The organism is Brevibacillus sp. SIMBA_040 (assembly GCF_046535075.1).
Lineage (GTDB): Bacteria > Bacillota > Bacilli > Brevibacillales > Brevibacillaceae > Brevibacillus.
In genome coordinates this window covers 1-113,436 of the sequence record NZ_JAWRXI010000020.1, presented here as the reverse complement: position 1 = coordinate 113,436, position 113,436 = coordinate 1, and the positions used below count along the sequence as shown (strand labels likewise).

At 47.9% G+C, this 113,436-nt stretch carries 105 protein-coding genes, 5 pseudogenes and 1 riboswitch; of the genes and pseudogenes, 81 read left to right on the top strand and 29 right to left on the bottom strand.

Going from position 1 to position 113,436, the window contains the following annotated elements; translation table 11 throughout:
* Window positions 1-161: 161 nt before the first annotated feature.
* The 14 genes from SB752_RS26440 to SB752_RS26375 all read left to right on the top strand — a co-directional run bounded on the left by SB752_RS26440 (window position 162) and on the right by SB752_RS26375 (window position 14,210).
* On the top strand, window positions 162-860 hold the full coding sequence (locus SB752_RS26440; protein WP_289141171.1) for a response regulator transcription factor: 699 nt from the start codon (window positions 162-164) through the stop codon (window positions 858-860).
* Window positions 857-1,873, top strand: coding sequence for a sensor histidine kinase (locus tag SB752_RS26435; protein WP_410718452.1), 1,017 nt, complete (start codon window positions 857-859; stop codon window positions 1,871-1,873). The genes SB752_RS26440 and SB752_RS26435 overlap by 4 nt, the downstream gene beginning before the upstream one ends.
* Before the next feature lie 67 nt (window positions 1,874-1,940).
* Window positions 1,941-2,711 carry an ABC transporter ATP-binding protein gene (locus SB752_RS26430; protein WP_410718451.1) on the top strand — a complete coding sequence of 257 codons (771 nt, stop codon included), beginning with the start codon at window positions 1,941-1,943 and terminating at the stop codon, window positions 2,709-2,711.
* A complete protein-coding gene (locus SB752_RS26425) occupies window positions 2,686-4,566 on the top strand; it encodes an FtsX-like permease family protein (protein WP_410718450.1) in 1,881 nt (626 codons plus the stop codon). The genes SB752_RS26430 and SB752_RS26425 overlap by 26 nt, the downstream gene beginning before the upstream one ends.
* Before the next feature lie 248 nt (window positions 4,567-4,814).
* A complete protein-coding gene (locus SB752_RS26420; protein ID WP_410718449.1) occupies window positions 4,815-5,291 on the top strand; it encodes an Lrp/AsnC family transcriptional regulator in 477 nt (158 codons plus the stop codon).
* Window positions 5,292-5,408: 117 nt separating this feature from the next.
* Window positions 5,409-6,980: an ABC transporter substrate-binding protein gene (locus tag SB752_RS26415; protein WP_410718448.1), complete on the top strand. Its 1,572-nt coding sequence runs from the start codon at window positions 5,409-5,411 to the stop codon at window positions 6,978-6,980.
* A gap of 41 nt (window positions 6,981-7,021) precedes the next feature.
* On the top strand, window positions 7,022-7,978 hold the full coding sequence (locus SB752_RS26410) for an ABC transporter permease (protein WP_410718447.1): 957 nt from the start codon (window positions 7,022-7,024) through the stop codon (window positions 7,976-7,978).
* Window positions 7,978-8,808: an ABC transporter permease gene (locus tag SB752_RS26405; RefSeq protein ID WP_410718446.1), complete on the top strand. Its 831-nt coding sequence runs from the start codon at window positions 7,978-7,980 to the stop codon at window positions 8,806-8,808. Before SB752_RS26410 ends, SB752_RS26405 begins: the two co-directional genes overlap by 1 nt.
* A gap of 36 nt (window positions 8,809-8,844) precedes the next feature.
* A complete protein-coding gene (locus SB752_RS26400; protein ID WP_410718445.1) occupies window positions 8,845-9,819 on the top strand; it encodes an ABC transporter ATP-binding protein in 975 nt (324 codons plus the stop codon).
* Window positions 9,816-10,802 carry an ABC transporter ATP-binding protein gene (locus tag SB752_RS26395; protein WP_410718444.1) on the top strand — a complete coding sequence of 329 codons (987 nt, stop codon included), beginning with the start codon at window positions 9,816-9,818 and terminating at the stop codon, window positions 10,800-10,802. The genes SB752_RS26400 and SB752_RS26395 overlap by 4 nt, the downstream gene beginning before the upstream one ends.
* A gap of 20 nt (window positions 10,803-10,822) precedes the next feature.
* The gene (locus SB752_RS26390; protein ID WP_410718443.1) at window positions 10,823-11,404 is read left to right on the top strand and encodes a chromate transporter; all 582 of its coding nucleotides are present in this window, start codon (window positions 10,823-10,825) and stop codon (window positions 11,402-11,404) included.
* Entirely contained in the window at window positions 11,401-11,931 is a 531-nt protein-coding gene (locus SB752_RS26385) for a chromate transporter (RefSeq protein WP_410718442.1), read from the top strand. Before SB752_RS26390 ends, SB752_RS26385 begins: the two co-directional genes overlap by 4 nt.
* 30 nt (window positions 11,932-11,961) lie before the next feature.
* Window positions 11,962-13,572 (top strand): gamma-glutamyltransferase, encoded by a 1,611-nt coding sequence (gene ggt, locus SB752_RS26380; RefSeq protein WP_410718441.1) that lies wholly within the window; start codon window positions 11,962-11,964, stop codon window positions 13,570-13,572.
* Window positions 13,573-13,832: 260 nt separating this feature from the next.
* A complete protein-coding gene (locus SB752_RS26375; protein ID WP_213023889.1) occupies window positions 13,833-14,210 on the top strand; it encodes a response regulator in 378 nt (125 codons plus the stop codon).
* Between the two features lie 138 nt (window positions 14,211-14,348).
* On the opposite strand, the gene SB752_RS26370 is transcribed toward SB752_RS26375, so the two are convergent.
* From SB752_RS26370 to SB752_RS26360, 3 genes are all read right to left on the bottom strand, one after another.
* Window positions 14,349-15,497 carry a response regulator gene (locus tag SB752_RS26370; RefSeq protein ID WP_410718440.1) on the bottom strand — a complete coding sequence of 383 codons (1,149 nt, stop codon included), beginning with the start codon at window positions 15,495-15,497 and terminating at the stop codon, window positions 14,349-14,351.
* 176 nt (window positions 15,498-15,673) lie between these two features.
* Window positions 15,674-15,862, bottom strand: a complete 189-nt coding sequence (locus SB752_RS26365) for a CDGSH iron-sulfur domain-containing protein (protein WP_213023891.1) — start codon at window positions 15,860-15,862, stop codon at window positions 15,674-15,676.
* 64 nt (window positions 15,863-15,926) lie between these two features.
* A complete protein-coding gene (locus SB752_RS26360; protein WP_410718439.1) occupies window positions 15,927-16,514 on the bottom strand; it encodes a hypothetical protein in 588 nt (195 codons plus the stop codon).
* 190 nt (window positions 16,515-16,704) lie between these two features.
* Between SB752_RS26360 and SB752_RS26355 the strand changes: the two genes are divergently transcribed.
* Window positions 16,705-17,481: a DUF169 domain-containing protein gene (locus SB752_RS26355; RefSeq protein ID WP_410718438.1), complete on the top strand. Its 777-nt coding sequence runs from the start codon at window positions 16,705-16,707 to the stop codon at window positions 17,479-17,481.
* Here SB752_RS26355 and SB752_RS26350 read toward each other — a convergent pair.
* Window positions 17,445-18,422, bottom strand: a complete 978-nt coding sequence (locus SB752_RS26350) for a helix-turn-helix transcriptional regulator (RefSeq protein WP_410718437.1) — start codon at window positions 18,420-18,422, stop codon at window positions 17,445-17,447. The two genes, SB752_RS26355 and SB752_RS26350, sit on opposite strands and share 37 nt — an antisense overlap.
* A gap of 174 nt (window positions 18,423-18,596) precedes the next feature.
* On the opposite strand from SB752_RS26350, the gene SB752_RS26345 reads away from it, so the two are divergent.
* Window positions 18,597-19,121, top strand: coding sequence for a DinB family protein (locus SB752_RS26345; RefSeq protein ID WP_410718436.1), 525 nt, complete (start codon window positions 18,597-18,599; stop codon window positions 19,119-19,121).
* A 69-nt stretch (window positions 19,122-19,190) separates the two neighbouring features.
* Here SB752_RS26345 and SB752_RS26340 read toward each other — a convergent pair whose 3' ends face one another.
* The gene (locus SB752_RS26340; RefSeq protein ID WP_410718435.1) at window positions 19,191-20,306 is read right to left on the bottom strand and encodes an aminopeptidase; all 1,116 of its coding nucleotides are present in this window, start codon (window positions 20,304-20,306) and stop codon (window positions 19,191-19,193) included.
* Window positions 20,307-20,461: 155 nt separating this feature from the next.
* On the bottom strand, window positions 20,462-21,661 hold the full coding sequence (locus tag SB752_RS26335; protein ID WP_410718458.1) for an iron-containing alcohol dehydrogenase: 1,200 nt from the start codon (window positions 21,659-21,661) through the stop codon (window positions 20,462-20,464).
* A 275-nt stretch (window positions 21,662-21,936) separates the two neighbouring features.
* On the opposite strand from SB752_RS26335, the gene purC reads away from it, so the two are divergent.
* The 8 genes from purC to SB752_RS26295 all read left to right on the top strand — a co-directional run bounded on the left by purC (window position 21,937) and on the right by SB752_RS26295 (window position 29,363).
* Window positions 21,937-22,656: a phosphoribosylaminoimidazolesuccinocarboxamide synthase gene (purC, locus tag SB752_RS26330; protein ID WP_410718434.1), complete on the top strand. Its 720-nt coding sequence runs from the start codon at window positions 21,937-21,939 to the stop codon at window positions 22,654-22,656.
* The gene (gene purS / locus SB752_RS26325) at window positions 22,649-22,897 is read left to right on the top strand and encodes a phosphoribosylformylglycinamidine synthase subunit PurS (protein WP_103108369.1); all 249 of its coding nucleotides are present in this window, start codon (window positions 22,649-22,651) and stop codon (window positions 22,895-22,897) included. Before purC ends, purS begins: the two co-directional genes overlap by 8 nt.
* Before the next feature lie 3 nt (window positions 22,898-22,900).
* A complete protein-coding gene (gene purQ, locus SB752_RS26320; RefSeq protein WP_410718433.1) occupies window positions 22,901-23,593 on the top strand; it encodes a phosphoribosylformylglycinamidine synthase subunit PurQ in 693 nt (230 codons plus the stop codon).
* Window positions 23,574-25,817, top strand: coding sequence for a phosphoribosylformylglycinamidine synthase subunit PurL (gene purL, locus SB752_RS26315; protein WP_410718432.1), 2,244 nt, complete (start codon window positions 23,574-23,576; stop codon window positions 25,815-25,817). Before purQ ends, purL begins: the two co-directional genes overlap by 20 nt.
* Window positions 25,802-27,220 carry an amidophosphoribosyltransferase gene (purF, locus tag SB752_RS26310; protein ID WP_410718431.1) on the top strand — a complete coding sequence of 473 codons (1,419 nt, stop codon included), beginning with the start codon at window positions 25,802-25,804 and terminating at the stop codon, window positions 27,218-27,220. The genes purL and purF overlap by 16 nt, the downstream gene beginning before the upstream one ends.
* Before the next feature lie 30 nt (window positions 27,221-27,250).
* The gene (purM, locus tag SB752_RS26305) at window positions 27,251-28,291 is read left to right on the top strand and encodes a phosphoribosylformylglycinamidine cyclo-ligase (RefSeq protein WP_410718430.1); all 1,041 of its coding nucleotides are present in this window, start codon (window positions 27,251-27,253) and stop codon (window positions 28,289-28,291) included.
* Window positions 28,285-28,893, top strand: a complete 609-nt coding sequence (gene purN / locus SB752_RS26300; protein WP_410718429.1) for a phosphoribosylglycinamide formyltransferase — start codon at window positions 28,285-28,287, stop codon at window positions 28,891-28,893. Before purM ends, purN begins: the two co-directional genes overlap by 7 nt.
* An 86-nt stretch (window positions 28,894-28,979) precedes the next feature.
* Window positions 28,980-29,363: a helix-turn-helix domain-containing protein gene (locus SB752_RS26295; protein ID WP_410718428.1), complete on the top strand. Its 384-nt coding sequence runs from the start codon at window positions 28,980-28,982 to the stop codon at window positions 29,361-29,363.
* Window positions 29,364-29,477: 114 nt separating this feature from the next.
* On the opposite strand, the gene trxA is transcribed toward SB752_RS26295, so the two are convergent.
* The 3 genes from trxA to SB752_RS26280 are packed head-to-tail and all read right to left on the bottom strand — an operon-like array spanning window position 29,478 to window position 31,220.
* Complete coding sequence (gene trxA, locus SB752_RS26290) at window positions 29,478-29,789, bottom strand: thioredoxin (protein ID WP_410718427.1); 312 nt, start codon at window positions 29,787-29,789, stop codon at window positions 29,478-29,480.
* A gap of 43 nt (window positions 29,790-29,832) precedes the next feature.
* Window positions 29,833-30,285 (bottom strand): carboxymuconolactone decarboxylase family protein, encoded by a 453-nt coding sequence (locus SB752_RS26285; RefSeq protein ID WP_410718426.1) that lies wholly within the window; start codon window positions 30,283-30,285, stop codon window positions 29,833-29,835.
* Complete coding sequence (locus SB752_RS26280; RefSeq protein WP_410718425.1) at window positions 30,276-31,220, bottom strand: NAD(P)/FAD-dependent oxidoreductase; 945 nt, start codon at window positions 31,218-31,220, stop codon at window positions 30,276-30,278. The genes SB752_RS26285 and SB752_RS26280 overlap by 10 nt, the downstream gene beginning before the upstream one ends.
* A gap of 245 nt (window positions 31,221-31,465) precedes the next feature.
* Between SB752_RS26280 and SB752_RS26275 the strand changes: the two genes are divergently transcribed.
* On the top strand, window positions 31,466-31,864 hold the full coding sequence (locus SB752_RS26275; protein WP_410718424.1) for an RrF2 family transcriptional regulator: 399 nt from the start codon (window positions 31,466-31,468) through the stop codon (window positions 31,862-31,864).
* Window positions 31,865-31,902: 38 nt separating this feature from the next.
* On the opposite strand, the gene SB752_RS26270 is transcribed toward SB752_RS26275, so the two are convergent.
* Window positions 31,903-32,829, bottom strand: coding sequence for a magnesium transporter CorA family protein (locus tag SB752_RS26270; RefSeq protein ID WP_410718457.1), 927 nt, complete (start codon window positions 32,827-32,829; stop codon window positions 31,903-31,905).
* A 251-nt stretch (window positions 32,830-33,080) separates the two neighbouring features.
* Window positions 33,081-33,253, bottom strand: a riboswitch (M-box (ykoK) riboswitch).
* Between the two features lie 164 nt (window positions 33,254-33,417).
* Between SB752_RS26270 and SB752_RS26265 the strand changes: the two genes are divergently transcribed.
* The 3 genes from SB752_RS26265 (at window position 33,418) to purD (ending at window position 36,811) form a co-directional block, all read left to right on the top strand.
* Complete coding sequence (locus SB752_RS26265) at window positions 33,418-33,768, top strand: hypothetical protein (protein ID WP_410718423.1); 351 nt, start codon at window positions 33,418-33,420, stop codon at window positions 33,766-33,768.
* A 192-nt stretch (window positions 33,769-33,960) separates the two neighbouring features.
* Complete coding sequence (purH, locus tag SB752_RS26260) at window positions 33,961-35,511, top strand: bifunctional phosphoribosylaminoimidazolecarboxamide formyltransferase/IMP cyclohydrolase (protein ID WP_410718422.1); 1,551 nt, start codon at window positions 33,961-33,963, stop codon at window positions 35,509-35,511.
* Window positions 35,512-35,539: 28 nt separating this feature from the next.
* Window positions 35,540-36,811 (top strand): phosphoribosylamine--glycine ligase, encoded by a 1,272-nt coding sequence (purD, locus tag SB752_RS26255; protein ID WP_410718421.1) that lies wholly within the window; start codon window positions 35,540-35,542, stop codon window positions 36,809-36,811.
* A 67-nt stretch (window positions 36,812-36,878) separates the two neighbouring features.
* On the opposite strand, the gene SB752_RS26250 is transcribed toward purD, so the two are convergent.
* The 4 genes from SB752_RS26250 to SB752_RS26235 all read right to left on the bottom strand — a co-directional run bounded on the left by SB752_RS26250 (window position 36,879) and on the right by SB752_RS26235 (window position 39,310).
* Window positions 36,879-38,093, bottom strand: coding sequence for an MFS transporter (locus tag SB752_RS26250; protein ID WP_410718420.1), 1,215 nt, complete (start codon window positions 38,091-38,093; stop codon window positions 36,879-36,881).
* 11 nt (window positions 38,094-38,104) lie between these two features.
* Window positions 38,105-38,488 carry a MarR family winged helix-turn-helix transcriptional regulator gene (locus SB752_RS26245; protein WP_410718456.1) on the bottom strand — a complete coding sequence of 128 codons (384 nt, stop codon included), beginning with the start codon at window positions 38,486-38,488 and terminating at the stop codon, window positions 38,105-38,107.
* A gap of 149 nt (window positions 38,489-38,637) precedes the next feature.
* A complete protein-coding gene (locus SB752_RS26240; RefSeq protein ID WP_162839496.1) occupies window positions 38,638-38,775 on the bottom strand; it encodes an EYxxD motif small membrane protein in 138 nt (45 codons plus the stop codon).
* A 13-nt stretch (window positions 38,776-38,788) separates the two neighbouring features.
* Window positions 38,789-39,310: a YgaP family membrane protein gene (locus SB752_RS26235; RefSeq protein ID WP_410718419.1), complete on the bottom strand. Its 522-nt coding sequence runs from the start codon at window positions 39,308-39,310 to the stop codon at window positions 38,789-38,791.
* A 195-nt stretch (window positions 39,311-39,505) separates the two neighbouring features.
* Here SB752_RS26235 and SB752_RS26230 point away from each other — a divergent pair, with 195 nt between their 5' ends.
* The 9 genes from SB752_RS26230 to SB752_RS26190 all read left to right on the top strand — a co-directional run bounded on the left by SB752_RS26230 (window position 39,506) and on the right by SB752_RS26190 (window position 49,039).
* Window positions 39,506-41,260 carry an adenine deaminase C-terminal domain-containing protein gene (locus tag SB752_RS26230; protein ID WP_410718418.1) on the top strand — a complete coding sequence of 585 codons (1,755 nt, stop codon included), beginning with the start codon at window positions 39,506-39,508 and terminating at the stop codon, window positions 41,258-41,260.
* A gap of 861 nt (window positions 41,261-42,121) precedes the next feature.
* The gene (locus tag SB752_RS26225; protein ID WP_410718455.1) at window positions 42,122-43,072 is read left to right on the top strand and encodes a branched-chain amino acid ABC transporter permease; all 951 of its coding nucleotides are present in this window, start codon (window positions 42,122-42,124) and stop codon (window positions 43,070-43,072) included.
* Between the two features lie 9 nt (window positions 43,073-43,081).
* Window positions 43,082-44,365, top strand: coding sequence for a branched-chain amino acid ABC transporter permease (locus tag SB752_RS26220; protein WP_410718417.1), 1,284 nt, complete (start codon window positions 43,082-43,084; stop codon window positions 44,363-44,365).
* A gap of 20 nt (window positions 44,366-44,385) precedes the next feature.
* The gene (locus tag SB752_RS26215) at window positions 44,386-45,162 is read left to right on the top strand and encodes an ABC transporter ATP-binding protein (RefSeq protein WP_410718416.1); all 777 of its coding nucleotides are present in this window, start codon (window positions 44,386-44,388) and stop codon (window positions 45,160-45,162) included.
* Window positions 45,163-45,176: 14 nt separating this feature from the next.
* Window positions 45,177-45,884 carry an ABC transporter ATP-binding protein gene (locus SB752_RS26210; protein WP_103108387.1) on the top strand — a complete coding sequence of 236 codons (708 nt, stop codon included), beginning with the start codon at window positions 45,177-45,179 and terminating at the stop codon, window positions 45,882-45,884.
* 150 nt (window positions 45,885-46,034) lie between these two features.
* Complete coding sequence (pdxR, locus tag SB752_RS26205; RefSeq protein ID WP_410718415.1) at window positions 46,035-47,513, top strand: MocR-like pyridoxine biosynthesis transcription factor PdxR; 1,479 nt, start codon at window positions 46,035-46,037, stop codon at window positions 47,511-47,513.
* A gap of 36 nt (window positions 47,514-47,549) precedes the next feature.
* Entirely contained in the window at window positions 47,550-48,227 is a 678-nt protein-coding gene (locus SB752_RS26200; protein ID WP_410718414.1) for an AzlC family ABC transporter permease, read from the top strand.
* Entirely contained in the window at window positions 48,217-48,540 is a 324-nt protein-coding gene (locus tag SB752_RS26195) for an AzlD domain-containing protein (protein ID WP_410718413.1), read from the top strand. The genes SB752_RS26200 and SB752_RS26195 overlap by 11 nt, the downstream gene beginning before the upstream one ends.
* Window positions 48,541-48,556: 16 nt before the next feature.
* The gene (locus tag SB752_RS26190) at window positions 48,557-49,039 is read left to right on the top strand and encodes an SRPBCC family protein (RefSeq protein WP_410718412.1); all 483 of its coding nucleotides are present in this window, start codon (window positions 48,557-48,559) and stop codon (window positions 49,037-49,039) included.
* Between the two features lie 101 nt (window positions 49,040-49,140).
* On the opposite strand, the pseudogene SB752_RS26185 reads toward SB752_RS26190, so the two are convergent.
* From SB752_RS26185 to SB752_RS26175, 3 genes and pseudogenes are all read right to left on the bottom strand, one after another.
* Window positions 49,141-50,010 (bottom strand): annotated as a pseudogene (locus SB752_RS26185) (IS3 family transposase); the annotation flags it as partial.
* Between the two features lie 20 nt (window positions 50,011-50,030).
* Complete coding sequence (locus tag SB752_RS26180; RefSeq protein WP_410718411.1) at window positions 50,031-50,714, bottom strand: helix-turn-helix domain-containing protein; 684 nt, start codon at window positions 50,712-50,714, stop codon at window positions 50,031-50,033.
* Between the two features lie 115 nt (window positions 50,715-50,829).
* A complete protein-coding gene (locus SB752_RS26175; RefSeq protein ID WP_410718410.1) occupies window positions 50,830-51,588 on the bottom strand; it encodes an IclR family transcriptional regulator in 759 nt (252 codons plus the stop codon).
* 217 nt (window positions 51,589-51,805) lie between these two features.
* Here SB752_RS26175 and SB752_RS26170 point away from each other — a divergent pair, with 217 nt between their 5' ends.
* Genes SB752_RS26170 through SB752_RS26150 form a run of 5 tightly spaced genes read left to right on the top strand, consistent with a single transcriptional unit; the run spans window position 51,806 to window position 56,828 of the window.
* On the top strand, window positions 51,806-52,933 hold the full coding sequence (locus SB752_RS26170; RefSeq protein WP_410718409.1) for an ABC transporter substrate-binding protein: 1,128 nt from the start codon (window positions 51,806-51,808) through the stop codon (window positions 52,931-52,933).
* Between the two features lie 8 nt (window positions 52,934-52,941).
* On the top strand, window positions 52,942-54,036 hold the full coding sequence (locus tag SB752_RS26165) for an ABC transporter ATP-binding protein (RefSeq protein ID WP_410718454.1): 1,095 nt from the start codon (window positions 52,942-52,944) through the stop codon (window positions 54,034-54,036).
* Window positions 54,037-54,039: 3 nt separating this feature from the next.
* Window positions 54,040-54,882, top strand: coding sequence for an ABC transporter permease (locus SB752_RS26160; RefSeq protein ID WP_410718408.1), 843 nt, complete (start codon window positions 54,040-54,042; stop codon window positions 54,880-54,882).
* A complete protein-coding gene (locus SB752_RS26155) occupies window positions 54,879-55,679 on the top strand; it encodes an ABC transporter permease (RefSeq protein ID WP_103108393.1) in 801 nt (266 codons plus the stop codon). The genes SB752_RS26160 and SB752_RS26155 overlap by 4 nt, the downstream gene beginning before the upstream one ends.
* 12 nt (window positions 55,680-55,691) lie before the next feature.
* Entirely contained in the window at window positions 55,692-56,828 is a 1,137-nt protein-coding gene (locus tag SB752_RS26150) for a M20 family metallopeptidase (RefSeq protein WP_410718407.1), read from the top strand.
* Between the two features lie 78 nt (window positions 56,829-56,906).
* On the opposite strand, the gene SB752_RS26145 is transcribed toward SB752_RS26150, so the two are convergent.
* A complete protein-coding gene (locus SB752_RS26145; protein WP_410718406.1) occupies window positions 56,907-58,082 on the bottom strand; it encodes an MFS transporter in 1,176 nt (391 codons plus the stop codon).
* The gene (locus SB752_RS26140; protein ID WP_410718405.1) at window positions 58,083-58,547 is read right to left on the bottom strand and encodes a MerR family transcriptional regulator; all 465 of its coding nucleotides are present in this window, start codon (window positions 58,545-58,547) and stop codon (window positions 58,083-58,085) included. It abuts the gene before it with no gap.
* 359 nt (window positions 58,548-58,906) lie between these two features.
* Between SB752_RS26140 and SB752_RS26135 the strand changes: the two genes are divergently transcribed.
* Complete coding sequence (locus SB752_RS26135; protein WP_410718404.1) at window positions 58,907-59,881, top strand: aldo/keto reductase; 975 nt, start codon at window positions 58,907-58,909, stop codon at window positions 59,879-59,881.
* A 71-nt stretch (window positions 59,882-59,952) separates the two neighbouring features.
* Here SB752_RS26135 and SB752_RS26130 read toward each other — a convergent pair whose 3' ends face one another.
* Complete coding sequence (locus SB752_RS26130) at window positions 59,953-61,452, bottom strand: IMP dehydrogenase (protein ID WP_410718403.1); 1,500 nt, start codon at window positions 61,450-61,452, stop codon at window positions 59,953-59,955.
* 169 nt (window positions 61,453-61,621) lie between these two features.
* On the opposite strand from SB752_RS26130, the gene SB752_RS26125 reads away from it, so the two are divergent.
* Window positions 61,622-62,335, top strand: a complete 714-nt coding sequence (locus tag SB752_RS26125; RefSeq protein WP_410718402.1) for a GNAT family N-acetyltransferase — start codon at window positions 61,622-61,624, stop codon at window positions 62,333-62,335.
* Window positions 62,336-62,425: 90 nt separating this feature from the next.
* Here the strand turns inward: SB752_RS26125 and SB752_RS26120 are convergent, their stop codons facing one another.
* Entirely contained in the window at window positions 62,426-63,826 is a 1,401-nt protein-coding gene (locus tag SB752_RS26120) for an ATP-binding protein (RefSeq protein WP_410718401.1), read from the bottom strand.
* Window positions 63,823-64,524: a response regulator transcription factor gene (locus SB752_RS26115; protein WP_049736585.1), complete on the bottom strand. Its 702-nt coding sequence runs from the start codon at window positions 64,522-64,524 to the stop codon at window positions 63,823-63,825. The genes SB752_RS26120 and SB752_RS26115 overlap by 4 nt, the downstream gene beginning before the upstream one ends.
* A 197-nt stretch (window positions 64,525-64,721) precedes the next feature.
* Between SB752_RS26115 and SB752_RS26110 the strand changes: the two genes are divergently transcribed.
* From SB752_RS26110 to SB752_RS26060, 11 genes are all read left to right on the top strand, one after another.
* A complete protein-coding gene (locus SB752_RS26110) occupies window positions 64,722-65,777 on the top strand; it encodes a DUF3048 domain-containing protein (protein WP_410718400.1) in 1,056 nt (351 codons plus the stop codon).
* Window positions 65,778-65,890: 113 nt separating this feature from the next.
* On the top strand, window positions 65,891-66,181 hold the full coding sequence (locus SB752_RS26105; protein ID WP_023556537.1) for a YerC/YecD family TrpR-related protein: 291 nt from the start codon (window positions 65,891-65,893) through the stop codon (window positions 66,179-66,181).
* A gap of 17 nt (window positions 66,182-66,198) precedes the next feature.
* Complete coding sequence (gene pcrB, locus SB752_RS26100) at window positions 66,199-66,894, top strand: heptaprenylglyceryl phosphate synthase (RefSeq protein ID WP_410718399.1); 696 nt, start codon at window positions 66,199-66,201, stop codon at window positions 66,892-66,894.
* A gap of 476 nt (window positions 66,895-67,370) precedes the next feature.
* Window positions 67,371-68,570 (top strand): branched-chain amino acid ABC transporter substrate-binding protein, encoded by a 1,200-nt coding sequence (locus tag SB752_RS26095; RefSeq protein ID WP_410718398.1) that lies wholly within the window; start codon window positions 67,371-67,373, stop codon window positions 68,568-68,570.
* Window positions 68,571-68,798: 228 nt separating this feature from the next.
* The gene (locus SB752_RS26090) at window positions 68,799-69,599 is read left to right on the top strand and encodes a VanW family protein (RefSeq protein ID WP_410718397.1); all 801 of its coding nucleotides are present in this window, start codon (window positions 68,799-68,801) and stop codon (window positions 69,597-69,599) included.
* Between the two features lie 101 nt (window positions 69,600-69,700).
* Window positions 69,701-72,031, top strand: coding sequence for a DNA helicase PcrA (pcrA, locus tag SB752_RS26085; protein WP_410718396.1), 2,331 nt, complete (start codon window positions 69,701-69,703; stop codon window positions 72,029-72,031).
* A 58-nt stretch (window positions 72,032-72,089) separates the two neighbouring features.
* On the top strand, window positions 72,090-74,105 hold the full coding sequence (gene ligA, locus SB752_RS26080; RefSeq protein ID WP_410718395.1) for an NAD-dependent DNA ligase LigA: 2,016 nt from the start codon (window positions 72,090-72,092) through the stop codon (window positions 74,103-74,105).
* 33 nt (window positions 74,106-74,138) lie between these two features.
* Window positions 74,139-75,050: a WD40/YVTN/BNR-like repeat-containing protein gene (locus SB752_RS26075; protein ID WP_410718394.1), complete on the top strand. Its 912-nt coding sequence runs from the start codon at window positions 74,139-74,141 to the stop codon at window positions 75,048-75,050.
* 12 nt (window positions 75,051-75,062) lie between these two features.
* The gene (locus SB752_RS26070) at window positions 75,063-76,133 is read left to right on the top strand and encodes a CamS family sex pheromone protein (RefSeq protein ID WP_410718393.1); all 1,071 of its coding nucleotides are present in this window, start codon (window positions 75,063-75,065) and stop codon (window positions 76,131-76,133) included.
* Window positions 76,134-76,411: 278 nt separating this feature from the next.
* Window positions 76,412-77,959 (top strand): L-glutamate gamma-semialdehyde dehydrogenase, encoded by a 1,548-nt coding sequence (gene pruA / locus SB752_RS26065; RefSeq protein WP_410718392.1) that lies wholly within the window; start codon window positions 76,412-76,414, stop codon window positions 77,957-77,959.
* A 128-nt stretch (window positions 77,960-78,087) separates the two neighbouring features.
* Entirely contained in the window at window positions 78,088-79,044 is a 957-nt protein-coding gene (locus SB752_RS26060; RefSeq protein ID WP_410718391.1) for an MraY family glycosyltransferase, read from the top strand.
* 72 nt (window positions 79,045-79,116) lie between these two features.
* Here SB752_RS26060 and SB752_RS26055 read toward each other — a convergent pair whose 3' ends face one another.
* Window positions 79,117-80,040 carry a diguanylate cyclase domain-containing protein gene (locus tag SB752_RS26055; protein WP_410718390.1) on the bottom strand — a complete coding sequence of 308 codons (924 nt, stop codon included), beginning with the start codon at window positions 80,038-80,040 and terminating at the stop codon, window positions 79,117-79,119.
* A gap of 203 nt (window positions 80,041-80,243) precedes the next feature.
* Between SB752_RS26055 and asd the strand changes: the two genes are divergently transcribed.
* The 5 genes from asd to SB752_RS26030 all read left to right on the top strand — a co-directional run bounded on the left by asd (window position 80,244) and on the right by SB752_RS26030 (window position 86,354).
* The gene (gene asd, locus SB752_RS26050; RefSeq protein ID WP_410718389.1) at window positions 80,244-81,095 is read left to right on the top strand and encodes an archaetidylserine decarboxylase; all 852 of its coding nucleotides are present in this window, start codon (window positions 80,244-80,246) and stop codon (window positions 81,093-81,095) included.
* A gap of 247 nt (window positions 81,096-81,342) precedes the next feature.
* Complete coding sequence (gene gatC / locus SB752_RS26045; RefSeq protein ID WP_049736600.1) at window positions 81,343-81,633, top strand: Asp-tRNA(Asn)/Glu-tRNA(Gln) amidotransferase subunit GatC; 291 nt, start codon at window positions 81,343-81,345, stop codon at window positions 81,631-81,633.
* Between the two features lie 33 nt (window positions 81,634-81,666).
* Window positions 81,667-83,139: an Asp-tRNA(Asn)/Glu-tRNA(Gln) amidotransferase subunit GatA gene (gatA, locus tag SB752_RS26040; RefSeq protein ID WP_410718388.1), complete on the top strand. Its 1,473-nt coding sequence runs from the start codon at window positions 81,667-81,669 to the stop codon at window positions 83,137-83,139.
* 6 nt (window positions 83,140-83,145) lie between these two features.
* Window positions 83,146-84,582 carry an Asp-tRNA(Asn)/Glu-tRNA(Gln) amidotransferase subunit GatB gene (gene gatB / locus SB752_RS26035; protein WP_213023945.1) on the top strand — a complete coding sequence of 479 codons (1,437 nt, stop codon included), beginning with the start codon at window positions 83,146-83,148 and terminating at the stop codon, window positions 84,580-84,582.
* A gap of 137 nt (window positions 84,583-84,719) precedes the next feature.
* Window positions 84,720-86,354 carry a YcdB/YcdC domain-containing protein gene (locus tag SB752_RS26030; RefSeq protein WP_410718387.1) on the top strand — a complete coding sequence of 545 codons (1,635 nt, stop codon included), beginning with the start codon at window positions 84,720-84,722 and terminating at the stop codon, window positions 86,352-86,354.
* A 13-nt stretch (window positions 86,355-86,367) separates the two neighbouring features.
* On the opposite strand, the gene SB752_RS26025 is transcribed toward SB752_RS26030, so the two are convergent.
* Window positions 86,368-88,116 carry an RNA polymerase sigma factor gene (locus SB752_RS26025; RefSeq protein WP_410718386.1) on the bottom strand — a complete coding sequence of 583 codons (1,749 nt, stop codon included), beginning with the start codon at window positions 88,114-88,116 and terminating at the stop codon, window positions 86,368-86,370.
* Between the two features lie 167 nt (window positions 88,117-88,283).
* Between SB752_RS26025 and SB752_RS26020 the strand changes: the two genes are divergently transcribed.
* The 5 genes from SB752_RS26020 (at window position 88,284) to SB752_RS26000 (ending at window position 92,151) form a co-directional block, all read left to right on the top strand.
* A complete protein-coding gene (locus SB752_RS26020; protein WP_410718385.1) occupies window positions 88,284-88,646 on the top strand; it encodes a hypothetical protein in 363 nt (120 codons plus the stop codon).
* Between the two features lie 134 nt (window positions 88,647-88,780).
* Window positions 88,781-89,236, top strand: a complete 456-nt coding sequence (locus SB752_RS26015; RefSeq protein WP_410718384.1) for a hypothetical protein — start codon at window positions 88,781-88,783, stop codon at window positions 89,234-89,236.
* Window positions 89,237-89,273: 37 nt separating this feature from the next.
* On the top strand, window positions 89,274-90,002 hold the full coding sequence (locus tag SB752_RS26010; RefSeq protein WP_410718383.1) for an ABC transporter ATP-binding protein: 729 nt from the start codon (window positions 89,274-89,276) through the stop codon (window positions 90,000-90,002).
* Complete coding sequence (locus tag SB752_RS26005; protein WP_410718382.1) at window positions 90,002-91,180, top strand: ABC transporter permease; 1,179 nt, start codon at window positions 90,002-90,004, stop codon at window positions 91,178-91,180. The genes SB752_RS26010 and SB752_RS26005 overlap by 1 nt, the downstream gene beginning before the upstream one ends.
* A gap of 50 nt (window positions 91,181-91,230) precedes the next feature.
* Window positions 91,231-92,151, top strand: coding sequence for a DMT family transporter (locus SB752_RS26000; protein ID WP_410718381.1), 921 nt, complete (start codon window positions 91,231-91,233; stop codon window positions 92,149-92,151).
* Between the two features lie 93 nt (window positions 92,152-92,244).
* Here the strand turns inward: SB752_RS26000 and SB752_RS25995 are convergent, their stop codons facing one another.
* The gene (locus SB752_RS25995; protein ID WP_410718380.1) at window positions 92,245-93,216 is read right to left on the bottom strand and encodes an ROK family glucokinase; all 972 of its coding nucleotides are present in this window, start codon (window positions 93,214-93,216) and stop codon (window positions 92,245-92,247) included.
* 142 nt (window positions 93,217-93,358) lie between these two features.
* On the opposite strand from SB752_RS25995, the gene SB752_RS25990 reads away from it, so the two are divergent.
* Together SB752_RS25990 and rlmD are read left to right on the top strand one after the other, a co-directional pair.
* Window positions 93,359-94,249 (top strand): diacylglycerol kinase, encoded by an 891-nt coding sequence (locus SB752_RS25990; protein WP_410718379.1) that lies wholly within the window; start codon window positions 93,359-93,361, stop codon window positions 94,247-94,249.
* Window positions 94,250-94,365: 116 nt separating this feature from the next.
* Window positions 94,366-95,808 carry a 23S rRNA (uracil(1939)-C(5))-methyltransferase RlmD gene (gene rlmD, locus SB752_RS25985; protein ID WP_410718378.1) on the top strand — a complete coding sequence of 481 codons (1,443 nt, stop codon included), beginning with the start codon at window positions 94,366-94,368 and terminating at the stop codon, window positions 95,806-95,808.
* A gap of 491 nt (window positions 95,809-96,299) precedes the next feature.
* Here rlmD and SB752_RS25980 read toward each other — a convergent pair.
* Window positions 96,300-97,514: pseudogene (locus SB752_RS25980) on the bottom strand (IS256 family transposase).
* Window positions 97,515-97,819: 305 nt separating this feature from the next.
* Here SB752_RS25980 and SB752_RS25975 point away from each other — a divergent pair.
* The 8 genes and pseudogenes from SB752_RS25975 to SB752_RS25940 all read left to right on the top strand — a co-directional run.
* Window positions 97,820-98,083: pseudogene (locus tag SB752_RS25975) on the top strand (chromate transporter); the annotation flags it as partial.
* Window positions 98,084-98,232: 149 nt separating this feature from the next.
* Window positions 98,233-99,678 carry an MFS transporter gene (locus SB752_RS25970; RefSeq protein WP_410718377.1) on the top strand — a complete coding sequence of 482 codons (1,446 nt, stop codon included), beginning with the start codon at window positions 98,233-98,235 and terminating at the stop codon, window positions 99,676-99,678.
* 129 nt (window positions 99,679-99,807) lie between these two features.
* Window positions 99,808-100,137, top strand: coding sequence for a metal-sensitive transcriptional regulator (locus SB752_RS25965; RefSeq protein ID WP_410718453.1), 330 nt, complete (start codon window positions 99,808-99,810; stop codon window positions 100,135-100,137).
* Between the two features lie 131 nt (window positions 100,138-100,268).
* Entirely contained in the window at window positions 100,269-100,577 is a 309-nt protein-coding gene (locus SB752_RS25960) for a metal-sensing transcriptional repressor (protein ID WP_410718376.1), read from the top strand.
* 13 nt (window positions 100,578-100,590) lie between these two features.
* Window positions 100,591-100,791, top strand: coding sequence for a copper ion binding protein (locus SB752_RS25955; RefSeq protein WP_410718375.1), 201 nt, complete (start codon window positions 100,591-100,593; stop codon window positions 100,789-100,791).
* 33 nt (window positions 100,792-100,824) lie between these two features.
* Complete coding sequence (locus SB752_RS25950; RefSeq protein ID WP_410718374.1) at window positions 100,825-103,263, top strand: heavy metal translocating P-type ATPase; 2,439 nt, start codon at window positions 100,825-100,827, stop codon at window positions 103,261-103,263.
* 27 nt (window positions 103,264-103,290) lie between these two features.
* Window positions 103,291-104,157 (top strand): hypothetical protein, encoded by an 867-nt coding sequence (locus tag SB752_RS25945; RefSeq protein WP_410718373.1) that lies wholly within the window; start codon window positions 103,291-103,293, stop codon window positions 104,155-104,157.
* 27 nt (window positions 104,158-104,184) lie between these two features.
* Window positions 104,185-104,805 (top strand): nitrite reductase, encoded by a 621-nt coding sequence (locus SB752_RS25940; protein ID WP_410718372.1) that lies wholly within the window; start codon window positions 104,185-104,187, stop codon window positions 104,803-104,805.
* Window positions 104,806-104,993: 188 nt separating this feature from the next.
* Here the strand turns inward: SB752_RS25940 and SB752_RS25935 are convergent.
* Window positions 104,994-105,221: pseudogene (locus SB752_RS25935) on the bottom strand (IS110 family transposase); the annotation flags it as partial.
* Between the two features lie 260 nt (window positions 105,222-105,481).
* Here SB752_RS25935 and SB752_RS25930 point away from each other — a divergent pair.
* The 3 genes and pseudogenes from SB752_RS25930 to SB752_RS25925 all read left to right on the top strand — a co-directional run bounded on the left by SB752_RS25930 (window position 105,482) and on the right by SB752_RS25925 (window position 108,575).
* Window positions 105,482-106,495 (top strand): annotated as a pseudogene (locus tag SB752_RS25930) (oxidoreductase).
* Window positions 106,492-106,653 (top strand): cation transporter dimerization domain-containing protein, encoded by a 162-nt coding sequence (locus tag SB752_RS33540; RefSeq protein ID WP_486304123.1) that lies wholly within the window; start codon window positions 106,492-106,494, stop codon window positions 106,651-106,653. Before SB752_RS25930 ends, SB752_RS33540 begins: the two are co-directional and overlap by 4 nt.
* A 386-nt stretch (window positions 106,654-107,039) precedes the next feature.
* Window positions 107,040-108,575 (top strand): spore germination protein, encoded by a 1,536-nt coding sequence (locus tag SB752_RS25925; protein WP_410718371.1) that lies wholly within the window; start codon window positions 107,040-107,042, stop codon window positions 108,573-108,575.
* A 181-nt stretch (window positions 108,576-108,756) separates the two neighbouring features.
* On the opposite strand, the gene SB752_RS25920 is transcribed toward SB752_RS25925, so the two are convergent.
* Together SB752_RS25920 and SB752_RS25915 are read right to left on the bottom strand one after the other, a co-directional pair.
* The gene (locus SB752_RS25920) at window positions 108,757-109,818 is read right to left on the bottom strand and encodes a DUF3231 family protein (RefSeq protein ID WP_410718370.1); all 1,062 of its coding nucleotides are present in this window, start codon (window positions 109,816-109,818) and stop codon (window positions 108,757-108,759) included.
* 71 nt (window positions 109,819-109,889) lie between these two features.
* Entirely contained in the window at window positions 109,890-110,363 is a 474-nt protein-coding gene (locus SB752_RS25915; RefSeq protein ID WP_410718369.1) for a hypothetical protein, read from the bottom strand.
* Window positions 110,364-111,280: 917 nt separating this feature from the next.
* Here SB752_RS25915 and SB752_RS25910 point away from each other — a divergent pair.
* The 3 genes from SB752_RS25910 to SB752_RS25900 all read left to right on the top strand — a co-directional run bounded on the left by SB752_RS25910 (window position 111,281) and on the right by SB752_RS25900 (window position 113,346).
* A complete protein-coding gene (locus tag SB752_RS25910; RefSeq protein ID WP_410718368.1) occupies window positions 111,281-111,907 on the top strand; it encodes a hypothetical protein in 627 nt (208 codons plus the stop codon).
* Between the two features lie 276 nt (window positions 111,908-112,183).
* Window positions 112,184-112,876, top strand: coding sequence for an AlbA family DNA-binding domain-containing protein (locus SB752_RS25905; protein WP_410718367.1), 693 nt, complete (start codon window positions 112,184-112,186; stop codon window positions 112,874-112,876).
* Window positions 112,873-113,346, top strand: coding sequence for a hypothetical protein (locus SB752_RS25900; RefSeq protein WP_410718366.1), 474 nt, complete (start codon window positions 112,873-112,875; stop codon window positions 113,344-113,346). The genes SB752_RS25905 and SB752_RS25900 overlap by 4 nt, the downstream gene beginning before the upstream one ends.
* Window positions 113,347-113,436 lie beyond the last annotated feature (90 nt).

The window sequence follows — 113,436 nt, the reverse complement described above, 5'->3', positions numbered from 1 at the left end:
ATTAGAAAGAAATACTCTTCCCTAGACGTACATCCTAATTCAGCAAGAATAACCTACCGCTAAATCGCGGTCGCTCATCCTCGATTAGCCTCGATAGAGGTTTTCTTATATAGTAGAGAGTAGAATAATTGGATGGAGACTCAGAGTGGGAGGAACGTTTGATGTCAACCATTATGATTGTGGAAGATGATCCGAAAATTAACCAACTGCTGCAAAGTCAGTTGGAGAAATACGGCTTTCGTACAGTAAATGTTGAGCATTTTGACCGTGTCATGGACGTGTTTGTAAGCGCGCGCCCGGATCTTGTCCTGCTGGATGTGAACTTGCCCAAGTTTGACGGGTTCTACTGGTGCCGGCAGATGCGGCAGGAATCCAAGTGCCCAATCCTGTTTATCTCTGCTCGTGAAAGCAAGATGGATCAGGTCATGGCGCTCGAAAATGGAGCGGACGACTATATCACGAAGCCGTTCGATTATGACGTCGTGCTTGCCAAAATTCGCAGCCAGCTGCGCCGTGCCTATGGTTTGTATGCCCCTCAGGAGGGGGAGCGAACTGTAGAGGTGTCTGGTCTCAAGCTGTTTTTAGAACGGATGGAGCTCAGCATGCAGGATCAAAAAGTGGAGCTGAGCAAAAAAGAAGCGCTTCTGCTGGAAGCGCTGATGAATCAGTATCCGCGAGTCGTCAGTCGGGAGCGACTATTGGAAAAGCTGTGGGATGAGCAGTTTGTCGATGAAAATACGTTGAATGTCTACATCACGCGTGTACGTGGAAAATTAAAAGATTTGGGTCTGGAGGGCGCTGTGGAGACGGTCCGTGGCTCCGGCTACCGCTTGCGGACGATTTGGGAGGATGGGCAATGAGTCTGTTCCTTCGAGATCAATGGGCTTTCGCAGCCTTTTTTCTCGTCCAGCTGATTCTTTTGATCTTGATTTTTGCTATGGATGGCTATTGGAATGAATCGTTAATCATTTACGTAGTCTTTTTATCTCTCTTTTTTGCAGGAGCTTTTCTCGTTGTTCGGTACTTGACCCATAGAACGATCTATCAGCGTCTGAGCAAGCCGGTGGAATCACTGGAAGAGCTGACGCAAACACACGGTAATGCTGCCTTGTGCCGTGCGCTGGATGAAAACTGCCTGGAGCATTACCGCTTGTACAAAGAACAGCTGCATGCCTACGAGAACAAGCAGCGCGATTACACGACGTTTATACAGCAATGGGTGCACCAGATGAAGACGCCGATTTCGGTTATTCATCTTCTGCTCCAGGATGCGGATGATTCGACGGCCGAGAGTATTCGGGAAGAAGTCGATCGAATTAAGCGCGGGCTGGAAACCGTACTCTACATAGCTCGTCTGGATCGTTTCGAGCAGGACTTTATGATTGAGCCCGTATCTCTGCGGTGTCTGGTGCAAAACGTACTCGCTGAAAACAAACGCCTGTTTATTCGCAACCAGGTTTATCCTGAGGTAAAAATCAATGAGCAGTGGAGAGTGGAATCAGACGATAAGTGGCTGTCCTTTGTGATCAATCAGCTCTTGACCAACGCCGTGAGATATTCAGCGGGCAAAAGCAATAAGGTGACGATTCGTGCCTATGAACGAGGAGCTAGCGTTATGCTGGAGGTCCAGGACTACGGAATCGGTATTCCGCCTGAAGATATTCGGCGCGTATTTCAACCGTATTTTACGGGAGAAAATGGACGTAAGTACCCGGAATCGACGGGGATGGGGCTCTATTTAGTCAAGGAAATTTGCGGCAGATTGGAGCACAGCGTCGAAATGGAATCGGAGGTAGGCGTAGGTACGACGATTCGGATTGTCTTATCTGCGGTTGTTCCAATCTTACAAGATCGTAAGCTTCCTGAAAGTTAATTCGATAGCTAGGTAACACACGATTTTCGTATAGTTGGAGCATGATGAAAGAAAAAGGGTGAAACGCATGGAAATGCTTGCAGTAAAAAGCCTTAGCAAAATATACGGGGGCAAGGTAACTTACCGCGCGTTAACTGATATTGACTTTACCATCCGCAAGGGAGAGTTTGTGGGCATCATGGGTCCGTCAGGGAGTGGAAAGACCACGCTGTTGAATATGATTTCCACGATCGATAGCCCTACTTCTGGAGCTGTCTTACTGAATGGAACCAACCCTCATCAACTGAAAAAGCAAAAGCTGGCTTTATTTCGCAGGCGTGAATTAGGTTTTGTCTTTCAAGACTTCAATCTCTTGGATACACTGACGATTGGAGAAAATATAGTATTGCCGCTCACACTGGATGGTGTGGATGTAACGACGATTGAAGAAAAGCTGCAGACGCTCGCGGCCAAGCTGGGGATTGGAGAAATCTTGGAAAAGCGCACGTATGAGGTATCCGGTGGCCAACGGCAGCGAGCGGCGATCGCACGAGCGATTATCCATACGCCATCGCTATTGTTGGCTGATGAACCGACAGGCAATCTCGACTCCAAGTCTTCTCGCAATGTGATGGAGACGCTTGAGGCTATCAACAAATCCGAAAATACAACGATGATGATGGTGACGCATGATGCGCTCGCCGCAAGCTACTGTCATCGTGTCATTTTTATCAAAGACGGTCAGTTGCACAATGAAATGTACCGTGGCGAGAGCCGTCAGGTCTTTTTCCAGAAAATCATTGACGCGTTGTCGTTCTTGGGGGGCAATACGTATGACCTTTCGACAATTCGCGTGTAATAACGTTTTACGGAACAAGCGCACGTACGCAGCTTTTTTCTTGAGCAGTGTCTTTTCCGTGATGATCTTTTTCGTTTACGCGATGTTTATTTTTCATCCAGCCATTGCGGATGAGGAAATCCATGAATCGGTTGCTACCGGAATGATGGTTGCGGAATACATCATTTTTCTGTTTTCGTTTTTCTTTTTGTTTTATTGCGTCGGGGCCTTTTTGAAGAAGCGGGAAAAAGAATTCGGGATTTTGTTTGTACACGGGATGACACCTATGCAGCGAAACTGGCTCGTAATCATGGAGAATATGCTGATCGGGATCGTGTCGATCATCTGCGGGATTGGTTTGGGGCTGGTATTGGCCAAGCTGTTCTTCCAATTCGCGGGCTTCCTGCTGGATGTGCAGGCATTAGCGTTTTACATTCCGTGGCAGGCGATTGGGTTGACGTGTGTCGCTTTTATGGTCCTGTATGCGGCGATTTCAATATTCACGGTGCTGCTCCTGCGAAAACGAAGTCTCCTGGACCTTTTGCAGGGAAGCCAACGTCCGAAACGGGAGCCCAAGGCATCTGTGTTCCTGTCCATCCTCGCTATTGGCTTGCTTGGTACGGCCTACACGCTTGCGCTTACGGCTGATGGGGTGTACGTAGCAGTTTTGCTCTTTCCAGTGACCTTCATTACGATTGCGGGCACCTATTTGCTCTTTACGCAATTGAGTGTGTTTTTGATAGGCATTTTGAAGAAAAAGCGATCGATTTATTGGAAGAAAACTAACCTGATTACGCTGTCTGATCTGGGCTATCGAATGAAGGACAATGCCCGGATGTTTTTTCTGGTGTGTATCGTGTCCACTGTAGCCTTTTGTGCAATCGGGACGCTGGCTGCCTTGGCGGGGTCGATACAGGAAACTGTTTTGAAAACCAATCCGTTCGCATTTGAATATCAAACCAAAGAAGGAAATCCGGAAGCGCTCAAGCATCTTTCCTTGATTGAAACAAGCCTGCAGCAGGGCGGTTTTTCTTTTGAAAAATATCAAGTTTCGATAAAGGTATTGCCCAAAACCGACAAGGAAGAAACGATTGGCGTGGTCAAGCTGGCAGACTACAACAAAATTGCGGTTGCCGCCAATGCAGGACAGCTGCAGGTTGCTGACAATGAAGTGTTTATGCTCGTCAGATGGTTTGGGGATTCCATAGAAACGAAAACGTTGGACGTAGGCAATACGATTTTGATGGTCAAAACCGATGCGAAATTAAATCCGCTTTTGGGTGGGATTGATTTCGAGCGGCTCGCTGTCGTGCCCAATGCGGTGTTCGATCGGCTGACTGGCTTGAAAGAAGAGACAAGGTATAACTATGCGGTGCCGAGATGGAAAGAAACGCAAGAAATAAGCGTAAAGCTGCAAGAAAGAATCAGCCATAATGGCGACAATTACTACTATGAAGCTCGTGCCCCCATCTACCGTGAACTTAAGCAAATGGCAAATACGTTGCTGTTTATCGGATTGTTTGTCGGAGTTCTGTTCTTTGTAGCGGCAGCCAGCTTTCTTTATTTCCGACTGTATACCGATCTGGAGAGTGACAAGCGGCAGTATGGGGCGATCTCGAAAATTGGACTTTCGGATCGGGAGCTGTCGCGGATTGTGACGACACAGATTGCGTTGTTATTTTTCGTCCCGATCGTTGTGGCAATTGTTCACAGCATCGTAGCGTTTGTCTCGTTGCAAAGCTTGCTGAAAATCTTGTTGATTACATCCGTAGTGAAGCCAACAGCGATTGTGCTGCTCAGCTTTGTAGTGGTTCAGGGAATCTACTTCTGGATCATCCGAAATCGCTACTTGTTCCACTTGAAACGTTCCATGTAAATGAGAATGAAAGCAGACAGCCTCTTCAAAATGGAGAGGCTGTTTTATTTATTTATCTAAATAATATCATTAACGAAAATAAAAAAATGAAAATGCTTTCAACAATAAATTTTCTGAATAAATGTTGCATGTTGTCGAAATTCGTATTATAGTAACAACATTAATTACGTAATTCGACTGTATTTTCTATAAATGTACTGCTTGAAGGTTGTATTTTTGAAAAATAAGACGAATAAAGGTGTGATTATATGGAAGAGGTGTTCCGCCGTTCGCTTTATCCCGAATTGGACGATACCGATTACGGCATCATACGGGCCTTGCAGGAAAATGCACGACTGCCATTTACTCAAATCGCAAAGGACCTCGGCGTCACGGAGAAAACAATTCGGATGCGTGTCCAGCAAATGCAAGACGAAGGTATTCTGAGTCTGGTCGGCATCGTCAATCCGGTCAAAGCTGGTCTTCACGTACAAGCCATTATTCATATCGCCACCGAAGCAGATAAATTGGATGAGGTCGTTGCCGCACTGAACGCAATCATAGAGGTTCGCCTGATCGTACTTACCTCGGGAGAGTATCAGCTGTTCACACAGGTGCTGGTCAGAAGCTACGATGAATTGTCGCAATTTTTGATGAAAAAGCTTAACAAGATTCCGGGGATTACACGCATGAACGTCATTAACGAACTCAAAATATTGAAATCGAAGTACAACTTCGTCCGCTAATGACAGGAACTGCCTTGGAAGGGGGAATGCCATCGGAGAGTTAGATTCCGCTGGGATTTTAATTTTCAAAAGTATTGTATTTATCACAAGAGAAAGCAAAGAAAAGGGGTCATTTACATGTTTTCTAACAAGATGAGCAAAGCAATGCTCAGTGCCGTTCTGGGGACCATGCTTTTGGTAACTGGATGTGGAGGCGGAGGAAGCAATGCTGGCACAAGCACAGATGGCGGCAATACAGCTGCTCCAGCACCAGCTACCGGCAAGAAAGTAATTAACATCGGGTTAAAAGCTGACCCACCGTCCATGGACCCGAACAGCTCTACTTCTCTCTACGATCGTCAAGTTTACGCAAGCCTTTATGACAAGCTGTTTGATATTGATGCAGACGGTAAAGTAGTTCCGATGCTGGCTGAGTCTTATGAAGTAACGCCAGACGGCAAAACGTATACGCTGAAGCTGAAGCAAGGCGTAAAATTCCATGATGGAACTGATTTTGATGCAGAGGCAGTCAAATTCAACTTTGAGCGTAACATGACTGGTGAAAAATCCCGTCGGAAGGGCGAATTAAAATTCGTAGATTCCGTTTCGGTTGTAGATGCACATACAGTGAAAATCCAGATGAAAGAGCCATTTGCTCCATTCCTGTCTGTATTGACAGACCGCTCCGGAATCATTGTTTCTCCGAAAGCGGTTCAGGAGCATGGCGAACAATATCTCAACCATCCAGTAGGTACTGGCCCGTTCACTTTTGTTGAACAAGTGAAAGGCGACCACGTAACGCTGAAGAAAAATGAAAACTACTGGAACGGTACCGTAAAAGTAGATGAAGTGAACTACAAAGTATTCACGAACGGTACTGCGAAGGTACAAAACCTGCGCTCCGGTATGCTTGATATTATTGACGATACGCCTGTAAAAGAAATTCCAGTTGTTAAGGGTGATGGAAATCTGCAGCTTATCGCAGAATCTGGACTCGGCTTCCAAGGTATCTACCTGAACAACTCTCGTGCACCGTTTGATAACAAATTCCTGCGTCAAGCTGTTGACCACGCGATTGACCGCGAAGCGATCGTAAAAGTATTGTTTAACGGCTACGCTGCACCAGCACGTACTGCATTTACAAAAGGAAGCCTGGCTTACAATGAACAGCTGAACACACCAGTTGCTCCAAATGCAGATGAGATCAAAAATCTTTTGACACAGGGTGGTAAACCCGACGGATTTGGCTTCAAGCTCTACATCACGACTTCTCCAGAAAACGAGCAGCTGGGTGCTGTACTGCAAAACATGCTGAAGCAATACAACATCAACGTGACTTTGGAAAAATTAGAATACGGTCAATTGATTGAAACAGGCGACAAAGGCGAATTCGATGCTCTGCAGCTTGGCTGGTCCGGTCGTTTGGACCCAGACCTGAACATCCATGACTGGGTTGTGACTGGCGCTAACAACAACAATGGACGTATCTCGATTCCGCAGCTGGATGAGCTTATTTTGAAAGCTCGCGGAGAACTGGATGAGGCAAAACGTAAGGCACTGTACGACGAAGCAGCAAAACTTCTGCAAGACGAAGCTGGCTATGCATACATGTACCACCAATACGTATTGCTCGGTATGAACAAAAAAGTAACCGGATTTACTTTCGTACCGGATGGTATTGTCCGTACTGCAACTTTGGACAAGCAATAAAAGCCGTAACACTATAACAGCAAGAGCTAGGAGGAATTGTCATGATGTTCGTGTTCAGACGCCTACTGCTGACAATCCCGATTCTCCTGCTGGTGTCGATTATGACTTTTTCTTTGATCCATATGATCCCGGGCGATCCTGCCCGGGTCATTTTAGGACAAGAAGCGACACCGGAAGCATATCAGGCACTGCGAACCGAGCTGGGATTGGATCAGCCGATCGTAGTGCAATATTTTTCCTGGCTGGGAAAAGTGATACAGGGTGATTTGGGGATTTCGATTACAGACCGAGTACCGGTCTCACAATTAATCATGCAGAGGTTGCCCGCGACGGTAGAGCTTACGATCGGAACGTTTCTGGTAGCCATTCTGATCGCTTTTCCGGCGGGAATTCTGGCGGCTGTACGCCGCGGCACCTGGATTGACTATACAAGCACTTTCACTGCACTTGGTGGTATGAGTATTCCGAGCTTTTGGCTGGCTATGATGATGATTATTTTCTTTGCGGTTAATAATCAATGGCTGCCTTCGTCAGGGTACGTGCCCTTCTTGGAAAATCCGACTCAGAACCTGCTAGCGATGGTACTGCCTTGTTTAGCGACAGGACTTAGGGAGTCAGCGGTACTGATGAGAATGCTGCGTTCTTCTTTGCTCGATGTTGTGAGCATGGACTTCATTCGGACAGCGAAAGCGAAGGGATTGAACGAAGCGAGAACCATTTTGGGACACGCTTTGCGTAATGCGATGGTTCCAGTGGTGACGACTTCTGGTTTGATGATTGCCGGTTTATTAGGTGGTCTCGTCATTACGGAGTCGATCTTTTCGATTCCTGGCTTTGGCCGTTTGATCGTTGAATCTGTTTTTAAACGCGACTATGTAACCGTACAAGGTGCGATTCTCGTATCTGCGGTGCTGGTTGTCATCGTAAACCTGGCAGTAGACATTTTGTACGCCGTCATTGATCCGCGCATCAAGGCTGGGAAAGGAGCAGGTGAGTGATGAAAACCGTACGCAAGTTTCTCCGAAATGGTTTGGGCGTCATCGGAGCGGTGATTATCCTCGGACTGATTATTGTGGCTACTTTTGCACCACAAATCGCTCCATTTGACCCCAATGCACAAGACTATAACAAAATCCTGATTGCTCCTGACGGTGAACATTACTTTGGCACAGATGATCTGGGGCGTGATATTTTCTCTCGCGTCGTTTACGGTGCTCGTATTTCGATTCAAGCGGCACTGATTTCTGTTGGGATTGCCATGTTGATCGGCGTACCGATTGGACTATTGTCCGGGTATTACCGCGGTTTCTGGGATGAGTGGGTGGTCATGCGAAGTGTGGACGCCATGCAAGCATTTCCGTTCTTGATCCTGGCACTTGCCATTTCAGCTGTTCTTGGTTCAGGATTCGGCAATGCTATGCTCGCGATCGGTATTGGTTTTGCTCCGGCTTTTGTCCGAATTACACGCGGTCAGGTGTTGTCTCTACGGAATATGGAGTATATTCATGCGGCACGTTCTGTTGGGGTTAAGGATGCACGCATTATTTTCCGCCATATCCTGCCAAACGCGCTCAATCCGATTGTGATTCAGGCTACACTGGCGATGGCATCGGGTATTATTGCAGAGGCATCACTGTCTTACCTCGGGTTAGGTGTTCAACCGCCGACACCATCGTGGGGCAGCATGCTGAACCAAGCGCAAACACTAATGTCCGTTGCGCCATATGCAACGTTTTACCCAGGTATTGCCATCTTTTTAGTCGTGCTCGGCTTTAACTTGTTAGGGGATGGCCTGCAGCAGGTTCTAGATCCACGCGCACGCAAATAATAAATGTCCTAACACGGGATAAAAGGAGTGGAGCAGATGACGACCATCTTGGAAGTAGAACAACTGAGAACCCGGTTTCGTACGGACAGCGGTGTCGTCAGTGTCGTTGACGGCGTCGACTTCTCCATCCGTGCCGGCGAAACGCTCGGCGTCGTGGGTGAATCTGGCTGTGGCAAAAGCGTAACCAGCCTGTCGATCATGCGTCTCTTGCCGCCAAACGGAAGCACAGGCGGAACCATTCGTTTTAACGGAAAAAACGTATTGGAGCTGTCGGAAAAGGAAATGCAGGGCGTTCGAGGCAACGAAATCGCCATGATTTTTCAGGAACCAATGACCTCTCTCAATCCGCTGCATACGGTAGGCAAGCAGATTGAAGAAGCAGTCATGCTGCATATGAAAGTAAGCAAAGCACAGGCAAAGGAGCGGGCAATTGCCATGCTCAAAGCGGTGGGAATGCCGCGAGCTGAAGAAATTTACGGTGAGTTTCCACACCAGCTATCTGGCGGGATGCGTCAGCGTGTGATGATTGCCATGGCGATGTCATGTGATCCCAAGCTGATTATCGCCGATGAACCGACAACGGCGCTGGACGTGACGATCCAGGCGCAGATTCTCGATCTCATGCGTGATTTGAAAGAAAAGACTGGGACTTCGATTATGCTGATTACGCATGATTTGGGTGTTGTAGCCGAAATGTGCGACCGCGTCATCGTCATGTACGCGGGGCAAGTGGTGGAAGAAACAGATGTCGATACATTGTTTGAAAGTCCAAAGCATCCATATACGATCGGGCTCATGAACTCGATCCCTGAACTGGATGAAGAGCGCGAGTATCTGGAAACCATTCCGGGAGCAGTTCCATTGCCGCATCAGATGCCAGCCGGCTGTCGTTTTGCCCCGCGCTGCACGCAGGCAATGCCTATCTGTCATGAAAAGCCACCTGAGCTTTTGCAACTGAACGGGCAAAAATGCCGTTGCTGGTTGTACGAAGATAAGGGGGAAGAGGCATGACAACACCTCTGTTGGAAGTAAAAGGACTGCAGCAGCATTTTCCGATCAAAGCCGGGTTTTTGAAGCGGACGACAGGACATGTAAAAGCAGTGGATGGCATTGATCTGACGGTTTATCCTGGCGAAACGCTTGGAATTGTAGGCGAATCGGGATGTGGCAAGTCAACGACAGGTCGTACGATTCTCCGGTTGCTCGAGCCGACTGCAGGAGAAGTATGGTTTGATGGCAAGGATCTGGCGAAGCTGCCAAAAGAAGAAATGCGGCAGATGCGCAAGGACTTGCAAATGATTTTCCAGGACCCATACGCTTCCTTGAATCCGCGCATGACTATTAAGCAAATATTGCTGGAGTCCCTGATGGTGCACAACATCGGCACCAAGGAGGAGCGGGAGCGCACGATTGAAGAAATCATTCAAGTCGTTGGACTGCGCAAAGAGCATCTGAATCGTCACCCGCACGATTTTTCTGGCGGACAGCGGCAACGGATCGGAATCGCTCGCGCACTCGTGGTGAAACCAAAGCTGATTATTGCCGATGAGCCTGTATCCGCTTTGGACGTATCGATTCAGTCACAGGTGCTCAATCTCTTGAAGGATTTGAAAAAGGAATTCAATCTGACCCTGATGTTTATCTCGCATGATTTGTCGGTAGTCAAGCATTTGTGCGACCGAATTGCGGTCATGTATCTTGGCCGTATAGTAGAAGTTGCTGACAAGCGGACGCTGTTTGAAAACCCGAGCCACCCGTATACACGCGCGCTTTTATCGGCGGTACCAGTCGCAAAGCCGCGTCAAAAGCGGGACCGGATTTTGTTGACAGGAGATTTGCCAAGTCCGGCGAATCCACCAAGTGGCTGCACATTCCACCCGCGCTGTCCATATGCGACGGATATGTGCAAAACGCAGGTGCCGAGTCTGTCTGACATCGGTGACGGACAACTGGTCTCCTGCCATCTGGTGCAATCTGGCGAGATCTTCCGCTAGGCAAGGACGGAGGTACAAATATGGTTTACTGGCATTTGTTTATCGCTTTTTTTCGCATCGGTATTTTTGGATTCGGGGGAGGACCAACTATGGTTCCCCTGTTTTATACCGAGTGTGTGAAAAAGTACAAGTGGGTTACCGACGAGGATTTTTCGGATAACCTGGCATTGGGAAATGCGCTTCCCGGACCGATTGCCACCAAGCTGGCGGCGTTTATCGGTTATCGGGTCAAAGGCTGGACAGGTGCACTCGTAGCGAATATCGCCGTGGTAATGCCTGTCGTACTGGTGATGATTGGGTTATTGCAAGTCATCTATCAATGGAAGGACGCACCGGGTGTTTATGGCATGATTCAGGCGATTGGGCCAGTTATTGCTGTGATGACGGGCGTTCTGACGTGGGAGTTTCTATCCAAAGGGTGGAAGGGTACGTCCAGCAAAACGGGCGTGAGCATTTCACTCGGTCTTTCGCTTATCGCGCTGCTCTTCCTTGATTGGCACCCTGGCATCGTGGTAGGGATCGCTCTGGCCATTTCGTTTGCTTACTCTACCTGGTCTGTCCGCAAGCGCAAGAAGAAGGACGGCAAGGAGGGAGTAGCATGATTTACTTGCAATTGTTTTGGGCTTTTTTCATCTCCAACATCTTGGGATACGGTGGAGGCCCACCAAGCATTCCACTGATCCAGAATGAAGTGGTCGATCATTACAACTGGATGACGATCAAAGAATTCGGTGAAGTGCTCGCAGTAGCAAATGCACTGCCAAGTCCGATCGCAACGAAACTTGCGGGCTACATCGGTTATCAAGTAGCGGGAGTTCCAGGCGCAACAGTTGCCCTGTTTGCTACGGTAGCTCCAACAGCGATTGCGATGATTCTGCTGCTCCAATTTATTAATCTGTTCCGCAACGCACCGCAGGTAAAAGCGATGACCCAATCGGTACGGCCGATTGTTACCATACTGCTTGGAACCATGACCTATCAATTTCTCATGGGTGCAGTCGAAGGAATTGGTTGGATGCAAACAGGAATTTTGACTGTCGCCTCCTACCTTTTGCTCGAAACATGGAAGGTGCATCCTGCTATTGTGATGGTCGCAGCGATGGTATACGGGTTCATTTTCATCGGCTAGAATCTACTCAGACAAAGGGAGCAATTAACTATGGTTAACTACGACGCAATGGATTATCCGTACGCATCGAAGCGTGTGACCACCTATGCGAAAAATGGCATGGTAGCTACCTCGCAGCCATTGGCAGCGCAGGCTGGTCTCGATATTTTGAAAAAAGGCGGAAATGCGGTTGACGCGGCAATTGCTACGGCTGCATGCCTGACTGTAGTCGAGCCGACTTCGAATGGCATTGGCGGCGACGCGTTCGCCCTCGTATGGATCAAAGACGAATTGCACGGTTTGAATGCGAGTGGTCCGGCTCCACAGGGCATTTCGATTGAAGCCCTCAAAGCAAAAGGACTTGAGGAAATGCCGACATACGGTTGGACACCAGTAACAGTACCAGGCGCTCCTGCTGCTTGGGCTGAGCTGTCCAAACGCTTTGGTCGCCTGCCGCTGACGGAAGTATTGCAGCCAGCGATTGAATATGCGGAAAACGGATTTCCGCTGTCTCCAACGCTGGCTCGCTATTGGGGCGTGGCACATGATAAGTTTTCACGGTTGTTTAAAGGTGAAGAGTACGTTCACTGGTTCTCGACATTTGCGCCAGATGGAAAAGTACCAAAGGCAGGAGACATCTGGAAATCACCAGGCCATGCACAGACGCTGCGTCAAATTGCTGAGACAAACGCCGAAAGCTTTTATCGTGGAGAGATAGCGGAGAAGATTGATGCTTTTTCCCGTGAGTGCGGTGGCTACTTGCGCAAGGAAGACTTGGCAGCGTACCAGCCTGAGTGGGTGAAACCAGTTGGCGTTAATTACCGTGGTTACGACGTATGGGAGATCCCACCGAATGGACAGGGCATGATCGGGTTGATGGCACTGAACATTCTGAAGGGCTACGATTTTGACGCAAAAGATACAATCGAGACATACCACAAGCAAATCGAAGCGATGAAGCTGGCATTTGTCGATGGTTTGAAGTACATCACAGAAGAGAGCAAAATGAAAGTATCGGTAGAGGATTTGCTCTCCGAAGAATACGCGAATACTCGCCGTGCCTTGATCAGTGACGAAGCGCTCATACCGGATCCAGGACAACCGAAATCAAGCGGTACCATCTACTTGGCTACAGCTGATGGCGAGGGCAACATGGTGTCATTTATTCAAAGCAACTATATGGGCTTTGGTTCAGGAGTTGTGATTCCGGGGACAGGTATTGCCATGCAAAACCGCGGTCACAATTTCTCGCTTGATCCTAAGCACGATAATTGCCTCGAGCCTGGCAAAAAAACGTTCCACACGATTATTCCAGGCTTCTTGACCAAGGACGGAAAAGCAGTTGGTCCATTTGGTGTGATGGGTGGCTTCATGCAGCCACAGGGACATGTGCAGGTCGTGATGAACACAATCGACTTCCATCTCAATCCACAAGCTTCGTTGGATGCTCCGCGCTGGCAATGGACAGAAGGCAAGACAGTGGAGCTGGAGCGTCACTTCCCAGAGCATCTGGCGTTGGCGCTGGAACGCAAGGGGCATACGATCAAGTGGGCACAGCTTGGCAACTACTTTGGCCGCGGGCAGATTATTTGGCGCGATGAAAATGGTGTGCTAAGCGGTGGAACCGATATGCGGACTGATAGTGCCATAGCAGCTTGGTAATTCCAAAGGCAAACCGTACACGCAAAGAGGGTGTACGGTTTTTTCTTTTGCGTGAAAGTGAATGTTAACCAGGTGGAATAAGGGAGGATGCGTCAACTCTTAAGACTTCCTGTCTCCCTCTTACTCGTGTCGTTCTCCTCTAGTGTATTTAGCGTATCAAAAAATCATTTGTTCAGAAATGGTTGAGATGCAGCTAGTAAAATAAGAAGTGTGGGAAGATGTGCGCTTTTTATGAATGTAAATAGAGGAGAAACGATTCCATGAGGAGTATTATGATTGTGGACGATACGGCGTTTACGCGGCTTGTGCTGCGAAACATATTTGAATCTTTGGGGTTTGTTGTGATTGCCGAGGCCGATACAGGCGAGGATGCCATCAAAAACTATTGCTTGTTTAAGCCCGAGCTCGTGTTCATGGATATCTCCATGCCGGGAATGAATGGTTTGAATGCCTCTCGCAAAATCATGGAGATAGACAGTGACGCGAAGATTATTATCTGTTCAGCACTCGTGCATCGTGAAACGGTCATCAAAGCCATCCAGGCAGGAGCCAGAGACTTTATCGCCAAGCCTCTCCAGACAGAGCGGATTGAATGGGCGATCCAAAATGTACTGGGGACGGATATGTATTTGCAATAAGGAAGCAAGAAAAGATTTTGTCATGCGAGGCTATGGAGGCATAAGCTCATTTGCAGTTGTGAGACATGAAAAAACCCTTCTTTTGACACGAAGTCAATCAGAAGGGTTTTTGCTATGTAATGAGATTGCTCACGGACTTCACCGAGGTGATGGATTAGGTTGCTGCTTCCAAGCTCTGTACCACGCCGTGATGTCAGAATTCACAGGAGTGTCCAGCTCTTGTTCCCATCTGAATGCTAACAGATCGTATTGTTCCTCTACAGCTGCGTGATTACCTGTCGATGCATACAGCTTCATTAGATGGATGTAGCTGTCTTCCACAAGCGGATGAAGAGACTGCATGAGCAGGTTCGCTTTTTCTGCCTCTTGCGTCATCTCTTGCTCAAAATAAAAGCTGCTTAAATTTTTTGCCAGTTGCAGCCAAAGACGGCGCAGGCGTTCGCGCTCATGCTCAGCCCATAAATACTCGTGCTCACCCAAATAATCGCCAGTATACATCTCCAAGATACGTTCGTACACCTGAGCGTTATGTATGGCAGGAGGACTTAGCTGGGAAGCGTGATTCTCCCATTCCTCTACATCTATCTGTACTGATCCGACGGAGAGCTTATAGCCGTTTTCCAAATTTCCTTTTGTGATAGAGACGGATTCAAGTCCGTGCTGTTTCAATGTTTGACGGATGAGATAAATCGTTGTATAGAGCTGTGTGACGCCCTTGGATAGATCACATTCGGGCCAAAGCAGCTCGATAATCGTATCCTTGTCAATCATCCGGTTACGATGGTGCAGCAAATACGCAAACAGCTCACGCGCTTTTGCTGTACGCCACTTGATCGTGCTCAGTTCCTGATCCTGAAACTGGAATTGAATATAGTTAAAGCATTTAATTGTGATCAGAGGCTTTGCTTCTATGCTAATCTCATTTTTCAGCCGCTTTCTCAATCGCTCTACCGTTTTTTGTAAACGATTGAGCTGTACAGGCTTCATGATGTAATCCAGAGCGCAAAGCTCGAATGCCTCTACTGCATATTTATCATAGCCCGTCACGAAGACAATCTCAGGGGGAGCATCGAACGTTTGAAGCTGCTCTCCGATTTCCAGACCACTGATACCTGGCATGTTAATATCGAGGAACACGACATCGGGCTTGAGTGTTTTCGCCATTTCGATCGCTAAAAGAGGATCTGAATACGCTCCGATAACCTCAATGCCAGCTATATCGCGTTCCAGCACTTTTTGCAGATGCAGCAAAGGTAGCTGTTCGTCATCAACCAATATCGCTTTCATCGAGTGATCCCTCCCTTCTATCTACTCTATCATTAATTTTCTAGTTGTCCAAACGTAGATTTCATGGAGGATATGTGAAAAAAGTGGTTTAGCAGTAGGCTTGACCCTGCTAAACCACTTTTTTTACTTACGATAGATGAAGAAACAAGAACAGGCCTATCCCGTTGCGCTTTTTGTTAGGCTCTCACCGTGCTTTCAAACTGTCCTTTGTGAGCGCCGTTGCAGTAAGGCTTGTTAGAGGATAGACCGCATCTACAGAGATAAACCTGGCTTTTTGTCTCCATCGGATTTCCTTCGCCATCTAAAAGCGTAAACTCACCAGTGACAAGCAGAGGGCCGTTATCTTGAACTTTAATATCAGCCATTTTTTCACCTCCATTTTACTATTACCTTTCCCTGTCAGGAAAAGGATTAGTCGCCGGAGAGGTTTTAGTCATAGGTGAAGGTTACCACTTGTTGCAGGTTTGAATCGACACCGATTGCAATGGCATGTTGACCGTCTGAATAGTAGAAGTAGCGTTTCGAGGTTTGGGTGCTCACATCAGAGGTTTTCACGAGTTCAAAAGAAGCGGGGGCGAGCAGTTTTTGGGTTCGAATAAAGTCGGCAGCAGCCTTCTCAAGAGCATCCACTGGAACTTCTTGTGTTGCCCTTTCTCCATCTGTGCCGATCACGTCAACAGATAAAGAAAGAACCTGTCTCGTCTGGGGCTCGATAATCGCATGGAATCCATAAATATCTCCAGCGGCTGGCTTATCCTTCAATAGGGCGTGTACCGGTATTCCTTTGTATATGGGTTTGCCTGTAGCGGAATCAATTAATTTGGCCGGGTCCTCGAGCGTAATTTCGCGGTTTTGTGTATCCACCTGCAAATGGTAGTACTTTCTGACAGCGTTAGCGGCAATTTGTGCAGCCTCTTCTTTGCCAAGACCTTGGACTTGCTCCAGTGGAGCTTGTGCCGTGCAGCCCGCAAGCAAACAACATAGTACGAAAATGCTGATATAGACTAGCTTTTTCATGCAGATCCTCCAAGCCGTTCATGTGGTTATCCTTATCCTAGCAAGGATCGGGCTAAGTCGAAATGGATTTACCTTTCCCGAACCTTACGATTTTGTAAGCTAAGTAATGGTAAAAAGAAAAGAACGAGCAGGGAATCCGTATAGAAAAGACGAAAAATTCGGAGTACAGCCATTTGGAGGAGGTAAGGATATGAATGCAAAAGAGCTGAATCAGGCGATTCAATCGTATGTAAGAACGGAGACTTTTCCAGTTGGGGTCAAAATCATAAAAGAAGAAGCAGCACTGCCAGCCAAAGCAAAACGACCGCAGCGCGATCTGGGCTATCAGATTACCATTTGCCAGTCTGTCAGTTTTTCACGCCGTTATGGCTGGAGTATTGCGATGAATGGGGCTGATTTGTCCTGTCCGATCGCGCAGGTAGCTTTTGGATACGAAGCGCAGCCTGCTTTTTACACGGAAGGCAATCTCGCCTGTGGGATGTACACAGATACGCTTGAGGCGGGGGCGAAAAGTGAACTGGACGTACCGAAGTTTTCCGCCGAGGAAAGTGGCTACTATGTATCGTATCCACTGGAGCGGGCAGAGATCGATCCAGACGTGGTTGTGATTTACGGAAACGCGGCACAGGTCATGCGATTGGTAGCCGGGATGCTCTACAAGAGGGGCGGCTCCATTCCGTCGACGTTTTCTGCCCGTGCCGATTGTGCAGATATTGCGATCAAGCCGCTGCAAACAGGTGAGCCACAAGTGATTGTTCCCTGTTATGGAGATCGATTGTTTGCCCAGACGCAAGACCATGAGATGGCATTCAGCTTCCACTTCCGTGATGCAGCCGAGTTAGTAGAAGGCTTGGCAGGAACCCAAAAAGGGGGCGTACGCTACCCGATTCCGTCGTTTTTACGCTATCAGGCAGAGTTTCCCCCGACGTATCAAAAGCTCGCAGGATTGTTTGGCGAAGGACAGTAGTGCAGTAGCATTTTTTCTGCTTCCTCGCGAATGCGTGTACGCAGCGAATCTGGCTCCAGAACAGCGACTTGCGCTCCCAAGCCGAGTACCCAGGAGACGATTTCTTCGATTTGCCGAACACGCAGAGTGACAATTACTGCTTCCTCGTGTTCCGCGATTTCCTCGATAAAAAATGGGTTGGATTCTTTTACCTTGTCGACGATCGTACTGCTTACTTGTATACGTACGAGCAGATCCCGATCATCCTTTGGCGCATATGATTCCAAATCAAAATCGGCGGGTCGGGTAAAATGGTCGTTCAAAACAGTAAGCCCGCTCATTCGTGACAGACGAAAATTGCGAATGTCCTGACGCAGATCACATTGGGCAAGGAGTATCCAAGATCCACGCACGAGCACGAGTCCATAAGGAGCAACATCCCGTACACTATCCCGGTTGCCATCTGCCTCCGGGATGCTTTTTTTATAGCGGAACTGTACCTTTTGTCGGTTCAAAATCGCTTGTCTCAGCGTTTCCATATATTCCTGTAATTGCCCTTTTGCCACATACCCGCAGTTATTCAGCAGGCGAAAGGTGGAGCGGACTCGGGCGGTCTCTTGACGTACGGGCTCTGACAGGAGCGACTCCAGCTTGCGTTGAGAGGATTTGGCGTGCTCCCCGTATGAAGGATCAAATGCTTGCTCCACAAGACCTGTACCGATCAAGAGAGTGACCGCTTCTTCAATCGAAAAGGTCACAGGAGGCAAAAAATAGCCCTCCATCAAGGAATAGCCCAGGCCAGGGGAACCGACAATGGGGACACCAGCCTCACTCAGCGCTTGCATATCACGATAAATGGTTCGGACACTGGTCTCAAACGTTTCGGCTAGATCTTCTGCCCGCAGCAATTGCTTGCGTTGAAGCTCGAGTACGATGGCTAGCAGACGGTCCGTTTTATTCATAGAGGGTGCCTCCTTTTGCCGTGATCATCTAAACCAAGTTTATCTGATTCTGAGCGCATGACCAGATCAAATTGTTTACATGGCTGCAAATGCTACTGACATGATGCTGTCAGGAGCGCTGCGATATGATGGTACTATAGATGGATGAACTGAAATGAGAAAGGGTGTTCCTAGATGAATACAGTGGAAATGTTGAGCCGTTTTGAAGAGGTTGCCGAGCAATATGTAAAAGCTTTGGACGGATATTCTGCCGAGCAATTCACGAAAAAGCCTGCAGCAGATGAATGGTCGCTCGGGCAGCTGTACAACCACCTGATACAATCGGCTGTTCATATGCAAATCATGTCGATTGAGCAATGTGCTTCTGGGAATGGGGTAGTCGGGGTAGGCAAAACAGAGAATGGTGAAATGATTATCGGGGCAGGAAAATTACCACCCATCGCGATTAAGGTTCCGGATTCACCGCAGTACACGCCAGCCAACCCGGAATCACCAGAAGAGGTAAAGCCAAAATTGCTTCGACTGATTGATCAGGTACGTGAGCTTGAACCGAGTGTGGCAGCGATTTCGCCTGATCAAAAAATGCCACATCCTGCGCTCGGCTATTTGAATGCTGCCGAATGGTACCAGCTGATTTCTATGCATTTTGTACATCATTTGCGTCAAAAGGAAAAGCTGGATGCATTTGTTCAAGCCTAAACTCTCTCCTATACAAAAAGCTACCCACATCTATAACATGGGTAGCTTTTTTGTTGCAGAAAGGATGATTTACACCAGATTTTCCGGATTCAAGCCCTCCAGCTCTGGCAGTACAAAGCGTCCGTCTTTGCGGATCAATACATCGTCAAACCAGATTTCGCCGCCACCGTATTCAGGGCGTTGGATTTGTACCAGATCCCAGTGTACAGAAGAACGGTTGCCGTTATCCGCCACAGTGTACGCATTACCAGGCGTGAAGTGGAAGCTGCCTGCGATTTTTTCATCGAACAGGATGTCCAGCATCGGATGCAGGATGTGCGGATTAAAACCAATCGCAAATTCGCCGATGTAGCGAGCGCCTTCATCTGTATCGAGAATCTCGTTCAGTGCTTTTGTATTGGAGCTTGTTGCCTCTACGATTTTTCCTTCTTTGAATGTGAACTGAACATCCGTAAAGGAAATGCCGTGATAGTTTGTTGCTGCGTTGTAGAAGATCGTTCCTTCTACAGAGTCACGTATAGGAGCGGTGTAGACCTCACCGTCTGGAATGTTGCATTTGCCATCGCATTTTACTGCGTTGATGCCTTTGATGGAGAAGCGCAGGTCTGTGTTTGGACCGACGATACGCACGCGGTCTGTGCGATCCATCAGCTCTTTTAGTGGTGTCATCGCTCTGGACATTTTTTCATAGTCCAGGTTGCAGACGGAGAAGTAGAAGTCTTCGAAGTTCTCCAGACTCATGCCTGACAGCTGGGCCATGGATTTGTTCGGATAGCGAAGCACAACCCAGCGTTTGTTCGGCACGCGCTCGTTCGTATGTACTGGCTGGTAGAGGATGCGCGAGTAGATACCCATCTTGTCTTCCGGAACATCTGCAAGCTCATTGATGTTGTCATAGGCGCGGATTGCAATGTACGCGTCCATGTCCTTCATCCGGTCATACTCGTATTTGGCCATGAGCGCCATATGCTCTTCGCTTGTTCCTTGGTAGAGTGCGCGAAGAATTTCCTGATCCTTCAGAGTGACCAACGGGAGAGCGCCTACCGCAAACGATTCGCGGACGAGAGCGCGTACCAATTCAGGCTGCAGACCTGTATTTTCAATCAGTACTTTTTCTCCTTTTTGCAAATTGAGTGAATAGCGGACGAGACGGCTGGCTAATTCATTAATGCGTGGATCTGCCATTTTTACGCAACCTCCATAATCAGAAAATAGGTAAATGAGTAAGATGGTTTACTAACTCTAGCGGTCGTTCCACCTTGTGCAAGCTTCGATAGAAGTTTTTTTACTGCTATTATGGCATATCTGCCTACAGACTCGCCAGTGATTAATGCAAGGGCTTACAAGCAGGCTTCATAGATCGCGATGATGTCCTCGGCGTTCAGCTTCCGGGAGCTTGGCAGGTAGCCAACGCCTCTTCCGCCGATATGGACCGCTTCGTCAGCCATTCGCGGAATGACCTCGCGTGTTACCCCAAAATCGGACAGCTTCTCCGTAATGCCCATGCGCTCATACCAGTGACGGACAGCTTCGATCGTGGCACGAGCCGCATTTTGTGTGTCTTCTTCGGTGACACCAAAGCAGCTTCGTCCCATGCGTGCCAGCCGTTCCGGGCGATCAGGAAAAATGACCTGCTCGAAATAAGGAAGTGACAGGATAGCTAGTCCACGACCGTGCGCCATATCGAAAATTCCGCTCAACGGGTGTTCAATCCCGTGCAGTGGCATGCCAGCACAGCGACCGCCTGCTGCAAACGGACTGATTCCGAGAGTACTCGCCCATAAAAGGGTTGATCTCGCTTCTTCATGGTCAGGCTGCTCGATGGCAGTAAGCGAATGCTCGACAACCAGACGAATCAGTGTCTCGGAGATACCGTCCTGCACATTCGTTTTGTCTGCACTGATCAAATAGCTTTCAAATAGATGGGAAAAAATATCTGCACATGATTCAGCCGTGACGCGAGCCGGAACAGTGAATGTGATGGAGGGATCGAGGATTGCAATTTTGGGATAAAGAGCTGGCCCGTAAAATGAAGATTTTTCATGGGTATCCCAGTGGGTCAGGACACTGATGCTGTTTGCTTCTGAACCTGTAGCTGCCACGGTAGGGACAGTCATGAGCGGCAATGCTTCCATTACAGGTACAAGCAGTTGACTGGAACCAGTCGGATTCCCGCGCATGTAGTCATAGATGGGACGCCCGGTCTTGGCAGCTGCTGCGATCGCTTTGGAGGCGTCCATCACGGAACCGCCACCTACTGCCAATATGAAATCACACTGATTCTCACGTGCCAGTGCAGCACCCGCATCTACGGTAGCAGTCCGCGGATTAGGCTCAATTTTGTCAAACAAGACATACTCTACTTGCGCTTCTTCTAAAAGGGTCTGCACGCGTTCCAAGAGGCCAGTGCGCTTGGCAGCGCTCCCGCCTGTGACAAGCAGTGCTTTGTGACCAATTGTTTTGGCTTCCTGTCCCAATCGTTTTATTTCACCCATACCGAAGTAGATAAGGGTAGGAAAAGATACCTCAAACGGAAACATCTTCCATTCCTTCTTTCGCATAAAGGTAGTACCACCTTATTTTATCATAAAACCAGGCTACGGCATGCCTTTTGGAGAAGTAAGGAACCGGCGTGTCATCGCGGGGACGATCGCAGGTAGTAAATCAATGGAAAACACATCAAAAACCGAACGTTTGTCGAAGTGTGTTTCTGCTTTTTTCGTTGATAAATGCGTATGATTGTGTTTTAATGTATTTGAAACGTTCGTGTATTTACCGTAACTTAACCTTTTTACCTAGGAAGGTGACTCCTACAGTGGAAAAACAAGAACAACTCTACGAAGGCAAGGCGAAACGTATTTATCGGACATCAGTGCCTGATCAATACTGGGTGGAGTATAAAGACGACGCAACGGCATTTAATGGAGAGAAACGGGCGCAAATTACCGGAAAAGGTGAACTGAACAATCGCATCACCGCTATTTTCTTCACGATGCTGAAAGAACGTGGCATCGACAACCATTTTGTTCGCCTGCTGTCTGCTAACGAGCAGGTCGTACGAAAAGTAGAGATTATTCCTTTGGAGGTAGTCGTTCGCAATATCGCGGCTGGCTCACTCGCCAAACGCCTGGGAATGGAAGAAGGTACTGCACTTCCACAGCCGGTTGTTGAGTTTTACTACAAGGATGACGCACTAGGTGATCCGCTGGTGAATGCTTCCCACATCAAAATATTGGGCATCGCTAGCGAAAGCGATCAAGCGACTCTTGAACGCATGGGGCTCGAAGTCAATGAAGTCCTGCGTCCTTATTTGCGGGAGCGTGGCATTACACTGGTCGACTTTAAGCTTGAATTTGGCAAAACTGCGGATGGGGAAATTCTCCTCGCCGATGAAATATCGCCGGACACATGCCGGTTCTGGGATTCAGAAACGAACGAGAAGCTGGATAAAGATCGCTTCCGTCGGGATTTGGGCAACGTAGAAGAAGCGTATCAAGAAATGCTTAAGAGACTGGGAGGAGACGTACATGTTTAAAGCTGTTGTTTATGTAACTTTGCGCGAGAGCGTGCTTGACCCACAAGGCCATGCGGTAAAAGGTGCTCTGCACACACTCGGATTTGATGAAGTAAACAATGCACGCATTGGTAAATATATGGAGCTCACGCTGGATACAAAAGACCGTGCTCAGGCAGAAGAACGTGTACGCGAAATGTGCGAAAAGCTGCTGGCCAACACGGTGGTTGAAGACTATCGCTTTGAGATCGTGGAGGGCTAATAGATGCGAGTAGCGGTTATCGTTTTTCCAGGTTCCAATGCTGACATCGACTTGTACAACGCAGTTGAAGATGTAATGGGTGTGCCAGTTGATTATGTATGGCACTCCGATACCGATCTTTCCCAGTATGATGCGATTCTGTTGCCAGGTGGCTTCTCTTATGGCGATTACTTGCGCTGTGGTGCAGTCGCTCGCTTTTCTCCAGTGATGGAGCAAGTAGTGAAGGCGGCAGAAGCAGGCAAGCTGGTTATGGGAATCTGTAACGGATTCCAAATCCTGACCGAAGTAGGCCTTTTGCCAGGCGTTCTTTTGCGCAACACTTCACTCAAGTTCCGTTGCAAGCTGTCGGGACTGCGTGTAGAAAATAACCAAACCGCGTTTACTCGTGATTATGCGGCAGGGGAAGAGATTCAAATTCCGATCGCACATGGCGAAGGAAACTACTACTGTGATGATGAGACACTGGAAAAGCTCAAAGCGGGCAATCAGATTGTATTCCGCTACCATGGCGAAAATCCGAATGGCTCTCTTGAAGGTATTGCAGGAATTTGCAACGAAAAAGGCAATGTACTGGGTATGATGCCTCACCCGGAGCGCGCTGTGCATACATGGATGACCTCCGATGACGGCCGCCGCATGTTTACCTCGATCCTGAAGACGTGGAGGGAAAAAAGCAGTGTCACAACTCACGCATAAAGAACCGACAGCTGAACAAATTGCAGAACAAAAGATCTACCGTGAAATTGGTCTGACAGAGGAAGAATACCAGCGTGTAGTCGATATCCTCGGCCGTAAACCGAACTGGACGGAGACAGGTCTTTACAGCGTCATGTGGTCTGAGCACTGCTCCTATAAAAACTCCAAGCCTGTTCTGCGCCGCTTCCCGACAAAGGGCCCTCGCGTTTTGCAAGGACCAGGTGAAGGTGCGGGTATCGTAGACATCGGCGATAACCAAGCCGTTGTTTTCAAAATCGAAAGCCATAACCACCCATCTGCAATCGAGCCGTACCAAGGCGCTGCAACTGGTGTGGGCGGAATCATCCGTGACGTTTTCTCCATGGGTGCTCGTCCGATTGCTGTACTGAACTCGCTTCGATTCGGGGAGCTGACTACTCCTCGCGTAAAATATTTGTTTGAGCACGTGGTTGCTGGTATCGCTGGCTATGGCAACTGCATCGGGATTCCTACTGTAGGCGGCGAAGTCAACTTCGACCCTACTTATGAAGGAAATCCTCTCGTCAATGCTATGTGTGTGGGTCTGATTGACCACGAGAAGATTCAAAAAGGGGTAGCCTCCGGTATTGGCAACCCGGTGATTTACGTTGGTTCCAGCACAGGGCGTGATGGTATTCACGGAGCGACCTTTGCTTCTGAAGAGCTGACTGAAGAATCCGAGAAAAAACGTCCTGCTGTACAAGTGGGCGATCCATTCATGGAAAAGCTGTTGCTCGAAGCATGCCTTGAGCTGATTGACACAGGTATCGTCGTAGGGATTCAGGACATGGGCGCAGCAGGCCTTACCAGCTCCAGCTCTGAGATGGCTTCCAAAGCAGGCAACGGTATCGAAATGAATCTGGATTTGGTGCCACAGCGTGAAGCAGGTATGTCCGCATACGAAATGATGCTCTCTGAATCTCAAGAGCGTATGCTCGTTGTCGTGGAAAAAGGCAAGGAAGCAGAAGCCATTGCGATTTTTGACAAATGGGGCTTGGCGTCTGCTGTCGTGGGTAAAGTAACAGAAGACAGCAAGCTGCGTCTGTTGCACAAAGGCGAAGTCGTAGCAGAAGTACCAGTAAACAGCTTGGCTGATGATGCGCCTGTTTACCATCGTCCATCTGCTGTACCAGCTTACTATGAAGCAAACGCAAGTGTAGATGTCGTTGCAGGAATCGCTGAGCCAGCTGACTTGAACGAAACCTTGAAAAACTTGCTCGCACAACCGACTGTTGCAAACAAAGCATGGGTATACGAGCAGTACGACCATATCGTTCGTGCCAATACTGCTGTAAAACCTGGCTCTGATGCAGCTGTTGTGATGGTGCGCGGAACACGCAAAGCACTCGCGATGTCGACAGATTGCAACGGACGCTATGTGTACCTCGATCCAAAAGTCGGCGGTGCTATCGCTGTAGCAGAATCTGCGCGCAACGTAGTATGCTCGGGTGCAGAACCACTTGCGATTACAGACTGCCTCAACTTCGGAAGCCCGGAAAAGCCAGAAGTATTCTGGCAGTTCGAGAAATCATGCGAGGGCATGAGCGAAGCGTGCGTAGCTTTGGACGCACCGGTTATCGGCGGAAACGTTTCTTTCTATAATGAACGCAGCGGTGACGCCATCTATCCGACTCCAACTGTCGGCATGGTCGGTTTGATCACGGATGTTGACCATATTACAACCCAAGATTTCAAAAACGAAGGCGATGTCATCATCTTGCTCGGCGAAACTTTCGCAGAGCTGGGTGGATCTGAGTATCAAAAGCTGGCTACAGGCTCGATCTCAGGACGACCGCCACAAATTGATCTGAACAAGGAAGCAGCTGTTCAAAAACTCGTTTTGGCTGCTATCCGCAAAGGTCTGGTAAGCTCGGCTCACGATTTGTCCGAAGGCGGTTTGGGTGTAGCTTTGGCAGAGTCTTGCTTCGGCAAAAACGTGGGCGCACAAGTATCGCTGGATTCCGAGCTGCGTCATGATGTTCTCTTGTTCAGTGAATCACAGTCTCGCATTTTGCTCAGTGCATCCAAAGAGCAGGCAGCAGCAATTCTCGCATTGGCAGGTGAGCATGGCGTACCGGCACAAGAGATCGGAACCATTGGTGGCGAGCACGTGGTAGTGAATGTGAACGGCAATGAAGCGATCAATGCTTCAATTCAAGAGGTGAAAGCAGCCTGGAAGGATGCGATTCCATGTTTGATCGGTTAATCTGGGACAAACTGAATGAAGAATGCGGCGTCTTTGGCATTTACAACCACCAGGAAGCTTCCCAATTAACGTACCTGGGGCTTCATGCCCTTCAGCATCGCGGTCAGGAGAGCGCAGGCATCTGCGCCTCCGACGGCGAGAAGTGGTATAAACATCGCGGAATGGGACTCGTATCTGAAGCTTTTGGCAAGGGTGATCTGGAGAAATTCAAAGGTCATATTGCCATTGGTCATACTCGGTACACAACTGCCGGGTCCAGCAAAATCGAAAATGCCCAGCCGCTGTTTTTCCGTTATGCGCAAGGCAGCATGGCTGTTGCCCATAATGGTAATCTGGTGAATGCTGCGGTTCTCAGAAAAGAGCTGGAAGCAAAAGGCTCCATTTTCCAAACGACCAGCGACACCGAAGTAATCGCCCATTTGATCGCGCGCTCCGAGTGCCGTGACTTGCCTGGGGCTGTAAGAGATGCACTTCAGCACATTAAAGGTGCGTATGCACTTCTCGTCATGAACGAAAATCAACTCGTTATCGCGCTTGATCCAAATGGATTGCGTCCGCTGTCTTTGGGACGTTTGGGAGACGCGATTACTGTTGCATCCGAGACCTGTGCTTTTGACATTATCGGAGCACAGTACTGGCGCGATGTTCAGCCAGGTGAGCTGATTGTCATTGATAAAAACGGTGTGAGTGAATCGAAGTTCACAGAGACTACCCAACGTTCGATCTGCACCTTTGAATACATTTACTTTGCACGTCCTGACAGCGACATCGATGGAATTAACGTACACATGGCACGCAAGCGTCTCGGCAAACAGCTGGCTTTGGAATCGGCGATTGAGGCAGATGTCGTGACAGGTGTACCTGACTCCAGCATATCCGCGGCGATTGGCTTTGCGGAAGCGACAGGTATTCCATATGAAATCGGCTTGATCAAAAACCGCTACGTTGGTCGCACATTTATCCAGCCGAGCCAGGAGCTTCGCGAGCGCGCTGTTTACCTCAAGCTCTCGGCTGTACGCAAGGTAGTCGAAGGCAAGCGCGTGGTCATGATTGACGATTCGATCGTTCGCGGTACGACCAGTAATCGGATTGTGCGCATGCTGCGTGAAGCTGGAGCCAAGGAAGTCCACGTACGGATCAGCTCTCCGCCGGTCATGAATTCCTGCTTCTATGGCATTGATACATCGACTCGGGATGAGTTGATTGCAGCAACTAAATCGATTGAGGAAATCCGTCAAATCATTGAAGCAGATTCTTTGTCCTTCTTGTCTGTCGAAGGCATGATCGAAGCAATCGGGCGTCAGGATTCGGCTCCGAATAAAGGACACTGCCTCGCATGCTTTACCGGGGAATATCCGACTGAGATTGAATTTGAAGAGGCGCTACCTGCGCTCAAGTGCTAATACAAGGAACCTCTGGTAGGGGGAGAAACGATGAGTGAAGCATATAAACAAGCAGGCGTCGACATTGATGCGGGGAACGAAGCAGTCGAACGCATGAAAAAACACGTGAAGCGCACGTTCCGTCCGGAGGTATTGACGGATTTGGGCGGCTTCGGTGCCTTGTTCCGTCTAGATACAACCAAGTATGAAAAGCCGATCCTCGTCTCTGGTACAGATGGTGTAGGCACCAAGCTGAAGCTTGCTTTTGCCATGGATAAGCACGATACGATCGGGATTGATGCTGTAGCGATGTGCGTCAATGATGTGGTTGTGCAAGGGGCAGAGCCGCTTTTTTTTCTCGACTACTTGGCGGTAGACAAGGTCATTCCAGAAAAGATCGAAGCCATTGTCAAAGGAATTGCCGATGGCTGCTCGCAGGCAGGCTGCTCCTTGATCGGTGGAGAAACAGCTGAAATGCCTGGGATGTACGCAGAGGGCGAATATGATATCGCTGGTTTTACAGTTGGTGTTGTAGACGAAAGCAAAATGATTACAGGAGCTTCTGTTGAAGCAGGCGACGTATTGATCGGGCTTGCTTCCAGCGGTGTGCACAGCAATGGCTTCTCTCTCGTGCGCAAAGTGCTTTTGGCTGACAAAGGCATGTCGCTTCACGATCATGTAGATGTACTTGGCAAAAAGCTTGGAGAGGAACTGCTGACCCCGACTCGCATCTATGTAAAACAAGTGCTGTCTGTACTGGAATCTCATGAGATCAAGGCGCTGGCGCATATTACAGGCGGCGGCTTCACTGAAAATATTCCGCGTGTACTGCCAGAAGGTACACAAGCGATTATTGATGTAGGTTCTTGGCCTGTTCTCCCGATTTTCCAACTGGTTCAAGAAGCTGGCAATATTTCTTATCCGGACATGTACAAAACATTTAACATGGGGATCGGTATGATGCTGGTTGTCAAAGCAGACGATGCTGATGCAGTTGTAGCGAAGATCAAGGACCTTGGCGAAGAGCCGTATGTGATCGGAAGCATTGCGGCTGGCGAGCGCAAAGTCGTGTATAACGGGGTGGAATGGTGAGAAGGCTAGCCATTTTCGCCTCGGGAAGCGGTTCGAACTTCGAAGCAATCGTGCAAGCCGTACAGGGTGGTCGACTTGACGGTGTGGAAGTCGCGCTTCTCGTTTGCGATAAGCCTGGTGCCAAGGTGCTGGAGCGGGCAGAACGCTTAGGGATTCCTGCTTTTGTTTTTCAGCCAAAGGAGTATGCTGACAAGGCTGCCTTTGAAGCAGAGATTGTGGCAGAGCTCCAAAAACTCGATATATCCTTGGTTGTGCTGGCGGGGTACATGCGATTGGTTGGCGAGACGCTGTTGTCCGCCTATGAGGGGAAAATCATCAATCTGCATCCATCACTTTTGCCTGCTTTTCCCGGGAAAGACGCGATTGGTCAGGCACTCGACTACGGGGTAAAGATTACGGGGGTAACGGTGCATGTGGTCGATGCGGGTCTCGATACGGGTCCAATCATCGCCCAGCTCCCTGTAGGCGTGCAAGAGACAGATACAAAAGAAACATTGGCAGCACGTATCCACGAAGTAGAGCATGGCCTTTTGGTAGAGGTCATTGGCTTGCTGGTGGAAGAGCGTATAAAGCTGGAGGGACGGCTTGTCCAGCTGACATAAGAGAGCAACAAACGCAGAGAAACCGACGCGAAAATCGTGTCGGTTTTTCCTTTTCCTGGTATATTGAATAATGGGAGAGTGGTAACATGAGAGACATGAAAAACGTTTGGATGGTTTGCTTCTGCGCTGTTCTACTGATAGGGTCATGGCTGATCGCAGATGCAACAAAGAGCGTAGCTGCATATGGTGATACAGCAACGCACAATACGGCACAGATTGCCAGCATCATGGCGACGATAAGCAATGAATTAAATGATTTGAACAACAAGAAGGCTCCACAAGAAAAACAAATACTTGATGCAGTAGAAGCGGCTGAATACTTAGGCATTACCGAGCAGATTTTGGCCAAGCTTTTGGATAGTAAGGATATTCCAGCTCTTCAGATCAACAGCACGTATCGGTTCTCCAAACGAGCTTTGGATGAGTGGGTATACGAGCAATCGATGAAGCACACGACCTATCAAAAATGATAATGTTATTTGGATAAAAAGAGCTCGCAGCCAGACGCAAACGCCAGCTGTGGTAGCGAATAAACAGCAAAACCGACACAGTGGATGTGTCGGCTTTTCACTGTCTTGCTCTTTTTATCTGGCAACGAATTTTTTCAGATCACTGAGAGGAAGGGCACCGATTACTTTGTCGATTGGTTCCCCATCTTTAAACAGGATGCTAGTGGGCAGGCTCATGACTCCAAATTGATTGGCAACCTCGGTTTCTTCATCTACATTGAGCTTGAGGATTTTGACATCATGGTTTCCTTCGGCTACGTATGCTTCAAGGACTGTCGCAAACATCCGGCACGGTCCGCACCAAGGCGCCCAAAAATTGACTAAAGTGAGTCCTTTTGTTTGCATTTGGTTCTTACATGCAGCATCTGTTACATGGAAAATCGCCATTTGAATCTCTCCTTTATTTATGTCTTTCAAAATTAATAAGCATTTATTTTTCCAATGAACATCCAGTCGTCATACTGGTAGCAATTCCAAGTCGGTTCCAGCAGTTGGTGACATTGATCGCCATCACCAGATCGATGTACTGTTGTTCATTAAAGTGGTCGCGGACTTGCTTGTATACATGCTCGGGTACTCCGAGCTCGGAAACCTTAGTAAGATGCTCGGCAAGCTCAAGTGCTGCTTTTTCCTTCTTGCTAAAGTTCGGTACATCACGCCATACGTTCAGGAGTAAAATGCGCTCAAATTGATCTCCTTTGTCGTACAGGGCTTTTCCGTAAACATTCAAATGAAAGGAACAACCATTTATTTGGGACACTCTTAGCTGGATTAGGTCAGTGATAGCCTCATCCAAACTGGATTGAAGAACAAATGATTCAAGGCTTTTCATAGCCTCATAAGCAGCAGGGTTTACTTCGTTGGGAACCATTCTTAATTCCATTTCAAATCCCTCCCGAATTCAGTTTGATTCATGTCATGGAAATCTTCTTCCGTTAACTCCTTGGTTACACTCATAGCTGCTTTACTTCCGCTGGCAGCAGCATAAATCAGTTGAGAAGGCGCGACGTACGACGTGTCACCTGCGGCGAACAAACCAGGGATGGAGGTTTTGCCTAGTTGATCTGTCTTAATTCCGCCCAGTGGGGTTTTTTCGCAGTCCAAGCTCTCGATAAATGGCGCGCTGTGTATAAATTTAGGAGCAATGAATCCGCCTGTCCTGGCGATCGTCGTTCCATCCGCAAAACGTACATGCGTTAGTTGCCCGTTTTCTCCAATGAAGGCTGCGACGGGCTGTTCCATCACCACGATTCCTTTGGAGAGAAGCTGCTCTTTTTGGTCATTTGAAAGTGGACTTTGACCATTGGTGCAGACTACTAAATCGCGGGTCCAATTGAGAAGCAGCTTGGCGGTATGGAAAACGGCCGGATCTTCGGAAACGACGACAAGAGGTTGATCTTGCAGCTCCCAGCCATCACAAAACGGGCAATTAAACAGACTTTTTCCATATAAAGAATGGAGCCCATCAATCTCAGGAAAGACTTCCTTTAAGCCTGTAGCCAGGATCAGCTTGCGTGCTTGAATCCGACCGCCCGATGCATCATGCACCTCAAATCCCGAGTTGAGCTTTGTAATGGAAACGACTTCTGTTTGGAGATGATGAACAGACGGATAGCGGAGCACTTCCTCATAGGCGATGCGGCGAAACTCGGCAGGAGTCACTCCGTCTCTCGTCAGATAACCGTGCGATGCATGGGTGACGGCATTTCGGGGCTGATTGTTGTCGAGCAAGGCGACATTTTTCCGTGCTCTGCCGAGTACCAAAGCGGCATTTAACCCGGCTGCTCCTCCGCCAACAATCGCGCAATCGTAAATCATAATGTTAAACTCCTTTCTAGAGACATTAAGGACATTTTATGTCTGTGATTAATTTGAAAGAAAAGCTTCATCTAAGAAAGATAAAGCAAGATAAGGTACTCATAATCGTAAGAGCGCTCTTAGATAATCGATTTATAGTATCTATAATATCCGTTATTTTATCAATGTCAAGCTGCATGTGACACTTGCTATCTTGTGAAATGAACCTTATCATAGATAAGTAAAGTCTATAATCGAGGTGTCTTATGAAGTTTTCACAGGCAACCGACAATGCGCTCCATGTGATGCTGTATCTCGTAATGGAAGCGCCAGACAAGCCCGTAAGTGTGCAGATATTAGCAGAGAAGCTGAGGGTTTCCCAGACCTATTTGTCCAAAATGCTGACCAAGCTGGTCAAGGCAGGGCTTATCCATTCTGTATCCGGTGCAAATGGCGGATATAGACTCAAGCGCAACTATGAGGAGATTTCCTTTTTGGATGTCATTCATGCGATCGAAGGCACGACCTCTCTATTTGAGTGTAGCTTCAATCATGGGCAAGAGTGCCTGATTCAACAGGTTGTGATGGATGCCGAGCGACAAATGGAGCAGGCTCTAAAGAACAAGACGATTTATGAGCTGGCGAAACAAATGAAAGGCGTTTAAAGAAAAGCAGTGGAGCACCCACTGCTTTTTTATTCCCATCAAAAGTATTTCTTTTTCCAAAAGATCAGGCTTGTAACCAGTGCGGACACAAGCGAGAGCAGCATGATAATGGAAAACGCATGTTTATCATTTTGCAAAGGTAATTCCACGTTCATTCCGTATATACTCGCGATCATGGTAGGCAGAGCGAGTACAATCGTAATGGCAGTCAATATTTTGACAACATGATTGACATTGTTTGAAATCACCGATGCAAAGGCATTCATCATCGAGCTCATGATGGAGCTGTATACCTCCGTCATGGCGATCGCCTGTCTTGTTTCGATCATGACGTCCTCCAATAGCTCCTTGTCTTCCTCATATATTTTCAGGTAGCTGCCATTGAACAGCTTCTCCAGCAAAATGTTATTTTTGGTCAGTGCTGTCGTAAAATAAACCAGACTTTTTTCAATTTCCAATAAGGAAAAAAGCTCTTTGTTTCGGACTGATTTGTGGAGGGCTTCCTCCATTTTTTCCCGTCTCTGGTTAATTTGCTTCAGGTACTGCAAATAGTAAAAGGCCATCCGATAAAGAATCTGAAGGACAAACCTTGTTTTCATAAACGTGTGGAAATGCTTGACGCGGCCAAAGACAAAATCTTCAAGAATGGGAGTATTTGTGAGGCAAATCGTGATGAAGCAATCGTTCTGGATGGCGATTCCGAGTGGGATCGTACGTATTTTATCATCTGAGCTGAGGACCGGGATCTCTACGATGAGCATCGTGCAATCCTCATCTTTTTCTATTCTGGCACGTTCGCCTTCATCAAGAGCATCGCGAAAAAATTCTTGGTCAATCGCAAAAGCATCACAGACGTGCTGGATTTCTGTTTGCGTTGGTTCTGTCAAATGAACCCAGCAGCCTTTTTCAAAATCAGTTCGTGCTACGAGCTCTCCAAACTCGTTGCTGCGATAAATGTTTAGCATCATATTCACCCTGCCTTTACTAAAAAGTAGGGAAAGGTGCGCTAAGCTGCATTATCGGCGGTGGCTACCGCATTCCAAGCAGCGGCGAGCTCCTTTCCTGTTCAAAATCTTATTTACGTGACATGATCGACTACTGAAAGCAGCTCACCTCCCTGGAATCAACAAAAAAGGCTTCCCGTCTGCAGGGAAGCCTGGAAATGCCAATAAAAAAGTGCATAGAAAAAACAACACACTTAAAAAAAGCACTACCTACACGCTTCCCCAAGTTGAGTTTTGGCACATGACAACGTAGAGCAATCAATCATGCTCAGCCACCTTAAGTAAAGCCTTAATCCGGCAATCCCTGTTCTACCCATTGGCGTCTTTCGACATTTCCGGGCAGTGGCCTGTGTTCATCATGGAGCCTCACCTAACGGGAACGGTTCCATATCATTTTGGCAATCGTTGTATCTACCGCAGTATATGGGCCGCAATCCTGGTTTGTCAATACTTTTCAAAAACCCAAACCTTTCCGCTTCTGCCGACATACAGTAGAAAGAAGCCGTAAATGAGGAGGGGCTGGACCTGAGCGGAGACTTTGTTGCTGATTTGCTGGGCAAGCTAAGCAAGAAAACCGGGCGTGAATGGACGCTAAACGATATTATGAAGCTGGCTGAGAAAATGCCCAAGGGCGGAGGAAATATTGACTCCGTACTCAATGAGCTGTCGGATATGGGACTTGATGTGCCTGAGGAAACCAAGGAAAAGGTCAAGGACCATATGAAAAGTGGGAAGTCCCTGACAATGGATGATATCGGAAAATTGATGCCAACAGATGTAAAAGCGAAAACCAGTAAGACGAGGACCAAAAAACCGACTAGAGCTGTTGGAAAAAGCAAGCATCTGTCATTGGCTGAGCGTGTAAAAAAATTATCTGGAAAAGGCAAGAAAAAGCGTTAGTCCACACATAGGGATTGTAAAGTGCAGTCGCGAGTGCCAAACAGGCATGGGCGGCTGCGCTTGTTTTGTACATAGGAAATTCGCCTAAGGAAGGGTCTAATTAACTAAGATGAAAACCTTGATAGAAGCGTACAATTATGTTTTAATAGGAAGGGAATGTTCGTGTTTACTAAAAGTCAGGAGGTTCTATCCGTGAGTGTGAAAAAAGCGTTGATCAGCGTTTCTGACAAGACTGGATTGATTCCGTTTGCCCGTAGACTGGCAGCTGCCGGAGTAGAAATCATTTCAACCGGAGGTACGGCTTCCCTGTTAAAAGCCGAAGGTGTTCCTGTCATTGGCATATCCGAAGTAACTGGATTTCCGGAAATTTTGGACGGACGCGTCAAAACGCTGCATCCGAATATCCACAGCGGGCTCTTGGCTGTACGTGATAATGAAGCTCATCAGAAGCAATTACAAGAGCTGAACATCGAAACCATTGATCTGGTCGTCGTGAATTTGTATCCTTTTAAAGAAACGATTGCAAAACCAGATGTGACATACGAAGATGCTATTGAGAATATTGATATCGGTGGGCCGACTATGCTGCGTTCTGCCGCTAAAAACCATGCTTTTGTCAGTGTTGTTGTAGATGCTGCTGACTATGACAAGGTTGCGGAGGAAATCGAAGGGAGCGGTGATACCACTCTGGATACCCGTCGCAAGCTGGCTGCAAAAGTATTCCGTCACACTGCAGCGTATGATGCTTTGATCTCTCGTTACCTCAGCGAAGAGGTGGGCGAGCTGCTGCCAGAGAGCTACACAGTGACCTATGAAAAGGCTCAAGACCTGCGTTATGGTGAAAATCCGCATCAGCGTGCTGCTTTTTACCGTGAGCCGTTGGCGAGCAGCCTCAGCATCGGTTATTCTGAGCAGCTGCATGGAAAAGAATTATCCTATAATAATATTAACGATGCTGATGCAGCTTTGGCGATTGTACGTGAATTCGATCAGCCTGCTGTAGTTGCGATCAAGCACTCCAACCCATGTGGTGTAGGAATTGGCAGCGATATTCGCCAAGCTTACCAAAAGGCGTACGAAGCAGATCCTGTTTCCATTTTCGGTGGAATCGTAGCAGCCAATCGCTCGATTGACCGCGAAACGGCTCTGGCTATGAAAGAAATTTTCCTGGAAATCATCATCGCTCCTGATTTTACCGAAGGGGCGCTCGCTGTACTCACTGAGAAGAAGAACCTGCGTCTGTTGCGCACTCCGGCACTGAATGAGCCAGACAAAAAAGCGGACAATCGGTTCCGGGTCGCTCCAGTAGCAGGTGGGGCTCTGGTTCAAGATTTTGACTACAAGCAATTGGAAGAGAGCGAAATTCAAGTGGTCACAGACCGCAAGCCAACAGAAGAAGAGCTGGCTCAGCTTACATTTGCCTGGAAAGTAGTCAAGCACGTCAAGTCCAATGCCATTTTGCTGGCAAAGGACAACATGACGATTGGTGTTGGCGCGGGGCAGATGAACCGAGTGGGTGCAGCCAAGATCGCCATTGAGCAGGCTGGGGCGGGGGTGGTTGGCTCTGTACTGGCTTCCGATGCCTTTTTCCCGATGGGCGATACAGTAGAAGCGGCTGCACAAGCAGGTATCACAGCGATTATTCAACCTGGCGGCTCTATCCGCGACCAAGAGTCTATCGATGCGTGCAATCGTGCTGGAATTGCCATGATCTTTACTGGTACTCGTCATTTTAAACACTAATCCCTCTCCCACAGGAGGAGCATACACGATGAATATATTAGTCATTGGCGGCGGCGGTCGTGAGCATACGATTGCCTGGAAGCTGTTGCAAAGCCCGAAGGTAAAAAAGGTATACTGTGCGCCTGGAAATGGCGGTATCGCTGGTGTGGCACAAAATGTACCGATTGGCGTCAACGATTTTGCTGCACTTGCTCAGTTTGCCAAGGATGAAGGGATTGACCTGACTGTGGTCGGTCCCGAAGATCCTTTGCTTGGCGGGATCGTGGACTTCTTTGAGGAGCGCAATCTGCCAATCTATGGACCGAACGGAAAAGCGGCGTTGATTGAAGGAAGCAAATCCTTTGCGAAAAGCTTGATGAAACGCTACAATATCCCGACCTCAGAGTACGAATCGTTCCTTGATTATGAATCTGCGATTGCGTATGTTCGTGAAAAAGGAGCACCGATTGTCGTCAAAGCTGACGGACTCGCTGCGGGCAAAGGCGTTGTAGTAGCAGAGACGCTTCAGGAAGCAGAGGAAGCACTTCGTCAAATCATGCAGGATCATGTATTTGGTGAAGCGGGAGCACGTGTCGTCATCGAAGAGTGCATGCGCGGTGAAGAGCTGTCACTGCTCGCTTTTGTCGATGGGGAAACGGTGAAGCCGATGATTACTTCCCAAGACCATAAACGAATTTTTAACGATGATCTCGGACCGAATACGGGTGGCATGGGAACCTATGCACCTGTTCCGCACATGTCTGACGCACTGGTTGATGAGGTCGTGGAAACGATCGTGAAGCCAATGGCGAAAGGGATGGCAACTGATGGGATTCCGTTCAAAGGCATTCTGTATACAGGTCTCATGATCACGGAGCAAGGTCCAAAGGTAGTGGAGTTTAACGCACGCTTTGGCGATCCGGAAACACAAGTCATCCTGCCGCTGCTGGAAACCGATTTGGTGGATATTTTCGTTGCGACGATCAAAGGTGAGCTGGATGCAGTGGATGTTACCTGGAAAAAAGGCAGCGCTGTTTGTGTCGTGATGGCAGCTCCCGGCTATCCAGGTGAGTATCCAAAAGGTCAAGTCATTCAAGGCTTGGATAACGTACGAAATGGCGTTACCGTGTTTCATGCGGGGACAAAAGAGTCAGATGAAGGAATCGTCACCAGTGGTGGACGCGTGCTGGGCGTTGTGGCTACAGGTGAGAACCTGTCAAAAGCACGTGAAGCGGCTTATGCTGCTGTAGAGGGAATCTCCTTTGAGGGTGCTCAGTACCGCACAGATATCGCGGCAAAAGCGATGAAGCATCAACAATAAGGAAGCTTTTCTTACGTTAATGAAAATACCCAGGCAGCGAAATAGCTGACCTGGGTATTTTTGAATCCTATAGACTGGCGTTTTCCGTAGCTACAGCAGCTTTTTTCTCTTTAGCTCCTACCAGCTGCGACAGGAAGTAAATGACGAGGAACAAGAGCATGCTGAGAGCTGACCAACGGTACATTACCGAGTAGTTTGAATGAGTAGCAAGGACGCCGAGAAGCATGGAGCCTACAGCGATCCCTAAATCGATCGAGTTGAAAAACACGCCATTAGCCATACCACGCTGCTCTGGAGCCACCTGCTTAACCATCCAGGCCTGGATCGACGGCTGGATCGTGCCGTATCCCAAGCCATAGAAGAAGGCAGAAACGAGCAAAATAGACTGCGTATGAGCAAGTGACAGGATAAGCAGGCTGATACCAACGAAAATCGCGCCAGGTGGCAAGACAGCCATGTGACCTTTGCGATCAAACAGCTTTCCGGAAAACGGTCGAATCAAGACCATCGCGATGGCATTGCACAAGAAGAAGGCACCGACGTTTGCTAGATGAGCTTCTTTTCCATACAGAGCCAAAAAGCTGAGTACACCGCCATAGGTAATCGACAGACAAAAATTCAACGTGGCAGGCAAGAGCAGCTTCCGATCAAAGAAACGTCCGAGACCCTTTGGTGCAGGTGAAGCTGTTTTTTGCGGAGGCGCTGTTGGCCTGCTGTATGCACGTATGAGCTGCATCAACGGAAAAATAAGTGCGATCAAAAGAACGACAGTAAAGAGCATGTAACCGAATCCGAACGTATTTAAAATCGTAAGGCCGATCATAGGACCGAGCGCCATAGCCAGACTGGTGGACAAGCCGAAATAGCCCATCCCTTCGCCAATTCGTTTGTTCGGAATCACGTTAGAAACAATAGTGGGGAAGGTAGTGCTTCCCATTCCAAAGCCGACCCCAACAAGCATGCGCATCAATAAGAAAAAGGCGATACCGCCCGCCAAATAATACCCCGCAGTTGCAAGTGAGACAAAGCATAAAGCAATGATGGCAAGCATTTTGCTGCTTCTCGTTTTCAGTGCTTCCCCTGTAAAAATCCTGGCAACGACAGCGGCAATACAAAACAGGCTGATAACGAGGCTGACGACAAAATCATCTGCTTGAAACGCCTCTTTGACGTATGCCGGAAAGGTCGGGGTCTGCATCTGAATCGTACTGAACAAGATCAAATTGCAAACAGTTAAAAGGACGAAATCCTTCGTCCATAGTTTCTCTCTAGCCTCTCCCAATGATGTCACTCCTACTCTTTTGTATGACTGTTTATGTTTGTGTTGATTCGCAAAAGAATGTCCTTTAAGAATTCCAACTGTTCAGACGGTATGTCCCCCAATATTTCGGAGACAGCAACCGCTTCAACCGGGATTGCTTTTTCTACCCATTCCCGTCCTGCTGGAGTCAAAGTAATGAGAAATGCTCGCCGGTCTTGCGGACACGACTTTTTTTCAATCCAACCCTTTTTGGCTAAGTTGTCCAGCAAGCGTGTCATCGTTGGCTGATCTTTGGCTGAGCGTAGAGCGAGTTCTTTTTGATTGATGCCATCTTGCTCGCGAAGCCTGAACAACACAGCGAATTGCTCGGTTGTCAGATCGAAGTCACGCAGGTACGTGGAAACATGGTGGATCATTCGCCGATAGGTATTGCCGATCAGAAAGCCAATCGGTTCATCTTTCCATTGGTCAATCAAGGTGTGACCCTTCTTTCATCTAAAAATACTTGCTTTGACAATTATAAGTGAAACAACTAAACGTGTAAATGAAAAAGAAAAATACCGCTTTACTGGCGGTATCTCCCTTTCTTTCTGGTGAGATTGTAGGCGTAGTAGCCCATCACGGCAATGACGCCAATGATGGCAGCGATGACAAAAAAATTGTGGGACAACCATTCGTATAAGGGAGGTCCGACTGTAAGCATGGGTGTAGCCTCCTTAAGAATAAGTAGGATACGTGTTGGATTTTTGCTCGTTCTTTTCTTGGGAGCGATAGGAAATGAATTCGCGTGCGGCTGTCTCTAGTTGCTCGTCTTCAGCAGTCAGCTGCGGCTTAAGGGAAAAGTCGTTGCCGCTTACAGTGGTTGCACTAGTTGTGTTAGTGGTACTGGATTGGGCAGTTGCCGACTGATTCCTTTTGTCTTGGCTCTGCGCTTTATCAGAACTGCCCGTCATGCTCATGGATCGGGTTACCTGATTCATAACAGCTTGAATACCTTTTTGCTTTGCCTTGTCCATTATGTTTTGCATGCCATTCGCTTTGATCGTATTTACACCCATCGCTGAGTACATGGGGCATACTCGTGTAACACCCTCTGCTACTTTCATGGCAGAAAGAGATAGCAATAGCCAAGGCGTGTTATACGGACGACGACTCATTTTGCCGACTCCATATGCCAAGCCAAGCAGGCCGCCAGTAATCCGGATCATCGCATCAGTGGTTCCCACGTTTTTGTGCATACTCATAGCCTCCAGTAGTTTCTTCTTGTGGCTAGTCTGTGGCTATTGTGATGATTGCACCCGTGGAAATTGTTGCTAGCGAGTGCAGGAAAAAGCAGGGGAAGTACCAATGAGCGACGAAGCAGTAAGTACATAATGAATGAGCATTCAGTTGGTCGGACGACGAAATTGATACAGTGAGGAGAGATAAAAACTATGCGCGTAAGACCATTATCGAGCGAAGACCATGTGAATCTGATGAGGGTAAGCAGACGACTAGCACCAGCGAGCCTATGGATTCAAGGTGCAAATGTGTTCAATGTATATACGAAGGAATGGATGCAGGTACATGTTGCCTTGTCAGGAGAACGAATTGCTTATGTAGGTGAAAAAGAACCACTTGTGGATGAGCACACCGAGATCATCGACGCAAGCGAAAAGTATCTGGTTCCGGGCTATATAGAGCCTCATGCCCATCCATTTCAATGGTATAACCCGTATACCTTGGCTGACTTTGCGCTCAAGCACGGAACGACTACACTCGTGTCTGATTCGTTGATGCTGATGAATCTGCCGTTTGAGCAAGTAAAGGAAATTATGGAGTCGTTAGCTGATCACCCAGTCAAACAGTTTTTTTGGGCTCGGCTCGATCCACAGACGGGCAAGGAACATCCGCAATTCACCAAGGAAGGCTTGGCACGTATGCTGGAGCATCCGCTTGTCGTACAGGGAGGAGAGCTTACCAGCTGGTCTGGCTTGCTGTCCGAGGATGAAAAGGTACTGTTCGGCTTAAAGCATGCGCTAGATCTGGGAAAACGCATGGAGGGTCATCATCCAGGTGCTTCGGTTGAAACACTGAATATAGCGTCGGCTGCAGGCATTACAGCGTGCCATGAGGGAATTACCGCAGAGGATTTGCTATCTCGACTCAGGCTGGGTATGTACGCTACGCTACGTCACTCCTCGATTCGTCCGGACTTGCCTGATCTGGTCAAAGGGTGGCTGGAGCTTGGGCAGCCCTGGTCAGGACGAATGATGCTGACCTCGGATGGCAGTACACCTCCGATGCATCGCAATGGTCTTATGGATGGGACGATTCGAGTCGCGATTGAGGCGGGAATGCCTCCAGAGGAAGCGTATGTGATGGCGTCGCTAAATCCGGCTGTTTATTACGGTATGGATGGGGAAATGGGGGGAATTGCTCCTGGACGGCTGGCAGATTTGCTAGTTTTAGCAGATAAATACGAGCCTACCCCTGAGCTTGTTATCGCAAACGGAAAGTGTGCAGCCAAGAATGATACGCTACTCATTCCGACGATTCAGGCGCGCTGGGAAAAGATTCCGTTTCCGCCTGTGGATGATTTTGAGAAGCAAGCGTCAGCCGACTGGTTCCACTTGCGTCCCGAAGCGGGCCAAACACCTGTCCTGCACATGCTGAACGCAGTCATTACCAGACTGGAAATGGCAGAGCTGCCGATTGATGAGAACGGTAATGTCTCAATCGAGCACGATCCACAAATGGCGTATATCGCAAGTATCGACCCGGCGGGAGGTAGACGTACGCAGGCGGTATTGCACGGCTATGGCTCCGACCTGGAAGGCTTGGCGAGCTCTTATACGGCTTCGGAGGACTGGATTGTCATCGGCCGCAATCCCGAAGCGATGAAGCGGGCGCTTGATCGGATGAGAGAGATTGGCGGAGGCGTAGTACTGATCGATGGAGGAGAAATCGTATGTGAATGTCCGTTGCCTTTGGCCGGGAGATTTTCAGACGCTCCTATGGAGGAAGTCATCGAGATGGCAGAGGAGTTGACCCAGAAGCTTCGACAAAAAGGGCATGCTCACCTCGATCCGCTATACTCTATCTTGTTCTTTACGGCTACCCATTTACCGTATGCGCGGCTCACTTCAGAAGGAATTATTGATGTGAAAAGTGGTAAATTATTGGTTCCTTCCCTTCCGTTAGTATAAAAGTTTCATTTCAATAGAAGCGTTTATAAGTAAGGCAATCATTATTTTCATGTGCATGTTGGATATGTATATGAAGATAATATTTTTTTCTCTTGTAAATTTTCCGATTTATTTTACAATAATGATTAAACAAAGATAAAGGGGGATTCCATTCCGCATGACAAAAAGCTCTTACGCAATCATTCAATCTGCGGTATTGGTAGAAAGGGTTGCAAGCAGAAGAACGCTAGAACCGTAACCGTACTAACTAGATAACAGCAAGACCCCTGATCAAAAGTAATTCCGGAGGTCTACATCCAGAAGGCAGAATTCACGTGGAAAAGGATAAAAGTCCTATTTATGTGTGGCAACGGCTTAGGTTCTTCTGATATGATAATATTATCCAATTATTCAATATATTGTTTTCGTGTCTCCTATGTGTATGACACAACTTTACAAGCTGGATGATTGGGGCAGAAGAGTACAACTTAACCGCGAACAAGCCTCTGGAAGACTATTTCCGAAAATGTGTGAACAAAGCAAACATCAACCTCAAAAACATGTACAAACCACCAAAGCACTATTCTTGAAAAACATGATAACCGGTAAGACCAAGTAGAAGCACCTGACATCATAGCACGATTGATCATGCCTCACATACCATAGGGGCGGCACATAGGTGTACGTCCCTTTTCTACGTATAAGAATTTATCAGCAATGCTAATGAATTCTGGAGCGCATGAAAGCTTTTTCGCGAAATTGCGGTCGCATTTTCTATGCAGAGGCCTCACTTCTTACGTAAGTGACCCATGTCCGGTCGTTGTATTAAATGCAGAAAATTTAAACAAGCATTGGAAAGAAATGAGGGATGGGATAAGCATGATGCTAAACATTTTGCCTCAGGTGTTAGTTGACGGATTGATTCTTGGATTCATGTACGCTGTCGTGGCACTAGGCTATACCATGGTTTACGGAATTTTGGAATTTATTAACTTCGCTCATGGAGAAATTTTTATGGTGGGTGCTTTTGTGGGAACTGAGGTTTTATTGATCTCTGACGCCTTGGGAGCACTGGATGGCATGAATCCATTTGTCGCACTTTTCATAACGCTTATTATTTCGATGGTAATTACCGGAGCACTTGGGGTCGGAATTGAGCGGGTGGCGTATCGACCATTGCGGGGCGCACCTCGTCTGGTACCATTGATTTCCGCTATCGGTGTTTCCTTCTTGCTGCAAGATTTGGTCCGTTTTACAGAAGCGCTTGCTCGTAACGAGTTTTATTTGAACACACCGGCACTTTTCACAGGGAACATCCCACTGGGAAGCTGGGCGTCGATCCCAACAAAGGGCTTGGTTGTTATCGTTCTTGCGATTATCATGATGATCGCTCTTACCTTGTTCGTGGGCAAAACCAAGTGGGGAATTGCGATGCGCGCCGTTGCCCAGGATCAAAGCACAGCTTCGCTCATGACAATCAATGTAGACAAAGTCATCATGCTTACTTTTTTGATCGGTTCCAGTCTGGGTGGAGCAACAGGCGTATTGTTCTCGCAGAACTACGGTACGATTGACCCGTATATCGGTTTTATTCTCGGTCTGAAAGCATTTACTGCTGCCGTATTAGGTGGGATCGGTAATCTGCGAGGCGCTATGGTAGGTGGTATTCTGCTCGGAATGCTGGAATCGCTCTCCGGTGCGTTCATGGGACCGCTGACCAACGGAGCGTTTGGTGCCGAGTACAAAGACGTGTTTGCATTCAGTATTCTAATCCTCGTGCTTCTCTTCAAGCCGGAAGGGCTGTTTGGCGAAGCTGTGAAAGAGAAAGTGTAGGTGAATCCAATGGCAAACATGGCATGGAAATCGTTCAAAGGCATTCCACTCGTCGTCACGTTGGTTTGGATCGCTGCTTTTGCTGCAGCGCTGCATTTTATGGACAAATCCGTTACCGCATTTCTCGGTATTCTCTCGTCCATCGTTCTGATCTATTACACCAATGCCTCCAAAACGATAAAAATGATTGTAGGGGCAGCGGTGCTACTCATTATTATTCCGCTGGTAGCCGGGGAAAATCGCTACTACATGGAGGTAGCTTCACAAGTAGGGATTTACGTAGCCATGGCGCTTGGCCTGAATATCGTAGTTGGCTTTGCTGGTCTTCTGGACCTCGGATACGTGGCGTTCTTCGCTGCTGGTGCGTATGCTTATGCGATTTTCTCTACTTCTCAAGCGAACGAGTTCATCGCAGGGAATCTGTTTCCGCTCTCGGGTGACTGGTTCTGGCCGTTCCTGATTGTAGGTCTGATCGTGGCAGCAGTATTTGGGGTATTGCTGGGCTTGCCTGTTTTACGGGTAAAAGGGGACTATCTCGCCATCGTTACGCTTGGCTTCGGTGAGATTATCCGAATTATTTTTAACAACCTGGACAAACCGATCAATATTACAAACGGTCCACAAGGGATTACCCCGATTCCGTCTCCTGAAATTTTTGGGATCAAGATGGGGACGCCGTTTTACTTCTATTTCATCGTTCTGTTCGTAATCGCGTTTATCGTAGTGGCAAACATCCGCTTTGAGCACTCCCGTATGGGCAGAGCCTGGATCGCGGTTCGCGAGGATGAGCTGGCTGCTCAATCGATGGGAATCTCCCTTTTGAATACAAAACTGGCTGCCTTTGCTACGGGCGCATCGTTTGCAGGTGTGGTCGGAGTTATCTTTGCTGCCAAGCAAACCTTTATTGACCCTACTTCATTTACCCTGATGGAATCGATCGGAATTTTGGTCATGGTTATTTTGGGGGGCAGCGGAAGTATTCCCGGTGTTGTTCTCGGTGCCGCCTTTGTTACGATTTTGCAAGTGCAGCTGCTCAAGGAGTTCTCCAACTTCCTGCACAGCTTGCAGCAATCGGGCATCATCAATTTGCCCAACCAGTTAGACCCGTCCAAGTTCCAGCGACTCATCTTCGGGATCATGCTGATTCTTGTGGCGTTGTATCGTCCGAATGGATTGATACCAGCCAAGCGAAAGAAAAATGATCTTGATTCGATTAAGAACAGTCCGTTTACCAAAGAGAAGCTCGGCATTTTGGGCAAGCTCACGGGGGCGTCTTCTGGCAAACAGTCGTAACGGACAGGGAGGGGTATAGCATGGCATTGTTGGAAGCGAAAAATTTAACGAAACGATTTGGTGGACTGGTAGCGAATCAAGACGTTTCGATTGCCATTGAAAAAGGAAGCATTACTGCTGTTATCGGTCCGAACGGGGCTGGGAAGACAACGTTTTTTAATATGATTACCGGATTCTATGAGCCAGATGAGGGCGAGATTCTGCTGAACGGCAAGAGCATCAAAAAGCTGCGCCCGGATCAGATCGCCAGTCGAGGCATTACCCGTACGTTTCAAAATATTCGCCTGTTCAAGCAAATGACGGCTTTGGAAAATGTAATGGTAGGTGTTCACAGCCGTTTGTCTGCGGGACTCGTAGGCATCCTGTTCAATACAAAGCGAGTCCGTCATGAAGAAGAAAAGGCTCGTGTCGAAGCCTATCAGCTCCTAGAGTACGTAGGGATCGAACATATCGCCAATGAAGCGGCAGGGAGCCTGCCGTACGGATTGCAGCGGCGGCTGGAAATTGCCCGGGCGATGGCGACTAATCCACAGATCATTTTGCTGGATGAGCCTGCAGCGGGGATGAACCCACGTGAGACGGTCGAGATGACAGACTTTATCCGCCGCCTGAAAAGAGAGCTGGACCTGACAATTATTTTGATCGAGCATGATATGAAGCTGGTCATGGGCCTCAGCGAGTACATCCACGTATTGGACTATGGACGCAAGATTGCTGAGGGCACACCGGAGCAAATTCGCAACAACCCGAACGTAATTGAGGCGTATCTCGGAAAAAGCGCGTCGGAAGTGTCGTAGGAGGAGGAAGAAATATGGCATTGTTGGAACTGCAAGAGGTTCATACCTATTACGGCGGCATCCACGCATTGAAGGGTTTAAGCATTACGGTGAATCAGGGTGAAGTGGTAACACTGATTGGCTCCAACGGTGCAGGGAAGTCAACCACGCTTAAAACCATCTGTGGACAGACACGTGCCAAGCAAGGGAAGGTCCTATTTAATGGGAAGGACATTACGCAGATGCGTACCCATGATATTGCTAAAGCTGGCATCGCACATGTGCCGGAGGGACGAAGAATTTTTCCAAAGCTGACGGTGCGGGAAAACCTGGAGATGGGAGCCTTCGGAGTTTCGGATAAAAAAGTGATTGAAGAAGGAATAGAACGCGCTTTTGCATATTTTCCTCGTCTAAAGGAACGGATTGAACAAAAGGGCGGTACGATGTCGGGTGGAGAGCAGCAAATGCTTGCGATCGCGCGTGGACTTATGATGAAGCCGCAAATTTTGATGCTCGATGAGCCGTCGATGGGTCTGGCACCGATTTTGGTGGAGCAAATATTTGACATCGTCACCGAGCTGAACAAAGAAGGGATGACGATTCTGCTGGTCGAGCAGAACGCAAACCAAGCGCTTTCCGTTGCTCACCGCGGTTATGTCATTCAAACCGGGGAAATTATTATGAAAGACGATGCACACACGTTGCTGGCGAATCCCCAGGTACGTGAAGCCTATCTCGCATAAGTAATGCATGGCCGATGGAGTGAAAGCTCTATCGGTTTTTCTTTTCTATTGCGAGTCTTCTGCTATGATATAGAGTAGAGAATATTTGCACTTCATTACATCGGCGGATCTTTCTATCACGAACAGGTCAGATGGCACAGGAGGTCCGATATGTTAGATATCAGCCCACGATTTGAAGAGAGTAACGAAGCTCTTTATTTGCAGCTATATCGTTATTTTTGCAACGAGATTAGAAGCAGACGGTTTGTTTCAGGAACGAGGCTGCCATCTGTACGAGCCTTGAGCAGTTTTTTGCATGTGAGTAAAACGACGGTAGAAACGGCATATCATCAGCTTTTGGCAGAAGGCTATATCGAGAGCAGAGAGCGAAGCGGCTTTTATGTGGTGGATATGGACTGGGATGGACCGATGCTGAAGAGAAATCATACAGAGTCATCCGCGCCAGATCTAGAGCTATCATTGGAAGGATCAAACGCTGACTACAGTGCAACACCTATCCAGTATGATTTTCACCAAGCGCGGGTCGATTCAGATCATTTTCCATATGAATTGTGGCGCAAATACAGCAATCAGTGCATGCAGCGAGAAAACAAGAGTGTCCTCTACTATGGTCACTACCAAGGAGAGCCGGAGCTGCGAGAGGAGATTGCCCGTTATTTGAGCCGGGCTCGCGGTGTTCAGGTGACAGCAGAGCAAATTGTGATCGGATCAGGGACGCAGGTGTTGATTTGTATGCTTGGCTTTTTGTTCGGCACACGAGAGCGAGTCGTTGCGATCGAGGAGCCCTGTTATCACGGAGTTCGTACTGTTTTTTCGCAGCTTGGCTTTGAGATCTGTCCGATTAAGCTCGAGGAGGACGGGATTAGTGTAGCGGCGCTAACGGAAAGTGGTGCGCGGATGGTCTACGTGACGCCCTCTCATCAGGACCCATCAGGAATCGTGATGCCCTACGCAAAACGGGTAAAGCTGCTGAAGTGGGCGAATCGGACGCAGAGCTATATCATGGAGGACGATTACGATGGAGAGTTCCGCTACAACGGAAAACCGATTCCTTCTCTGCAAGGCTTGGATACGGAAGGGCGTGTGATTTATTTGGGGACTTTTTCCAAATCGTTGCTGCCCTCTATCCGGATGAGCTACATGGTGCTGCCTTTTGCCCTGCTGCCCAACTATCATGAAAGCCTGGCATCATTTGATCAAACGGCATCACGCATTCATCAGGAGACGCTGGCGCTATTTATAAAAAATGGAGATTGGGAGCGGCACATTCGTAAAATGCGGACACTTTATCGGAAAAAGCATGATGCCCTGCTGCAGCTCCTGCAGGAAGAAATGGGACCATGCATTCGGATCAAGGGACAAGATGCAGGTCTGTCAGTAACCGTTGAGGTAAACAGTGCCTGTACCTCCGATGAGCTGGGGAAAATTGCTGCTTCTGTAGGCGTTCGTGTATATCCAACGGCACACAAGTGGGTGGATCCGACGAAAAAAGAGCTGCCTACCTTTCAATTTGGATTCGGCGGGCAGACAATTGACGCGATGAATACGGGGATACGGTTGCTTCGAGAGGTATGGGAGCCATACATGCGAGCAAATATGGCCAAAAGTCAAAAACATATGCTAGTGTAGGGATTTTTCGGGAGAAGAGAAGGGAGAGCATCAAGGGTGTCACAGTCGTTGTTTATGAATGGAGCAAGACAAATTCTTCCGGTAGCAGCTGCCGGGATTGTCGATGGATTGGTTTTCGGGATTTTGGCCAGACAAGCAGGCTTGGGTGTGACAGAGGCGATGTTGTTCTCCCTGTTAGTAAATGCGGGCTCGTCCCAATTTGCAGCCGTCGGGCTCATTTCCCAGGGGATTGTCGGTTGGCCGATTTTAGTTTCTACGCTTTTGCTCAATGCCAGACATTTATTGTACGGGCTGGGATTGGGACCGAAATTTAGTGGAACGGCACCCTGGAAGCTGTCGCTGATGGCGGGTACGTTAAATGATGAAACATATGCGCTAAAAGCAACTTATCTGGCATCGGGGGAAAAACCGAGTCTTTCGTTTTTTGCAGGAGCAAGCGTTGTCGATTATGTCATCTGGAATGGGAGTACGTTCATCGGTGCCTGGTTCGGGACTGTTTTTACGCAGACAGAAGCGTACGGTCTTGATTTTGCTTTTATCGCTACGTTTCTCGGGTTTCTTGCCGTCAATCTGATCTCATCTTTTCACATAAAGGTTGCCCTCGGTGCTACAGCCGTGGCTTGTATCGGGTATGCCCTGGGCGGAGCAACAGTTGCGGTCATCGCAGGAACCTTGATGGCAGTGGGGATAGGAGCGGTGAGCGGTGAACGATAAAATTCTGTTGTATATCGGATTGATGGCAATCATAACCTATTTGACGAGATTTCCGATGCTAGTAATCAGTTCCCGCTTGGAGATTCCTGCTTGGCTGAAAAGAGGGCTGGCTATGGTGCCAGTCGGAGTATTCAGCTCGATGACGATACCGCCGATTTTGTTTCATGCACCAAACGGATCGTGGAGTCCGGAGTATATGGTAGCCGGAACAGCCGCACTCGCTGTTGGACTTTGGAAGAAGCAAATCGTCTGGGCGTTGCTCGCAGGTGTCGTGGTGATTGCGCTCTGGCGTCAGTTGGCAGCATTTTTTTGACAGGGAGGTTACGTAGATGGATGGAACCGTTCAGCAGGTAGAGGGTGGCAGTGTTGTGCGCTTTGAACGGCATTTGCCTTATACCGTCGATGATGTTTGGGCTTCGCTCACAGAGCCGAAAAAGCTCGTGGAATGGCTGGCGGCAGCAGAAATAGAGCTAACCGAGGGAGGGTGCATTCAGCTTACGTTTACCAATACGGGTGATGTGATGAATGGCAAAGTGATGCAGGTACAAGCTCGCAGCATCTTGGCGTACACGTGGAACAGTGAGGATGCGAATGAATCGGTTGTGCGCTGGGAATTGACGCCTGAAGCAGATGGCTGTCTACTCGTGCTGAATCATATTATCCGTGTGCCAGAGCGGCTTTCTTATATGCTGGCAGGCTGGCATGTGCATCTCGATCTTCTGGAGGAAACCTTGGCTGGTGAGGTAAAGGGCTGGCCATGGTCTCACTGGGAGTCCATGCGAGAAAAATATGCAAAGCAGCTAGGCGAGTAAAAGAAAAAGAAGAACCTCCACTGCATGAAGTGCCCCCTGTCAAGTAGACAGCAAAAAAACAAAAACTTGGACACCAATCAAAAAATCGGTTGGTGTCTTGTTTATGCTGCTGTTGTCTTGAGATGTTCTCTATATTCGATTGGGGTCATACACTTTAATCTTTTTTGATAACGGTGATGATTATAGTAATTGATGTATTCTGAAACGGCCCGTTCTAATTCTTCGTATGTAGTAAATTTATTGAGATAATACATCTCGGACTTTAACATTCCCCAAAAAGACTCCATTGGGCCATTGTCGATGCATCTAGCGACCCTCGACATGCTCTGAATCATTCCGGCATCATCCAGTTTCTTTTTGAATGATTTATTCGTGTATTGAAACCCTCTATCACTATGAAAGATCGGTTTGACATCTGGATATGCCAAGTGAGCAATATCAAAAGTTTTAAACACCAGTGCATTGTTGTTGGAGTACCCCATAACAAAAGAAACGATGCTCTTATCGGACAAGTCTAGAATTGCACTCAAATAAGCCTTCCCTTGAAGGCCATATTTCATCTCTGTTACGTCTGTAAGCCACTTTTCACCGAATCCATCGGATTCGAATTCCCTGTTTAACACATTTTCCGCAGTAATCTCCGGTGTGGTAGGAATATAACTTTTCTTTTTCTTGCGACATACAGATTTTAGTCCAAGGATGCCCATCAGTCTGTAAATGCGTTTGTGGTTGAGTGCAAGATTAAATTCCCGATTCAGTTTGATCGTCATTTGTCGATAGCCGAGGATTCCGTTTCTTTCTTCGTAAGCGTCTTTAATTAATGAGATTATTCCTATGTTGAATATTTCGTTCGTATTTGCTTTCCGATTAAGCCATTTGTAATAAGCAGAACGCTGAACACGGCCGATTTCACAAAGTTGACTGATGGAATATGATTTACTTTCATGAAGATCTTGAATGGTCAAATAAGCCGCTTCGAAGCGTACTTCACTTAGAACGGCCCCCTTTCGAGTTCCTCCAGCTTTTTTAAGAAATCAATCTCCATTTGCTTTCTTCGATTCTCAGCTTGAAGTAGTGAGTTCTGTGCCCTTAGCCTCTCGATTTCGGTCATTTCTTCTTCCAATTTTCGTTTCCCACGTCTGTCCTGAAGTGCATCTATACCTGACTTTAAGTATTTATTTGTCCAAGAATAAACTTGTTGATAGGATACCTGAAATTGCTGTGCGGCCTGAGTATAATCTTGTTGATTTTCTATACAAAACCTTACAATTTCAATTCTTTCTTCGAAAGTAGTCTTTCTTCCATTTGTCATGATAGGCGCTCCTCCTGTGCCGGAAGCTTTTAGCTCTTCATGACTATTATACTTTAGTATCCAGTTACGTAGCTGCTTGGTTGATTTAATGCCGTACCGTTTGCAAAGTTCCATGTAAGAGCCACCGCCTGCTAGATAATCTTGAACAGCGGTTATCTTTAGCTCTTGGGAATAGGCTGCGTTCTTCGAAGTATTGAGCAGTCCAATTGGACCTAGCGATTGATAAGTTTGGAGCCATTGCCTAATAGACGAATTCTTAATACCGAGTGTTTTTGCTAAGCGATTCAGCGTATATTCCCCGCGAAGGATTTGTTCAATAGCCGTAATTTTTACCGGCCCGGATATCTTTGCTCTGTGAGACATAAAAATGCTCCTCCTTACAGGTAGACAGTTTTATTGTTTCAACTGTCTACCCGAAGGGGAGCATATCAGCATCGTCAGAAAAACGATGTGCTGGAGGTTTTTTCATGTCCGCTGATTACGATAAGCGATATCCCAGCTGGATGGACATTTCTCTGACCGTATCGAGTGTTTCTTGTAAAATTTCTTCTTTTTTCGGAAGTACGCGATCAGTCGGCCCGATGACACTGACAGATGCTGTCACCTGCCCGGTGGAATCAAAGATCGGAGCGGCGATTCCTGTTACTCCATTATTGCGTCGATTGGAGCTGATTTCGTAGCCGCGTTCTTTGATCGCCAGAAGGTCCTTTTTGATATCCTCAGTCGAGGTATAGGAATGAGGCGTATAGTTTTTGAGCGGTTCTTCCAAAATTTCGTCTTGAAATGATTCAGGCTGATAGGCGAGCAGTACCCGAGCAGCTGTAGTAGAGTAGAGCGGGAAACGCCGGAAGGACTCGACTGTGAATCGAATCGGGTGTAGTGAGTCTTCTTTTGCTACATAGATTGCGTCCTTGGAGTCTTGCACGCACAATACAGCCAGCTCATTTGTACGGGATACAAGCCTACTTAAAAATGGTTTGGAAAAATCGACGATATCATGGTTTGTCAGTACTTTGGTACCCAATTCAAGCAACGTATAGCCTAGCGTATACTGCTTGTTTTTTTCATTTTGCCGGATGAAGCCCTCCGATTCCAGTGTGGAAAGCAGCTTGTGCACAGCACCTTTGGACAACTGCAGCTTTTTGCTGAGCTCCGTTACCCCTAGCTCCTTTGGAGAATCGAGGAAGATTTTTAACAGCCGACAACTATTTCGAACAGAAGACAATACTTGATCCATGAAAAACGTCTCCTTTTGCGTGCATATGTCCTAATAAAACTAGTCTCGATAGTGGTGCCTTTATCATAAGCTTGTTCTTTAAATTGAGGCAATGATTCTTTTAATATGACTACCTTGAATAGTCAGTTTCTTTATGGTAGTATATCACTATCGTTCTCGAATAGCAAACAGCGTTCTCTATTCGTGAACAACTTAGACAAATCGGGGGTCGATTTACGTGAAGAAAAAGGCATTGTCCGTACTGTCCATTTTCGCTTTAACTGGTTCTCTGCTTGCAGGCTGTGGCTCATCTACAACACAAACACCTGCTCCAGCTCCAGCGCCTGCTGCGGGAAGCACAAATGAAAGCAGCGGAGCACAGGTACAGCTCGAAGACACACTCGTCGTTGCAGGAAACGGTGCGACTGTTGAAAAGCTGATGAAGGACGAGGTTTTCAAAAAGTTTAATGAAAAGTACCCGAACGTAAAGCTTACATATGTTTCCGGGGTTTCGACTGAAATCGTGGCAAAAGTAAAAGCGCAAAAAAACTCTCCACAAATCGACCTGACCATCGTAGAGGGTGGCGAGCAAGAGAAGGGACGTCAAGAGGGCTTGTGGGAAACGGTTTCCGCAGCGGATATCCCGAATATGAAAAACGTACCTGAGGATTTGCGTGTGACGGAGGATAGTGGAGTCGTTGTTAACTTTACGCCGATGGGCATCTCCTACAACAGTGAGCTGGTAAAAGAAAAGGGCTTGCCTGTTCCCCAGTCCTGGAACGATCTGACCAAGCCTGAGGTAAAGGGCAACATCACCATGACAGACGTGGCGAGCAACTTCGGCCGTTCGACCATGATCATGCTTGCGTACTCTAACGGTGGTTCAGAGCGAGTGATTGAACCAGGCTTCGAGAAAATGGCAACGATTGCAGGATACATGCCTACCTTTGCAAAAAGTGCAGCACAGCTTCAACAAAACCTGCAAAGCAAAACAGCTGCCTACACGACTTGGACAATGGCACGCAGCTTGACGCAAAAAGAAGCGGGGCTGCCGCTTGAGTTCGTATTCCCGACCGAGGGCGGAAATATCGTACCGAACGTAGCTACGCTGGTGAAAGATGCCAAGCATCCACATGCTGCAAAAGCGTTCGTCGACTTCCTTTTGACAGATGAAGTACAAACGATGTATGCAACCAAGCTGTACTACAACCCAGCTACTACTGTGAAGCTGCCAGATGATGTAGCCAAAACGCTGGAATTTGACCGCAGTAAAGTCGTGAATTTTGACTATGACGTAATCAGTAAAGAAACATCTGCTTGGCTGGATCGCTTCAATAAAGAAATTGCACCTAAAACAGGAAAGTAGGTATGCACGTGTCCAAGGTGATTGACGTCGAACTACGCGGCATCATGAAAAAATTTCAAAACAATGTCGTGGTTCAAGACTTCAACCTGCAGGTGGAGCAAGGAGAGTTTATCGCTTTTCTCGGCCCATCTGGTTGCGGGAAGACCACGACACTGAACATGATTGCCGGATTTTTGGACCCAGATGGCGGCGATTTGCTGATCAAGGGTCAGCGGATGAACGGGGTACCTCCTTATAAGCGCGAGCTGGGAATGGTGTTTCAGACGTACTCGCTGTTTCCGCATATGACGGTCGCAGAAAATATTGCTTACGGTCTGAAGCTGCGAAAAATAGGTAAGCAGGAGATGCAGGAGCGTGTGAAGCGCGTACTGGAGCTGGTCAAGCTGCCAAATGTTGCCGACCGTTATCCGAAGCAGCTCTCTGGTGGACAACGCCAGCGTATCGCCATAGCGCGTGCGCTGGTGATCGAGCCCTCGCTCTTATTGCTGGACGAGCCACTCAGTAACCTCGACGCGAAACTGCGTGAGGAGCTGCGCGATGAGCTAAAGCGGTTGCATCAGGAAATCGGCGTTACCACGATTTTCGTGACACATGACCAGGAGGAAGCACTGGCACTATCTGATCGGATCGTTGTTTTGAATCACGGCTTTGTCGAGCAGATTGGCACGCCACTGGAGATTTACAATGAGCCTGCTTCTGAATTCGTTCATACCTTTATTGGTAAAACGAATCGGATGGAGGGCGAAGTCATCGGGATTGACGCAGACGGTATGAAGGTGAGAACGACAGGTGGTCTGTTGATCCAGGCAACCAAGCAAGCGCGCGAATTCTCTCTTCAGCAAAAAGTGATTGTGTTTGTGCGACCTGAGAAGATCAAACTGTCAGACGATGGAATGCACACGGGTGCGAACCAAGTAGAAGGGCATTTGCAGCTCGCCTCTTTTTTGGGCTCGTACACAGAATGCGAGGTTGTGGCAGGCAAGCATACGCTCTCTGTCAAAGTCCAAATGTCCGACAAATCAGCAGAACGGGAAGCGGGTACAACGGTTTACTGCAATTGGGATGCAGAAGACGTGCTGATCATGCCTGCTGAGAGGGGATGACGGATGAACAAACGTCTCTCGATCACACTATTGACTGCACCTGCGATGATTGTGCTACTGGGCGTTTTTATTCTGCCGATGCTGCTTATGCTCATGCTCAGCTTCCAGGATGACAATGAAGGATTTACACTAAAAAACTATGCGCTTTTTGTACAAGACTCGTTTTACTTGGAAATTTTGTGGCGGACGATTCGTGTCAGCCTATGGACGGTGCTTGCTACCCTGCTGCTAGGGTTCCCGGTGGCAATGTACATGGCACAGGCGTCTGGAAAAATGCGTGGAATTGTCACGATGTTTATTCTTGCGCCCCATCTGATCAGTGTGGTTATTCGCAACTTTGGCTGGGTGGTTGTGCTTGGGGAAAAGGGCTGGATCAATGAGACACTGATGAAGCTCGGTCTCATCGAGCAACCGCTGCGGCTTTTGTACAACGAACTGGGGGTCGTCATTGGTCTGACGGATTCGTTCATTGCCTACATGGTTTTGGCACTGGCTACGAGCATGTACGCGATTGATCCGTCGTTGTCCAAAGCAGCTTCGATTCTCGGCGCATCGCGTGCCCGCACCTTTTTTACAGTGACGCTACCACTGACCTTGCCAGGCATTATCGCCGGCACTACGCTTGTATTTAGCTTGTCGATGAGTGCGTTTGTCACTCCGGCCCTCATGGGTGGAACATCAGTAAAGGTTATGCCGGTAATCGCCTATGAACAAATTATGGCTACACTAAACTGGCCGCTTGGTGCTGCGCTTGCCTTCCTGCTTTTGGGTAGCACGATACTACTGGTGACACTCTATACGAAACTGATTGAAACGAAGAGGTATAAAGAGGTGTTTGCGTCATGAAAAAGATCAACGTACTCGGACTCATCACATTCTTTGTGCTTATTTTGGTCAATCTGCCGTTTTTGGTCATCATCCCAAGCTCGTTCACGGCTGCTGGGTATCTCGCATTTCCGCCTGAAGGCTTTTCCTTGCAGTGGTACTCGATGATTTTGGAAAGACCAGAGTTTATCGAATCGCTGTGGACCAGTCTCAAGCTGGCAGCCATCACGGCCATCTTGGCTACCTTTCTCGGCACATTGGCAGCCTTTGCCCTGTCAAAATACAAGTTTCGCGGAAGTGGAGTCATTAATGCACTGATGCTCTCACCGCTTACAGTTCCTTCATTGATTATCGGGATTTCAGCGCTGCTGTTCTTTACCCGGATTGGCATCGCAGGAACCTTTACCGGACTATTGCTGGCCCATATTTTGATCTCCATCCCGTACGTTGTGCGGTTGGTGTTGACTGGGCTAAGCACATTCGATTACACGCTCGAAAAAGCGGGTTACATGCTGGGCGCCCATCCGTTGCGGGTGTTCTGGGACATCACGCTACCACTGCTGCGCCCTGCGATTGTGTCAGGAATGATCTTTTCGTTTTTGACCTCGTTTGATAATGTGACGGTTTCCCTCTTTTTGGTGGCGCCGGATACTACCACGCTGCCACTCGCGATCTTTACCTATATGCAGGAGACGTTGGACCCGCTGGTGGCTTCCATCTCTGCGGTCGTTATCCTGCTGAGCCTGGTGTTTATCGTGCTGCTCGAAAAAGTGTACGGACTAGAGCGCCTGTTCGGACTCAATTCACAATCTCATTAAGGAAGAGGCACTATGTCAATTCACACTTATTTGCAAGACAACATGACTCACTTTCTTCAATTACTTGAGGAAGCGGTCAACATGGACTCGCCTTCGCGAGACAAAGCGCTGGGCGACCGGATGGCGGGCTGGTTCGCGCTTCAGTTTCAACGGCTGACAGGTGGAAGGGCAGAGCTGGTCCCGAATGCTACGTATGGCGATCAGGTGCGTTGTACTCTTGGCGAGGGCGATAAGCAAATTCTGATCATCGGTCATTACGATACTGTATGGCTGGAGGGAGAAGCAGCTCGCAGGCCATTTGCCATCCGTGATGGAAAAGCTTTTGGACCGGGCGTCTATGATATGAAAGCAGGCGTACTGCAAGCGATGTTTGCGCTGCGTGCTTTGGTCAAGCAAGGTCGTATGCCTGCTGATAAAAAGATTGTATTGCTATTAAACAGCGACGAAGAGATCGGCAGTCCAACATCCAGACAGCTGGTAGAGGAGGAAGCGGCACGTTCCGTTGCCAGCTTTGTTCTGGAGCCACCGACAGAGCCGATTGGCGCATTGAAGACGTGGCGCAAGGGAAGTGCCCATTTTACACTCGCTGTTCAGGGAATTTCTGCTCACGCTGGTGTGGATCATCAAAAGGGAGTCTCAGCGATTGAAGAGCTGGCTCGGCAGATTCAATTTCTGCACAGCTTGACTGACTACGGCAAAGGAACGACCGTGAATGTCGGCGTGATCAAGGGCGGGATCGGATCAAATGTTGTAGCCGATTATGCCGAGGCCGGGATTGATGTGCGCATCGTTTCCATGGAGGAAGCAGAACGGATCGAAAAAGTGATTCGGGAGCTTACACCGACGCTTAACGGTACGACCATAAACGTGACGGGAGGCATCCGCCGTCCACCGATGGAACGAACAGAAGAGACCGGGACTTTATTTTCGCTAGCCCAATCCATCAGTAAGAATGAGCTAGGAATGGATTTGCAAGAATCAGGTACCGGGGGCGTCAGCGACGGGAATTTTGCCGCCGCATGCGGAATTCCGACGCTGGATGGACTCGGTACAAAGGGTGGCTACGCGCACTCGCCGGAAGAATGGATCGAACTGGGTGAAATACCGATCCGCGCTACTTTATTGGCGCGATTGATCGAAGAAGTATAAAGAGAGAAAAAAAGCACCTGCTGCGATGCGTGTGGTACTTCCATGCATCGTTGCAGGTGCTTTTTCAGTTAAGGTGTGTTATTTTACAGCAGATAAATGGCGACGTCCCATGGACAAAGCCAGGATGCTAACGAGAACGACGAGTGCACCCACATAAAATGGAACTGTTGCGCTGTACACTTCCGCCAGCTTCCCGGCGAGCCATGGAGCGATAGCACCGCCTACAAAGCGGACAAAGCTGTAGGCAGAGGAAGCAACCGCGCGTTCGACAGGAGCCACATCCATGACAACAGTCGTCAAAATCGTATTAATGATCCCCAAAATGGCGCCAGCTACCGCAATGGCGACGACCAGACCTGTTTGGGATGAAACGGAAAAACCCATGTATGCCAAATCGACTGCAAGCAAGAGTAGCATGACATACAAGGTCCGAACCGAACCAAATCGGTCTGTCAGCTTCGGTGCGACAATCACGGATGTAATGGCAAGCAGGACGCCCCAGAAAAAGAAGACGAGTCCTAAGCTGTGCTCATCCATGTGTAGTACGAATGGAGAGTAGGCAAGCAAGGTAAAGAAACCAAAGTTATAAAGCAGGGCAGTCACAGCCATCGTAAAGAGCCCAGGATAGCGCAGCGCACGGAATGGATCGAGCAGAGACGTGCGTTTTTTTGGTTTAGGTATATCATTTAATAAAACAAAAACAGCAAGAAAGGCAATCGCCATCAGCACGGAAACCCCAAAGAACGGACCGCGCCAGCTAATTCCCCCGAGCAAGCCTCCCAAAAGCGGACCTACAGACATCCCAAGTCCAATAGCCGCTTCGTATAAAACAATCGCTGACGCGGTACCGCCGCTTGCGACACTCACGATCACTGCCAGTGCGGTCGAGATAAAGAAAGCATTCCCGATCCCCCAGCCGGCACGAAACCAAACGATTCCATTAATCGAATTTGCCATACCACCCAAAAAAGCAAACAGAATAATAGCAAGAAGGCCAAAAAGCATGGTTCTTTTTGGACCGATGCGACTGGACAGCCAACCAGTAATAAGCATCGTCACGCCAGTCATCAGCATGTAGCTGGTGAACAGCAGCGATACCTGACTAGGTGTGGCATCCAGCTTGGCAGCAATCGCTGGCAAGATCGGGTCTACCAGCCCAATTCCCATAAAGGCCACGACACAGGCAAAGGCAACCGCATACGCCGACTTCGGTTGCTTCAAAATAGTACGTAATGAATGTGAATCCGCAGACATTTAGTTGTTCCCTCCCTGATGTTTTGCTTCCAATTCATTTTTCTTGGTGACGATTCGATCGAGCTTTTCATCGTAGCTTTTCAAAAGCTCTGCCATCCGAGACATTTTGTTTTGCAGAAAAGTGCGTTGGGTCGCGAGCGTTTCCTCCAACGTTTGTAACATCTCGATTCGCTTGAGCAGTTCCACGCCATCAAGCTCCCGGTCTTTGTAGTGCAGATTGTAATAATCGCGTTGTTCATCGTAAAAACGACTGAGCTCCATCATTTCTTTAATCTCTGCTAACGAAGCTCCCAGCAAATCTCTGATGTCCTTTACATGCAAAATCTGCTCGACATCGGCGTCTGTATACATCCGGTAGCCACTGTCCGTTCTGCCAGAGGGAGAAACGAGTCCAAGCTCTTCGTAATAACGTAGCGCGCGCTTGGTCATGTTCGTTTTTTTTGCGACTTCCTCGATCCGATACATGCTGTACCTCCTTTCCTTTTGTTAGTTCATCACGAATCGTTTTGATTACAACTATAACCTTAACGTAAACGTTATGGTTTTTCAATGGGGATTTTTTCTTAACGTATAAGAATTTATAAGCACGACGCTTATGAATTCTGGAGCGCATGGAAACTTTCCGCTAAAACGCGGTCGCTCCTCCTTGAGAAAGCCTCGATAGAGGTTTTCTTATAGGGTTTGATCTATTTAGTCTGCCCGGGAAGAGGTTCTTTTGCTCCCCGACAGTTTGATAATGGAACGGGGTGCCATTTCCCGCCATTTTGCGAGATAATGGAAAGGTCTGTATACGCCATTTCTCATAGAAAAGAGGTCGAATACGTATGAAGTACTATCGATTAGGAAGTAGCGGATTAAAGGTCTCCGCTTTGGGCTTGGGTACCAACTCCTTTGGTGGACGTGCTGACGAACAAACATCTACCGGGATTATTCACACAGCCATAGAGAACGGCATTACGTTTATTGATACGGCGAATATTTACACCAATACGGAATCAGAGCGCATCATCGGGCAAGCGTTGGAAGGAAAGCGGCATGAGGTCGTGCTCGCGACGAAGGCTGGTTTGGTAAAGGGAGAGGGACCGAATCAAAAAGGCTCATCCCGCTATCATCTGATACAGGAGCTGGAGAACAGTCTGAAGCGACTGCGGACAGACTATGTAGACTTGTATCAAATCCACACCTTTGACCCAGAAACGCCTTTGGAAGAAACTCTGCGCGCGCTGGATGATATGGTTCACTCCGGCAAGGTACGCTACATCGGGGCTTCCAACTACGCGGCTTGGGAATTGATGAAAGCGATCGGTATCAGTGCGCGTGAAGGGCTCAATCGCTATGTGTCCACACAGGTCAGCTACTCGCTGGCAGACCGCACGCCAGAGCGTGAGCTGGTACCACTTTGCCTCGATCAGGGGGTAGGCATTATTCCGTACTTCCCGCTCGCAGGTGGTATTTTGACGGGCAAGTACACATCTACCGAGCAGGCACCTGAAGGCTCCAGAGCGGACAAGGAACCTCGCTTTGTCAAAATGCTCAGCCCCGATAAGCTGGAGCTGAGCGAGCAGGTAGGCAAGCTGGCTGGCGAGCTGGGGGTAACGTCTAGCGTGCTCTCGCTTGCATGGCTGATGCACAAGCCGGCTGTTTCCTCCGTTATTGTAGGGGCGACCAGCGCCAAGCAGCTAACCGACAATGTGCAAAGCGCCACGCTGGAGTTGGATGAGTCAAGCTTCGCAGCGTTGGAGAATATCAGCGACAAGTATCGGAATGGAGAGCCGTTTGCCGTCTATCGATTGTCGTAATTGTTATCCCTCCAGTCACCTGAAAAAAGCAGAAAAACCCAGCCTTCTTGAACGAGGCTGGGTTCCTTTTTTTATTCTGCTGCCATGCTGCTTTCTTTCAAGATAACGTCGTGTGCGCCACCTTCTACCAGGCTCGTAGCAGAAACGACAGTAATGCGAGCTTTTTGTTGCAGCTCGGAAATAGAAAGAGAGCCGATGTTGCACATGGTGGATTTGATTTTATTCAGGGTACGATCCATATTTTCGCGCAGGCTTCCTGCGTATGGTACATACGAGTCAACACCCTCCTCGAACACGAGGCCGCTTTTTCCACCGGTGTCATAACGCTGCCAGTTGCGCGCGCGATTGGAGCCTTCACCCCAATATTCTTTTACAAAGTTGTTTCCGATTTTTACCTTTTTGGTTGGACTCTCGTCGAAGCGGGCGAAGTAGCGACCCAGCATGACGAAATCTGCACCCATAGCCAAAGCGAGAGTAACGTGGTAGTCGTGCACGATACCGCCATCGGAGCAAAGCGGGATGTAGATGCCTGTTTCCTTGAAGTATTCGTCACGCGCTTCGGCTACCTCGATCAGAGAAGAAGCTTGTCCGCGTCCGATCCCTTTTTGTTCGCGGGTAATGCAGATAGAACCGCCACCGATCCCTACTTTTACGAAGTCTGCGCCCGACTCAACGAGATAGCGGAAGCCTTCCTTGTCGACTACGTTTCCGGCACCGATCGGTACATTAAAGTTTTCTTTTACATACTGAACGGTTTCACGCTGCCATTCGCTGAAGCCGTCGGAGGAGTCAATCACCAGGATATCTACCCCTGCTTCTACCAAAGCAGGTACCCGTTCCTTGTAGTCCTTGGTATTGATACCAGCGCCAACGATGTAGCTCTTGTTTGCATCCAAGAGGGACAGCGGATTGTTTTTGCGAGAGTCGTAGTCCTTGCGGAAAACGAGGAAGTCCAGATTTTGCTTTTCATCGACGATTGGGAGACAATTGAGCTTATGTTCCCAAATCAGGTCGTTTGCTTCAGAGAGGGTAATACCCGATTTTCCATAGATCAGGGAGGAGAAAGGTGTCATGATCTCACTAACAGGCTTGTCCAGGGAATCGCGGCTGATACGGTAGTCGCGGCCTGTGACGATCCCGAGCAGTTTTCCTTTGGCGGAACCATCTTCTGTAATCGCTACGGTAGAGTGACCGGTCTGCTCTTTCAAATCGAGGATATCTTTGAGCGTATGGCCAGGGGTCAGATTGGAACGGCTGACTACGAAGCCTGCTTTGTATCCTTTCGCTTTGCGTACCATTGTGGCCTGACTTTCAACCGATTGGGAGCCAAAAATAAAGGAAATACCGCCACATCTAGCCAATGCTACCGCCATATGATGGTCGGATACTGCTTGCATGACTGCGGATGAGAACGGTATGTTTAAAGAAAGCGCTGGCTTTTCACCCTTCTTAAACTTCGTGAGCGGGGTGGATAAGTCCACATTATTCGGTGTACATTCTTTTGTGGTCAGGTTTGGAAGCAGCAAAAACTCATTGAACGTCCGGGATGGTTCTGTGTAATAGAAAGCCACAATTTTCTCCTCCTGTGAGATTTTTATTAGAGAAATTTTTATCATGTTAACCGCCAAGGGCAGGAACGTCAATAGGGAAATGAAAGATGAGGTGTTTTCTTTGCGAAGTTTGCGAACAAGTCATGAACACATGAAATGGAGAGAACGGATTTCTTTGGAAGTATCTTACATGCTCTCATGTAATTTGTTACGACCTGACAGATGTTTGTGTGTAACAGACAGTGTGAATGGAGAAGCAGTCGCCATTGGTACCTATCAGAAGGGTATGCCTTTTCATGCTTTTTCTGTTCATCTGTTTGGTGGTGCAGGTACATATTCAATGGAATACATGCTGGCTATCTTTCGAGAAGAGCTGGGTGACAAGCTGCCTGGCGGGTCAACCGGTGTGCTGGCAGTAAATGAAGACATCCTCGATCGCCTGATGATCCCGAATATTCTCTCACACAAAACGATGCTGCTCATGAAGCTGACTAAGCCAGATCTCCTCGCACCGGCAGGGGCTTCTCGTTTACTGGAGCTTAGTGAAGCGAAAATTGCCGAGGAAATGGCGGAGCAGCTTGGGATGATTGCATTTCGCGCAGAAGAGGTAGTGGAGATGCCGCATCTGGCGCTTTTTTCAGAGACGGGAGCACCGACGGCGATTGGCGGGTTTCATATGTACACGGAAGAGTTCGTCGAGCTCGGAAACATCGGGACGTCAATACAGCATCGGAAAAAGGGCCTCGGTACGCAAATCACCTCTGATGTGAGCCGGTTGGGGTTGCAAAAATCGCCTCATGTATATTTAGTCGTCTTTGCCGATAATCCGGCTGCTATCCACCTGTATGAAAAGCTCGGCTACAAAACGGTAGCTCGATATGCTTTTGTGGAGTTTTCGCTGTAAGAAAAAAGAGTGCCCTCTGTTCCTAAAGGTTTAGGAGTGAGGCACTCTTGGTACTGCTTGCGTCTAGAGACTGTTGGGGCTTGGGACACTCTATCCCTTGAACTCCACAGGAATCGTCATAGTAAAGCAAGGGCCGTCTGGATCGTTGCGGGCGACGATCGTTCCTTTATGTGCTTCGAACACTGCACGCGCGATGGCAAGTCCCAGTCCATGCTTTCCCGATTTTCCTTTGCGGAAGCGCTGAAACAGATGGGGCAGAAGTGCTTCTTCGATCGGCGGACCGTCATTGGCGATGCTCACTACCATGTTTCGTCCTACCTGTCTTCCTGTAATGGAAAGACGGCTTTTCGCGTAGCGTAGCTGGTTTTCCATAATGTTGACAAACGCGGTACTCAACTGCTCGCCGTCCCCTTCCAAAATCATGGTTGGGGGCAAATTCAGCTCCCATTCAACATGCGGGTTCAGTACGGAGAGACGTTGCTTCAATAACTGCATCATTTCCGACAGATCTACCCGCCCCATTTGCATCATTTGGGAAACGGATTCGATCTTGGTCAAATAGAGAAGCTGCCCGACGACCTTTTCCAGGCGCTTGCTCTCTTCCATGATAATGGACAACCCTTTTTCCGCCTGAGGACCCTGAAACACTCCTTCAATCAATCCCTGGGTATAGCCCTGGATCGCCATGATCGGTGTTTTCAGCTCATGCGAAATGTTTTGCACAAAATGTCGCTGGGATTCATCGTATTCCTTCAACTGATTTTTCATCGTATCGAACGATCTGGCCAACTGACCGATCTCGTCGCCACGGTCCATGGTCAGGGGGATGTCGAATTGACGACGTGCAATTTTTTTGCACAGCTCGTCCAGACTGCGCAGCGGCTTGCTCAAATAACCGCTGAACCAGATTGCCAAAAGCCAGCTCGCTAAGAGAAGCAAGCTGAAGATGTAGAGGAACTGTCGGGTCAAAATAGAGTTGATCTGATTGAGCTCCTGCTCCTTGGAGAACAGCACCATATAGTATGGAAAGCCGTGGTAGTCCATTTTCTTACTGACAAACAAGTAGTTCACATTCTCACGTTCCAACGAGCCGTGCTGGAGCTGCTCTGAGGGGTGTGAGGCGGCTTTTACATAGAGCTCTCGAATGTCCGGAGGAGGAATCCGTTCGGCGCTCCGGCTGCCTAGTTCTCGTCCGTTCTCTGCGTACACGATCATGTCAAACGAGTACTCATAGCGAGAGAGCAGCAGCTGTAAAAAGTACGGTGCCGTTGCCGGAACAGTAAGCAGCTCGTTATGCTCATTAAAGGAAATATGCTCGGATAATGTGTAGAACTCTTCCTCCAAAAGTGAATACGTGTTCGAGACCAGATACTGCTTCACCGCCAACGGATAGCCGATCCCGAGCCCAACGCCCAGTACCATGGTCAAAATCATGAACAAAATAAGAATTTGCCGGGAGAGCGGCAGGTTTTTCAAGCGAAATTTGCTCATATCCGAGTCATCCGATAGCCGAAGCCGTAGACGGTTTCCAGCGGGAATTTCGCCATTTTCTTGCGGATGCGCTTCACGAGATCATCGACAGCACGGTCCGAGCCGATGTAGTCTTCGCCCCAAATGGAGGTCAGGATTTGCTCACGATTGAGAGCCAGACCCTGATTGTGCAGCAGGTAGACGATCAGCTCGAATTCCTTGGTCGTCAAATCGATCAGCTCGTCTCCTTCTTTTACTTGTCTACCTTTTTCTGAGATCATATAAGGGCCTACGCTTACCCAATCCTGGAAGGTTTGTGCAGGTGCGGCCGCTACTCCAGGCTTTTCGTACGTGCGTTGCAGCAATTTTTTGGCGCGGATGACCAATTCCCGCGGGAGAAAGGGCTTTGCCAAATAATCGTCACTGCCCAGCTCCAAGCCGATGATTTTATCTACATCCTGATCGCGAGCCGAAATAAAGATGATCGGCACATTGGATTTTTCTCGTATCAGACGCAGCAGCTCATAGCCGTCGATGTCTGGCATCATGATGTCCAGTATCCACAGATGAGGCTGGTTTTGTTCATCTAATAGTGACAACACATCAATGCCGCTGGAAAATGCTTTTACTTGCAGCCCTGCGCTTTGCAAGTACGATTGCAGTAATTCCAAAAGGTTGGTTTCATCGTCCACCAGATAGACGAGGTAGGGGGTATTCATGTTTAGAACCCTCGCTTTGCATCTGTTTTTCTACATTGTAGCATAGGCAAAAAAGGGATGTGTGGCACGGACGTAAGAGAATCGTGGAAAAGATGTGAAAGCAGGAATCCCTTTTACCCTAGCGAAAAAGAAGTATGGGAAAAAAGCCAACAAGTACCAAATTCGTAGGCGAGAGAAACATAGAAAGGAGCGATTCTATGAAACGATTCGTCAAATCTTCTCTCATGTTCTTATCCATGCTGCTTTTGGTTACAGCATGTAGCACCCAACCGGTTGAAACCCAGCCGACTCCCACTCCGGAGCCACCTGCTCCACCTGTGGAAACACCTGAGCCAAATCAACCAATCCAGTATCCGTATCGGGCTCCTTTGACTGGTCTTGGCAGCCAGGAAAATTTGGATAACAAACGCCCGATTATGGTTATGATCAACAACGCACCACCAGCGCGACCACAGACTGGCTTGAACCAAGCTGATATGATTTATGAAGTGATGGCAGAAGGGGAAATGACCCGTTTTCTCACCATCTTTCAAAGCCAAAGGCCGGAGGTAATCGGACCTGTACGCAGTATCCGACCTTATTTTATCCAATTAGGTCTCGGCTTTGATGCCGTGCTTGTTCATGCAGGCGGCAGTCCGGAGGCATTGGCGACTTTGGCTCGCTCGGATTACAATTTAAACGAATTGTCGAATGGTCGTTATTTCTGGCGGGAAAGCTTCCGCAAAATGCCGCACAACCTGTACACAAAGCTAGAGCTATTAGAGCAGGCAATGAAGGATAAAGGAATGCGCACGACGGCAGAGGTTCCACATTTTAGTTTCTTGCCTGAGGATGCAGTTATTCAGCAAGGGGAGCCTGCAACACAGGTGGATATTACCTTCCACTCCTTGAACAAGGCAGCATTTACGTACGATGCCGAGCAGAAGAAATACATGCGCTTTACGGCAGGCAAGCCACATGTGGATCTGAGTGATAACAAGCAGCTCGGAACTACGAATCTGCTTGTCATTTCAGCCAAGCATCGCGTACTGGACAAAGAAGGACGCATGCAGGTAGATGTTGTTGGTCCAGGTGACGGTTACATTTTCCAACAGGGAAAGGTACGAAAAATCAGATGGAAGCGCAGCAATGGCGTTATCCGCGCGTATGAAGACGAAACCTTGACCAAGGAAGTGCAATGGCTGCCAGGAAATACTTGGATAGAAGTCCTGCCCACCACCCCTGGATTGTCTCAATCTCTGAAGTTCCAATAGGGAATAGGGCTTGCAGATGAAGGCGGTTTCTTCTAAGATAATTAGTAGGGCTTTAACGCTTAAAAATTTCACAGTGGGAAACCGGAGACGGATTAGATAACGGGGTGACGAATATGCAACTTGAAAAGTTGAAGGGTAAAGGGATTGAACAGTTGTTTGAAGCGGTTTTATCCTTGGAAACAATAGAAGAATGCTATCAATTTTTTGACGATCTTTGCACCGTAAATGAAATGCAATCACTGGCACAACGTCTGGAGGTGGCACGGATGCTCCGCAAGGGCTTCACGTACAACCAGATCGAAGCAGAAACAGGTGCGAGTACAGCGACTATTTCTCGTGTCAAACGCTGCCTGAATTACGGTAACGATGGATACCAAATGGCGCTGGAGCGGATCGGTAAATAGGTAGGAGGCAGGCAACGTTGATTGACTATCGTGGCTGGCGCCATGTGTTTAAGCTGGACCCGGACAAAGCCATTGATGAAGACGCGCTGGAAGCGATTTGCGAATCGGGCACAGACGGCATCATCGTTGGCGGTACATATGGCGTGACATACGACAATACACTGGATTTGATGTCCCGTATCAGACGCTATGCTGTCCCAGCCTTACTGGAAATATCCTCGCTTGATGCAGTGGTGCCAGGGTTTGATTCATATTTGATCCCGCTTGTACTCAACGCGGGTGATCCGGACTGGATGTTTGCCCCGCATGTATCCGGACTGAAAACGTATGGAGCCTATATTCACTGGGACGACATCATCACAGAGGGCTACCTGATCGCAAATCCTGAAGCGAGTGTAGCCGAGCTGACCCGTGCACGGCCTATCGCCGATGCACAAGAAGCCAAGGCGTACGCGCAGGTTGCGACCAAGATTTGCCGATTGCCGATCGTCTACCTGGAATATAGCGGAACCTATGGCGATCCCGCTGTCGTTCGGGCTTGCAAAGCAGGAGCCGACGAAGCACACCTCTTTTACGGAGGCGGGATCAGAACCCCAGAGCAAGCAGGCGAGATGGCAGCCATCGCAGATACAATCGTTGTCGGCAATGTCATCTATGATGACCTGGAGGCAGCACTGGCAACAGTGGCAGCTGTAAAAGGCAAAGCAGAATAACGATGCAGATTTGCAAGAGAGACCTTTTTAGGGTCTCTTTTTTTCATTTTACTAGGTTTTTGGTAATTACCGAAAAAAAGGCAGCGGAACAGAGTAAAAGCTGGTCAGGAAAAAGGATAAATAAGCAAAGCTCTTTGGGTTCCAGCCGAGGCGGAACGAAAAAAGAGAAACACGCCTTTAAGCGTCCACCTCTGAATAACTTCCTGAACAATCGACTTTGGACGCGGTTTCTCTTTTTTCATGGAGCCGTGCAGAGATTACCCCATTGCAGGAACCCAAGAAGCTGGCGCTTATTTATCCTTTTTCCTCCACTTTACAAGTGACGATGCACAAACAAGCCCTGATGGGAATGGATGATATGTACAATAATGATATATGATGATTGGACATGTTGTATGGTCAATAATTTCCAATTATTTCATATCATATAATTTATAGAATTATCTAAATTATCAGAAGTGCAAGGGGGAAAACGTGTGAGTCTATTTAAAAAGAAAGCGATTATCTTCTCCGCGTTGTTGGCAACTCTGTCTCTTTCTGCATGTAACTCGCAGACTGTCGAACAAAAAAATACGACAGGCTCAGACGCAGCAGCTGGTGGGACCAAAATTTTGATTGCTACCCAAAGTCCGCTTTCCGGTTCTCAGTCTGCCATTGGTGATTCTATCAAAACAGGCGCAGAATATGCTCTGAATTTGCAAAAAGAGGAATTCAAGCAGCTCGGATTCGACTTGCAGCTTACCCCTCAGGATGACCAAGCTGACCCCAAAATCGGTGTATCCAATGCCGAGATGCTTGCAGCCAATCCTGATGTACTCGGAGTAGTTGGCCATTTTAATACTGGAGTGGCCATTCCGTCATCCGTGAAGTACGAGTCAGCCAAGCTTGTCATGGTTTCTCCCGCGAACAGCGGCGTGAAGCTGACAGAAGAAGGCAAAAAGACGGTACACCGCATCTGTGCACGTGATGACGCACAAGGTCCAAAAGGTGCAAAATATGCGAAGGAAAAGCTCGGTGTCAAAACGGTATTCCTAATCCATGATAAAACAGCGTACGGACAAGGTCTGGTGGATGAAGTAAAGGCACAGTTTGAAAAAGATGGCGTACAGGTTCTGGGCTATGAAGGCGTTACTCAGGGCGAAAAGGACTACAACTTTGTAGTCAACACAGTTATTTCCAAAAACCCAGACATGCTCTACTTTGGCGGTATTTATCCAGAGGCAGGCATCATCGTGAAGCAGGCTAGAGAGAAAGGCTTCAAGGGCTTGTTCATGGGTGGTGACGGAATTGACTCCTCCGATTTGATAAAAATCGCGGGTCCTGCCGCGGAGGGCATCTACTTTACTTCCCTCGCAGGTGATGTTAAGCAAACAGATGACGGCAAAAAATGGGCAGAGGAATACCAAAAGGCGATGGGCAAAAAAGCAGAGACGTATTCTGTATACGCATTTGACTCTATGAACATCATCCTAAACGGAGTCAAGGAAGCAATCAAGGCGAATGGCGGCAAAAAGCCTACTCGCGAGCAAGTTCTTGACCTTGTTCACCAAACGAAGGATTTCAATGGAAAGTTCGTTAACGTTACGTTTGATGACAAAGGTGACAACGTGTTTGCAGACGTATTCGTTTATCAGTACACGACAGACTCTACGAAATTCTTGGGCAAAATTGAATAGTGTGCAGTGGAGAGGAGCTGGTGTCGGACTGACACCAGCTTTTTTCTTGAACAAAGCCCGATGCTCGGGAAGGCAGGACCAATAGGGGATGCAGCGTGAAATTTGTTTTTCTTAAGACCGGGTTACAATTTTGTAAGTAAAATATACAAATTTGCGCAACTCAGAGATCATTAAATGCGTTTATATGATAGCAGATAAAATCCAAATAATAGAAAATGAGGGAGTTCGATGAAACCGATCACTCGGGGAAAATGGCGGCTTGCAGCTGGCATCTGCTATTTTCGCTTGAAAAGGTACGGAGAGTGGTTGTGGGGACCCAAGAGTTTTGCTAGTGAGAGAGTGCAACAGCTACTTCCTCATGTCCATTTTGGTCATCAGACCATCCTTTTACGCAAATTAAAAGATGTGGAGATGTGGATGCAGCATAACAAGGTGACCAATCTGCGAATCGCGACCCGGCAATTAAATGGTCTTGTGATTCGTCCTGGTGAAACGATGTCATACTGGAAGCTGATCGGCAAGCCGACGCGGAGTAAAGGATATGTAGAGGGAATGCTGCTTTCGCATGGGCGTGTCACTTCAGCTGTTGGTGGAGGCTTATGTCAGTTATCCAATCTGCTGTACTGGATGACCCTGCATATACCACTTACAGTAACAGAGCGGCATCGCCACAGCTACGACGTATTCCCTGATGCGAATCGCACTCAGCCGTTTGGAAGCGGAGCCACCTGCTTTTACAATTATCTGGATCTACAAATTACCAACCAGACAAAGCAAAGCTTTCAATTGCATCTATACATAACAGATACGTATTTGGCGGGAGAGTGGCGTTCGGACATGCCACGGACACGAACCTATGAAATAATAGAGAAAGATCATGAGATAGCCCCTTCGATTTGGGGAGGCTATGAGCGGACCAATCAGCTGTACCGCAACGTGTTTGCACTGGACGGAGAATGGCTTTATGACGAATGGATCACGCAAAATCGCGCTATGATGATGTATGAGCCGCTATTGCCAAAAGGATGATCTTTCCTAATTCGTTTACGAACTGGAACTAGGCAGCGATCTGTGCGAAAATAAGAACATATGCGCTCGTTTAGGGAACGTGGAAAGGTGGACTTTTACATATGTCTTTTGCAGATCGTATTACAGCTGGCTTAAATCCTGAGCAAAAGGAAGCGGTCCTCACAACTGAGGGACCGGTTTTGATTCTCGCAGGAGCAGGAAGTGGCAAAACAAAGGTGCTGACCCAGCGGATTGCCTACCTCATTAGTGCCAAGCAGGTGGCGCCATGGAGCATTCTTGCCATCACGTTTACAAACAAGGCAGCACGGGAGATGCAAAACCGTGTTGCAGCCATTATTGGAGGGGCAGCCGCGCAGGATGCTTGGCTTTCTACCTTCCACTCATTGTGCGTACGTATTTTGCGCAGAGATATTGATCGCTTAGGGATCAACCGCAGCTTCTCCATTTTGGATGCGGGCGACCAATTGTCGGTTGTGAAGCAATGCCTGAAGGAGCTGAATATCGATCCGAAGCAGTATGAACCACGGTCGATCCTGGCGGCGATCAGCACAGCGAAGAACGAGCTGACCGATCCGGAAACATTCACTCGCCTCGCTGGTGACCCATTTTCGCAAGTGGCTGCCAAAGTATATGAGGCGTACCAGAAAAAACTGAGAAGCAACCAGTCTCTTGATTTTGACGATTTGATCATGACGACTGTTCGCCTGTTTAAAGAAGTACCAGAGGTATTGGAGTTTTACCAGAAAAAATTCCGCTACATTCACGTAGATGAGTATCAGGATACGAACCGCGCCCAATACTTGCTCATTTCCATGCTGGCGGACAAATCCCGCAATGTTTGCTGCGTGGGTGACGCCGACCAAAGTATTTATAAATGGCGGGGTGCAGATATTTCCATCATTTTAAACTTTGAAAAAGACTATCCCGAAGCGAAAATGATTAAGCTGGAGCAAAACTATCGCTCCACGAAAACGATTCTTCAAGCAGCAAACGAGGTTATTGCCAACAACAAGCTGCGCAAGGAAAAAAAGCTGTGGACCGATAATGATGGTGGAGAGAAAATCAACTGCTTCCAGGGCGACTCCGAGCACGACGAAGCGTACTTTATCGTGGACACGATTCGCAAGCAGATGATGGATTACAAGCGCTATGACAAGTTCGCCATTCTCTATCGGACGAACGCACAGTCCCGCGTGGTGGAGGAAGTGTTCATCAAGTCGAACATTCCGTACACGATCGTCGGCGGAACCAAGTTCTATGATCGTAAAGAGATTAAGGACATCCTGGCTTATTTGCGCCTCATCTCCAATCCGGACGACGATATCAGCCTGCAACGTATTATTAACGTGCCGAAGCGCAACATCGGGGACACCACGGTAGACAAATTACAGGCGTATGCAAACTCACAGGGCCAGTCTCTTTTTGCAGCGATACAGGATACGGCTTATATGGGGCTGTCGTCGCGCACGACGAATGCGATTTTATCCTTTAATGATTTGATCACGAGTTTGATGCAGATGACCGATTACTTGAGTGTAACCGAGCTGGTGGAGGAAGTATTGAAGCGCTCTGGCTATCGCGAATCGCTCAAAGAAGAAAAAACATTGGAAGCACAGGCAAGACTGGAGAATATCGAGGAGTTTCTGTCCGTTACGCAGGAGTTCGAGCGTAAAAACGAAGACAAGAGCTTGCTTGCTTTCCTGACCGATTTGGCCCTTGTAGCAGACATCGATTCACTCGGTGACGACAAAGCGCAGGAAGAAGTATCGGCTGAGGGTCAGGTCGTTCTCATGACCTTGCACAGTGCCAAAGGTCTGGAGTTCCCTGTCGTATTCCTCGTTGGCCTCGAGGAAGGGGTATTCCCGCATAGCCGTTCTCTGTTTGATGATGCCGAGATGGAAGAAGAGCGTCGCCTCGCTTACGTAGGCATCACGCGCGCCGAGGAACGTCTGTACATGACGTGTGCACGGATGCGGACGTTGTTCGGACGGACAAACGTGAATGCACCATCCCGCTTCTTGCAAGAAATTCCGGCTGATCTGCTCGAAGGTAGTCCGACAGCAGAGCGAGGTGGATTTGGTGGCGGACGCACCTCCGCATTTGGACAACGAGACACAGGTCGACCGTTTGGAGCACCGTCCACGCAAGCAGGAGCAGCTCCAAAAATGGGCCTCGCCCAGCGTACGGCAGGAGCAGCTACTTCCTCCTTCTCACGTCCTGGTGCGGGGGCCGGCGAAAAACTGCCTGGTCATGGCGCAGGAGCAGGTGTAGACTGGAAGGTTGGCGATCGCGTACAGCATGGCAAATGGGGTACAGGAACGGTCGTCAAGGTGAAGGGAACAGGTGACGACATGGAGCTCGACATCGCTTTCCCAAGCCCTACCGGTATCAAAAAGCTGTTAGCAAAATTTGCCCCTATCCAGCGGGGATAATGAAGGGAAACGTACAATAAATACGGTACTCGAATCGCATGAGTAAAGGATGAATGCCATGGATCATTTGACGGCGGAAACAAAAATGAAAGAATTAGCGAAACGAATTGAGCACCATAACCGTCTTTATCATGAAGAGGATCGACCTGAGATTACGGACCAGGAATACGATCAATTGATGCGGGAATTAAAAGAACTGGAAAGTCGCTTTCCGGAATTGGCTTCACCGGACTCCCCAAGCCTGCGCGTAGGTGGGGAGCCATTGCCTTTCTTTGAAAAAGTCGTACATAGAACTCCGATGCTGAGTCTAGGCAACGCTTTTAACGAAGAAGAAATACGGGATTTTGATCGCCGTGTCCGTCAGGCAGTAGGCAGTCAGGCGGTGCGCTATGTAGTGGAGCTGAAAATCGACGGATTGGCTGTTTCTCTCCATTACGAAAACGGTTTGTTTGTCAGAGGAGCGACCCGGGGCGATGGTACGACGGGAGAAGATATTACCCAGAACCTGAAAACGATCCGTTCGATTCCGCTGCGATTGACAAGACCGGTAACGCTGGAGGTAAGAGGCGAGGCTTATATGCCAAAAGGCGCCTTTGAAAAACTGAATAAAGAACGGGAGGAGCGCGGCGAACCGTTGTTTGCCAATCCGCGCAACTCTGCTGCAGGCTCGCTCAGACAGCTTGATCCCAAAATTGCCGCTTCCCGTCAGCTGGATACATTTATTTACGCGATCGGTGATTTGCAGGGCGAGGTAGTCGAATCGCACAGCGAAGGGCTCGCTTTGCTGGAAACGCTGGGCTTCAAGGTCAATCAGGAGCGCCGTGTCTTTGACGACATCGATGAACTGCTGGCATTTGTAGAAAGCTGGACAGAAAAGCGCCCGCATTTGCCGTATGAAATCGATGGTCTGGTTATCAAGGTAGACAGCTACGCGCAGCAGCAGGAGCTGGGCTTCACCGCAAAAAGTCCGCGTTGGGCAGTGGCCTACAAGTTCCCTGCCGAGGAAGCTGTCACGGTTTTGGAAGGAATCGAGGTATCTGTAGGCAGAACTGGCAACGTGACCCCAACGGCTCTGCTGAAGCCAGTCAGCCTGGCAGGTACGACAGTCAAGCGTGCGTCTCTGCATAACGAAGATATTATTCGTGAAAAAGGCTTGCTGATTGGCGATCATGTCGTTGTGAAAAAAGCGGGCGATATCATCCCGGAGATTATTGCGGTTCTCCCGGAGAGACGTACTGGCTCTGAGACGCCATTTTCCATGCCGTCGCATTGCCCGGAATGTGGCAGTGAGCTTGTGCGTTTGGAGGAAGAGGTAGCTCTCAGATGTATCAACCCGATGTGTCCCGCGCTGATCCGTGAGGGCATGATCCACTTCGTTTCCCGCACCGCGATGAATATTGACGGTCTCGGGGAAAAGGTAGTGGCTCAGCTGTATCACGATGGCATTATCCACAGCGTGGCAGATCTGTATTACCTGCATCAGCAGCGCGATTTGCTTTTGGGCATGGAGCGCATGGGGGAAAAGTCAGTTGATAACTTACTGGCTGCCATCGAAGCGAGCAAGGAAACCTCGCTGGAACGGGTATTGTTTGGCCTCGGCATTCGCTTGGTAGGTGCAAAGGCAGCGCGCGTACTTGCCGAGCATTTTGGACACATAGATGCTATCATGCAGGCTGATGAAGAAGCTCTAACGCAAATCGACGAAATCGGACCGAAAATGGCTGCCAGCCTGATTAACTACTTCAGTCAGCCACAGGCCGAAGCCGTCATCGAGCGTCTGAAGGCAGCGGGCGTCAATATGGAATACAAAGGAATTCGGATCGAAAGCGGAGCAGAGCTGCCGTTCTCAGGCAAAACGATTGTACTGACTGGCACACTGACACAGATGTCGCGCCAGGAGGCAGAAGAAGCGATTGCTCGTATGGGCGGCAAGGTAACAGGCAGCGTCAGCAAAAAGACCGATCTGGTCATTGCCGGTGACAAAGCTGGCTCCAAGCTGGAGAAGGCAGAGAAGCTTGGTATAGAAGTCATGGACGAAGCAGGCTTCCTGCAGGTGTTAGAAGCAAACAAGTAATCGTAAAAAGACAGCAAGGATAGCGACAGACGGATGAGTAAGGGAAGGGACGTGAAGGGCATGAAGGGCTTCCTACGATGGGGAATCGGCGCGTTGATACTGACACTCTTGGTCGGCTGTAGTGATGGCAGCGAACGGAGCAAGCCGAATCCTTCTTCGGTTACGGCAGCTGCTCTACAGGGAGACTTGACCTATAAGGACGTGCTGGAAAAGGGAGAAATGGTGCACAATCTCAAGATGACGACGGATTCCGAAAGAGTGTGGGTCGGTACGCATGCAGGATTGTACAGCTCAGCTGACGGAGGCTTGTGGGGCCTCCTCTCCCCACAATTGGAACAGCAAGCGATTGTAGGCTGGTTTGTGGACCCTGATGACGTGCGTCAAATCATCGTCGCAGGCAATGAAGGCGTGCATCTTTCTACAGATGGCGGCAAAGAATGGAACCCTATCGGAAAAGGATTGCCTGTTCCTGCTGAAATTCGCAGCTTCACCGGGATTCGTCAGGGTGAAAAAATCCGTCTGTTTGCCTTTATCTCAGGGGAAGGAATATATCAGTCCGTAGATAAGGGAGAGAATTGGAGTCTGTGGCAGCCGATGGATCAGGAAGTATATGCCATGGATTTTAACCCGGAGGAAAACCGACTCTATGTAGCCGCGCAATTCAGCTTGCTCTATAATGAAGACGGGCAGTGGAAGACAGAGGTATTGCCAGAGGCGCAACAAATCTATTCTCTTTCCATCGAACGACGTACCGGAGTACTGGCTGTCGCGACCGAGCGTGGTGTTTTTGAAAAAGTAAAAGGGGAGTGGCGACTGCTCGATGCACGCGCCCCCGAAAAGCTGATATTGATAGCTTCTGGCGAAGGAAAGACCAAATGGATTGGGATCGGTGAATCAGCACTGATTTACAAGCTAGTCGACAATCGCTGGACCAAGTGGAATTAAAAGGAGTAGCGTATGAAAGCGAAGTTATTGACAGGATGCAGGCTGGTGACGGCTCTACTTCTCGTGATCGTAACAACTGGTTGTTCGTTGCTACCCATTGGCAAGGAAAAGACAGCACCGGAGCCTACGACTCCATCCTTGTCAGAGGTTGTAGAAGTATCCGAAGATTACTACGGAAGCGTTACGCCGTATAAAACGAATCAGACGCGAGGCATGCTCAGCAGCACCAAATATCGCATTGACTTTAGTCATTTGGAGCTTGGGCTGATGGAGTTTGCCAGAGATACGTTCCCGACGTCAGACTATTTCTTCCAAGAAGGACAGCAGGTAACACGGGAACAGGTGACCGAATGGATCGCTCAGGAGAAAAGCGGTACAGCAAATGGTCAGAAGAAAACAGGAATTCTGGTACATGTACTGGAGCATGATTATCTCAACAAGAAGACCAAGCAATTGTCTGGCATGGTCTTGGGACTCTCGCTTTCACCGAACTATGTGGATGCGACTGGGCAAGAGAAGGTCTATACGCCTCAGGAATTGCAGGCAAAAGGGCAGCAGCTGGCGGCAAAGATTGTCCAGTCTGTGCGTGTGAACAGCCCGCAGGTACCGATACTGATCATGATGTATCAAGTACCAGAAGCCAATTCCTCGTTGGTGCCGGGACACTTTATCATGTCGGGAACCGTCAGTACAGGTGAGGCGGTTGTTTCCAAGTGGCAACCGATCGAAGAGGAATATTTCCTTTTCCCGAGCAAGGACGTTGAGAAAAAATATGCGCAGCAATCGCTGCAGTTTGATAAGCTGATGCGCCAAACGAAAGAGTTTTTTCCGGAGTACATCGGTTTGACTGGAGTCGGGCGCTTTATGGATGGCAGACTGACAGAGCTGACCATCACAGCGACAGCAGAATATGACTCACGATCAGAGGTGCTGCAGTTTACACAATTTGCGGCAGGTAGTATTAACCAGCTGATTGACAAGAGTGTGCACGTCAACCTGTATGTGCAGACGATGAGTAAGCCGCTGTCGATCTATATTCGTCCAACCTCTGGTGAGCCCTATATGCATCTCTACCGGAGCTAATCTTTTAAAATGATCGATTAACCCGATTTTTCATTGCATTGGTTATGAAAAGTCGGGTTTTTTGTATAATGCTGACGTTTGTGTTCAAACATAAGTGTGTAATAATGAGAGAGTTTTGAACAAAAGTGTGTTGAATGCTTCCCTGATACAGGAAGATGTTTTTCGAGAAAAATGCAAACAATAGTGGAGTCGAGGAAGTTCAGTTTTAGTTGGTATGATCCTTGCATAAGATTATAAGTGATCCGCACATGGAAGAAATTTATAAGGAGGCGTCACAGATGCAAGTGGAATTCAAAAACGAGGCGTTTACCAATTTTAGCCTGCCAGAAAATAAAAAGGCATTCGAAGAAGCACTCGCCAAAGTAGAAAGCGAGCTTGGCCTTGAGTATGATCTCATCATTGGCGGCGAGCGCATCACAACTGAGAAAAAATCCAAATCCATCAACCCTTCTAATAAAGAACAGGTAGTGGGTGTGGTTTCCCAAGCTGACCAAGCATTGGCTGAAAAAGCAATTCAAACAGCTGCAAGCACATTTGAAACTTGGAAAAAAGTTCCTGCTCAGGCTCGTTCCCGCTATCTGTATAAAGCAGCAGCGATTATGCGCCGCCGTAAGCATGAGTTCTCTGCTTGGCTGGTAAAAGAAGCAGGTAAAAGCTGGGCAGAAGCAGATGCTGACACAGCAGAAGCGATTGATTTCATGGAATACTATGGCCGTCAAATGGATAAGCTGTCCCAGCGCCATGACCTTCCTCGCATTCCGGATGAGGATAACGAATTGTACTACGTTCCACTTGGTGTTGGTGTTGTAATCCCACCATGGAACTTCCCTCTCGCAATTATGGTAGGGATGACTACAGCTGCTCTCGTAGCTGGTAACACAGTTGTACTGAAACCTGCTTCCACCACCCCAGTAATTGCTGCGAAATTCATGGAAATCCTTGAAGACGCTGGCGTTCCAGCTGGTGTTGTTAACTTTGTACCAGGTTCCGGTGGTGAAATCGGGGACTACCTCGTAGAACATACACTGACTCGTTTCATCAGCTTCACTGGTTCCCGCGACGTAGGTCTGCGCATTAACGAGCTGGCTGCAAAACATCGTCCAGGTCAAAAATGGATGAAGCGTCTGGTAGCTGAAATGGGCGGTAAAGACTCTATCGTTGTTGACAGCGACTGCGATATCGAGCTGGCTGCACAATCCATCGTTGCTTCTGCATTCGGTTTCTCTGGTCAAAAATGTTCTGCATGCTCTCGTGCAATTGTTCACCAAGATGTGTACGATCAAGTACTGGGCCGCGTAGCGGAAATGACGAAAAATCTGACTGTAGGCGACATCAGAACAAACGATTTCTACACAGGTCCAGTTGTTGACGAGAAAGCATACAACAAAATCCTGGAGTACATCGAAATCGGTAAACAAGAGGGTAAACTGGTTGCAGGTGGCGAAAAAGGACCAGAATCCGGTTACTTCATCCAGCCAACTGTATTCGCTGACCTCGATCCAAATGCTCGCATCATGCAAGAAGAAATCTTTGGCCCAGTAGTAGCATTCTGCAAAGCTAACGATTTCGACCATGCTATGGAAATTGCGAACAACACAGAGTACGGCTTGACTGGCGCTGTAATCAGCCGCAACCGTGCAAACCTGGAGCGCGCACGCGAAGAGTTCCACGTAGGTAACCTGTACTTCAACCGTAAGTGCACAGGTGCTTTGGTAGGCGTACATCCATTCGGCGGATTCAACATGTCCGGTACAGACTCCAAAGCGGGTGGACCAGACTATCTGCTGCTCTTCACTCAAGCGAAAATGGTTTCTGAAAAATTGTAAGCTCTATCGACACTGCGTTGTAAGCCGCATGTTACAAAAGCCGTCTCTTAAATAGAGGCGGCTTTTTCGGTTTTCTAACACTCATTTTGTCCACACTAAGAAAAATGGCTGTGCGGGGCAGGTGAGGGATGCTGTTTACGTATATTGTGTCAGGGCTCTCTACGTTTTTTATCGTGTATTTGTTAATGCCGATAGCGAATTGGCTGGCGTGGAAAACAAAGCTGCTGGACATTCCCAAAGGCAGGAAAGGGCATAATAGACCGATGCCATTATCTGGTGGATTGGCCATGTTCGTTGGACTGCTCATAGTGACAACTTTTTTTGCAGGGGCGCAAAAATCCGTTGCAGTTTTGGCAGTTGGAGGAGCTATGCTGGTGGTCATCGGATGGGTCGATGATACGTTCAAATCCAGGCAAAAGGACTTTCCAGCATTACCCAAGCTGCTTGTTCAATTACTGGTCGCTGTCTTTACTTTTATGCTGGATATAAGGTTTCGCGGAATCAGCTTGTCATGGATCGGAGAAGAGGGAGCCTACATTTCTTTTCCGCTTCTCGTTTCGTTAGTGGCGACGGTTTTATGGATAGTCGGGTTGATCAACATGGTCAATTTTTTGGATGGAGTAGATGGCCTGGCGGCGGGAGCCACAGTCTTTTCAGCGGTGACGTTGTTTTTCCTGTCGATGGTGAGAGGACAAGAATTGACGGCATTACTGGCAGTGGCACTTGCAGGTGCAGCGCTTGCCTTTCTGCGCTTTAATTTTTACCCGGCCAAAATGTTTATGGGCGATGCGGGCTCGATGTTTTTAGGATTTGCCCTCGGAGTTATTTCGCTTGAAGGGACGATGAAGGGGGCGACTCTCATTTCGCTTGTTGTGACCGTACTAGCACTAGGGCTGCCTGTCATCGATACCATCCAGGTCATGGTCAGCAGGCTGTTGGCGGGCTCTCCCATGCACCAGGCGGATCGCAGGCACGTTCATCACCGGTTGATGTCACGTGGCTTGTCAGCAAAGCAGACCGTCGTCGTGCTGTATCTCGTCAGCTTCCTGCTCTCAGCGTTGTCGGTGTTTCTGTTTTTCCTTTGAGGAAGTATGAGAAATTATGCCTCCAGCAAAAAAGGCTACACCAAATGGCTTGGCGTAGCCAACTGCACGAATTCATGAAGGAGTGGGATCAAAGAATAGAAACTGATTGCGGCCGGTTGCTTTTGCTCGATAGAGAGCTTTGTCAGCATAAGTCAGGAGCTGATCGGCGTCGGTAGCAGAGGTTGGATAGATGGAGATGCCAATGCTCGTTGTGAAGGAAAATTCCTGGTCGTCAATGACCCATGGAAGTTGGAGCGATTGCAGAATCCGGCTGGCTACTTTTTCTACCTGTTGCCTGGTGTGAATACCCGTAAGCAGTACGACAAATTCATCACCGCCCAGACGAGCTACTGTGTCTCCATCGCGCACGCATGATTTGAGTCGTTCGGCAAGAATTTTGAGAAAAGTATCCCCGGTATTATGCCCCCAGGTGTCGTTAATTTCTTTAAAATGATCGCAGTCGAGAAAAAGCACGGCGACCAGTTCGTTTTTTACTTTGGCTGCTGTCAAAGCCTCGTGCAGATTGATAGAAAGCAGACGCCTGTTTGGTAATCCCGTTAGCACATCATGGTACGCCATGTATTCCAGGCGTGTCTCCAGCTTTTTGCGCTCGGTAATATCTCTTGTCACGGAAAATACGTGCGTGCATACGCCGTCTTTATTGTAGACAGGCGACAGAATCGACTCGCCAATCACTTCACCATTCGTCGTATAGTGGATGGGTTCCTCACCTTGCACCGCCTTTTGGTACATTCTGTTCAACAAAGCTGCTTTTTCTTCCGGATATACATCCTCGATTCGCTTTCCGTATGCTTCCTCGGATAGATCTGCAACTTGCATAGCGGCTGGATTCATCAGTACGTAGCGGAAGTGGTACTCTTTGTCCGCTGATTCTTCCACAGACATAAGGAAGAACATGTCTGACATATGATGAAATAAGCTGGTCAGGATATCCCCGTGTTCACTAATGAGTGTTGCGATGTCGAGCTTTTTCATATCTGTCTTCTCCTGAATGTAGGCTTGTCCCCATTATTATAGTATAGCAAGATAGCCTAAGAAAATGATGAGCCATTGGTAATAAACGGTATTCAAAAAGGGATGCCTATTTAGTGTAGGGTTTACTGCAAGTTAGTGGAGTGGTAAAGTAAGGATATTCGAATACAGGTTGTCTAATCGAAAGAGAACAAGGAGTTTGTTTTATGAGCAAAAAGCTACTTCCGGGCCTCATCCATCGACTTCCACAGAATGCGATGTCTCGGACTATGGGAAAAATTACCGCTTCAGGCTTTAGTCGATTAGCCATTCAACGATACATACGGCACTATCAGATTGATACCTCGATCATAGAAAAACCGGTTAAGGAATACCGCACGCTCAAAGAGTTTTTTACACGTCGCCTGAAGCCAGAAGCAAGACCAATTGCTCCGGGAGCCGATACGATTGTCAGTCCTGTAGATGGTACTGTTTCTCAGCTTGGGGATATTTGCGAGGGTACCTTAATTCAGGCAAAAGGGAAAGAGTTCGATGTGTCCCAACTTTTGGGAGGCTCAGAGGAAGAAGCCAAACGCTACTACGGCGGTAAGTTTATCACGATTTATTTGAGTCCACGCGACTACCATCGGATTCATATGCCGGTTGCCGGTGACCTGACCTGCTACTGCTACTTGCCAGGGCGCTTGTATCCTGTGAATAAGCTGGGAATTGAAAACGTAGACTGCCTGTTTGCGCGAAATGAACGTTTGGTCACTCATATCCAAACGGACGGGCTGGGAGACATGGCACTTGTCAAGGTAGGGGCTCTGTTCGTCGGCAGTGTCAAAGTCTGCTACAATACCGCTACGACCAACATCAAGCATGGTCAGCAAACGCATGAGAAGATTGCTGGTACCCCTCATTATGAAAAAGGGGCGGAGCTGGGCTGGTTTGAATTTGGCTCCACGGTGATCCTGTTGCTGGAGTCTAACCAACTGGAGTGGGCAGCAGGCGTTGAAAAAGGCAAGAGCTTGCTCATGGGTCAACCGCTGTTGAAAAAAGCGTCACAGCCTGAGTAGAATCGAATACACCGATAGAAGAGGAGGTCCAGGGCGTATAGCCTTGGACTTGTTTTTACATCTACGAAGAAAAGTAAAGGCTGTTTTCTAGTCTCCACGACAGCCCAGCTTCATCCGCGTTTCCTAGTCAATCTTTTTTTGCCGAATTATTTTTGTTTTATGGTGAGTATATCCCTGCGAAAATTGACTGAACCTGTTGTTTTCAAGTAAGATCAAAGTTATGTGATACGATTCGGAGGTGGAAAAAATGAGTGCCATTACTCGCAAGGAAGTAGAACATGTAGCTAATCTGGCCCGCTTGCAGCTGACTGAGGAAGAAGCTGAGAGATACACGAAGGACCTGAATGCGATTTTGGAATTTGCAGCCAAGCTAAACGAGCTGGATACGTCCAATATCGAGCCGACAAGCCATGCGACTGATGTAAAAAACGTCATGCGCGAGGACGTCAACCGACCATCCCTGCCACGTGAGGAAGTGCTGAAAAACGCGCCAGACCACGAAGAAGGGCAGTTCAAGGTACCAGCTGTATTCGAATAAGGAAAAAGGATAACGAGAAGGGAGGAACCCACTGTGTCGCTGTTTGACAAGCGATTGTCGGAGATACATAGCGCCCTGCGCGCAAAAGAATTGTCTGTGACTGATCTGGTGCAGGCTTCCATCACTAGCATCAAGGAGCACGATGGAGAAATCAAATCCGTATTGCACGTAGATGAAGAGGGCGCGCTTGCTCATGCCCGTCAATTGGACGAGCGTCTGGTAAAAGAAAATGAGGAATTGGGTCTTCTCTTTGGCTTGCCTGCCGGACTCAAGGACAACCTGATTACAAAAGATGTACGCACAACCTGCGCCAGCAAATTTTTGGCGAACTATGATCCTGTGCATGACGGGACCGTTTCCCAAAAGGTAAAGGAAGCAGATGCTGTTATCGTAGCGAAGCTGAACATGGACGAGTTTGCTATGGGCGGCTCCAACGAAAACTCTGGCTTCTACCCAACCAAAAACCCTTGGAACACCGATTATGTGCCAGGTGGCTCCAGCGGTGGATCGGCGGCAGCGATGGCTGCGCGTCATTTTTACTTTACACTCGGTTCTGATACGGGCGGATCGATTCGTCAGCCAGCCGCTTTTTGTGGCGTTGTCGGCTTGAAGCCAACGTATGGACGTGTTTCCCGTTTCGGACTGGTTGCGTTCGCATCCTCTTTGGATCAGATCGGACCTGTTACGAAAAACGTCGAGGATTCCGCTTATGTCCTGCAAGCGATTGCTGGACATGATGGATACGATTCGACCTCTGCAAATGTAGAAGTGCCAGACTATTTGTCAGCATTGACCGGAGATGTCAAAGGATTGCGCATCGGCGTGCCGAAGGAATTGATTGGCGAAGGAATCGACCCAGAGGTTCGTGATGCTGTTCTGGCAGCGCTGAAGCAGCTGGAGAGCATGGGAGCGACATGGAGCGAGGTTTCCATGCCGCATACGGAATACGCCGTACCAGCGTATTATTTGCTGTCGTCCTCTGAGGCGTCTTCCAACCTGGCTCGCTTTGACGGCGTTCGCTACGGCGTGCGTGCAGACAATTCAGCCAACCTGATTGAGCTGTACAAAGAATCTCGCAGCCAAGGCTTTGGGGCAGAGGTAAAACGTCGCATCATGCTGGGAACGTACGCTCTCTCTTCCGGCTATTACGATGCGTATTACAAAAAAGCACAACAAGTACGTACCTTGATTATTCAAGACTTCAACAGCATTTTTGCTGATTACGATGTCATTTTGCATCCGACTACGCCGTCCACGGCATTTAAAATCGGAGAAAATGCAGATGATCCGGTCAAAATGTATCTGGAAGACATCTGCACCGTGCCTGTCAATCTGGCTGGCTTGCCAGCAATCAGTGTGCCATGCGGCTTCGCTAAAAGCGGACTGCCGATTGGCCTTCAGATTGTGGGCCGAGCGTTTGATGAATCCACTGTGCTGCGCGTAGCACATGCCTATGAGCAATCCGTGGGCTTTCACCAGCGCAAGCCGGAATGGGTAAGGGGGTAAGGCGTCATGAGCAAGTACGAAACCGTCATCGGCTTGGAGGTTCACGCCGAGCTATCAACGAACAGTAAAATTTTCTGCGGTTGCAAGACAGAGTTTGGTGCGCCGCCAAATACGCATACCTGCCCAATCTGCTTGGGACATCCAGGCGTGCTTCCGGTAACCAACAAGCAGGCTGTGGAATTCGCCATGAAGGCAGCACTCGCACTCAATTGCGAAATTTCCCGCGAGACCAAGTTCGACCGTAAAAACTACTTTTATCCGGATTCGCCAAAAGCGTACCAAATCTCGCAGTTTGATCAGCCAATCGGCTACAATGGCTGGATCGACATCGAGGTAAACGGTGAGACAAAGCGCATCGGAATCACGCGCCTGCATCTCGAAGAAGACGCTGGTAAGCTGACGCACAGCGACTTTGGCGGAGAATCCTTGGTAGACTTCAACCGTGTTGGTGTGCCTCTGGTAGAGATCGTTTCCGAGCCAGACATTCGCACACCGGAAGAAGCCAGAGCGTATCTGGAAAAGCTCAAGGCGATTATCCAATACACCGAAGTATCCGACGTTCGCATGGAGCAAGGCTCCCTGCGCTGTGATGCCAATGTATCCATCCGTCCGTATGGTCAAGAAGAGTTCGGAACCAAGGCAGAGCTGAAAAACATGAACTCCTTCCGCAACGTACAGATGGGCTTGGAGTACGAGGTGCTTCGTCAAGCGGAGGTGCTTAATTCGGGTGGCAAGGTCGTACAGGAAACGCGCCGCTGGGATGAAGCCAACAAGAAAACCTTGACGATGCGTTCCAAAGAAGAAGCGCACGACTATCGTTACTTCCCAGATCCTGATCTGGTACGCATGCAGATTTCCGAGGAGTGGATTGAAGCTGTTCGCGCTTCGATCCCTGAGCTGCCGGATGCGCGTCAGGCTCGCTATGTAAACGAGTTTGGCCTGTCGGCGGCAGATGCAGGAGTGATCACGATCTCCAAAGAAACTGCGGATTTCTTTGATGAGACAGTGAAGACTGGGGCAGATCCGAAATCGGTTGCCAACTGGCTGATGGTAGACCTCTTGGCGCACCTCAATGCCAACAACCTGGAATTTTCCGATGTGAAAATGACACCGCAAGGCTTGGGCGAAATGATCAAGCTGATCGGGGACGGCACGATTTCCTCCAAAATTGCCAAAACCGTCTTTAAAGAGATGGTGGAGACTGGCAAGGAGCCGAAGAAGATCGTCGAGGAAAAAGGTCTGGTGCAAATCAGTGACGAAGGCGCACTCCGCCAAATCGTTATCGATGCGGTCAACTCCAATCCGCAAGCGGTAGCAGACTACAAATCCGGAAACGAGAAGGCCGCAGCTTTCTTTGTCGGCCAAGTCATGAAGCAGACCAAAGGCAAAGCGAACCCGCCAATGGTTAATAAATTGATTCAGGAAGTATTGAACAGCCTGTAGGCAATAAGTCCAAACAGCACTTTCCAAACGGAGGGTGCTGTTTCTTTTGTCATGCATCATTGGTCATGTGCTAAATTATACCAATCGAGGTAATATAGACAAAGGAAAGCAACGCCAAGTGAGAGGGAGAAATCCGAATGAAACGTAATGTTCAAAATGCCGCAATGGTTCTATCAGTAGCAACGATCCTATCAGCTCTGCCTGTTGCAGCTTTGGCAGCCAGTCCGCAAGCACTCGCTCAAAGCAGCACAGCTACAGCAGCTTCGGAAAGCTTTACGCTTCCTGCATCAGCGCAAAAAATTGTATCTGCGCTGGAAAAGCTCGAGCCGGGACTAAAGACGCTAACCGATCGGCAAACGGAAAAGAGTGAAACCTTCATCTATCTGGATTGGCTGGATCCTAAGAATGAAGAGTCCTATGCCTTTTTCACCTTTGATCTGAAAACGGGCAATTTAATCAGCTATGAGGCTTACTTAACCAGCTGGAGAACGGAACAGAGGGTGACAGAGGATGCGACCTTGAAAAAGGTAGAGCAGGCTGTTGTGGAGGTTTTTGGCGCAGATAAGCGCAAAACGATGGGGAATCCGAGCCTGTCTACTTACGAAGAAGGATCCGGAGATGAGATGCGCGAGCTGCTGATCGGTTCACGGATGGTTTCCTATCCCGCCTTGTTGAACGGACTGGAGATAAACGGGAGTAATTTCGGGATTGGGTTTAGTACCGATTTGGCTGGACATATCGAGGAAATCAACGTCCGTGAAGCCAATTTAAAAGATGTAAAGGTACCAGATGTGAAAACAGCGCTGACTCCAGAAGCCGTCAAAAAGCAATACTTTAACACGGCAGCTTTTGACCTCGGCTATGTACAGGATGGAAAAGATGGCAAGCCTGGCATGCACTATGTCCTCCGTTATGCTCCAACGTTTGATGCGACATCAGGCAAACTGCTTGATGAATGGCTCGGCATAGAAATCGCAGATGATACGAAGCGAAAGGATGCCAATTTGAAAAATATAACGCTGAAGCCGCAGGCGAAATCTCTTGCTGTGAAAGGGGAAGAGGATGTGCGAAAGCTTGTGGTCAGCATGTTCGGAATTGATGTGAAGGAAGAAGATTGGTATTTTTCGCAAGAGAGCGACGAAGAGTCGGTTACCTACTCTTTCTCCAATGACAATTCGGATTCGATTTCGGTCACTGTAGATGCTGTGACGGGGCTGGTAACGGACGCCAGTCACTGGGAGGAGAAAGTAGAGAGCAAGACTGTTCTATCAAAAGAAGAGGCTTTGAAAAAGGCGATTTCTTTTATCGAGCCATACGCAGTGTCTACTTCTAGCAATGTGCAGGTAGAAATCTATGATCCGGTCAATCCTGCACCATTGGCAGATTGGATGAAGGAAATCGATAAAGAAATGGGCGTCGAAGAAGAAGGACCCGGTCATATTTACGGATTCAGTTTTAATGAACTGCACAAAAATACCCCTGTTCTGGATCGCTACTACTGGGTGCTCGTGGACAGCAAAAACGGCAAGATTGTACAGTTCTCTACAACCTTGCCGATGAAGGACGCTACTTTCTCAGAACCAAAGGTGGCAGTGACAGAACAACAGGCAGCAGAAAGCTTTGTGAAAAACTTGCCGCTGAAACAATCGTACGTCTGGCCAACGTACTATGGAACAAAAGGTCCTGAGCTGAAGCTGATCTATACCATCGACACTAGCAAGGGCTGGCCTTATGTGGATGCGATGGATGGGACATTAAACTTCGATGAATAGGACCCAGGCAGGATCATGCGGACAGTTTTTCCAGCATAAGCTCCAATAATGCAACAGCCTTGCGTTCCAGGCTCTCAATTCCTTGCAGAATAGCAGCAGCCTGCTTGCTTGGTTCAGAAGCATTCGGCTCCCCACCAGACGGGAATGGAAAAAGCTTGCTCAGCTTGGCAAATTCATCTGCGATTTGCCCGTACAAAGCTGAAGCTTCCAGCACCGTAGGACGAATCTCATCAAAAGCCGGATCATTCCACGTCGCAGCGATCTCACTCCAAAACAGGGAGGCGTTGCGACGTGCATTTTCCGCGACTGCTATTGTGTAGGCGTTGCCGTTTGGTTCGATGCCGCCTTGCTGGAAAGCCTCAAGCCATGCGGTATAGGCCATCAAGCCGTTTGTGCAAGCTTTATCCGATCCGGCACCAGCGTAATGACGAAGCGCAGCACCAATTGCTTTTGTCAGCATGGTTTTTTGATCGATCTCTACTGTTTTTTCGATAGCCAGTACGAACAATTCCTCTACCAATCCGCGCCCCAGATGTTCAAAGGCGATCGTTTTGTCGTGACCGCAGTTATCCCCTGCATACAGCTGCTTGCTGTCGTCATCGTACCCGTAAATCAAACCAAACTCAGGGATAAACAAATCCCAGGCAAGAACCGGATACCCACGATCGATGGAGCGGTGAACGAGCTCCAGCGCTTGTGGCAGAAGTGTCGGCAACGGGCGCTTCTCGCGGGCGTCAGCACCTAAAAGAGTAGGAGAGACATGGTTTGCATTGGGTGCTGGTGCACAATCGGCTGACTCGCCGCCTACGACCCGTGACTCAAAGCCCATATTGCGTAGACCCTCCTGCAACACATCGGCAAAAGGAAACATCGTTGGGCCTGCGATATGGATTTCCTTTGGAACGACAGTCAAGCGGAAAGCATGCCCGCTAAGGCCGAGTACCATTGGAAGAGACATTTTGCGATCGGTATATTCGACTAATCCATGCAAGGCAGCAGCGCATGTAATCCATGTTGGCAGTGTGAATGCCTCCGGTTTTCTCAGTACGGCTTGTTTCATTATTCCCGCATCCTTTCGAGTTTTCATGTATTGGTCAACTACGACGCGGGTTTTTTCCTGAATCAGTTTTTTGCGGGAACGAGACAGAACTTGATAGACATTGGCCTGAGAAATTTCGAACAATCGTCCAATCTCCAGCGGGGACAGATGGTCGAAAAAGTGGGATTCCACGATGCGACGCTCCCGTGGATTCAGGCAATGCAGCATGCCTGTGATCGTCTGCAAGAGCTCTCGGCGCATGACAATCTCAGATGGATCGCCGGTGTGCTCCATCGCAGGTGACCATGTGCGACCCAGACGATGCAAGATACTGTCCAAGTCTTCCCAATCAGTTGGTTCCATCTCATGTGACGGGTTGATCAGTCCAGTGAAAAGCTGCTCCCGTTTGTGCGGTCCTTTTTGCAGGCGAGTGTATGCCTGATTGCGCACGATACGGTGAAGCCAAGGAAGAAACCGCCGACTGTCCACGAGCGTACCCAAGTGCAAAAAGGCACGGATAAGGGCATCCTGCACAATATCCTCCGCCAGAAAGGCCTCACGTGTATACGAGCGAGCATAGCCGTATACTTTGGAGCGGTGACGTCGAACCAGCTCCCCGAAGGCTTCCTGATCACCGGATTTTGCTCGTTCTACCAGCGTTTCGTCTTCTTCGTATGTTTCTTCCTGTTGCAGCAGCTCTGCCTGATAACCTACGTGTTCCATCGCAAAAACCCCTCGTTGTTAGTTGACATATAGCATAGACTTCGGATGCTTTGATTTTCTGACAGCCAATCTACACTTTTTTTAAAAAAAGATACAAGTGGCAGATTTGTAAGAAATTCCACTCTCCCCTATAATGAACATACACGATGAAAAAGGGGGAAGGAAGTATGACGAAGCTGATTTCAGTCACAGGAGAAAGCGTGCCACCGGGAAAAGGTGGATCACCATCCGATACATTTGATCGTTCCATCGCTATATGGGAAGAAAACGGCAAGCAAAAAACAGTAACGGTTACATATGTACGCTATTTCGGCAAAGTATTGGCAGAGCGAGGCATCTACGACCAAGATGCAGAAAGCATTCCTGTGAGCCACCTGGTTGCCGTGTTATTTGAGGAAAAGCATCCCGGAATAAAGGAAAACCGTCATTATATCAATAATATAGATGAATTTGCTGAGCTGTTTGCTGACTTTTCGTTGTCCAAATGGAAGGAACGCTACCCGGGCGTGACAGGAGTTTCCCAAGCATAAGCCTAAGTCTGACTGCTTGGCTGGGGAGATTCTTTTGTTCAACTGTCGAAAAATTCTGATCGGTAAATGTGAATATATGCCAGATGTTTTGGCTGGGCATGCTATGAATCAACCAATTATTGGAGGTCATGTGCATGTTCCCGTTTTGGCTATCTACTTTTCTTACGCTCTCTATCCTGCAGCCTGGTGCATTCCTTTACGAGCAGGGGAAAGCTGTCACGCAATTGTTGACCGTGCAGGAGTTCGATGCCTTTTTGCAGGACTGGAAACAGGGACAGGTGCTGGCGCTTCGGCATCCGTTATTTGATCTGACGCGCGTATCCGCTGGGGCTGGCGGAGTGGAGGCTATCTCGTTTGCAGGGGTGGCCCATGGTCAGCGTGGTGACATCTCCCTTGTCTTTTATACAATGGATGGGGATCAGGTGTACACTCCACCCGGTACGGTCGCGAATGCGCATGTGGACGAAAAACAAAAAGAGTTTCACATTGCCGCAGCAATCCCACGACTTCTACAGGGCCGCATAGGGGTTGTACAAGTGACATTTCAAGGAGAAAAACGGGCAGCGTACTTGCTCAAGGTACAGTTTTAACGATTAGAAATAGAGCTTTGGGACAGGAGGACTGCTGTTGATTGAAGTAAAACAGGTCAGCAAGCGATTCGGGACAATCACAGCAGTTGAGGATGTTTCGTTTCGCATAGAAGCTGGCGAGGTATATGGACTTCTGGGGGAAAACGGCGCGGGAAAAACGACGACGATGCGCATGATGGCGACGATTTTGCAACCGACAGAAGGAGATATCGAAATTAGCGGGTTTTCTGTCCAAAAGGAGCCTGTAGAAGTACGCCGTCGTATCGGCATTTTATTTGGGGGCGATGTGGGCTTATACAACCGTTTGTCGGCAAGAGAGAATATTGCCTATTTTGGCAGTCTGTATGGCCTGGAGCAGAGAAGGCTGCAGGAGCGGATCGACAGCCTCAGTCAGATGCTTGAAATGGAGTCGTTCATTGATCGACGCGTCGGTGCTTTTTCGCGGGGGATGAAGCAAAAGGTCGCCATCGCTCGCACATTGGTTCACGATCCAGACGTGATTTTACTCGACGAACCGACGACAGGACTGGACGTAACGGCAGCCAATATTTTTCGGCGGATGGTTGGAAAGCTTCAGGACGAAGGCAAAACGATCCTGTTTTCCAGTCACAACATGGGGGAAATCAACAAGCTGTGCAAGCGCATAGCGCTCATCCACAAGGGACGGCTCCAATTTGCAGGCGGGCTGGATACTTTGCGAGAGCGATTTGGCATCTCAGACTTGGATGATATCTTCATGGCGGTGGTCGAAGGGAGCCAAACCTGATGGGTAGACGCGTCATCTGGACGGTTTTTCAGAAAGAAATGCTCGATTTGTTTCGTGATCGAAAGGCATTGCTGGGAACTTTTTTGGTACCGCTCGTCATTATTCCGTTTGTATTCTTTTTACTCGGCATGTCTTATAGCAATGTGGAAAAGGAAGCGCGTGCCTATATTCCGATTGCTGTCAACGGTTCGTCCGGGTTGGTGGCTTCGCTCCAAACAATTCCTGGCGTGAGTATATTGCAGCCGAGTAACCCGGAGCAGGCTCTGCAAGAAGGGCAGCTGCGGGCAATAATCACCATTTCCCCCACGTTCGAGGAGCGGGTTAAAGCAGGGGGGACCGGAGAGGTCGTTGTTGCATTCGATTCCACAAATCAAAAGTCGGTGTACGCACGCACTGTGATTGAGAAAACCGTAGAGGCATACAGCAAAGAAATCGTCGTGCAGCGCTTGAAGCAGGCGGGGATGTCCGAGCAGGCGATCAAGCCGATTACGTCTACGTACCAAAATGTGGCGTCAGAGGAAAGGCTGTCAGGCGGTATGCTGGCGGGAATTATTCCATTGATGCTCGTTGTTTCACTCGCGTCCGGTGGGATAGCAGCTGCCAATGATCTGGTTGCTGGAGAAAAAGAGCGAGGGACGTTGGAATCGCTGATGACTGCCCCGATAGCGGCGAATCACATTTTGACGGCCAAGCTCATGGCTGTGATGGTAATGAGCTGCATGAGTGCCCTGGCCTCTCTCGTGTCTCTCTCGCTTGTGCTGCGTCTGGGGCCACTGGAGATGGAAAGCGGTTTTTCTCTCAGTTTCTTTTCGCCTGTGACTCTGCTTGTCCTTGTGCTGACGATTTTGGTGCTTGCAGCTACCTTTGCTGCTTTGGAGCTGGTTTTGAGCACGATCGCGAAGTCATTTAAAGAGGGACAGACGTATATGAGCGGTGTTATTTTTCTGGCGATGGTACCTTCCTACATGATGATGCCGCTCAATCCAGTAGACATCCCGGGCTATTACTACGTGCTTCCTGTCTTTAATGGGGTAGCGCTTTGTAAGGAAGTGTTTTACGGAAGAGTGGAGCCGCTACATGCGTTGGTTGGGCTGGGGAGCTCGCTGGTGTACGTAGCGATCATAACCGTGATGTCCTCACGTTTGTTCCGCAAAGAAGGGGCGGTTGTGAAAAACTGAAAGCCTCTTGATCCCACGTCGTTGCAATATCGGAAAGCTGGTGAATTGTCGTGAAGCCCCTCTATTTGGGTGTCTTGTATGTTTTCATATCTGCTGCTTGCTTTGGGGTTATGTCGATTTTTGCTGTGTACGCGTACGGGGCGGGTGTAACTGTATCGACCTTGCTTTTTTTACGGTTTCTTTTCGCGGCAATCCTGTTTTTCGGGTTACTCGTATTGCGCAAGGAAGGCTTGCGGCTGGTGAGGAAGCAGGTTGTGGCTTTATTTGTACTGGGCGGTGTCTTGTATACCTTGCAATCGCTCAGCTTTTTCTCTGCTGTTCAGTATATTCCGACATCTATGGCTGCACTCTTGTTGTACACGTTCCCGGTATTTGTGGCTGTGCTCACCTATTTTGTCGAAAAAGAACCGCTACGGCGAAAAACGATTTTGGCCATGCTGATCTCTCTTGTTGGTCTGGGACTGGTGCTTGGGCTATCCTTTGGGGGGATTCAACCGATCGGGGTCGTGCTGGCACTCGCAGCTGCCCTGTTTTACTCCGTTTATATCGTTGTGGGTAACCGGGTGGTAAAAGGGCTATCGCCGTTTGTGACTGCCGGATATATTTCCTTATTCGCGGCCATTTCTACATTCTTTGTGGCGCAAAAGGATGGCGGGCTTGAGCTATCGTTCGGTGCTGTTGGCTGGTGGGCGCTGGCGGGGATTGTTGTGTTTTCTACCGTGATGGCGATTGGCTTTTTCTTTCAAGGGCTTCAGCTGATCGGTTCTACCAAGGCATCTGTTTTGAGTACACTTGAGCCGGTTGTGACGATCGTTTTCTCAGCGCTGTTATTCGGAGAGTCATTTACTTTGCTACAGCTGTTGGGAGGGTGTGCGGTGCTGGCTGGAGCTGTTTTGATCGTTTCTGGTCAGGAGAAGCCTGCAGCTGTGGAGGTAGAAAAGTCAGTGCTGAATCGTACAAAGGCTTTGTAGGGTACTGATGCGCATATTTTCATCCGAAAAAACGCTCCTATCGATGTCGTGAGTTCACGATCGCAGGAGCGTTTTCTTATGGATAAAAGTCGCTTAGTTTTCAAATCGCGAGCGAATAAGCCAGCCAGCTCCGTATACACCAGCATCATTGCCAAGAGTGGCAGGAAGGATTTCGGTGGATTCTACGACATACGAAAAGGGGATAAAGCGGGCAAAGGAAGTGCGAATGCGGGAAAAAAGAATTTCGCCTGCTGCTGCAACACCGCCACCAATGATGAGTTTAGCTGGATTCAGCACGATAGCGAGATGCGAGAGGGCGAGACCCAAATAAAATCCAACCTGATCGACGATGGCAACGGCTGCCTTGTCTCCAGCGTTGGCGGCAGTTAGAACATCCTTTGCCCGAATACTGCCGGTAACTGCAAGCACTTTGGCTAACATCGGGCTTTTTCCGTTGGCAGCGGCTTGACGTCCTTCGCGGATGATGGCTGTGGCAGATGTATATGTCTCGAGACAACCCGTCTTGCCGCAATTGCAGTTAGGTCCTTCTCCGGGCGTCACCGTGATATGACCGATCTCTCCGCCTACCCCATTGATCCCGGAGATGACATTGCCGTGCAGGATGACACCGCCACCGACGCCTGTTCCCACCGTGATCAGAACCAGGTCCTGTGCGCCTTGACCTGCTCCGCGCCACATTTCTCCTAGTGCGGCTATGTTTGCATCATTGTCCACTGCGACAGGCAGACCTGTCAATGAGTGGAGCTTTTCTTTTAAGAGGACGGGTTGTTTCCAATGCAGATTGACTGCTTGCAGGACGACTCCGTTTTTTGTATCGATTGGACCCGGGATGCCAACTCCAATCCCGCAGACCTGATCACGGTTGTAGCCATGCTTTTCAAGCAGTGTGTTCATCATAGCGGTGATTTTTTGCAAAATGCCGTCCTCGCCCAAGGCGACAGGTGTTGGCTCCTGTGTTTTCGTCACCATCTCGCCACTTGGGGTAATCAGAGCCATTTTGATCGCGGTACCCCCAACATCAACACCTACGATGATTTGATCCACAACCGTCCCTCCGATCATTTGGATTCCCATCTTTTTCTATCTTAACACGCCCAAGACAGCATAGCGATTCCCAAAAATGGCTATAAAGGATATGATGGAAGAGAGTACACCCGTGAGCGAGGGAAGGAAGAAGGGATCTGCCTTGAAACGAGCCAGATTAATCTACAATCCAAGCTCCGGCCGGGAGATTGTGCGTCGGAGATTGCCAGATATTCTTGAGTTAATGGAATCGGCCGGATATGAGACGTCGTGCCACGCGACCAGAGGGGAGGATGACGCTACTGAGGAGGCTGCCCGTGCGGTTGCCCGCGGCTTTGATGTCATCATCGCAGCTGGTGGAGATGGAACGATTTACGAAGTAGTAAACGGGATGGCGGAGCTAAAGGCCCGTCCATCGCTTGGAATCATCCCCTGCGGAACGAGCAACGATTTTGCCCGCGCTGTCGGTATCCCGAAATCGATCAGCCGCGCCACCGAGATTATTACCAACGGGAAAAAGCGCAAGGTCGACTTGGGGCGGATTAATAACCGCTATTTTATTAATATCGCCGGCGGCGGCTCGCTGACTGACCTGACCTACGAAGTGCCGAGTAAACTGAAAACCATGATCGGACAGATGGCGTATTACGTCAAAGGATTGGAAAAACTGCCATCACTGCATCCCATCCGCGTCCGTCTGGAAACCCGCAAAGAGGTACTGCTGGACGAGGAAATCATGATCTTTCTCATTGCCAATAGCAATTCGGTTGGCGGCTTCGACAAGCTCGCACCGGATGCAGATTTATCAGATGGAAAGCTGGATGTCATCGTGGTAAAAAAGACGAATATTGCGGAGTTTATTCGCCTGGCGACACAGGCAGTGCGCGGTGAGCATCTAAAAGACCCGAACGTTTTGTATTTCCAAGCAGATTACATCAAGGCCACTTCACCAGGGGGAGAAACGGTTCAGCTCAATCTGGACGGTGAGCATGGCGGGCAGCTGCCTTGCGTGGTAGAAGCGCTGCCTGGGCATATCGAGTTGTTCGTACCGTAGGAAGATAGTAAAATGAATAGAACTAGCCGTGGGGATGCTGCAGAGCATCCCTCGCGTTCATCCTAGAGCGAAAAATAACCTGGAATATAGATAGATGAAAAAAGGAGCAATAAATAGTGGCGAAGACAACAAAGAGGCGGCGCGGACCGCAAAAGGCAGCGAAAGTAGAGCTTGACGTCCCTGTGCGTGTCGGACAAACCGTGGAAGTGGAGATAACCGGACTAAACCATGAGGGAGCCGGGGTAGGCCGGGTTGAGGGATATACGCTTTTTGTAGATGGGGCACTTGCAGGAGAGCGTATTCGTGCTCGCGTCGACCATGTGAAAAAGAACTTTGGCTTTGCCAAGCTGTCTGAGGTCGTGGAGGCGAGCGAGCATCGCTTCATGCCCCCCTGTCCGTTGTACGACCGGTGTGGCGGCTGTTCCTTGCAGCATCTCGCCTACGAGGAACAGCTGCGACACAAGCAGCAGATCGTTCGAGATAATCTGCGGCGTATTGGCGGTTTTTCGGTGGAGGGAGAAGGCGCGATTACGGTTCACCCGACACTCGGCATGAGCGATCCGTGGCGCTACCGCAACAAGGCACAGGTACCGATCGGCGAGGAAAACGGCGCATTGGTCGGTGGCTTTTACGCGGAAAAATCACACTCCATCATCGACATGAACGAGTGCCTCATCCAGCATCAGGCCAATGACGATGCGGTCGCTGTCGTGAAGAAAGCAGCGACCAAGCTGAATATTGCCCCATATGACGAGGTGCGTGGGACAGGCTTGCTGCGTCATGTCGTGGTCAAGGTAGGCGTGAAAACAGGCGAGGTCATGGTCGTACTCGTGACGACAGAAGAGACCATTCCGCAGCGCGAACAGCTGGTGGAAGCAATTCGCTCGCAGGTAACGGGAGTGGCGAGCATTGTTCAAAATATCAACCCGGACAAGACCAACGTCATTTTCGGCAAAAAGACCGTCACGCTTTGGGGAAGTGACGTCATTTATGATTATATCGGATCGATTAAGTTTGCCATCTCGGCGCGTTCTTTTTATCAGGTGAATCCGGAACAGACGGAAGTGCTGTATAACAAAACGCTGGAGTATGCAGGGGCGACGGGTACAGAAACCGTCATCGATGCGTATTGCGGTATCGGGACGATCTCGCTCTTTTTGGCGCGGAAGTCACAGCATGTTTATGGGGTAGAGATTGTGCCGGAAGCTATCGCTGATGCGAAGCGCAATGCCGAGCTGAATGGGCTGGGTAATGCTACTTTTGAGGCGGGGCCTGCGGAGCTCGTGATTCCGGCGTGGAAAGAGAAAGGGATTCGTGCGGATGTGATTGTGGTTGACCCGCCGCGCAAGGGCTGTGACGAGGCGTTGTTGACGACGATTTTGGAGATGCAGCCGGAGCGGGTGGTTTATGTGTCCTGTAATCCTTCGACGCTGGCAAGGGATTTGAAGGTGCTAGCGGAGCGGTATGAGGTGAAGGAAGTGCAGCCGGTGGATATGTTCCCGCATACGGGGCATGTGGAGAGTGTGGCACTACTGGTTAGAAATGATACAGACGCGTAAGACCCTTATAAATAAAGGGGATTTCCAATAGAACAGTTTGTTGGTTTTACTAATACAGTTTCTTATTATGGAATTGGCGATAAATTGGTGTTAAACAGCTGCAAAAAATACCCTAACTAAGCATAATTCTTCAGATAATATACATGAAGAAGGCACATCTGTTATATTCAACAGTAAGCAAAGAACCCGAACGATTGTAATTTCAATTACTCGGGTTCTTAAGCTTCTTTTGGATTTTTGAAGGGAATAACTTGATCAAATTTGTTGGCGGCTTCTTTATCAGCTTTTGCTAAGACATGACCGTATATGTGGGTCTGTCAAGAATTTCGTGTAAACTCAATCAACCTAAATATATGAAAAGGTTTCATCCCCCTAATTCGGACATCTTTTTCGGAACCAACAGGGTCAAGGGCGTAAGGCGAAGCGTACCCTTGACGTGTTGGGGGTAGAAAAAGACAATCCCTTCGGGGATGAAGCCTTTCTTTTATTGGTTATCGAATGTGTGGTCGTACGCGCTCCTCAAAGAAAACAGAAAGTTGCATGAGAATCTGCCCCCAATTGTGGACCCGTTCCGTCACTTACGTAGGACATCCATCGTTACGAGATAAAGCATTTTGAGAAGAGCATCGTCTGTGGGAAAGACGGCTTTTCCCTTCGATACTTTACGAAGTTGTCGATGGTAACTTTCAATCACGTTGGTTGTATAGATCAGCTTTCGAATCTCTGGAGGATATTTTAAAAAGGTCGCAATCTCATCCCAGTTGGTGCGCCAGGAGCGTACCATCAAGGGATACTTACTTCCCCAAGTTTGCTCAAATTGATCGAGTTCTTCACGTGCAGCTTGCTCCGTTGGAGCTTTGTAAATAGGTTTTAACTTAGCCGTAACTTTCTTTAAATCCTTAAAGGAAACATATTTAATGGAGTTCCGGATTTGATGGATGACACACTTCTGAATCTCTGTCTTTGGATAACACGCTGAAATGGCCTCCGTAAAGCCTCGGAGGTTATCAACGCTCGTAATGAGAATATCCTGGACTCCACGGTTTTTCAGTTCATTGAGTACATGCAACCAGAATTTAGCTGATTCATTTTCGCCAATCCAGATCCCAAGAACATCTTTATGACCGTCAAGGTCAATTCCAATGACCATATAGGCAGCTTTGTTGACGATAGCCCCGTCCTGTTTTACTTTAAAGTGGATCGTGTCTAAGAAAACAACGTCATAAACCGATTGCAGAGGGCGATTTTGCCACTCTTTAATCAGGGGAACGATTTTGTTCGTGACATTAGAAATGAGTGTTGGTGAGACTTCGATGCCGTAGAGCTGTTGCAGATGGTCTTGGATATCATGTGTGGACACGCCTTTTGCATACATCGCGAGGATTTGATCTTCGATCCCTGTTATATTGGACTGATGCTTCTTTACAATGGCAGGCTCAAATTCTCCCTCACGATCACGTGGGACTTGAATGTCCACCTCGCCATACTCGGAACGAACCGTTTTTTTGCTGTATCCATTACGGCTATTTGTTGTCCGCTTGTTTTTCATGTCATGCTTGGCGTATCCAAGAGAGGACTCCATCTCAGCCTCGAGCCATTTCTTGGATCGTTTCAGCAAATAAATCCTTTAGAGCTGACTGTACGTCGTCCATAGACTTCATATTTTTCTCTTTGATCCACCGCTTGATCTGCTCTTTTGATATCATAAAAATCTCCCAACCTTTCTAAGACTCATTGTAGTTTAGAGGTTGAGAGTTTACACAGAATATTTTACAGACTCCTGAGATTCCTTGATAGATAAGGAAGTCGGGTCTAATACTTTATTAACACGAAACACCATTGTCAGACCAATGGCGAGGGTAATGTTCTATGCTTATACGTTTGTATCGAAATAAAGCCGGTATCCTTTACGTGAAGGCTACCGGCTATTCCGTTATGGCTACTTTCATTGTGTCCCCACTGTGGTTTGATTTAGCGCTGCACGGAGACCACGAGCCAAACCTTCGGTTTTAGGGGTCCTGTTGCTCTAGCTGGCTATATGTATCAAGATCTGGTGGAAAATAGGAATTGGATTTCGGAGGATGATTACAAAGATGGACTCGCCTTAGCACAGCATGCTCCAGGGCCCTTGGCTGCTCAGTTAGGAATTTACCTTGGCGCCATACTTATCGGTGCCTTAATCGCACTAATGACAGGGATTAGCGCAGCGCAGGTTTTGCACACAGTTTTTAGTTGGGTTATTCGAGTTGAGAAGAAGTTACAAAACCACCATTGACAATATAGGGTAGGGGGCTATACTATAAAAACGTCGAACATCGGTAAATTATGGAGTTGTATTGGCGCCGCTATAAGACGGCCGTCGCGAGCGTCAATCACTTTTTCCGGGATCAACCGAGTGATTCGAAAGTAAAGGAGGGTACGTTCATGGGAAATCAAACACAGGCCGCTTTTCTGCCGGATCCGAGACGTTGGAAAGCACTTGCCTTGTTATGTTTGGCAAACTTCATGGTGATCATGGACACATCGATTATCGGGGTTGCACTGCCAGCGATAAAAGAAGCACTTGGATACACGCAAGCGAATTTACAGTGGGTTTTCAACGCTTATGTCATTTTCTTTGGCGGCTTACTCTTATTGGGTGGTAGAATGTCCGACCTTTTTGGGCAAAGGCGCATGTTCATGTGGGGATTTTCGATCCTTACTCTCGCTTCCTTACTTGCTGGTGTTGCCTGGAACGAAGAGTCGCTTAACATCGGCCGGGCGTTGCAAGGTATCGGTTCTGCATTCATTGCGCCGGCAGCCTTAACGATTGTCATGATGTTATTTGGTGGCAATGCGAAAGAACTGGGGAAAGCATTCGGCTTTTGGGGAGCTTCAGCGGCTGCAGGAGGAACTGCCGGAGTATTTCTCGGGGGTGTCATTACCGAGTGGCTTAGCTGGCAGTGGACATTTCTGATTAATATTCCGGTTGGACTCTTTGTCCTTTTCCTTTCACCAGCAATCCTTTCAAAAGGGATGGTCAGAAAAGGGAGTGTCGATATTTTGGGCGCTCTTTCCGTCACTGCGGCCCTTGTCCTAACCGTTTATGGGATTGTGGCGGCAGAACATAACGGATGGAGTTCAACCACTACAATCTGGACACTCATTTCCGCCGTTATCCTGTTCGTTCTATTCCTTATTGTTCAGATGTTTAAAAGGGAACCATTGGTCCCACTGCGAATATTCTCAGCACCGAATCTGGCAGCAGGAAACATTGCTTTGATCATGCTCTCAGGCGCATGGATTCCGCTTTGGTTTTTTCTGAATCTGTACTTGCAGCAAATTTTGAGATTCAATGCTTTTGCGGGCGGTCTTGGGCTGCTTCCCATGACAATTCTCATTATGGTCTTCATGGTTCTCATCACCGGGAAACTCATCGGGAGGTTTGGAATAAAGGCGAACTTAGTCATCGGTTTGATTGCCCTGGGTGGATCTTTGCTCCTGTTCGCTGGATACACTCCCATTGACGGTAACTTCCTGGTAAACGTCCTTCCTGCTTCCTTACTAGGGGCATTAGGTATGTCACTTGCCTATATCCCGGCAACCATGTCTGCGATGTCTGGAGCAAAACCGGAGGAGGCCGGACTTGCTTCTGGTATTGCGAATACGAGTTACCAGATCGGGTCTGCCATCGGACTCGCTGCTATGGTAGCGATTGCTGCTGCAACCACGGGATCACTAACAGGTACGGAACAGGTTGTCGCACTCAACGCAGGGTTTCACCAAGCCTTCTTTTGGTCAGGCATCGTTGCTTTCGTGGGTGCGGTCTTGGCGCTCATTTTTATCCATTCACCTAAGCAAGGAGAGTCTAACGGGCCTACGGCTATATAATCAACCCCCTCTCCAGCCAAAATCAGTTTGGCTGGAGCCTCTTTTTATCAATTATTTGAAATAGGGGGTGGGAGTATAGTATAATCAATAAAAAAGGAGATGACTCGAATGAGCACGGAAACGGTAAACATGGATCAAATAACAGATGAAGAGTCGGCTGGCTGCTGTAACGGAGATCCAGGCCGCAAAAGCCATCATTCGGATAAAGTAAAAAACAGCTTGATCAGCCGTCTGAGCCGGATTGAGGGTCAGGTTCGCGGCATTAAAGGGATGATTGAAAGGGACGCATACTGTGACGATGTTTTGAACCAAATCGCTTCGATCCAATCGGCATTGAACGGGGTGGGGAAGCTCCTGCTTGAACATCACATGAAAAGCTGTGTAATTGAGCGGATCCAGGAAGGCGATACGGAAGTGTTGACAGAGCTGTTGACAACGATGAATAAACTGATGAAATAACGGGAAAAAAAGAAGGCAGCTGTCGAGCTGCTATTTTCTTGGATTTAAATATAGGGTACATGGGTATCCTAAAAATATTGTTGACGCAGTATACCATAGGGGAGTATATTATAACCAAGGGGTCGGTGGAAATGAATCCCAATGAGTCAACGGATTTACATCAACCAAAGAGTCACTTGAATTCAAAAGAGAAATCAGCAATCCAAACCAGACTAAATCGGATTGAAGGCCAAATTCGCGGTGTACAGGGACAGGTGGAACGAAATGAATACTGTGATCACGTTTTGAATCAAATGGCTGCCATACACTCCGCACTGAACGCGGTAGGTAAACTGCTTTTGGTGAATCATTTAAAAACGCACGTGGTAAGCCGTATTCAACAGAAGGATGAAGCGATTCTAGAAGAAACGCTCCAAACATTAAAAATTTTGATGAAATAAAGGAGAGAGTATGATGAAAAATCTTACATTGCAAGTAGAAGGTATGAGCTGCCAGCATTGCGTCATTTCAATCGAAGGGGCGCTTAAAGAACTCGGGGTGAACGGAAAAGTCGATCTTGCGAGCAATACGGTGGATGTAACGTATGATGAAAACCAAATTTCTCTTGAGACTGTAAAAGAAGCGATAGAAGAGCAAGGTTACGAAGTCGTATAAACAATGATGAAACAAGGAAAGGAGTGATTGGTTATGGAAGCAATGGCTTCGAGCGCAAACAAACAAGTCAACTTGCAAATCACAGGCATGACGTGCGCTGCATGTGCGCTCCGAATCGAAAAGGGTTTGAATAAACTGGAAGGCGTCTCAACGGCAAATGTAAACTTCGCCATGGAAAAAGCAAGTGTCGTGTTTGATTCGACCAAAGTCGATGTAAACCGTATCGAAGAAAGCATCAAGAAACTGGGATACGGCATGGCGAAAGAAGTTGTCGATTTCCAACTGGAAGGGATGACATGCGCTGCATGCGCGAACCGAATTGAAAAAGGCCTGAATAAGCTGCCTGGCGTTACGAGTGCAACGGTCAACTTTGCCATGGAAACGGCGCACGTCGAGTATTCCCCGAGCGAGGTTTCCGTAAGCGATATGCAGAAAAAGGTGCAACAGCTCGGCTATAAAGCCATTTTGAAATCGGAGAATGAACCCGCGCATGATCACCGTGAGAAAGAAGTGCAGAATCAAAAACGGAAATTGCTGCTTTCGGCGATTCTCTCGTTCCCACTCTTGTGGGCCATGGTCAGCCACTTTTCGTTTACTTCCTGGATCTACATGCCGGAAATTCTAATGAATCCATGGCTGCAACTGATTCTGGCCACTCCAGTTCAATTTTACGTAGGCAGACAGTTTTATGTGGGTGCATACAAAGCCCTGCGTAATGGCAGTGCCAACATGGATGTATTGGTCTCACTCGGCACATCAGCGGCGTACTTTTACAGTTTATATCTGACAATCGTTTGGTTAACAAGCGGTGGAGGAGCGCACCATGGACCGTCCCTCTACTACGAGACGAGTGCCGTTCTTATCACACTCGTGATCATGGGCAAATTGTTCGAGTCACTCGCTAAAGGACGTTCATCGGAAGCCATCAAGTCCTTGATGGGACTGCAAGCCAAGACTGCTTTGGTAGTCCGAGACGGTCAAGAGCTGTCTATTCCGGTTGAAGAAGTGATTGCCGGTGATCTCGTCCTGGTCCGTCCTGGAGATAAAGTGCCGGTCGATGGGGAAGTTATAGAAGGCATTTCGTCCGTAGACGAATCCATGCTCACCGGAGAAAGTATTCCGGTAGAAAAGAAACCCGGTGACACAGTAATCGGGGCAACTATCAACAAAAACGGCATGTTACAAATAAAAGCAACCAAGGTCGGCAAAGAGACGGCGCTTGCCCAAATCATTAAAGTCGTGGAAGAGGCGCAGGGCTCGAAAGCACCCATTCAAAGGGTTGCAGACGTGATTTCTGGAATCTTTGTTCCTATCGTTGTCGGTATCGCGATTGTCGCGTTCTTGGTTTGGTACTTCTTCGTGACTCCAGGCGATTTTGCTGGGGCGTTGGAAAAGGCGATTGCGATCCTGGTTATTGCTTGCCCTTGCGCATTGGGATTGGCAACACCAACCTCGATTATGGCAGGATCCGGACGCGCAGCCGAGCTCGGCATCCTTTTCAAAGGCGGCGAGCATCTGGAACAGACCCATAAAATTGACGTGATTATTTTAGATAAAACAGGCACAGTCACAAAAGGGAAACCAGAGTTGACGGATGTTCTCATCGACGGTGACGAAACAGACTTTCTCAGACTCGTCGGGGCAGCCGAGAAAAATTCGGAGCATCCGCTTGCAGAAGCGATTGTGGCTGGAATCCGGGAAAAAGGCATCCCACTGCCAGGAACGGAAGCGTTTGAAGCGATTCCGGGCTTTGGAATAAAGGCCGTGGTGGAAGGGAAAGAGCTCCTTATCGGCACACGCCGTTTGATGGAAAGATTCGAAGTGGACGCCAAGGATTCGTATGGCACGATGTCTCGCCTTGAAGAAGCCGGCAAAACCGCCATGCTCGTCGCAATCAATAAACAATACACCGGTATGGTAGCGGTAGCCGATACGATTAAAGAAACCTCCAAGGATGCTGTCAGTCGTCTGAAACAAATGGGCATCCAGGTCATCATGATCACCGGAGACAACGAACGGACGGCAAAGGCCATCGCAGCCGAGGTCGGCATCGAGCATGTGCTTGCGGAAGTCCTCCCGGAGGGCAAAGCAGAGGAAGTTAAGAAACTGCAAGCGCAAGGCAAGCAAGTAGCGATGGTCGGGGATGGAATAAATGATGCGCCTGCTCTCGCGACAGCGGACATTGGAATGGCAATCGGCACGGGCACGGACGTCGCCATGGAAGCAGCGGATGTAACTCTCATGCGTGGTGACCTTTCTAGCATTCCGGATGCAATCTATATGAGCCGGAAAACCATGAGCAACATCAAACAAAATTTGTTCTGGGCACTCGGATACAACACGCTCGGGATTCCGATTGCTGCCATTGGTTTATTGGCACCGTGGGTAGCAGGGGCGGCCATGGCGTTAAGTTCAGTATCCGTCGTTCTCAATGCGCTGCGGTTGCAGCGAGTCAAGGTACCACAAAAATGAATGGAGAGAACGGTTATAAATAGGAAGATGATGATTCTTTCGACTGTACTTACCTTCAGTTTATTAGCCGGATGCGGCAATACCAACGAAAATGCGCCTATCAACGAGAATAACCACACTTCTGGTCATGGCGCAAGTCACGATCAAGCGGAAAATCAAGCAGACAATCACGGGGGACATGGCGCTGAACAAAAACCGGTGTCAGATAACCTGAAAGCTTCGTTTGCTTTCACTTCAGGCAGTGCAAAAGCAAACGAAGAAACGGAAATAGACGTTCAAATCACCAATAAGGACGGCTCGCCGGTAAACGATTTCGAGGTCAATCATGAGAAATTGCTTCATCTGATCATCGTTAATCACGATCTGTCATACTTTGCCCATATCCATCCCGATTTCAAGGGAGACGGTAAATTTACAACAAACAATGCTTTTCCGGCCGGTGGCAAATATAAGATGTTTGCAGATTTCAAACCTGTTGGCGGGTCCACCACAACTTTGAGCGAATGGATGGATGTGGAAGGGAAAGAAGGGGAACATGCTGCCGTCAGACCTGACGCGAAGCTAGTCAAAGTAGTCAACGATAAAGAAATTGAACTCGCTCTGACCAGCATGAAAGCAAAAGAAGATGTCACGTTGACGTTCGACATCCGCGATGCGAAGACGAAGCAAGGAATTAACAACCTGGAGCCGTATTTGGGCGCGGTGGGCCATGTGGTTATTCTTTCACAAGATGCGGGACAGTACCTCCATGTGCATCCGCTTGATGAAAAAGCAACCGGGCCAAAAGCACAGTTCGCGACAGCTTTTCCACAAAGTGGCATCTATAAGATTTGGGGACAATTTCAGCATAGAGGCGAAGTCATTACCGTCCCTTTTATAGTTGAAGTGAAATAATTGGCAACTGGAGAGAGGAGAAGGAACATGGGAGAAAAAATAAAAATAGCCGTCAGCCCTGCGATTCAAACCGGAGGAAGTTTATTTACAGCCGAACAGCTCGCTAAAATCGGTACCGTGGCAGGGCCGGATGCCAAAATTGAAATGACGACTTTCAAACAACTGTATGTTGAGGTTCCCCTTGAGCGGCATGATGCGATCAAGGAAGAGCTCCATCGAGTCGGGCTTGAGGTGTATCCGGCGGGTTTTGCCACCAAAAGCTTGATCGCTTGCAATTTTTGCAAAGGTGCAGAAGAGGCCGGTCTGGAAACAGCGCGTGTGGTAAATCAAGCCATTGCCGGAATTGAAACACCTACGCCAATCAAAATTGGGTATGCCGGCTGTGCGCTCGGCACCAGCGAGCCCCTGTTAAAAGATATCGGTATCGTTAAAATGCGGGATGCCTTTGACATTTACGTAGGGGGAGAACCCAAAGGTCTGAAAGCAGTCCTAGCCAAACAGCTTGTATCCGGCTTATCGGAGGTACAACTGGTGCCGGCAATTAAGAAGATCATCGATTATTATAAGGAAAATGCAAAAGGGAAAGAAAAATTCAGTAAATTCGTCGATCGTATTACATTGGAACAATTGAAACAGATTGCCGGGTAATGAATTAAAATAGAGAGGAGGTGAAGACTGGCTGGAAATAAACGAGTGTGACTATGCACTAAAACCAGCTAATATCTTGTCAATAATTATCTCTAAATTCTTTAAAACTCGATGATATACTAAAGATGCGCATGCCAAATATCCTTCCAGAAACTTACTGGAAGGCTTTTATTGATCTTCTTTGGGATTTAAGCAAAATCAAGGAAAGTTTGTTTGCTTCTTAAAACGGCATAGATCCAATGAAGAAGTTTGTTTACACAAGCTATAACTGCCACTCTGTACGGTTTTCCTTCTTCGCGTTTCTTGTCGTAGAATTCCTTTAATTTTTTATTGCAGGAGCGTCTTAGCCCACAAAGAACCGCAAGGTACAAGGCGTGTCTAAGTCGTTTGGCTGCCCTCTTCCATAATCGCCACAAATACTTTCAGATCGGTTAACTCCATCGACTAACCTCCACTTTAACCCCCTCGATTGTTTTGATGGGGGCATCTATTCTAATCATTTTATTATATGAATTCAACGGACTACAATGGTCTCAAGAAAACTAACCGTGCCAGAGAAGAAGACATTCAACTGAGGCACAAAAGAGGGGGATTTTGAAATGAGCAAATATGCCAATCTTTTTTAGCATTTCAATTGGGTTCCTTGGAATTACCAAATAGGGCGGTACTTTCGCCGATGACCAGAACGAGTGCAGAACGATCCGGGTTGGCGAATGAACGCATGGTCCGATATTACACCCGTTTTGCGAAAGGGGGATTCGGTCTCATCATTACGGAAGGCATCTATCCGGATGTAGCGAACAGCCGAAGCTACGATAACCAACCCGGCATAGCCAATGATGCACAAGCTGAGTCTTGGAGACCTGTCGTTCAAGCGGTGCAGCGCGAAGGAGGAAAAATAATCGCATAACTGATGCATGCGGGCGCCCTTGTTCAGCATGATGGATTTACGCCAATAGCGCCTTCAGTTGTTAAGCCGGTGGGGACGATGCTCGAAGATCACGGCGGCAGCGGGGACTTCGCTGTTCCAAAAGCCATGACCCAGGAGGAGATCTGCAAAACTATCGATGGTTTTGCCCAAGCTGCTCACCGTGCTAAGCAGGTCGGTTTCGATGGAGTAGAGGTCCATGCGGCAAATGGCTATTTGCTCGATCAATTCATTACCGATTATACGAACTATCGAACTGATGATTACGGCGGTTCCACGGAACGTCGCATCCGCATTGTCGCGGAGGTTTTGGAAGCCATTCGCGCCGTTGTCGGCCCTGATTTCGTTGCGGGCGTCCGTATTTCGCAAGGAAAAGTGAATGATTTTCACCATAAATGGGCCAATGGGGCGGCCGATGCCAAAATTATCTTTGAGAAGTTGAGTGCAGTGTGGCCAAGCTACATCCATACTACTGAATATAAGGCGTTTGCACCTGCTTTCGCGGAGGGTGAACCAACGCTTGCCGAGCTGGCCAAACGGTACAGCCGCCTTCCCGTTATTGCCAATGGCAAGCTGGGCGAACCAGAAAGAGCGGAGCACCTGATAGAAATCGGAGATGCCGATCTGGTCGCGATCGGAACGAGCGCACTGGTCAATCCGGATTGGGTGAACAAAGTGCGGGAAGGAAAAGTGTTGAATCATTTCGATCATCATTTCTTGCACCCAATCGCTACACTGAGGGAAGAAGAGGTCGTGATATGAGGCCCGCTAACACTAAAAGCTGTAGATGGACCATTAGTCTGCCCTTAAATGTCATAGAAAGCCACGATATCACTGAACGTATAGAAGAACGTGTTCTACATGAACATAATATTAGCAATGTTCACGTTCATATCGAGCCTGTTGAGATAGCTGTCTGATTAAACCATTTAAATATATCGCCTACGAATAGAGGTATAGTTCAGTCCATTACCAGAGTCCAGTTGCTCTGAGTAAGCATAATTGCATCAATCAGGAATTTGGTACAACCTTTACATATTGCATCGTTCGCGCTTGCGTAATCCATCTTAAAACGTTACAAATTCCTCCATATCATGAATCATAATAAAGCCTCCCTTTGATGCTTGTTTATGTGCCCTTACTGAATCTGCCTCCACTCGGATAGGTATTAGCCATTGTTTTCTAGTATACCTTCCTATGTACTAATAGCGTGGCCTAATTCACCCTGTTAGTAATTGTAAATACAATATTGGACATATGGGTAGACTATCCGTACTTTACTAAACGAGTGGCGGGAGATCGATCCATGAGCGTATTTTGGAAAGCGTGGCAAAAGCAGAAAGAAAGAAAGCGTACTAACTACTTGGATGCATACAGTAAAAAAAGCATGGAAAATGTGCCGGATTGTAAACTTTCTTCCAATCTGCAAGAAAATGAAGCTCTCATTAAGCTGCAACTTCGGGATTGTGATGATCTGGTCGTACGTCATTTCGTGCTAAAAACAGGAGTTAACGCTGCTATTTTTTTTATTGACGGTATGATTGATAGGAAAGTGACCAGTAGACAAATCATAGAATACACGACCTCTTCAAACAGTACCTATGAAAAACCGGTTACAAATGAACTGGAGTCAACGGATCGTTTGAGGCAGGTGATCAGAAACATCCTGTCTGGAACTGTAGTCCTTCTGCGTGACGGACATACGGAAGCACTCTTGAATAATGCACGAGGATGGGAACGGAGGAAAGTAAAGGAGCCACTTGCTGAGCCTGTCGTTCGCGGAGCCCGTGATGGGTTTGTTGAAACGTTGTGCGTAAACACTGCGTTAATACGATTTCGGTTAAAAGATCCAAATTTACGTGTGCGTCACTTAATAATTGGAAAGCGCACGCAGACTGACATAAATGTCCTTTATATAGAAGGCATTGTTAAACCGGCAATTGTTGAAGATGTATTAAAGCGCCTGGATGCGATTAACATAGACGGTGTATTGGAGAGCGGTTACGTCGAACATATGATTGAGGACAGTACGTTTTCTCCGTTCCCCCAGATGCATAACACGGAGCGCCCTGACAAAGTGGTAGGTAACTTATTAGAGGGAAAAGTCGCTATTATGATTGACGGTACTCCATTCGCCTTAATTGTACCGGCTATATTTACTCAGTTTTACCAGAGTCCTGAAGATTATTATGAACGTTTTTACATTGTAGCGCTTATACGTCTCATCCGTACACTTAGTTTTTTCCTCGCACTGTATCTGCCGTCATTATATATCGCGTTTACTTCATTTCATCCTGAAATGATACCATCTCGCTTAATCATGGCCATGTCCGCAGGACGATCTACGGTACCCTTCCCGTCAATGATAGAGGCCTTGTTTATGGAGGCAGCAAGTGAAATTTTGCGAGAAGCAAGTGTTAGACTTCCAAAACCAATTGGACCTACGATCGGCATAGTTGGTGCCTTAGTACTTGGAGAAGCAGCCGTTAAAGCAGGTTTGGTTAGTCCTGTTATGGTGATTATTGTATCTCTCACTACCATTGCATCCTATACTTCCCCCAGCTATAGCACGTCGATATCCACTCGAGTCCTAAGGTTTCCTATGATATTTAGTGCAGGGATATTTGGTCTTTATGGAATTATGCTGCTTACGCTTCTCATAGCGATCCACATGGTGTCGCTCAAACCGTTTGGAGTACCATTTTTATCTCCACTTTCTCCTTTAAATTTGCGGGGTATGATGGATTTTATCATTCGGTTTCCGTTGAAATATCTGAAGAGAAGGCCGTCGATGTTCCATCCGCTAGATAAGGTCCGAATAAATGAAAAGAATAACCAATGATAGGCACGCTGCAACCTCCAGTGTACGCTTTAGATAAAGCTATGGCCCCCTTCCCAAACCGGGTTAGGAGCCATAGCTTTATTAGACGTCATTGAGTTAGGAAGCAGATGGTGATAGAGCCATCAACATGGGCACTTTTTGCCACCGCTTGTTCCTAAACTTCAACTACTCGGCGGAAGGATTAATGCCTATTGGAGGCAAGGGCATTTCGATCGACAGCTTGAGGCGGCTGCTCCAGCCAACCATTTTCAATCAAGATATTTGATCCATCTTCGACATAATTTCCAACTTCCACAAGAAAACGAGCATATTTCGTTACTATATCATGCCTTGCGCACATAGATATTGCATTGCCATAAGACCTTATTCTAACTGCATACATATCCAACTTATGAAACAGCATCAATCGATCCGAAAAGGGAGCAGAAGTGGAGGTAGTCACCAACTGATCAAGGATGGGAGGGGATGTTAAACCTTCCTCCTGCAGGATCCCGCTGAAAGTGTCGTAATGCTTGGTAGCTATTTCTTTCCCTCGCCGAAAATACGCCTTTGACTGATTAGATTTCGCAACCTGACTAAAGCCAATCAATACCGCTTTGCTTGTCGCATTATTTTCAACGTTATCGTAAAGATGAGTGATCTCAAGAGCCTGCAGGGGCCGGACTCGACCAAAATAACCATTGTGAAAGCTGTGTTTCTCTACAAAATCCACTGCTTCAGGATAAGGAATATAGGGTGGCTTGATTATAAGTCCTTTTTTCAGCAATGCAATATTTACGATATTAATGAGGTTGACTGTCTGATCAATACATGTAGTAAAGAACTGTCGAGTATCATCTCTTGTTACCAAAGGAATGGCGATTCCATATAGGCTTATTCCTGCCTTAGCAACATATTTCAGGTAGTGAAGGTAAAATTCATCTTCAAATAATCTAGGCGCTGTTATATCGACATCTTCACTTGTGAATCCTACGGGAACCGGGTAGTTTTCTTTTGCAAATATTCCTTTCAGCGATTGTAAAAATTGCTTAGACAATTGTAAAGCGTGTTCCAGTGTATTCTTGACCTCTTGATCCTCAACATGATTTAGCATATAACTCAACACGCAAACCGACATGGTATTTCCAACATGCGTAGCCCAAAGCTTACCTTGCTCGGCGGACGTTAATTTATCATGATTATTTTGATCCGAATTTTGAAATTGTTGAAATGGACTAGTTTGCTCCTCCACTATGGTTTCCATAAAGAACCCCTCCGTCCAATGAATGTTTCCTTTAAATTCTCGCCAATAATGGACCAAACTATGTTGCCTGTTTATGGAATGCGTTGAGGTAGTTTTCTAAAAATAAACTTCAAAATATTTCCTGTGAAAATGCCAAGAAAGCAACATAACATCGGCAACCATACAGGACCCAATAGTACTCCAAAAATCCGAAAAATAGGGGAATAAATAACGCCTATTGTTGCGAAAAAGGCTGCGAAGGCAAATGGAAAAACGGAGTAAGGGGGAATATCATCTGAAAAGGTATCCCGGTATGCATCATAAATACCAAACATGTATACACACGGATAAAACATTAGCCATTGAAAATCCGTCAATCGAATGGCGATCGGAATGTCACCTTGAAAACTTGCGATGATGATCTGGTTTAAGTGGGATTTCAGATTGATGATGAATTCTAGAGTCAGTAAGATTAATCCCTTTACGAACTTTCCGTTCAATAATTGACCAAACCCCGGTAAGGCAATACTCCACAACATTTTTTCAATTGCTGCGCTTTTAATCAATTTTCCTTCCCTGCCTTACTATTTCAGATACCCTCGTATGACCTTCTTATGCTTCACCTCCTTGTGTGTTAGGATTCCAGAATGGATATATTTTATTTTTGAAAAAAGGCGATTCATCACCACTGAGCACCGTTTGTTCAATAAAAGCATTGCGATGGCAGTTTGGTTTTCTCAAGAATTAATGAAAACACATTAAAGCTAGCCTTTTCAATGTAATAAGTATTATTACTAAAGAGGAAAAGGGATTCGCCTTTTTGTTTTTTCAGGCATCACACGGTTCCGATCAACTACCAAAACGAAAGGGAATATATGGCATGCCCAAGAAACGAGTCAAGCCAGATCCAATGAATGCAATTATCAAAAGGTTGGAGAGCGTACCCGCAGCGGAATTTGGCACGATATTGCGAGTGGGGATCCAGGATGCTCTAATCAAAGAAGACCTGCGCGACCGTAGATATTGGCGCTTAGATGCAAATGGTTCTCTCATCAGGGGGGATGACGGAATCTATGATACATATGACTGTAAACGATACGGCCTACGCAGAAAAACAACGTTGGCCGGTTGTCATCGACGATTATATTACGAGTGCTTCTTTTCCTCCAGTAAGGAAATGATCCGCTCGTTCTGACTCATCATGCGTCGCATTTTTATCTCAATTGATAAAGCAGTAACCGTTAAACGATCGCTACAGTTACAAAAAGAAATCCCATATTAAATGCACCCATTCCCTTTTTTATCCATTTTACAATAGAATGGAGTGAAGAGATAAGAATATGAACACGATATTCGTTCAACTAACGGGTACGATAGCTTAGCAAATACATCAGAGGCTGCTGGAGTTTATCCGGCAGCCTCGTTAAGCTAAAGGGCAGGAAAGTTCCAATAAGTGGTATTATTATTTGTGAGGTGATTATTAATGAGTTGGTTACAAGGTGGACCGTTTTTAGAACTTAGCTTTATATTTAATGAACCAACGAACATTGAAAAAGTCATCTCTAAACTGAATAATACTAACGTTAAAATAGAAGTGCACAACTCGCCGGAATATATTCAGCAATTTTTCGAGGGTTATCTTTATGATGAGGATGATCCACACAGTGTGATGATGCATCGAATAGAAATCAACTTAACTGTGCACACAACCCGACAACGGAGAGCTTTACTGTTTGTTGAGAAAATAAGTTCGGAGTTATTATCATTTTCAATGTGTTTTTTCGGAGCTAAAGATGATGCTCCTGAGTGGAATCAGCCAGGTATAAGAGATGATGAACTTGATGAGTTTATCTGTTTATTAATCTCACTCTATAGAGAGTTAAAGTTTAGCGTGGGTGGTTTAGCAATTGAAGAAGATATGAAAGGTTTGTTTGATGTTAATGAAGTATGGCCAAATGAAAAATATAACTTTGCAAATCTTACTTTCAAAGATAACCTACATAAGTTTCAGGCTATCTTAATAAATCAATCTTTAAATGAAAAATTGCCTGAAGGACTGTACACTTTAATTGATAATTCTTGTATGCTTTATCGAAACGCATTGAACTAACGGGATACGATAGCGTAACGAAAACAAATAGAGGCTGTCGGTGTTCATGCCGGCAGCCTATGCTTAACTAACGGGACAGGTTATTACGATCCAAGACGAACCATTCGAACCAAACGATCCAGTTGAACCAATCGATCAAATTGAATTATAGATACCTGTCTGTCACAACCAAAATTAATACAAAAAATACACCATCTTTTGAATTACAAAATTCGCTTTTTTCTTGGAGCTAGTCCAATTCCTTAACACACTATATTAAGAAGGTGTAAGCCTTAAATGCGTTATGAACTAAAAGAAGAAATTCTTTTACTAATTAATACTAAGCGTGAAGATGATTACTGGGATTTTAAGCAGCAGCATCATACCAATAAAGCTGACCTTTTACTCGACATCATTTGTATGGCAAACAACCGAGTTGATCGAGATGCCTACATCATCTTCGGTATCGCTGATAAGACCTTTGAAGTGGTCGGAGTTGAGAATGACGAAAATCGTAAGAATCAGCAGATGGTTATCGACTTCTTAAAAAGTAAGAGTTTTGTTTCTGGAATCCGACCACGGGTTGAGATTCGGACACTAATTCTAGCTGATCATGAGGTTGATGTTCTGATCGTCAAGAACAGCACTGACACACCTTATTTCCTGACTGACCGATATTCTGATGGTAACAGAACAGTTCCCGCTAACCACATCTATACCCGAGTCGGGGACACCAATACTGACATTGATAAGAGCGCGGACATCAACAATATAGAGTATCTCTGGAAAAAGCGCTTCTTGTTGACGCGTTCTCCCTTCGAGCAGATCATAAATCGACTTGAGAAAAAAGATGAATGGATGAGTGATGAGGATACCTACTACAATATTTACAATCCAGAGTTTACAATCACGATTGAATTTGACGAAGATGATCGTCGTATCTTATACCAGAGTTCTATTCTTATGCAATGTATAATGAATCGACAATGAATCAGATGCCTAGTATAAAGTATTTCGGAACCCAGTTATATGGTAAACAGATAGCATTACTTGACAGTGGCCGGTATTGCACACCAACACCTGATAGGGCTTATCTCTATTTTGGAGAGCACAGGTTAAATGCTGATTACGGATTGAGGTTTTTTACAAAGGATAGTCCTGCTTACAAATTGAATGAGTTCTTGTTCAATGAGGATAGCCATGAAGCGGGGTTTGCCAGAAAGAGATTTTTCGAGGTGGTTTTATTATTTGAGGAAACTCAGGAAAAAGATACGTTTTTAGGCTATGTTCACATCAATAAGAAGGACTTCTTGGATAAATATGAATCACTTAAAGATACATATTCATGGATTGAGTCTAAAAACAACCGTCAGCGTGAACATATTGTAGATGGCTTAAAGACTGGAAAGGTATTGATCCAGATGCTAGAAGAGTTTCGACAAAGTGGCTCAAAACTATAGTTTGTTCCACAAGTGTATTTGGCAAGCAAAAAGTGCAGAGTTCGGCAACCATTTTGTGCATAGCCTTGCCAGGCTAAATTTTCTTTATTA

Bases quoted from the DNA above. Each gene is read 5' to 3' on its own strand.
- SB752_RS25910 (WP_410718368.1), top strand. From the start codon at position 111,281: ATGAGTTGGTTACAAGGTGGACCGTTTTTAGAACTTAGCTTTATATTT.
- SB752_RS26235 (WP_410718419.1), bottom strand. From the start codon at position 39,310: ATGCACAAAAACGTGGGAACCACTGATGCGATGATCCGGATTACTGGC.
- SB752_RS26275 (WP_410718424.1), top strand. From the start codon at position 31,466: ATGAAGTTTTCACAGGCAACCGACAATGCGCTCCATGTGATGCTGTAT.
- gatC (WP_049736600.1), top strand. From the start codon at position 81,343: ATGAGTGCCATTACTCGCAAGGAAGTAGAACATGTAGCTAATCTGGCC.
- SB752_RS26155 (WP_103108393.1), top strand. From the start codon at position 54,879: ATGAAAAAGATCAACGTACTCGGACTCATCACATTCTTTGTGCTTATT.
- asd (WP_410718389.1), top strand. From the start codon at position 80,244: ATGAGCAAAAAGCTACTTCCGGGCCTCATCCATCGACTTCCACAGAAT.
- SB752_RS26060 (WP_410718391.1), top strand. From the start codon at position 78,088: ATGCTGTTTACGTATATTGTGTCAGGGCTCTCTACGTTTTTTATCGTG.
- SB752_RS25965 (WP_410718453.1), top strand. From the start codon at position 99,808: ATGGATCAAATAACAGATGAAGAGTCGGCTGGCTGCTGTAACGGAGAT.
- SB752_RS26180 (WP_410718411.1), bottom strand. From the start codon at position 50,714: ATGTCTCACAGAGCAAAGATATCCGGGCCGGTAAAAATTACGGCTATT.
- ligA (WP_410718395.1), top strand. From the start codon at position 72,090: ATGGATCATTTGACGGCGGAAACAAAAATGAAAGAATTAGCGAAACGA.
- SB752_RS26385 (WP_410718442.1), top strand. From the start codon at position 11,401: ATGATTTACTTGCAATTGTTTTGGGCTTTTTTCATCTCCAACATCTTG.
- SB752_RS25950 (WP_410718374.1), top strand. From the start codon at position 100,825: ATGGAAGCAATGGCTTCGAGCGCAAACAAACAAGTCAACTTGCAAATC.
- purQ (WP_410718433.1), top strand. From the start codon at position 22,901: ATGCGAGTAGCGGTTATCGTTTTTCCAGGTTCCAATGCTGACATCGAC.
- SB752_RS26140 (WP_410718405.1), bottom strand. From the start codon at position 58,547: ATGTATCGGATCGAGGAAGTCGCAAAAAAAACGAACATGACCAAGCGC.
- SB752_RS26225 (WP_410718455.1), top strand. From the start codon at position 42,122: ATGCTAAACATTTTGCCTCAGGTGTTAGTTGACGGATTGATTCTTGGA.
- SB752_RS26335 (WP_410718458.1), bottom strand. From the start codon at position 21,661: ATGTTTCCGTTTGAGGTATCTTTTCCTACCCTTATCTACTTCGGTATG.
- SB752_RS25945 (WP_410718373.1), top strand. From the start codon at position 103,291: ATGATGATTCTTTCGACTGTACTTACCTTCAGTTTATTAGCCGGATGC.
- SB752_RS26435 (WP_410718452.1), top strand. From the start codon at position 857: ATGAGTCTGTTCCTTCGAGATCAATGGGCTTTCGCAGCCTTTTTTCTC.
- SB752_RS26090 (WP_410718397.1), top strand. From the start codon at position 68,799: ATGAAACCGATCACTCGGGGAAAATGGCGGCTTGCAGCTGGCATCTGC.
- SB752_RS25955 (WP_410718375.1), top strand. From the start codon at position 100,591: ATGAAAAATCTTACATTGCAAGTAGAAGGTATGAGCTGCCAGCATTGC.
- SB752_RS26120 (WP_410718401.1), bottom strand. From the start codon at position 63,826: ATGAGCAAATTTCGCTTGAAAAACCTGCCGCTCTCCCGGCAAATTCTT.
- pruA (WP_410718392.1), top strand. From the start codon at position 76,412: ATGCAAGTGGAATTCAAAAACGAGGCGTTTACCAATTTTAGCCTGCCA.
- SB752_RS33540 (WP_486304123.1), top strand. From the start codon at position 106,492: ATGAGGCCCGCTAACACTAAAAGCTGTAGATGGACCATTAGTCTGCCC.
- SB752_RS26360 (WP_410718439.1), bottom strand. From the start codon at position 16,514: ATGAAAAAGCTAGTCTATATCAGCATTTTCGTACTATGTTGTTTGCTT.
- SB752_RS26415 (WP_410718448.1), top strand. From the start codon at position 5,409: ATGTTTTCTAACAAGATGAGCAAAGCAATGCTCAGTGCCGTTCTGGGG.
- SB752_RS26425 (WP_410718450.1), top strand. From the start codon at position 2,686: ATGACCTTTCGACAATTCGCGTGTAATAACGTTTTACGGAACAAGCGC.
- SB752_RS26015 (WP_410718384.1), top strand. From the start codon at position 88,781: ATGTTCCCGTTTTGGCTATCTACTTTTCTTACGCTCTCTATCCTGCAG.
- SB752_RS26390 (WP_410718443.1), top strand. From the start codon at position 10,823: ATGGTTTACTGGCATTTGTTTATCGCTTTTTTTCGCATCGGTATTTTT.
- SB752_RS25940 (WP_410718372.1), top strand. From the start codon at position 104,185: ATGGGAGAAAAAATAAAAATAGCCGTCAGCCCTGCGATTCAAACCGGA.
- SB752_RS26440 (WP_289141171.1), top strand. From the start codon at position 162: ATGTCAACCATTATGATTGTGGAAGATGATCCGAAAATTAACCAACTG.
- SB752_RS26005 (WP_410718382.1), top strand. From the start codon at position 90,002: ATGGGTAGACGCGTCATCTGGACGGTTTTTCAGAAAGAAATGCTCGAT.
- SB752_RS26210 (WP_103108387.1), top strand. From the start codon at position 45,177: ATGGCATTGTTGGAACTGCAAGAGGTTCATACCTATTACGGCGGCATC.
- SB752_RS26215 (WP_410718416.1), top strand. From the start codon at position 44,386: ATGGCATTGTTGGAAGCGAAAAATTTAACGAAACGATTTGGTGGACTG.
- SB752_RS25905 (WP_410718367.1), top strand. From the start codon at position 112,184: ATGCGTTATGAACTAAAAGAAGAAATTCTTTTACTAATTAATACTAAG.
- SB752_RS26375 (WP_213023889.1), top strand. From the start codon at position 13,833: ATGAGGAGTATTATGATTGTGGACGATACGGCGTTTACGCGGCTTGTG.
- SB752_RS26020 (WP_410718385.1), top strand. From the start codon at position 88,284: ATGACGAAGCTGATTTCAGTCACAGGAGAAAGCGTGCCACCGGGAAAA.
- SB752_RS26420 (WP_410718449.1), top strand. From the start codon at position 4,815: ATGGAAGAGGTGTTCCGCCGTTCGCTTTATCCCGAATTGGACGATACC.
- SB752_RS26410 (WP_410718447.1), top strand. From the start codon at position 7,022: ATGATGTTCGTGTTCAGACGCCTACTGCTGACAATCCCGATTCTCCTG.
- SB752_RS26055 (WP_410718390.1), bottom strand. From the start codon at position 80,040: ATGAAAAAGCTCGACATCGCAACACTCATTAGTGAACACGGGGATATC.
- SB752_RS26365 (WP_213023891.1), bottom strand. From the start codon at position 15,862: ATGGCTGATATTAAAGTTCAAGATAACGGCCCTCTGCTTGTCACTGGT.
- SB752_RS26025 (WP_410718386.1), bottom strand. From the start codon at position 88,116: ATGGAACACGTAGGTTATCAGGCAGAGCTGCTGCAACAGGAAGAAACA.
- SB752_RS26115 (WP_049736585.1), bottom strand. From the start codon at position 64,524: ATGAATACCCCCTACCTCGTCTATCTGGTGGACGATGAAACCAACCTT.
- SB752_RS26110 (WP_410718400.1), top strand. From the start codon at position 64,722: ATGAAACGATTCGTCAAATCTTCTCTCATGTTCTTATCCATGCTGCTT.
- SB752_RS26160 (WP_410718408.1), top strand. From the start codon at position 54,040: ATGAACAAACGTCTCTCGATCACACTATTGACTGCACCTGCGATGATT.
- SB752_RS26270 (WP_410718457.1), bottom strand. From the start codon at position 32,829: ATGCTAAACATTTATCGCAGCAACGAGTTTGGAGAGCTCGTAGCACGA.
- SB752_RS26070 (WP_410718393.1), top strand. From the start codon at position 75,063: ATGAAAGCGAAGTTATTGACAGGATGCAGGCTGGTGACGGCTCTACTT.
- SB752_RS25970 (WP_410718377.1), top strand. From the start codon at position 98,233: ATGGGAAATCAAACACAGGCCGCTTTTCTGCCGGATCCGAGACGTTGG.
- SB752_RS25925 (WP_410718371.1), top strand. From the start codon at position 107,040: ATGAGCGTATTTTGGAAAGCGTGGCAAAAGCAGAAAGAAAGAAAGCGT.
- SB752_RS26030 (WP_410718387.1), top strand. From the start codon at position 84,720: ATGAAACGTAATGTTCAAAATGCCGCAATGGTTCTATCAGTAGCAACG.
- SB752_RS25920 (WP_410718370.1), bottom strand. From the start codon at position 109,818: ATGGAAACCATAGTGGAGGAGCAAACTAGTCCATTTCAACAATTTCAA.
- SB752_RS26350 (WP_410718437.1), bottom strand. From the start codon at position 18,422: ATGAATAAAACGGACCGTCTGCTAGCCATCGTACTCGAGCTTCAACGC.
- SB752_RS26370 (WP_410718440.1), bottom strand. From the start codon at position 15,497: ATGAAAGCGATATTGGTTGATGACGAACAGCTACCTTTGCTGCATCTG.
- SB752_RS26405 (WP_410718446.1), top strand. From the start codon at position 7,978: ATGAAAACCGTACGCAAGTTTCTCCGAAATGGTTTGGGCGTCATCGGA.
- SB752_RS26240 (WP_162839496.1), bottom strand. From the start codon at position 38,775: ATGCTTACAGTCGGACCTCCCTTATACGAATGGTTGTCCCACAATTTT.
- SB752_RS26145 (WP_410718406.1), bottom strand. From the start codon at position 58,082: ATGTCTGCGGATTCACATTCATTACGTACTATTTTGAAGCAACCGAAG.
- purS (WP_103108369.1), top strand. From the start codon at position 22,649: ATGTTTAAAGCTGTTGTTTATGTAACTTTGCGCGAGAGCGTGCTTGAC.
- SB752_RS26400 (WP_410718445.1), top strand. From the start codon at position 8,845: ATGACGACCATCTTGGAAGTAGAACAACTGAGAACCCGGTTTCGTACG.
- SB752_RS25960 (WP_410718376.1), top strand. From the start codon at position 100,269: ATGAATCCCAATGAGTCAACGGATTTACATCAACCAAAGAGTCACTTG.
- purM (WP_410718430.1), top strand. From the start codon at position 27,251: ATGAGTGAAGCATATAAACAAGCAGGCGTCGACATTGATGCGGGGAAC.
- SB752_RS26295 (WP_410718428.1), top strand. From the start codon at position 28,980: ATGAGAGACATGAAAAACGTTTGGATGGTTTGCTTCTGCGCTGTTCTA.
- SB752_RS26135 (WP_410718404.1), top strand. From the start codon at position 58,907: ATGAAGTACTATCGATTAGGAAGTAGCGGATTAAAGGTCTCCGCTTTG.
- purF (WP_410718431.1), top strand. From the start codon at position 25,802: ATGTTTGATCGGTTAATCTGGGACAAACTGAATGAAGAATGCGGCGTC.
- SB752_RS26340 (WP_410718435.1), bottom strand. From the start codon at position 20,306: ATGGCAGATCCACGCATTAATGAATTAGCCAGCCGTCTCGTCCGCTAT.
- SB752_RS26220 (WP_410718417.1), top strand. From the start codon at position 43,082: ATGGCAAACATGGCATGGAAATCGTTCAAAGGCATTCCACTCGTCGTC.
- SB752_RS26150 (WP_410718407.1), top strand. From the start codon at position 55,692: ATGTCAATTCACACTTATTTGCAAGACAACATGACTCACTTTCTTCAA.
- SB752_RS26230 (WP_410718418.1), top strand. From the start codon at position 39,506: ATGCGCGTAAGACCATTATCGAGCGAAGACCATGTGAATCTGATGAGG.
- purD (WP_410718421.1), top strand. From the start codon at position 35,540: ATGAATATATTAGTCATTGGCGGCGGCGGTCGTGAGCATACGATTGCC.
- pcrA (WP_410718396.1), top strand. From the start codon at position 69,701: ATGTCTTTTGCAGATCGTATTACAGCTGGCTTAAATCCTGAGCAAAAG.
- ggt (WP_410718441.1), top strand. From the start codon at position 11,962: ATGGTTAACTACGACGCAATGGATTATCCGTACGCATCGAAGCGTGTG.
- SB752_RS26075 (WP_410718394.1), top strand. From the start codon at position 74,139: ATGAGTAAGGGAAGGGACGTGAAGGGCATGAAGGGCTTCCTACGATGG.
- SB752_RS25900 (WP_410718366.1), top strand. From the start codon at position 112,873: ATGAATCAGATGCCTAGTATAAAGTATTTCGGAACCCAGTTATATGGT.
- SB752_RS26175 (WP_410718410.1), bottom strand. From the start codon at position 51,588: ATGGATCAAGTATTGTCTTCTGTTCGAAATAGTTGTCGGCTGTTAAAA.
- SB752_RS26430 (WP_410718451.1), top strand. From the start codon at position 1,941: ATGGAAATGCTTGCAGTAAAAAGCCTTAGCAAAATATACGGGGGCAAG.
- gatB (WP_213023945.1), top strand. From the start codon at position 83,146: ATGAGCAAGTACGAAACCGTCATCGGCTTGGAGGTTCACGCCGAGCTA.
- pdxR (WP_410718415.1), top strand. From the start codon at position 46,035: ATGTTAGATATCAGCCCACGATTTGAAGAGAGTAACGAAGCTCTTTAT.
- SB752_RS26105 (WP_023556537.1), top strand. From the start codon at position 65,891: ATGCAACTTGAAAAGTTGAAGGGTAAAGGGATTGAACAGTTGTTTGAA.
- SB752_RS26285 (WP_410718426.1), bottom strand. From the start codon at position 30,285: ATGGAATTAAGAATGGTTCCCAACGAAGTAAACCCTGCTGCTTATGAG.
- SB752_RS26190 (WP_410718412.1), top strand. From the start codon at position 48,557: ATGGATGGAACCGTTCAGCAGGTAGAGGGTGGCAGTGTTGTGCGCTTT.
- SB752_RS26280 (WP_410718425.1), bottom strand. From the start codon at position 31,220: ATGATTTACGATTGCGCGATTGTTGGCGGAGGAGCAGCCGGGTTAAAT.
- trxA (WP_410718427.1), bottom strand. From the start codon at position 29,789: ATGGCGATTTTCCATGTAACAGATGCTGCATGTAAGAACCAAATGCAA.
- SB752_RS26355 (WP_410718438.1), top strand. From the start codon at position 16,705: ATGAATGCAAAAGAGCTGAATCAGGCGATTCAATCGTATGTAAGAACG.
- SB752_RS26125 (WP_410718402.1), top strand. From the start codon at position 61,622: ATGCTCTCATGTAATTTGTTACGACCTGACAGATGTTTGTGTGTAACA.
- SB752_RS26245 (WP_410718456.1), bottom strand. From the start codon at position 38,488: ATGATCCACCATGTTTCCACGTACCTGCGTGACTTCGATCTGACAACC.
- SB752_RS26345 (WP_410718436.1), top strand. From the start codon at position 18,597: ATGAATACAGTGGAAATGTTGAGCCGTTTTGAAGAGGTTGCCGAGCAA.
- purN (WP_410718429.1), top strand. From the start codon at position 28,285: ATGGTGAGAAGGCTAGCCATTTTCGCCTCGGGAAGCGGTTCGAACTTC.
- SB752_RS26395 (WP_410718444.1), top strand. From the start codon at position 9,816: ATGACAACACCTCTGTTGGAAGTAAAAGGACTGCAGCAGCATTTTCCG.